Source organism: Sphingobium sp. 22B (genome assembly GCF_001580035.1).
In the GTDB taxonomy this organism is placed as follows: Bacteria; Pseudomonadota; Alphaproteobacteria; order Sphingomonadales; family Sphingomonadaceae; genus Sphingobium; species Sphingobium fuliginis.
Map to the genome: position 1 here is coordinate 112,755 of NZ_LTAB01000006.1, position 114,799 is coordinate 227,553.

At 65.3% G+C, this 114,799-nt stretch carries 105 protein-coding genes, 1 tRNA gene and 1 pseudogene (2 of these 107 only partly in view); 37 read left to right on the forward strand and 70 right to left on the reverse strand.

Annotated features, from left to right (window positions below; all coding sequences use genetic code 11):
- The 6 genes in view from A0J57_RS07815 to A0J57_RS07840 are tightly spaced (at most 41 nt apart) and all read right to left on the reverse strand, a layout consistent with a single transcriptional unit that may run on beyond the window.
- Positions 1–1,875, reverse strand: the 5' portion of a protein-coding gene (locus tag A0J57_RS07815) for a 3-hydroxyacyl-CoA dehydrogenase NAD-binding domain-containing protein (RefSeq protein ID WP_061934950.1). The gene continues 195 nt to the left of window position 1, outside the view; the window shows 1,875 of its 2,070 coding nt (coding positions 1–1,875); it begins with the start codon at positions 1,873–1,875; its stop codon lies off the left edge, out of view.
- A gap of 1 nt (position 1,876) precedes the next feature.
- Positions 1,877–3,418: a class I adenylate-forming enzyme family protein gene (locus A0J57_RS07820; protein WP_061934952.1), complete on the reverse strand. Its 1,542-nt coding sequence runs from the start codon at positions 3,416–3,418 to the stop codon at positions 1,877–1,879.
- The gene (locus tag A0J57_RS07825) at positions 3,396–4,190 is read right to left on the reverse strand and encodes an SDR family NAD(P)-dependent oxidoreductase (protein ID WP_061934954.1); all 795 of its coding nucleotides are present in this window, start codon (positions 4,188–4,190) and stop codon (positions 3,396–3,398) included. Before A0J57_RS07825 ends, A0J57_RS07820 begins: the two co-directional genes overlap by 23 nt.
- The gene (locus A0J57_RS07830; RefSeq protein ID WP_048578226.1) at positions 4,183–4,521 is read right to left on the reverse strand and encodes an EthD family reductase; all 339 of its coding nucleotides are present in this window, start codon (positions 4,519–4,521) and stop codon (positions 4,183–4,185) included. The genes A0J57_RS07825 and A0J57_RS07830 overlap by 8 nt, the downstream gene beginning before the upstream one ends.
- A 3-nt stretch (positions 4,522–4,524) precedes the next feature.
- The gene (locus A0J57_RS07835) at positions 4,525–5,322 is read right to left on the reverse strand and encodes an enoyl-CoA hydratase/isomerase family protein (RefSeq protein WP_013039003.1); all 798 of its coding nucleotides are present in this window, start codon (positions 5,320–5,322) and stop codon (positions 4,525–4,527) included.
- A 41-nt stretch (positions 5,323–5,363) separates the two neighbouring features.
- Complete coding sequence (locus A0J57_RS07840) at positions 5,364–6,071, reverse strand: carboxymuconolactone decarboxylase family protein (protein ID WP_061934956.1); 708 nt, start codon at positions 6,069–6,071, stop codon at positions 5,364–5,366.
- A 218-nt stretch (positions 6,072–6,289) separates the two neighbouring features.
- Here A0J57_RS07840 and A0J57_RS07845 point away from each other — a divergent pair, with 218 nt between their 5' ends.
- The 4 genes from A0J57_RS07845 (at position 6,290) to A0J57_RS07860 (ending at position 12,928) form a co-directional block, all read left to right on the forward strand.
- Positions 6,290–7,492, forward strand: coding sequence for an acyl-CoA dehydrogenase family protein (locus A0J57_RS07845; protein WP_076605739.1), 1,203 nt, complete (start codon positions 6,290–6,292; stop codon positions 7,490–7,492).
- Positions 7,489–8,571, forward strand: a complete 1,083-nt coding sequence (locus tag A0J57_RS07850; protein WP_061934960.1) for a phosphotransferase family protein — start codon at positions 7,489–7,491, stop codon at positions 8,569–8,571. Before A0J57_RS07845 ends, A0J57_RS07850 begins: the two co-directional genes overlap by 4 nt.
- 69 nt (positions 8,572–8,640) lie before the next feature.
- Positions 8,641–11,526: a TonB-dependent siderophore receptor gene (locus tag A0J57_RS07855; RefSeq protein WP_235600812.1), complete on the forward strand. Its 2,886-nt coding sequence runs from the start codon at positions 8,641–8,643 to the stop codon at positions 11,524–11,526.
- A gap of 103 nt (positions 11,527–11,629) precedes the next feature.
- Positions 11,630–12,928 carry an MFS transporter gene (locus A0J57_RS07860; RefSeq protein ID WP_048578222.1) on the forward strand — a complete coding sequence of 433 codons (1,299 nt, stop codon included), beginning with the start codon at positions 11,630–11,632 and terminating at the stop codon, positions 12,926–12,928.
- A gap of 3 nt (positions 12,929–12,931) precedes the next feature.
- Here A0J57_RS07860 and A0J57_RS07865 read toward each other — a convergent pair whose 3' ends face one another.
- The 8 genes from A0J57_RS07865 to A0J57_RS07900 all read right to left on the reverse strand — a co-directional run bounded on the left by A0J57_RS07865 (position 12,932) and on the right by A0J57_RS07900 (position 20,120).
- Positions 12,932–13,678 (reverse strand): SDR family oxidoreductase, encoded by a 747-nt coding sequence (locus A0J57_RS07865; RefSeq protein ID WP_061934965.1) that lies wholly within the window; start codon positions 13,676–13,678, stop codon positions 12,932–12,934.
- Between the two features lie 11 nt (positions 13,679–13,689).
- A complete protein-coding gene (locus A0J57_RS07870) occupies positions 13,690–14,688 on the reverse strand; it encodes an acyl-CoA dehydrogenase family protein (protein WP_061934968.1) in 999 nt (332 codons plus the stop codon).
- Positions 14,689–14,691: 3 nt separating this feature from the next.
- Positions 14,692–15,867, reverse strand: a complete 1,176-nt coding sequence (locus tag A0J57_RS07875) for an acetyl-CoA C-acetyltransferase (RefSeq protein WP_061934970.1) — start codon at positions 15,865–15,867, stop codon at positions 14,692–14,694.
- 18 nt (positions 15,868–15,885) lie between these two features.
- On the reverse strand, positions 15,886–17,064 hold the full coding sequence (locus A0J57_RS07880) for an acyl-CoA dehydrogenase family protein (RefSeq protein WP_061934972.1): 1,179 nt from the start codon (positions 17,062–17,064) through the stop codon (positions 15,886–15,888).
- Positions 17,065–17,068: 4 nt separating this feature from the next.
- On the reverse strand, positions 17,069–18,217 hold the full coding sequence (locus A0J57_RS07885) for a thiolase family protein (RefSeq protein ID WP_061934974.1): 1,149 nt from the start codon (positions 18,215–18,217) through the stop codon (positions 17,069–17,071).
- On the reverse strand, positions 18,214–18,636 hold the full coding sequence (locus A0J57_RS07890; RefSeq protein WP_061934976.1) for a Zn-ribbon domain-containing OB-fold protein: 423 nt from the start codon (positions 18,634–18,636) through the stop codon (positions 18,214–18,216). The genes A0J57_RS07885 and A0J57_RS07890 overlap by 4 nt, the downstream gene beginning before the upstream one ends.
- 66 nt (positions 18,637–18,702) lie before the next feature.
- Positions 18,703–19,500 carry a helix-turn-helix transcriptional regulator gene (locus A0J57_RS07895; RefSeq protein WP_061934979.1) on the reverse strand — a complete coding sequence of 266 codons (798 nt, stop codon included), beginning with the start codon at positions 19,498–19,500 and terminating at the stop codon, positions 18,703–18,705.
- A gap of 2 nt (positions 19,501–19,502) precedes the next feature.
- Positions 19,503–20,120: a TetR/AcrR family transcriptional regulator gene (locus A0J57_RS07900; protein ID WP_061934981.1), complete on the reverse strand. Its 618-nt coding sequence runs from the start codon at positions 20,118–20,120 to the stop codon at positions 19,503–19,505.
- A 118-nt stretch (positions 20,121–20,238) separates the two neighbouring features.
- On the opposite strand from A0J57_RS07900, the gene A0J57_RS07905 reads away from it, so the two are divergent.
- Positions 20,239–20,991, forward strand: coding sequence for an SDR family NAD(P)-dependent oxidoreductase (locus tag A0J57_RS07905; RefSeq protein WP_061934983.1), 753 nt, complete (start codon positions 20,239–20,241; stop codon positions 20,989–20,991).
- 13 nt (positions 20,992–21,004) lie between these two features.
- On the opposite strand, the gene A0J57_RS07910 is transcribed toward A0J57_RS07905, so the two are convergent.
- Positions 21,005–21,694 (reverse strand): carboxymuconolactone decarboxylase family protein, encoded by a 690-nt coding sequence (locus A0J57_RS07910; RefSeq protein ID WP_044660517.1) that lies wholly within the window; start codon positions 21,692–21,694, stop codon positions 21,005–21,007.
- A gap of 169 nt (positions 21,695–21,863) precedes the next feature.
- Between A0J57_RS07910 and A0J57_RS07915 the strand changes: the two genes are divergently transcribed.
- From A0J57_RS07915 to A0J57_RS07945, 7 genes are all read left to right on the forward strand, one after another.
- On the forward strand, positions 21,864–22,751 hold the full coding sequence (locus A0J57_RS07915) for an SDR family NAD(P)-dependent oxidoreductase (protein ID WP_025547934.1): 888 nt from the start codon (positions 21,864–21,866) through the stop codon (positions 22,749–22,751).
- Positions 22,748–23,500, forward strand: coding sequence for an SDR family NAD(P)-dependent oxidoreductase (locus tag A0J57_RS07920; RefSeq protein ID WP_061934985.1), 753 nt, complete (start codon positions 22,748–22,750; stop codon positions 23,498–23,500). The genes A0J57_RS07915 and A0J57_RS07920 overlap by 4 nt, the downstream gene beginning before the upstream one ends.
- Positions 23,497–24,657, forward strand: coding sequence for an acyl-CoA dehydrogenase family protein (locus A0J57_RS07925; RefSeq protein ID WP_061934987.1), 1,161 nt, complete (start codon positions 23,497–23,499; stop codon positions 24,655–24,657). Before A0J57_RS07920 ends, A0J57_RS07925 begins: the two co-directional genes overlap by 4 nt.
- Positions 24,654–26,093: a DUF1254 domain-containing protein gene (locus tag A0J57_RS07930; protein WP_061934990.1), complete on the forward strand. Its 1,440-nt coding sequence runs from the start codon at positions 24,654–24,656 to the stop codon at positions 26,091–26,093. The genes A0J57_RS07925 and A0J57_RS07930 overlap by 4 nt, the downstream gene beginning before the upstream one ends.
- Complete coding sequence (locus A0J57_RS07935; protein ID WP_061934993.1) at positions 26,090–27,160, forward strand: phosphotransferase family protein; 1,071 nt, start codon at positions 26,090–26,092, stop codon at positions 27,158–27,160. Before A0J57_RS07930 ends, A0J57_RS07935 begins: the two co-directional genes overlap by 4 nt.
- Positions 27,157–27,939 (forward strand): enoyl-CoA hydratase/isomerase family protein, encoded by a 783-nt coding sequence (locus A0J57_RS07940; protein ID WP_061934995.1) that lies wholly within the window; start codon positions 27,157–27,159, stop codon positions 27,937–27,939. The genes A0J57_RS07935 and A0J57_RS07940 overlap by 4 nt, the downstream gene beginning before the upstream one ends.
- Before the next feature lie 74 nt (positions 27,940–28,013).
- Positions 28,014–28,769, forward strand: a complete 756-nt coding sequence (locus tag A0J57_RS07945; protein WP_061934997.1) for a DUF2889 domain-containing protein — start codon at positions 28,014–28,016, stop codon at positions 28,767–28,769.
- 13 nt (positions 28,770–28,782) lie between these two features.
- On the opposite strand, the gene A0J57_RS07950 is transcribed toward A0J57_RS07945, so the two are convergent.
- The 3 genes from A0J57_RS07950 to A0J57_RS07960 all read right to left on the reverse strand — a co-directional run bounded on the left by A0J57_RS07950 (position 28,783) and on the right by A0J57_RS07960 (position 29,410).
- Positions 28,783–28,989 (reverse strand): hypothetical protein, encoded by a 207-nt coding sequence (locus A0J57_RS07950; protein WP_061934999.1) that lies wholly within the window; start codon positions 28,987–28,989, stop codon positions 28,783–28,785.
- Positions 28,971–29,156, reverse strand: a complete 186-nt coding sequence (locus A0J57_RS07955; RefSeq protein ID WP_061935001.1) for an integrase arm-type DNA-binding domain-containing protein — start codon at positions 29,154–29,156, stop codon at positions 28,971–28,973. The genes A0J57_RS07950 and A0J57_RS07955 overlap by 19 nt, the downstream gene beginning before the upstream one ends.
- 167 nt (positions 29,157–29,323) lie before the next feature.
- Positions 29,324–29,410, reverse strand: a tRNA-Leu gene (locus tag A0J57_RS07960).
- 142 nt (positions 29,411–29,552) lie between these two features.
- Between A0J57_RS07960 and A0J57_RS07965 the strand changes: the two genes are divergently transcribed.
- The 3 genes from A0J57_RS07965 to A0J57_RS07975 all read left to right on the forward strand — a co-directional run bounded on the left by A0J57_RS07965 (position 29,553) and on the right by A0J57_RS07975 (position 31,464).
- Entirely contained in the window at positions 29,553–30,308 is a 756-nt protein-coding gene (locus A0J57_RS07965; RefSeq protein WP_061935003.1) for a carboxylesterase, read from the forward strand.
- Positions 30,308–31,177 carry a tetratricopeptide repeat protein gene (locus tag A0J57_RS07970; RefSeq protein WP_061935005.1) on the forward strand — a complete coding sequence of 290 codons (870 nt, stop codon included), beginning with the start codon at positions 30,308–30,310 and terminating at the stop codon, positions 31,175–31,177. The genes A0J57_RS07965 and A0J57_RS07970 overlap by 1 nt, the downstream gene beginning before the upstream one ends.
- A 77-nt stretch (positions 31,178–31,254) precedes the next feature.
- Positions 31,255–31,464: a hypothetical protein gene (locus tag A0J57_RS07975; RefSeq protein ID WP_061935007.1), complete on the forward strand. Its 210-nt coding sequence runs from the start codon at positions 31,255–31,257 to the stop codon at positions 31,462–31,464.
- A 3-nt stretch (positions 31,465–31,467) separates the two neighbouring features.
- On the opposite strand, the gene A0J57_RS07980 is transcribed toward A0J57_RS07975, so the two are convergent.
- A complete protein-coding gene (locus A0J57_RS07980) occupies positions 31,468–32,172 on the reverse strand; it encodes an SIMPL domain-containing protein (RefSeq protein WP_044660563.1) in 705 nt (234 codons plus the stop codon).
- Between the two features lie 103 nt (positions 32,173–32,275).
- Between A0J57_RS07980 and A0J57_RS07985 the strand changes: the two genes are divergently transcribed.
- The 3 genes from A0J57_RS07985 to A0J57_RS07995 are packed head-to-tail and all read left to right on the forward strand — an operon-like array spanning position 32,276 to position 33,907.
- Positions 32,276–32,710, forward strand: coding sequence for a VOC family protein (locus tag A0J57_RS07985; RefSeq protein ID WP_061935034.1), 435 nt, complete (start codon positions 32,276–32,278; stop codon positions 32,708–32,710).
- Between the two features lie 3 nt (positions 32,711–32,713).
- Positions 32,714–33,436, forward strand: a complete 723-nt coding sequence (gene gloB / locus A0J57_RS07990; protein WP_061935009.1) for a hydroxyacylglutathione hydrolase — start codon at positions 32,714–32,716, stop codon at positions 33,434–33,436.
- 54 nt (positions 33,437–33,490) lie between these two features.
- Entirely contained in the window at positions 33,491–33,907 is a 417-nt protein-coding gene (locus A0J57_RS07995) for a hypothetical protein (RefSeq protein ID WP_048577989.1), read from the forward strand.
- Positions 33,908–33,964: 57 nt separating this feature from the next.
- Here A0J57_RS07995 and A0J57_RS08000 read toward each other — a convergent pair whose 3' ends face one another.
- Complete coding sequence (locus A0J57_RS08000; protein ID WP_170825578.1) at positions 33,965–35,743, reverse strand: long-chain fatty acid--CoA ligase; 1,779 nt, start codon at positions 35,741–35,743, stop codon at positions 33,965–33,967.
- Positions 35,744–35,967: 224 nt separating this feature from the next.
- On the reverse strand, positions 35,968–36,468 hold the full coding sequence (locus A0J57_RS08005; protein ID WP_025547976.1) for a flavin reductase family protein: 501 nt from the start codon (positions 36,466–36,468) through the stop codon (positions 35,968–35,970).
- Between the two features lie 167 nt (positions 36,469–36,635).
- Between A0J57_RS08005 and cofE the strand changes: the two genes are divergently transcribed.
- Genes cofE through cofC form a run of 3 tightly spaced genes read left to right on the forward strand, consistent with a single transcriptional unit; the run spans position 36,636 to position 38,910 of the window.
- Complete coding sequence (cofE, locus tag A0J57_RS08010) at positions 36,636–37,394, forward strand: coenzyme F420-0:L-glutamate ligase (protein ID WP_061935011.1); 759 nt, start codon at positions 36,636–36,638, stop codon at positions 37,392–37,394.
- On the forward strand, positions 37,391–38,326 hold the full coding sequence (gene cofD, locus A0J57_RS08015) for a 2-phospho-L-lactate transferase (protein WP_061935013.1): 936 nt from the start codon (positions 37,391–37,393) through the stop codon (positions 38,324–38,326). Before cofE ends, cofD begins: the two co-directional genes overlap by 4 nt.
- Positions 38,327–38,331: 5 nt before the next feature.
- Positions 38,332–38,910: a 2-phospho-L-lactate guanylyltransferase gene (cofC, locus tag A0J57_RS08020; RefSeq protein WP_061935036.1), complete on the forward strand. Its 579-nt coding sequence runs from the start codon at positions 38,332–38,334 to the stop codon at positions 38,908–38,910.
- Between the two features lie 182 nt (positions 38,911–39,092).
- On the opposite strand, the gene A0J57_RS08025 is transcribed toward cofC, so the two are convergent.
- From A0J57_RS08025 to A0J57_RS08065, 9 genes are all read right to left on the reverse strand, one after another.
- Positions 39,093–39,755: an OmpW family protein gene (locus A0J57_RS08025; RefSeq protein ID WP_061940722.1), complete on the reverse strand. Its 663-nt coding sequence runs from the start codon at positions 39,753–39,755 to the stop codon at positions 39,093–39,095.
- A 336-nt stretch (positions 39,756–40,091) separates the two neighbouring features.
- Positions 40,092–40,919, reverse strand: coding sequence for an SDR family NAD(P)-dependent oxidoreductase (locus A0J57_RS08030; RefSeq protein WP_061940695.1), 828 nt, complete (start codon positions 40,917–40,919; stop codon positions 40,092–40,094).
- A gap of 36 nt (positions 40,920–40,955) precedes the next feature.
- Positions 40,956–42,140 (reverse strand): lipid-transfer protein, encoded by a 1,185-nt coding sequence (locus tag A0J57_RS08035; protein WP_061940697.1) that lies wholly within the window; start codon positions 42,138–42,140, stop codon positions 40,956–40,958.
- A 203-nt stretch (positions 42,141–42,343) separates the two neighbouring features.
- A complete protein-coding gene (locus tag A0J57_RS08040; RefSeq protein WP_061940700.1) occupies positions 42,344–43,933 on the reverse strand; it encodes an AMP-binding protein in 1,590 nt (529 codons plus the stop codon).
- Between the two features lie 2 nt (positions 43,934–43,935).
- The gene (locus A0J57_RS08045) at positions 43,936–44,976 is read right to left on the reverse strand and encodes an alpha/beta hydrolase (protein WP_061940703.1); all 1,041 of its coding nucleotides are present in this window, start codon (positions 44,974–44,976) and stop codon (positions 43,936–43,938) included.
- A gap of 6 nt (positions 44,977–44,982) precedes the next feature.
- The gene (locus tag A0J57_RS08050; RefSeq protein WP_061940706.1) at positions 44,983–46,236 is read right to left on the reverse strand and encodes an MFS transporter; all 1,254 of its coding nucleotides are present in this window, start codon (positions 46,234–46,236) and stop codon (positions 44,983–44,985) included.
- A 12-nt stretch (positions 46,237–46,248) separates the two neighbouring features.
- Entirely contained in the window at positions 46,249–47,562 is a 1,314-nt protein-coding gene (locus A0J57_RS08055) for an acetyl-CoA hydrolase/transferase family protein (RefSeq protein WP_061940710.1), read from the reverse strand.
- Positions 47,559–49,244, reverse strand: a complete 1,686-nt coding sequence (gene treF / locus A0J57_RS08060; protein WP_064232779.1) for an alpha,alpha-trehalase TreF — start codon at positions 49,242–49,244, stop codon at positions 47,559–47,561. Before treF ends, A0J57_RS08055 begins: the two co-directional genes overlap by 4 nt.
- Positions 49,241–51,556, reverse strand: coding sequence for a TonB-dependent receptor (locus A0J57_RS08065; RefSeq protein WP_153017896.1), 2,316 nt, complete (start codon positions 51,554–51,556; stop codon positions 49,241–49,243). The genes treF and A0J57_RS08065 overlap by 4 nt, the downstream gene beginning before the upstream one ends.
- A gap of 146 nt (positions 51,557–51,702) precedes the next feature.
- Here A0J57_RS08065 and A0J57_RS08070 point away from each other — a divergent pair, with 146 nt between their 5' ends.
- Positions 51,703–52,629 carry an alpha/beta hydrolase gene (locus A0J57_RS08070; RefSeq protein WP_061940716.1) on the forward strand — a complete coding sequence of 309 codons (927 nt, stop codon included), beginning with the start codon at positions 51,703–51,705 and terminating at the stop codon, positions 52,627–52,629.
- A 15-nt stretch (positions 52,630–52,644) separates the two neighbouring features.
- Here A0J57_RS08070 and A0J57_RS08075 read toward each other — a convergent pair whose 3' ends face one another.
- A complete protein-coding gene (locus tag A0J57_RS08075; RefSeq protein ID WP_064232781.1) occupies positions 52,645–53,658 on the reverse strand; it encodes a substrate-binding domain-containing protein in 1,014 nt (337 codons plus the stop codon).
- Positions 53,655–54,566, reverse strand: coding sequence for an alpha/beta hydrolase (locus A0J57_RS08080; RefSeq protein WP_061940719.1), 912 nt, complete (start codon positions 54,564–54,566; stop codon positions 53,655–53,657). The genes A0J57_RS08075 and A0J57_RS08080 overlap by 4 nt, the downstream gene beginning before the upstream one ends.
- Before the next feature lie 158 nt (positions 54,567–54,724).
- Here A0J57_RS08080 and A0J57_RS25925 point away from each other — a divergent pair.
- Positions 54,725–54,866 (forward strand): annotated as a pseudogene (locus tag A0J57_RS25925) (IS481 family transposase); the annotation flags it as partial.
- 19 nt (positions 54,867–54,885) lie between these two features.
- Here A0J57_RS25925 and tnpA read toward each other — a convergent pair.
- From tnpA to A0J57_RS08120, 8 genes are all read right to left on the reverse strand, one after another.
- Positions 54,886–55,305, reverse strand: a complete 420-nt coding sequence (gene tnpA / locus A0J57_RS08085; protein WP_062017062.1) for an IS200/IS605 family transposase — start codon at positions 55,303–55,305, stop codon at positions 54,886–54,888.
- Between the two features lie 333 nt (positions 55,306–55,638).
- Positions 55,639–57,105, reverse strand: coding sequence for a metalloprotease TldD (tldD, locus tag A0J57_RS08090; protein ID WP_216820926.1), 1,467 nt, complete (start codon positions 57,103–57,105; stop codon positions 55,639–55,641).
- 19 nt (positions 57,106–57,124) lie between these two features.
- Positions 57,125–58,435 (reverse strand): TldD/PmbA family protein, encoded by a 1,311-nt coding sequence (locus tag A0J57_RS08095; RefSeq protein WP_061936943.1) that lies wholly within the window; start codon positions 58,433–58,435, stop codon positions 57,125–57,127.
- 138 nt (positions 58,436–58,573) lie between these two features.
- On the reverse strand, positions 58,574–59,464 hold the full coding sequence (locus A0J57_RS08100; RefSeq protein WP_061936946.1) for a hypothetical protein: 891 nt from the start codon (positions 59,462–59,464) through the stop codon (positions 58,574–58,576).
- Complete coding sequence (gene trxA / locus A0J57_RS08105) at positions 59,461–59,796, reverse strand: thioredoxin (protein ID WP_061936949.1); 336 nt, start codon at positions 59,794–59,796, stop codon at positions 59,461–59,463. The genes A0J57_RS08100 and trxA overlap by 4 nt, the downstream gene beginning before the upstream one ends.
- A gap of 76 nt (positions 59,797–59,872) precedes the next feature.
- Entirely contained in the window at positions 59,873–60,685 is an 813-nt protein-coding gene (locus tag A0J57_RS08110; RefSeq protein ID WP_140043157.1) for a hypothetical protein, read from the reverse strand.
- Positions 60,678–62,504, reverse strand: coding sequence for an ABC transporter ATP-binding protein/permease (locus A0J57_RS08115; RefSeq protein WP_153023164.1), 1,827 nt, complete (start codon positions 62,502–62,504; stop codon positions 60,678–60,680). The genes A0J57_RS08110 and A0J57_RS08115 overlap by 8 nt, the downstream gene beginning before the upstream one ends.
- A gap of 3 nt (positions 62,505–62,507) precedes the next feature.
- Positions 62,508–64,886, reverse strand: a complete 2,379-nt coding sequence (locus A0J57_RS08120) for a TonB-dependent siderophore receptor (RefSeq protein ID WP_153017830.1) — start codon at positions 64,884–64,886, stop codon at positions 62,508–62,510.
- A 377-nt stretch (positions 64,887–65,263) separates the two neighbouring features.
- On the opposite strand from A0J57_RS08120, the gene A0J57_RS08125 reads away from it, so the two are divergent.
- Entirely contained in the window at positions 65,264–65,758 is a 495-nt protein-coding gene (locus A0J57_RS08125) for an Lrp/AsnC family transcriptional regulator (RefSeq protein ID WP_061936961.1), read from the forward strand.
- Between the two features lie 41 nt (positions 65,759–65,799).
- On the opposite strand, the gene A0J57_RS08130 is transcribed toward A0J57_RS08125, so the two are convergent.
- The 10 genes from A0J57_RS08130 to A0J57_RS08175 all read right to left on the reverse strand — a co-directional run bounded on the left by A0J57_RS08130 (position 65,800) and on the right by A0J57_RS08175 (position 79,230).
- The gene (locus A0J57_RS08130; protein WP_061936964.1) at positions 65,800–67,839 is read right to left on the reverse strand and encodes a M3 family metallopeptidase; all 2,040 of its coding nucleotides are present in this window, start codon (positions 67,837–67,839) and stop codon (positions 65,800–65,802) included.
- Between the two features lie 68 nt (positions 67,840–67,907).
- On the reverse strand, positions 67,908–68,885 hold the full coding sequence (trxB, locus tag A0J57_RS08135) for a thioredoxin-disulfide reductase (protein WP_061936967.1): 978 nt from the start codon (positions 68,883–68,885) through the stop codon (positions 67,908–67,910).
- 286 nt (positions 68,886–69,171) lie between these two features.
- On the reverse strand, positions 69,172–69,561 hold the full coding sequence (locus A0J57_RS08140; protein WP_061936970.1) for a helix-turn-helix transcriptional regulator: 390 nt from the start codon (positions 69,559–69,561) through the stop codon (positions 69,172–69,174).
- Positions 69,554–70,216: a peroxiredoxin gene (locus A0J57_RS08145; protein WP_025550088.1), complete on the reverse strand. Its 663-nt coding sequence runs from the start codon at positions 70,214–70,216 to the stop codon at positions 69,554–69,556. The genes A0J57_RS08140 and A0J57_RS08145 overlap by 8 nt, the downstream gene beginning before the upstream one ends.
- A gap of 78 nt (positions 70,217–70,294) precedes the next feature.
- A complete protein-coding gene (locus A0J57_RS08150; protein WP_235600813.1) occupies positions 70,295–71,275 on the reverse strand; it encodes a DUF2891 domain-containing protein in 981 nt (326 codons plus the stop codon).
- A gap of 14 nt (positions 71,276–71,289) precedes the next feature.
- Positions 71,290–74,841 (reverse strand): hydantoinase B/oxoprolinase family protein, encoded by a 3,552-nt coding sequence (locus A0J57_RS08155; RefSeq protein ID WP_061936976.1) that lies wholly within the window; start codon positions 74,839–74,841, stop codon positions 71,290–71,292.
- 101 nt (positions 74,842–74,942) lie between these two features.
- Positions 74,943–76,013, reverse strand: a complete 1,071-nt coding sequence (locus tag A0J57_RS08160) for a PLP-dependent cysteine synthase family protein (RefSeq protein ID WP_061936979.1) — start codon at positions 76,011–76,013, stop codon at positions 74,943–74,945.
- 244 nt (positions 76,014–76,257) lie between these two features.
- Positions 76,258–77,178: a Gfo/Idh/MocA family protein gene (locus A0J57_RS08165; RefSeq protein ID WP_235600814.1), complete on the reverse strand. Its 921-nt coding sequence runs from the start codon at positions 77,176–77,178 to the stop codon at positions 76,258–76,260.
- A 61-nt stretch (positions 77,179–77,239) separates the two neighbouring features.
- Positions 77,240–77,968, reverse strand: a complete 729-nt coding sequence (locus tag A0J57_RS08170) for a FadR/GntR family transcriptional regulator (protein WP_226870331.1) — start codon at positions 77,966–77,968, stop codon at positions 77,240–77,242.
- Between the two features lie 191 nt (positions 77,969–78,159).
- A complete protein-coding gene (locus tag A0J57_RS08175) occupies positions 78,160–79,230 on the reverse strand; it encodes a family 43 glycosylhydrolase (protein ID WP_235600815.1) in 1,071 nt (356 codons plus the stop codon).
- Positions 79,231–79,399: 169 nt separating this feature from the next.
- Here A0J57_RS08175 and A0J57_RS08180 point away from each other — a divergent pair, with 169 nt between their 5' ends.
- From A0J57_RS08180 to A0J57_RS08195, 4 genes are read left to right on the forward strand one after another with little or no spacing between them, the layout of a single operon-like run.
- Positions 79,400–80,980 (forward strand): sodium/solute symporter, encoded by a 1,581-nt coding sequence (locus tag A0J57_RS08180; RefSeq protein WP_061937177.1) that lies wholly within the window; start codon positions 79,400–79,402, stop codon positions 80,978–80,980.
- Complete coding sequence (locus A0J57_RS08185; protein WP_201030927.1) at positions 80,977–81,849, forward strand: 2-dehydro-3-deoxygalactonokinase; 873 nt, start codon at positions 80,977–80,979, stop codon at positions 81,847–81,849. Before A0J57_RS08180 ends, A0J57_RS08185 begins: the two co-directional genes overlap by 4 nt.
- Positions 81,846–82,481: a 2-dehydro-3-deoxy-6-phosphogalactonate aldolase gene (locus A0J57_RS08190; protein ID WP_025550081.1), complete on the forward strand. Its 636-nt coding sequence runs from the start codon at positions 81,846–81,848 to the stop codon at positions 82,479–82,481. The genes A0J57_RS08185 and A0J57_RS08190 overlap by 4 nt, the downstream gene beginning before the upstream one ends.
- The gene (locus tag A0J57_RS08195; protein WP_061936988.1) at positions 82,478–83,515 is read left to right on the forward strand and encodes a family 43 glycosylhydrolase; all 1,038 of its coding nucleotides are present in this window, start codon (positions 82,478–82,480) and stop codon (positions 83,513–83,515) included. The genes A0J57_RS08190 and A0J57_RS08195 overlap by 4 nt, the downstream gene beginning before the upstream one ends.
- Positions 83,516–83,540: 25 nt before the next feature.
- Here A0J57_RS08195 and A0J57_RS08200 read toward each other — a convergent pair whose 3' ends face one another.
- The 5 genes from A0J57_RS08200 to A0J57_RS08220 are packed head-to-tail and all read right to left on the reverse strand — an operon-like array spanning position 83,541 to position 89,701.
- Complete coding sequence (locus A0J57_RS08200; RefSeq protein ID WP_061936991.1) at positions 83,541–84,719, reverse strand: SGNH/GDSL hydrolase family protein; 1,179 nt, start codon at positions 84,717–84,719, stop codon at positions 83,541–83,543.
- 38 nt (positions 84,720–84,757) lie between these two features.
- A complete protein-coding gene (locus A0J57_RS08205) occupies positions 84,758–85,891 on the reverse strand; it encodes a cellulase family glycosylhydrolase (RefSeq protein WP_025550078.1) in 1,134 nt (377 codons plus the stop codon).
- A gap of 12 nt (positions 85,892–85,903) precedes the next feature.
- Entirely contained in the window at positions 85,904–87,040 is a 1,137-nt protein-coding gene (locus tag A0J57_RS08210) for an aldose epimerase family protein (RefSeq protein ID WP_061936994.1), read from the reverse strand.
- Positions 87,041–87,059: 19 nt separating this feature from the next.
- Positions 87,060–87,911, reverse strand: coding sequence for an SMP-30/gluconolactonase/LRE family protein (locus A0J57_RS08215; protein WP_061936997.1), 852 nt, complete (start codon positions 87,909–87,911; stop codon positions 87,060–87,062).
- The gene (locus A0J57_RS08220) at positions 87,911–89,701 is read right to left on the reverse strand and encodes an IlvD/Edd family dehydratase (protein WP_061937000.1); all 1,791 of its coding nucleotides are present in this window, start codon (positions 89,699–89,701) and stop codon (positions 87,911–87,913) included. Before A0J57_RS08220 ends, A0J57_RS08215 begins: the two co-directional genes overlap by 1 nt.
- A 230-nt stretch (positions 89,702–89,931) precedes the next feature.
- Between A0J57_RS08220 and A0J57_RS08225 the strand changes: the two genes are divergently transcribed.
- The 3 genes from A0J57_RS08225 (at position 89,932) to A0J57_RS08235 (ending at position 94,642) form a co-directional block, all read left to right on the forward strand.
- The gene (locus A0J57_RS08225) at positions 89,932–92,658 is read left to right on the forward strand and encodes a TonB-dependent receptor (RefSeq protein ID WP_025548516.1); all 2,727 of its coding nucleotides are present in this window, start codon (positions 89,932–89,934) and stop codon (positions 92,656–92,658) included.
- 474 nt (positions 92,659–93,132) lie between these two features.
- Complete coding sequence (hemN, locus tag A0J57_RS08230) at positions 93,133–94,440, forward strand: oxygen-independent coproporphyrinogen III oxidase (protein WP_061937180.1); 1,308 nt, start codon at positions 93,133–93,135, stop codon at positions 94,438–94,440.
- Positions 94,430–94,642, forward strand: coding sequence for a hypothetical protein (locus A0J57_RS08235; RefSeq protein ID WP_061937003.1), 213 nt, complete (start codon positions 94,430–94,432; stop codon positions 94,640–94,642). Before hemN ends, A0J57_RS08235 begins: the two co-directional genes overlap by 11 nt.
- 72 nt (positions 94,643–94,714) lie before the next feature.
- Here A0J57_RS08235 and A0J57_RS08240 read toward each other — a convergent pair whose 3' ends face one another.
- Positions 94,715–95,806, reverse strand: a complete 1,092-nt coding sequence (locus tag A0J57_RS08240; RefSeq protein WP_235600817.1) for a helix-turn-helix transcriptional regulator — start codon at positions 95,804–95,806, stop codon at positions 94,715–94,717.
- 60 nt (positions 95,807–95,866) lie between these two features.
- On the opposite strand from A0J57_RS08240, the gene cysD reads away from it, so the two are divergent.
- The 3 genes from cysD (at position 95,867) to A0J57_RS08255 (ending at position 99,616) form a co-directional block, all read left to right on the forward strand.
- The gene (gene cysD / locus A0J57_RS08245) at positions 95,867–96,802 is read left to right on the forward strand and encodes a sulfate adenylyltransferase subunit CysD (protein WP_076605782.1); all 936 of its coding nucleotides are present in this window, start codon (positions 95,867–95,869) and stop codon (positions 96,800–96,802) included.
- A 133-nt stretch (positions 96,803–96,935) separates the two neighbouring features.
- Entirely contained in the window at positions 96,936–98,864 is a 1,929-nt protein-coding gene (gene cysN / locus A0J57_RS08250) for a sulfate adenylyltransferase subunit CysN (RefSeq protein ID WP_061937013.1), read from the forward strand.
- 2 nt (positions 98,865–98,866) lie between these two features.
- Positions 98,867–99,616 carry a 3'(2'),5'-bisphosphate nucleotidase CysQ gene (locus A0J57_RS08255; RefSeq protein WP_061937016.1) on the forward strand — a complete coding sequence of 250 codons (750 nt, stop codon included), beginning with the start codon at positions 98,867–98,869 and terminating at the stop codon, positions 99,614–99,616.
- 76 nt (positions 99,617–99,692) lie between these two features.
- Here A0J57_RS08255 and A0J57_RS08260 read toward each other — a convergent pair whose 3' ends face one another.
- Complete coding sequence (locus A0J57_RS08260) at positions 99,693–100,325, reverse strand: class I SAM-dependent methyltransferase (protein WP_229742681.1); 633 nt, start codon at positions 100,323–100,325, stop codon at positions 99,693–99,695.
- 210 nt (positions 100,326–100,535) lie between these two features.
- On the opposite strand from A0J57_RS08260, the gene A0J57_RS08265 reads away from it, so the two are divergent.
- Positions 100,536–100,835 carry a hypothetical protein gene (locus tag A0J57_RS08265; protein WP_158298527.1) on the forward strand — a complete coding sequence of 100 codons (300 nt, stop codon included), beginning with the start codon at positions 100,536–100,538 and terminating at the stop codon, positions 100,833–100,835.
- Between the two features lie 51 nt (positions 100,836–100,886).
- Here the strand turns inward: A0J57_RS08265 and pcaD are convergent, their stop codons facing one another.
- From pcaD to A0J57_RS08330, 13 genes are all read right to left on the reverse strand, one after another.
- The gene (gene pcaD, locus A0J57_RS08270) at positions 100,887–101,672 is read right to left on the reverse strand and encodes a 3-oxoadipate enol-lactonase (RefSeq protein WP_173664369.1); all 786 of its coding nucleotides are present in this window, start codon (positions 101,670–101,672) and stop codon (positions 100,887–100,889) included.
- Positions 101,672–102,874, reverse strand: coding sequence for a 3-oxoadipyl-CoA thiolase (pcaF, locus tag A0J57_RS08275; protein ID WP_061937019.1), 1,203 nt, complete (start codon positions 102,872–102,874; stop codon positions 101,672–101,674). The genes pcaD and pcaF overlap by 1 nt, the downstream gene beginning before the upstream one ends.
- Positions 102,871–103,527, reverse strand: a complete 657-nt coding sequence (locus tag A0J57_RS08280; protein ID WP_048575202.1) for a 3-oxoacid CoA-transferase subunit B — start codon at positions 103,525–103,527, stop codon at positions 102,871–102,873. The genes pcaF and A0J57_RS08280 overlap by 4 nt, the downstream gene beginning before the upstream one ends.
- Positions 103,527–104,282 (reverse strand): CoA transferase subunit A, encoded by a 756-nt coding sequence (locus tag A0J57_RS08285; protein ID WP_061937022.1) that lies wholly within the window; start codon positions 104,280–104,282, stop codon positions 103,527–103,529. The genes A0J57_RS08280 and A0J57_RS08285 overlap by 1 nt, the downstream gene beginning before the upstream one ends.
- Before the next feature lie 15 nt (positions 104,283–104,297).
- Positions 104,298–105,188, reverse strand: a complete 891-nt coding sequence (locus tag A0J57_RS08290) for a dioxygenase (RefSeq protein ID WP_061937024.1) — start codon at positions 105,186–105,188, stop codon at positions 104,298–104,300.
- Positions 105,189–105,213: 25 nt separating this feature from the next.
- Positions 105,214–105,504, reverse strand: coding sequence for a muconolactone Delta-isomerase (gene catC, locus A0J57_RS08295; RefSeq protein WP_061937027.1), 291 nt, complete (start codon positions 105,502–105,504; stop codon positions 105,214–105,216).
- A 4-nt stretch (positions 105,505–105,508) separates the two neighbouring features.
- Positions 105,509–106,678 (reverse strand): muconate/chloromuconate family cycloisomerase, encoded by a 1,170-nt coding sequence (locus A0J57_RS08300; RefSeq protein WP_048575204.1) that lies wholly within the window; start codon positions 106,676–106,678, stop codon positions 105,509–105,511.
- 87 nt (positions 106,679–106,765) lie between these two features.
- Positions 106,766–106,981: a hypothetical protein gene (locus A0J57_RS08305; protein ID WP_025548496.1), complete on the reverse strand. Its 216-nt coding sequence runs from the start codon at positions 106,979–106,981 to the stop codon at positions 106,766–106,768.
- Positions 106,982–106,986: 5 nt separating this feature from the next.
- Positions 106,987–108,294 (reverse strand): acetamidase/formamidase family protein, encoded by a 1,308-nt coding sequence (locus tag A0J57_RS08310; RefSeq protein WP_061937030.1) that lies wholly within the window; start codon positions 108,292–108,294, stop codon positions 106,987–106,989.
- Positions 108,295–108,343: 49 nt separating this feature from the next.
- Positions 108,344–108,688 carry a hypothetical protein gene (locus A0J57_RS08315; protein ID WP_025548494.1) on the reverse strand — a complete coding sequence of 115 codons (345 nt, stop codon included), beginning with the start codon at positions 108,686–108,688 and terminating at the stop codon, positions 108,344–108,346.
- A gap of 11 nt (positions 108,689–108,699) precedes the next feature.
- On the reverse strand, positions 108,700–109,935 hold the full coding sequence (locus A0J57_RS08320; RefSeq protein ID WP_061937033.1) for an aromatic ring-hydroxylating dioxygenase subunit alpha: 1,236 nt from the start codon (positions 109,933–109,935) through the stop codon (positions 108,700–108,702).
- A gap of 134 nt (positions 109,936–110,069) precedes the next feature.
- Positions 110,070–110,597, reverse strand: a complete 528-nt coding sequence (locus A0J57_RS08325; protein ID WP_235600818.1) for a nuclear transport factor 2 family protein — start codon at positions 110,595–110,597, stop codon at positions 110,070–110,072.
- Positions 110,598–110,602: 5 nt separating this feature from the next.
- The gene (locus A0J57_RS08330; protein ID WP_061937036.1) at positions 110,603–113,008 is read right to left on the reverse strand and encodes a TonB-dependent receptor; all 2,406 of its coding nucleotides are present in this window, start codon (positions 113,006–113,008) and stop codon (positions 110,603–110,605) included.
- A gap of 295 nt (positions 113,009–113,303) precedes the next feature.
- On the opposite strand from A0J57_RS08330, the gene A0J57_RS08335 reads away from it, so the two are divergent.
- The gene (locus A0J57_RS08335; RefSeq protein WP_061937039.1) at positions 113,304–114,497 is read left to right on the forward strand and encodes an aromatic ring-hydroxylating dioxygenase subunit alpha; all 1,194 of its coding nucleotides are present in this window, start codon (positions 113,304–113,306) and stop codon (positions 114,495–114,497) included.
- 13 nt (positions 114,498–114,510) lie between these two features.
- Positions 114,511–114,799, forward strand: partial view of a hypothetical protein gene (locus A0J57_RS08340; RefSeq protein WP_061937042.1) — the 5' portion only. 80 nt of this gene lie beyond the right edge of the window; only the first 289 of its 369 coding nucleotides appear in the window; the start codon lies at positions 114,511–114,513; the stop codon falls past the right edge of the window.

Consider the following 114,799-nt stretch of genomic DNA (forward strand, 5'->3'; position numbering starts at 1 on the left):
GATGTCGGAGGCGCGCAGCGCGATGCCTTCCTCCAGGATCTTCGCCCCTTCGTTGACGACCGGATAGAGCAGCCGCGCAAGCAGCGCCTCGTCGCCCGATGTGGGCGCATGGGCGACGCCTCGCGCCGCGGCCACCTCGCTTATCAGGCTGCCAGCCACGTCCGACGGACGCGAGCGCCGCTTCTCATCATAGTCATAATAACCCGCGCCGCGCTTCTGGCCCAGCCGTCCGGCGGCGACAAGATCGCCCATCACGGTACGTTCCGTCGCGTTCCGGCCGATGACGTCCAGGCCCACCAGATCCATCATCTGGAAATGGCCCATGGCAAAGCCGTAGTCGACAAGCACGCGGTCGATCTCCGCGATCGGCGTGCCTTCCAGCATCATCGCTTCGGCCTGCGCGCCACGCGGAGCCAGCAGCCTGTTGGCGATGAAGCCGTCGCACACGCCGCTCAGCACCGCCACCTTGCCGATCCGCTTGGCCAGCCGCATCGCCGTGGCGACCACCGGTTTCGCCGTCTCCGCCCCTCGCACCACCTCCAGCAGGCGCATGACATTGGCCGGCGAGAAGAAGTGGAGGCCGATGACCCATTCGGGCCGGCTGGTCGCCGCCGCGATGCGATCAAGGTCGAGGAAAGAGGTATTGGACGCCAGGATCGCCCCCCGTCTGGCGATCCGGTCAAGCCGGGCGAAAATGTCCGTCTTGACGTCCATGCTCTCATAGACGGCTTCGATGATGAGATCGGCGTCGGCGAGCGCGGCGAGGTCGAGGCTGGGCGAAATCAGGCCCATGCGCTGCTCCACCTGCGCCGCCGTCATCCTTCCCTTGGCGGCCGTAGCCTCATAGTTGCGGCGGATGGTGGCGATGCCGCGATCCAACGCCTCCTGGCTCGTCTCCACCAGCGTAACGGGGATACCGGCATTCAGGAAGTTCATCGTGATGCCGCCGCCCATCGTGCCCGCGCCGATGACGCCCACCGATCGGATGTCGATCGGGGATATGTCGGGGCCGATGTCGGGAACGCGGGCCGCCTCCCGCTCCGCGAAGAAGACATGGCGCTGGGCGGCGGACTCCGAGCTGGCGACCAGCCGCTCGAACAGGGCGGTTTCCTTTGCCAGCCCCTCATCGAATGGAAGGGTCACTGCTGCCTCGACAGCCTCGATGATGGCGGCGGGCGCGACGAACCCCTTGAACCGGCGTGCGTTTGCGGCGGCAAAGGCGGTGAACAGCTCCGGGCGATCCCGGTCGCGCTGGAGCGCGTCGGCCCGGTCGCATATTCGCGGCTTCGCACCGCCATCGGCCACGATGCGGCGCGCGAAGGCCAGCGCCTCGTCCTGCAAGGCCGCATCATCGACCACGGCGTCGACCAGCCCGAGCGAAAGGGCTTCGGCAGCCTTGATCTGCCGCCCGGACGTGATGATTTCGAGCGCCGCCTCCGCACCGACGATCCGGGGCACGCGCTGGGTGCCGCCCGCGCCGGGAAGCAGGCCCAGATGCACCTCCGGCAGGCCGACCTTCGCGCTCCGCGCCGCCACCCGATAGTGGCAGGAGAGCGCCAGTTCGAACCCGCCCCCAAGCGCCGTGCCATGAATGGCGGCGATGACGGGCTTGGGCGCGTCGTCCAGCATGGCGCAAAGGTCGGGCAAGGACGGCGACTGCCAGGGCTGGCCGAATTCGGTGATGTCCGCGCCGGCGATGAACGTCCGTCCGGCGCAGAGCAACAGGATGGCGCCAACCGCCCCATCGCTGAACGCCTGCTCCAGTTTGGCCTGCAATCCCTGACGGAGGGACGCCGAGAGCGCGTTAACCGGCGGATTGTCGAGCGTGATCAGGGCGACGCCGTCGGTGACGACGCTGGTTGCGGTCTGCTTCATGTCATGCGTCCTGTCTGGGGGGCGGCGCCGCGCGCCTGCGGGCGACCTCCTCCACGGCGATGGCGGCCATCGCCTTCTTGTCGAGCTTGCCGGTGGCGGTGACGGCCATCGCCTCGACCAGCACCAGATGCTCTGGCCATTTCTTGCGGGACAGGCCCTGCTGGGAGAGGTGGTCGAGCAGGGCGGGCAGGTCGATGCTCCCATCGTCCGTGCGCAGCCGGCAGACGGCGCAGGCCTGTTCGCCCAGCTTGCGTTCGGGCACGGCCACCACCGCCACCTCAGCGACGGCGGGATGGCGCAGCAGGGCTGCCTCCACCTCGGCCGGGTCGATGTTGAAGCCGCCGCGAATGATCTGGTCCTTGATGCGGCCGACTACGCGCACGAAGCCGTCCTGATCGCGGACGATCTCGTCGCCGGTCAGGTAGAAGCCGTCGGGCGTCATGCGCTCCTGCCCCGCCCCCATGCCCTGCGCATAGCCAAGGAACAGCGAGGGGCCGCGCACGCCTGCCTGCCCCCGGCTGCCGCGCGGCAGGGGACGCAGATCGGCGTCGAACGCCTCCTCCTGCGTGCCGGGAAAGGGGATGCCGTCGAAGAGCTGGCGGCGCTCCAGCGAATGGGACGGATGGGTGGAGGCATGGCCCATGCATTCGGACATGCCGAACATGCGCAGCGCCTTGAGACCGAGCAGCCGGTCGGCGTCCTCGATCAGTTCCGGCGTCATCGCACTGCCGCCCACCGCCATGGCGCGAAGCGGCAGGCGGCCGGTCCATTCGCCAAGCCGCGCCGCCTCCACCATCGTGAAAAGATGCGTCGGCACCGCGATCGCCCAGCCGCATCCATAGCGTTCGGCCCGCCGCAGCGCTTCGGCCGGCACCCAAGGGTCGACCAGCACCAGCGGATGCCCCAATGACAGCGCGAAATGCGCCGTGAAGGTGAAGCCGGGCGCACTGTCGAGTGGGACGATGCCCAGGATCGCGTCATCCGGTTGCAGACCCGCAATGGCCGCGCAGGCGCGGGTCGCATAGTTCAGGGCTTCGGGGCCATGCATCACCCCCTTGGGCACGCCGGTGCTGCCGGAGGTGAAGCCGATGAGCGCGGTATCGCGATCGCGCGGATCGACCGACCGTTCGCCGGCGGCTGCGGCCACCTCGGGCAGGGCGCTGCCGGCGCCGCTCACCTTGGCGGCATGGCCGAGCAAGGATTCGAGCGAGGCAAGGTCGCCCGCTCCGAGCTTTGGCGATACGGGGCAGAAGGTCGCCTGCAGCGATGATATGGCAAGCGCCGTCGCGATCGTCGCAGGGCTTTTATGCGCGGTGACGAGGACGCGGTCGCCCGGCTCGACCCCTACCGCCTTCAGCAGAGCCGCGATCTCCACCGCCTGCCCTCGCAGCTCTTCCCGACTCCACAGGCGATCATCGCAATCCGCCAGGGCAAGCGCGTCCGGTTCGGCGTCGGCAAGGCGGACGAATTGCGGCCAGAGCCGCTCGGCGTCCCATTCGAACGCCGGATGGCTTTGCTCTTCAGGCAAGGGATTGCCCTCCATCGACCAGGAAGGTCTGACCGGTGATGAAACTGCCTGCGTCCGACGCCAGCAGGGCCAGCGTGCCTGCCACTTCGTCCGGGCGGCCGAAGCGGCGCATCAATATGCCCGCCCGCGTCTTTTCCTGAATGGCGGGATCGAGCGTTTCGGTCATCCCCGTCTCGATCGATCCGGGCGCGATGGCGTTGACGCGGATATTGTGCCCGGCCCATTGGGCGGCGAGATCGCTGGTCAGGTGAACGATTGCCGCCTTGCTGGTGGTATAGGGAACGACCTGCCCGGCGTCCGGCTGATAGGACAGGAATGCGCCCACCGACGCGATATTGACGATGGCGCCGCCGCCCGCCGCGATCATATGGCGCGCGGCGTGGCGGCAGGCGAGGAAGGTGCCGGTCACATTGACGTCCATCACCTTCTGCCAGCCCTTGAGCGGGATGTCCTGCGGCAGACCCCACCAGGAGGCGCCTGCATTGTTGATGAGGATGTCGAGCCCGCCCAGCCGGTCGACCGTTCCCGCGACCGCCGTCTCCACCGACGCCTCGTCGGCGATGTCGCAGGAAAGGCCGACAGCCGGAACCCGGAACCGCTCGGCTATGCCGGCCGCCAGATCGGCGCAGTCGGCCTCCGTGCGGGACGCAAGGGCGACGGCGCAGCCGAGGTCCGCCAGCGTTGCGGCCATGGCTTCGGCCAGCGCGCCGCGTCCGCCGGTTATGAGCGCGCGCCTGCCGTCCAGACGGAATTGCGCGGCGGTGAAACCGGGGTTCCAGTCAGCCATGATCGTCTCCGGCAAGCAGATCGACCTCATCGGTGATGAGGATGATGCGGCGACCGCCCATGCCCTTTGTCTGGGCGGTCGCCGCCTTCCATTCGGGCGAGGCGAAGGCGGCGTCTAGCGCCGCCTGATCGGCGAAGGTCAGCACGGCGTGGCCGTCCCAGCCCGGCGCTTCCGGATTATCATAATCCTTCGTCACCGCGCCGTGCCGATAGGCTATCAGCCCCGGCAGGACCCTGGCGGCGTCGGCATGCGGCCCGCGCCACCAGCTGGTGAACTGCTCGTGCGTCCAGTCCTGCGGCCGGCTGGCCAGGACGACCATGCTGACCGCCATGGCTTACTTGCCCGTCCAGACCGGCTGGCGCTTTTCGAGGAAGGCCGCGACGCCTTCCTTCGCATCGGCGGAGTGATGCACCACGTTGCAGGTCATCGTCTCCAGCGTGATGAGCGAGTTGGTGTCGGCGTCCATGCCGCGATTGACCGCCATCTTGGTCATCCACATGCAGAAGGGGCTCTTGTCGATCAGCGGCGCGCAGAAATCCTGGATCAACTGCTCCAACTGGTCGCTGGGCGCCGAGGCGTTGCACAGGCCCCATTCGACGCATTCCTTGCCGGACAAGAGCTTGCCGGTCAGCATCAGTTCCTTCGACTTGCGCATGCCGATATAGCGGGGCAGGCGATAGATCGGGCCGGCACCGCCGAACAGGGCGCGGCGGATGTGGAAGTCGCCGATCTTGGCGTCGTCGGCGGCAATGCCGAAATCGCAGGAGATGAAGAGTTCGAACCCGCCGGCGACGGCATAGCCCTCGACGCAGGCGATGGTCGGCTTTTTCATGTTGTAGATCTTGTCATAGGTGCGCGCGGAGTCGATCGCGAGCTGAAGCGAGGTGCTGGTCTCGTGCAGCACCGGACCCACCAGTTGTCCGAGATCCGCACCGGCGCAGAAGGTGTGGCCGCGACCGCGGAACACGACGGCCAGCACCGAATCGTCCTCGGCCGCCTTGTCCACCGCCACCTCAAGGTCGCGCAGAAGCTGGGGGCTGACGCAATTCTTCACATGGGGACGGTTGAGCCAGATCGTGCAGATGCCGTTGTCGGCCACTTCATATTGGATGACGTCCTTTTCCGGTTCCATGTAACTCTCTCCTTGGCAAAGATGTGAAAAGATCGGTCGTTTCAGCGGGCGATGCCGCCTTCTTCAGGCGGGGCGAGCATGCCGCCCACCGCCATCCAGGCGGCGATCCCCGCCGATGGAACGGCGCAGAGCACCGCTTCGGCAATTTCCTCGTCGCTCGCGCCGGCATTGCGCGCGCCGCGCACATGGGTCGCCGCCATGGGGCTGTATCCCGCCGCCAATATGGCGAGCAGAAGCAGTTCGCCATATTTGGGCGAGAGCGGGTTGGCGTCGATGCTGCCTCGCCGCATGAGATAATAGGCGTCAGCGGCCTGGGGCACGAGGCGCATCAGCGCGCCGAGCGGCGCCGGGATGCTTCCCGCCCAATAGGCCCGAAAATTGGCTTCCGCCTCTCCCTCCGCCGCCGTCGGCAGCGGTTGCGGCTCCGGCGCCTGGGCGTCGCCAAAACTGCCCTCGATGATCTGCGCGAAATCGAGCGCCGCCGCCTCGCCGCGAAGGCTGGACAGCACGATAAGGCCTGCGGTCGCCTCCTTCGAGGTCAGGCCAAGCTTCACGCCGCGTTCCAGTTCCCGGCGCGCAAGGGGCAGATGGCGGCGATCGACGGCAGCCACCGCCGCGAACAGCGCTTTCAGGCGAGCGGGCACCGCGCCGTCCGACTCGATCACGGATCGGAAAATGTCATATCCTGCAAGCGTGTACGGCGCATAGCCCTGCAACAGGGCTACATCCATGATTGGGCTATTCGTCATCGCTTGCTCTCCTGCGATCCAGATGATCGACCGACTGGTCGGGCGTCAACCAAAAATTTCTTCCCTGACCAGTTTGACAGCCGACCAGTCGGTCGACTACTTATCGCTCGACCGATCGGTCGGGTGAGTATTAGAACGGAAACAGGCCGGCTCGAAGCCGGCGGCGTAATTGGAGCGGATGCGTGGATTTCGAACAGTCGGCCAAATCCAGGGAATGGATGGAGCGCGTAAGGGCGTTCATGGAGGAGCACATCGTTCCTGCCGTTCCCGTCTATCACAGGCAATCCGCCGCGATCGATCGCTGGACCGAAATCCCGCCCGTGTTCGACGAACTCAAGGACAAAGCGCGGGAGGCGGGGCTGTGGAACATCTTCATGCCGCCATCTGAGCATGACGATGAATTTTTCACCAGCGTGGGCCTCACCAATGTCGAATATGCGCCGATCGCCGAACTAATGGGCCGGATTTCCTTCGCCAGCGAGGTGTTCAACTGCATGGCGCCGGACACCGGCAATTTCGAGGTGCTGCATCGCTATGGCACGGCCGAGCAGAAGCAGCGCTTCATGGTGCCGCTGCGCGACGGCAAGACCCGGTCCGCCTTCCTGATGACCGAACCGGCCGTCGCTTCATCCGACGCGCGGAACATCCAGACCGACATTCGCCGCGACGGAAGCGACTATGTCATCAACGGCCGGAAATGGTGGTCGTCGGGAGCGGGCCATCCGCGCTGCGACTTCTTCATCGTCATGGGCAAGACCGATCCGGACGCCGCGCCCTACCGGCAGCAATCGATGATCCTGGTGCCGCGCGACACGCCGGGCGTGACGCTTGTGCGGCACCTCCCCGTCTTCGGTTACGATCATGCGCCGCACGGCCATTTCGAGGTGGCGCTGGAGAATGTGCGCGTGCCGGCGGAGAATATGCTGCTGGGCGAAGGCTGCGGCTTCGAGATCGCACAGGGCCGCCTTGGTCCTGGGCGCATCCACCACACGATGCGCAATATCGCGACGATGGAAGTCGCGCTGGAAAAGATGTGCCGACGCCTCCTTTCGCGACGGGCCTTCGGCAAGGTCATCGCCGAACATTCGGTCTGGGAGGAACGGATCGCCCGCGCCCGTTGCGAGATCGAGATGGCGCGCCTGCTGTGCCTGAAGGCCGCGCATATGATGGACACGGTCGGCAACAAGGCCGCCCGCGCCGAAATCGCGATGATCAAGATCGCCGCGCCGAAAATGGCGCAGCAGATCGTCGACGACGCGATCCAGGCGCATGGCGGCGGCGGCGTCAGCGACGATTTCGGCCTGGCGGAGCTTTGGGCGAACACCCGCATCGTGCGGCTGACCGATGGGCCCGACGAGGTTCATGAACGCCAACTCGCCCGGATGGAACTCGCCAAATATGCGGAAGGCGCAGCGTCGTGAGCGCCGCGCAGCCTGCCGCGACGATCGGCTCGACGGTCGATGTCGCCGTCAACAGTGCGTTCGACGAAGCCCGACTTGCCGCTTATCTGGCGGGCCGGATCGCGGATTTTTCCGGACCCATGCGCGTCCAGCGGTTCGAGGGCGGACAGTCCAACCCGACCTTCCTTCTGTCGACGCAGGACCAAAGCTATGTCCTGCGGCGCAAGCCGGCGGGCGTTTTGCTGAAATCCGCCCATGCGGTGGATCGCGAATATCGCATCACCATGGTCCTGCACGAAGCCGGCCTGCCCGTCGCCGAACCGCTGCTGCTGTGTGAGGACGAGGATGTGATCGGCAGCATCTTCTATGTGATGCGCTACGTTCCGGGACGCAGCTTCTGGGACCCGCTTATGCCGGGCCTAGACCGTGCGGAGCGCGCCGCGATCTATGACTCCGCCAATGAAACGCTTGCCCGCCTGCATCTGGTCGACTTCGCGGCGCTCGGGCTCTCCGACTATGGCAAGCCGGGCAATTATTTCGCGCGGCAGATTTCCCGCTGGTCGCGGCAATATGATGCGTCGCGCACCCGCGACATCCCGGAGATGGACCGGCTGATAGACTGGCTGCCCGGCGCGATCCCGCCCACGGAAGAGCGCACCACGATCATCCATGGCGACTATTCCTTCCACAACCTGCTGGTCCATCCGACCGAGCCGCGCGTATCCGCCGTCATAGACTGGGAGTTGTCGACCCTGGGCGATCCGCTCGGCGACCTCACCTACCATATGATGGAGTGGTTCAGGCCTGAGGGTGTGGACGTGCGCGGAACCCTGCGCGGCGCCGATCTTGCCGCGCTCGGCATTCCCACGGCCGAAGATTACGCCCGCCGCTATTGCGAGCGGACCGGCCTTCGCGGCGATCCGACGCATCCTTTCTATCGCGCCTTCAACCTGTTCCGGGTGGCCGCCATTCTGCAGGGCATCGCCGGCCGGGCGCGCGACGGCGTGCAGACCGCAAGCAATGCCGCCGACATCGTCACACGGATCGAACCACTCGCCAAGGCCGCCTGGCTGGCGGCGCGGGAGGCCGGCGCAGTCTGATCTTCTGACAGGATGAAACGAGATTTCAGGGCGAAAGACAAAATGGCCCTAATCAGAGGGAGAGAGATGATGACAAGGTTCAAGATTGGCCGATTGGCGCTCCTTTCGGGATGCGCGTTTGCCGGGATCATCGTGCCGGCCCATGCGCAAACAGCGGCGACGGCGACGACCGAACCGCAGTCGGCGGAGGATGCCGCCGCGCCTTCCACGCGAGACATCATCGTTACCGGAACGCGCGTCGTGCGCGACGGCTACAACCAGCCGACGCCCGTCACCGTCGCGCCCACCACGGAACTGGAGAAGGCGACCCCCACCAACCTTGCCGATGCGATCAACAAGCTGCCGCAATTCGCCAACTCGGTCAGCCCGCAGTCGAACAGCCAGTTGCAGGGCAATAGCGGCGAGCATGGCAATCTGCTCAACCTGCGCGGCGTCGGACCGACGCGGGCGCTGATCCTGCTCGACGGCATCCGCGTGCCGCCCACGACATTCCGCGGCGCGGTGGACGTCAACACGATTCCGCAACTGCTGATCCAGCGCGTCGACGTCGTGACCGGCGGCGCATCGGCGGTCTACGGCTCCGACGCTGTCAGCGGCGCGGTCAACTTCATCCTCGACAAGAAGTTCGAAGGCGTGAAGGGCGTCGCGCAGCGCGGCGTATCGACCCGCGGCGACCTCGGCAACTATCGCATCGGCATTGCGGGGGGCCTCAGCTTTGCGGGCGATCGCGGCCATATCCTCGCCTCGGTCGAGCGTTTTCACAGCGATGGCATCAAGCGCAGCGCGCGCATCTATGGTGACGACGCCTATGCGGCCGTGGGTTCGGTCCCCGGGTCGACCGCCGCACCGGGCCGCGAGGCAAACCCGTTCATCTTCCTGCCGAACCTGCGTTTCACGACGAACGACTATAATAACGGTATCATCCTGACGAGCACCGTGCCCTCACTCACCAATAATATCTTCCTGCCGGGCGGCGCGGTGCGGCCCATCCAGCGCGGCACAGCCACTGGTACGCCGGGCACCAATGTGGGCGGCGACGGCCTTTATATTCCCGGCTTCAACCAGTTGATCGCGCCGCTGACGACGACACAGGGCTTTGGCCGCCTGGCCTACGACCTGACGGACGGGCTGACGGCGCATGTCCAGGGCAGCTACTCGCGCAGCGTCACCAGCTACGATACGCAGGCCCAGTCTGTGCTCGGCTTCCGCTTCTTCAGCGGCAACGCCTTCCTGAACCCGGCGGTCCAGGCGCAAATGGGGCCGAATGACAGCTTCACCGTCTTCCGCTTCATCGGCGAGCAGGGGCCGATCCCGACGCGGGAGGCGACCAATGCCTATCTCATCAACGGCGGCCTTGAATGGAACCTTGGCGGATGGAACGTCACCGCCGACTACACCCATGGCAAGTCCGTCACCAAATTCGCCCAGACGCAGGTCGAAATTCCCAAGCTGGCGGCGGCGCTGGACGCGGTTCGCGGTCCGAACAATTCGATCGTCTGCCGCGTCACGCTGACCAATCCCGGCCTCTATCCGGGGTGCACGCCGCTCAATGTCTTCGGCGCGGGAACGCCCACGACCGCCGATCTGCAAACCGTCCTTGGCGTATCCCGTTACCGCGCCATGAACACGACCGACGACTTCGTCCTGTCGGCGCGCGGGGATCTTTTCGAGCTTCCGGCAGGCCCGGTCACGGTCGCCATCGGCGGGCAATATCGCAAGCAGAAGCTGGACCTGACGTCCAATTCCGATCCCGCCGTGCCCGTCGACTTCACCGGGTTGCGGGGCATTCCGGCCAATCGCATGACCCGCTTCAACAACACCAATGTCGGCTCGGCCTTCGGCAAGCTGAACGTGAAGGAAGTGTTTGCCGAAGCGCAGGTTCCGGTATTCAAGGGCCAACCCTTCGCCGAGGAGCTGAGCCTCAACGGCGCTTTCCGCCTGACCGACTACAGCACCAGCGGAAGCGTCAAGACCTGGAAGGTCGGCGCGGTCTACAAGCCGATCCAGGACGTGATGTTCCGCGTCACGCGCTCGCGCGATATTCGCGCGCCCTCGCTGTTCGAACTGTTCGCGGGCGTTCAGACTGCGCCGGTGAACTTCAACGACCCTCACACCGGCCAGCCGGGTTCGATCCGTCAATTCAGCGGCGGCAACCCCGACCTCGATCCCGAAACCGGCGACACGTTCGCGGCGGGCGTGGTCCTCAGCCCCAGTTTCCTGCCCGGCTTCGACGTTTCGGTCGATTATTACGACCTCAAGATCAAGGGCGCCATCGCCACGCAAGGGCTGAACGATGTGGTCAACGAGTGCGAAACGTCGAACGGCACGTCGCCGACCTGCGCCCTTATCGAAAGGCCGCTGCCGTTCAGCGACCGGTCGGCCGCCAACTATCCGATTTCGGTGAGCCTCATCACGCAGAATATCAGCTTCCTGCGCACCAGCGGCCTCGACATCACCATGTCGTACCGGACCAAGCTGGGCGATGGCGAACTCACGCTGCGCGCCTTCGCCAACTATCTGGACCGGTACAAGACGCAGACCAATTCCATCGCGCCGGTGATCGATTATGCCGGCCATGGCGTCAACAGCCAGACCGGCTATGCCTATCCCAAGTTCAGGGGCACGCTCAGCGCCAATTACACCAATGGGGGCCTCACCCTGTTCGTGCAGGAATCGATGATCGGCAAGGTGACCATCGGCAACCTCAAGAACGATCCGACGTCCTTTTATGCGGTCCCGGCGATCAAGCCGGTCTTCTACACCGACGCCACGGCATCCTATAAGTTCGACGTGCGCGGGGAGCCGGAACTGTTCGTGACGGCCACGAACCTGTTAGACCGCAAGCCGCCGCTGGTCGCCGCAGCCGCCGCGCCGGGCCTTCTCTATCCGACCCTGTTCACGCTCTACAACGTCGCCGGGCGCACGCTCACGGCGGGGGTCCGTTTCAAGTTCTGATGGATTGCCGAACGGACTGCCCGCAAGGGAAGTTCGATAGTCCGGGGAGGCTCGCCCAAAGCGGGCCTCCCTTCAATCCCGGAGCCATTCAAGAGGTAAACGCATGAACAGCCCTCCCATCGGACTCACCGCCCCGCCGACGACCTCCGCAGCCGGGTTGCGCCGTACGATGCTGGTCATGCTGGGCCTGGTTTCGATGTTCAACTATATCGATCGCACGGTCCTGTCGGTGCTTCAGGAACCGATCAAGCGCGAACTGGGGCTAAGCGACGGCCAGCTCGGACTGCTGACCGGCCTTGCCTTCGCGCTGTTCTACGCGACGCTGTCCCTTCCGATCGCGCGTCTGGCGGATCGCTTCAATCGCCGCAACATCATCGCCGCCTCGCTCGCCACCTGGAGCGGCATGACGGCGCTGTCGGGCCTGGCGACCGGTTTTGGCTCTCTGGTAGCCTTCCGCATCGGCGTCGCGCTGGGAGAAGCGGGTTCCGTGCCGGCTTCCCATTCCATCATCGCCGATTACTACCCGCCCGAAAAACGGGTGACGGCGCTTGCCCTGTGGGGACTGGCGCTCCCGGCCGGGATCATGCTCGGCTATGCGTCGGGCGGCTGGATCGCCTCGGCGCTGGGATGGCGTCTCGCCTTCGGGGTGATCGGCGTCGCGGGGCTGGCGCTGGCGCCGATCGTCCTGCTGCTGGTGCGGGAGCCTGCGCGGACGGGGTCAGGCCCTTCGATCCGAACGGACAAAGCGCCGCCCCTCGGCGAAGCCATGCGCTTCCTGTGGCGGCTGCGGACCTATCGCTACATGCTGATCGGCACGACCCTTCATGCCTTCGCCCAATATGCGATGATGAGCTGGTCCGCGCCCTTCTACATGCGCGTCCACCACATGCCGCTTGCCGACGTCGCCTCCTGGCTGGCGCTGATGAACGGGCTGGGCGGCGGCATCGGCATCTATTTGGGCGGCCGCCTGTCGGACGCGGCGGGATCGCGCAACCCGGCGGGCCGCGTCTGGGTGAGCGCCGCCGCGATGCTCCTGATGGTGCCCGCCGCACTGGTCCAGTTCCTGATCCCTTCGCTGGCGGCGTCGCTGGCGTTCGGCTTCTTGGCGACCATGCTGATGTTCTTCTATTACGGCCCGATCATAGGCGTCCCGCAATCCGTCGTTCCGCCGCGCATCCGGGCACTTACGTCGGCCGTGACCCTGCTGGTCTTCAATCTGTTCGGGCTCGGTCTGGGGCCGGCGGTGACGGGGTTCCTCAGCGATTATCTGGCGGCGGCGGATGGGATGCACGACACATCGCTGCGTTACGCGCTTTCGGCTGTGGTGCTGTTCTCGCTCGCGGGCGCCGGCAGCATCGCCTGGGCATCCCGCTTCTACGCGGACGATCTCAAACGGCAGTGAGTCTCACGCCACCGTCCGGCCATTGTCGATCACGATTTCCGCCCCGTTCAGCCGGGCGGACTCGTCCGACACCAGGAACAGGACCAGGTCGGCGACATGCTCCGGCTGCCCCTCATGCCTTTGGGCGGCTTCGCGCAATCCGGGCGCGGCGAAGCGATAGGCCTCGCGGACCATCTGCGTATCGTGCGAGCCGGGGAGAACCACATTGGCGCGAACCGGATAGTCCTGCTGCTGGCAATGCACGATCAGGCTGCGCGTCATGGAGAGTACGGCGCCCTTGGCCGCGCTATAGGCGAACACCGCCGGATTGCCCCGGATCGCGGCCACGGACGCGATGTTGACGATCGATCCCGCCCCGCTGGCCGCCAGCGCCGGCAGGCAGGTCTTGCATCCCAGAAACGTCCCTTCCGCCGAAACGGCCATCACGCGGCGGAATGCCTCCAGCGACGACTGCTCGACCGTTTCGAAGGCGGCAATGCCCGCATTGTTGACCAGCGCATCGAGCCGGCCATGCGCCCGCATGATCTTTGTCAACGCGGCCTGCCATTGCGCTTCGCTGGTCACGTCCAGGCGAAGCGCCATCGCTGCCGGAAGCGTCTCGACGACCCGTTGCGCCTCCTCCTCGTCGACATCGGCGACGACCACCCGCGCGCCCTCGCGCGCCAGCGCTTCGGCGTCGGCCTTGCCCAGCCCCTGCGCCGCGCCGGTCACGAGGACGACCTTCCCCTCAACCCTGCCCTTCTTCGCCATGGCCGATCCCTTCAGGCCGCCAGGGCGGCACGGGCGGCGGTTCCACCGCCATGGAGACGCGACAGCAGCAGCACGCGCCGCAGCCCACGCCCGACCGCAAGTTCATCGGTCACACCCATGCCGCCATGCAACTGCACCGCCTCCTCCGCGAGCTTCAAGGCAGCGTCGCCAATATAGGCCCTTGCTGCCGTCACGGCCCGGACCCGTTCTTCCTCCTCGGCCAGGGCCGATTTCAAAAGCAAAGATCGGGATTGCTCCAGCCAGGTGTACATCCGGGCGCAGCGATGCTGCACGACCTGAAAGCTCGCGATCGGCTTGCCGAACTGGTGGCGCTGCCTGACATAATCGACGGTCAGGTCAAGCAAGGTCGCCATCGCGCCGACCAGTTCGGCGACGATCGACAGGCCGGCCAGGGCTTGAGCCTCTGCCCACGCGCTCCCCGGAATCGTGAGCGGCACGGCATGCACCGCATCGAATCGCACATGGGCTGCCATGCTGCCGTCGACCAGACGAACCGGCATCCTGCGGAGGCCGCTGTCCTGCCCATCGACCAACAGAAGCGCGCCCGCTTCCGTCTCCACGACAAAGGCGTCGGCATCCATGCCGTCCCGGACGATGCCCGCCGATCCGCAGAGCCTTCCGTCCGCCATCGTACCTCCCGGCGCAAATGCGAGCAGAGCCTCCCCTTGCATCAGCCTGTCGCCCCAGCGCCGGGCCACAGTATCACCAGCGATTGCCCGGCCGCAGAGCAGAACGGCTTCGGTCAGTGGCGTGATCGCAAGGGCGCGCCCCATCTCTTCGGAGACGATCATCACCTCCACCGCGCCGCCACCCAGGCCGCCTGCCTGCTCCGGCGTCAGCAGGGCGAAAAGACCGAGTTCCCCCAATGCGCGCCAGTCGTCGGGAGACATCGGCCCTTTCGCCATGGTCGCCGCGTCATAGCGGTCCGCCAGAAAGCGGCGGACCATGTCGCGGACCATCACCTGCTCATCGCTGAGCGCGAGGTTCATGGCTCAGAGCACCTCAATGATCGAGGCGTTGGCGATGCCGCCGCCCTCGCACATGGTCTGAAGGCCGTAGCGCTGGCCCCGCGCCTTGAGCGCATGGATGAGCGTCGCCATCAGCTTCGTGCCCGTCGCGCCGAGCGGATGGCCGAGCGCAATCGCGCCGCCATTGACGTTCAGCCTCTCCGGGTCCGCATCGAGCGCCTTCATCCATGCCAGGGGGATCGACGCGAAGGCTTCGTTCACTTCGAACAGATCGATGTCCTTCATCGTCATGCCGGCGCGGTCGAGAACCCGCCGCGTCGCCGGGATCGGCTCCTCCAGCATGATGACCGGATCGCCCGCGGTGACCGCCAGGTTGACGATGCGGGCGATGGGCGTCAGGCCATGCGCCTTGACGGCCGCTTCGGACGCGACGAGCACGCCGCTCGCGCCGTCGCAGATCTGGCTCGCGGTCGCCGCCGAAAGCGTGCCGCCCTCGCCCAGCAGCTTGACCGAACCGATCGACTCCATCGACGCATCGGCCCGGACCCCTTCGTCGCGGTCGTGGATCGCCTGCTCCCCTTCCGCCGTGACGATGGGCACCGGCACGATCTCCCTGTCAAAGGCGCCCGCATCCATGGCCGCCGCCGCCTTCCGGTGGCTGGCGAGCGCGAACCGGTCATGATCGTCGCGGGTGAAGCCATATTTGTCGGCGATCATCTGCGCGCCCTGAAACTGGCTGAACATCTCCACGCCATAGCGCTTCTGGATCGCCTCGGAGAAGGGGTTGGCGCCGATGCCGCTCGCCTTGGCCAGCGTAATGGGGGAGCCCATCGGCACCCGCGTCATGCTTTCGACGCCCCCTGCGATCACGATGTCCTGAAGGCCCGACATGACCGCCTGCGCCGCGAAATGCACCGCCTGCTGGGACGAGCCGCACTGCCGGTCGATCGTCACCGCCGGCACGCTGTCGGGCAGGCTGGAGGCGAGCACGATGTTGCGGCCGAAGGCGAAGGTCTGCTCGCCCACCTGGCTGACGCAGCCGATGATCACATCGTCGATCGCGGCGGGATCGACACCGGCGTCGGCGACCAGCGCGTCCAGCACCAGAGCACCGAGATCGGCGGGGTGCCACCCGGCAAGCCGGCCATTGCGGCGGCCACCGGCGGTGCGGCGGGCGGAAACGATATAGGCTTCAGGCATGATGCATCCTTCTTGTGTCTAGAGGCCGAGGGCGGCCTTCGCGATGAGTGTGAGCTGTATTTCGCTGGTGCCGCCGAAGATCGACCAGGCGCGGGCGTTGAGGTAGCGGGCCGCCGCGACCTGCGCTTGCGCCGAACCGACCGGAGCGGGCATGGCGTCGCCGTAGAAGGGGCGTTCGACCGGCAGTTGAAGACCGGCGAGGCCGAAGGCGTCCACCGCCAGCGCCTCAACGCCCTGCCGGATTTCGGACGCCAGCAGCTTGGTGGTCAGGCTGCGCGGGTCGGGCGCGGCGCCATGCTCGATCTCGATCAGCGTCCGAAGCTCTGTCATCTCCAGCGCTTCCGCCTCCAGTTGGAGCCTGAAGGCGCGATCCGCCAGTTCGCCGGTCAGCGGGCCCGCCGATGTCCGCAACCGGGCAAGATCAGCCAGAAGCGCCGGGGCGAAGCTGGACCCGCCCCGCTCATTCTCCAGCAGGAACTTGGCGATAGACCAGCCTTGCCCTTCGTCGCCGACACGGTCCGAGACCGGCACCCGTACTTCATCGAGGAAGACCTCGTTCAGTTCGTGATCGCCCGATGCGCTGAGGATCGGCTTCACCATCACGCCGGGCAGCGCCATGTCGATCAGCAGGAAGCTGATGCCTTGCTGCGGCTTCACGTCCGGGTCGGTCCGGACCAGGGCGAACAGCCGGTTCGCATATTGGGCCTGCGTGGTCCAGATCTTGTGGCCCGACACGACATAATGATCGCCATCGCGCACGGCGCGGGTGCGCAGGCTTGCAAGGTCGGAGCCCGAGCCGGGTTCGGAAAACCCTTGCGCCCACACATGTTCGGCCGTGCGCAGGCGCGGGAGATAATGGTCCTTCTGCGCTTGGGTACCATAGGTGTAAAGCACCGGCCCCACCAGCTTCAGGCCCATGCCGGGCAGAATTGGCGCGCCTGCCTCCGCGCATTCCTTCTCGAAGATCCAGCGCTGGACCGGCGTCCATCCCGGCCCGCCCGCATGGTCCGGCCAGTGATAGACGAGCCATCCCTTCGCTTCCAATATCGCCTGCCATGCGCGCGCGATGTCGGGTTCAGCGAAGACGCCGGATGTCAGCGCGGCACCGCGCCGCAATTCGGGCGAAAGCGATGCGGCGAGGAAAGCGCGCACCTCCTTGCGGAACGCATGCTGCTCTTGGCTAAGCGCCAGGTCCATGGCGTCAGCGCTCCACGATGGCGACGGCGGAGACGCCCGGTGCGCCATAAACGTGGCTGTAACCGAGGCGCAGCCTGCCCGGCGCCTGTCGTGCGCCCGCCTGCCCGATCAACTGCACATAATTCTCATAGACCTGGCGAAGCCCCGATGCGCCGATCGGCTCCCCGCAGGCAAGGCACCCGCCATCTGTGTTGACCGGCAGGCTGCCGTCGATCCGCGTGCGGCCCTCAGCGATCCATGCGGTCTGCTCGCCATCGGCGCAAAAGCCATTCTCCGCCATGTGCATGATCTCGGCCCCCGCCTCCGTGTCCTGAAGCTGTGCGATGTCGATGTCCTCGGGGCCGACGCCTGCCATCTCATAAGCCGCTTGGGACGCGACGCTGGTCGGTGAACCGCCACGCTCCAGATCGAGCGCTGGCGAGAAGACCTCGAACGAACCGGGCGGCCGGGTGCGGACCGCCGCGGCACGCAACCGCACCGCCGGCAGGCCAAGTTCGCGCGCTTTCCTGCCGCTCGCCAGCAGCAGCGCCACCGCGCCTTCGCCCGGCGAGCAGAACATGAATTTGGTGAGCGGGTCGCTGACCATCTGCGAATGGAGGATGGTGTCGATGTCCACGGCTTCGCGCCGCCAGGCATGATCGGCGAGAACGCCGTTGGCGAACGCCTTCTCGGCGACCGCACCCAGCGTGTGCGGGGTGATGCCATATAGGCTCATATAGCGCTGGATCTTCATGGCGAAGAATTGGGTGGTCAGCATCAGCCCCGTCTCGCCATACCAGTCCGGCAATCCCCAGTCCGCCGGCAGGGGCGAGAAGGAGCCGCGCGGGTGCTTGTCGAAACCTACCGCGAGGCCAAGATCGAACTCGCCGGACTTGATCGTGCTGTAGGCGCCGAACATGGCCGACCCGCCGGTCGCGCAGCCGTTGGCGACGTTGATGAAGGGAATGCCGGTAAGCCCCAGTTCCGACACCATCGTGTCCGCATTGCCGGCGGCGTCCGATCCGCCGAAGGCGAACTGGACATCGCGCCATGCCAGCCCCGCCCGTTCGAGCGCCTGGCGAACGGCGAAGACGCCCTGCTGCAGGCCCGAAAGGCCGGGCGTGCGGCCGAAGGGATGAATGCCCGCGCCGACGATGAAGACGTCTTCGCTCATATCCCGGCGCTCCCGTCCGGCGCGAAGCCGAAGCTGGTGCGCAGGGTCCCGTCCGTCATCTCGAAGGGCAGCGGCACGATCCGCATCGCCATGCCGATTGCCAGAGCATCGAACGCCACATCGACCAGACGCCCCTCGACGATCAGCGCCCCATCCAGCTCGACATAGCCCACGGCATAGGGCTCGAACGCTTCCGGGCCGGCATAGGGCGGCGACTTGGGGCGGAAGCGCTGGATAGTCCACGACCAGAGCCGGCCTGTGCGCGGCAGCAGGACGCGCTCGTAGCGCGGGTCGTCTTCCGGTCGCGCCGGAAAGCACAGGCGATTGGTTGCCCGCTCTCTGGAGGCAAACAGCGCAATGCCCTCTGTATCGGGGCAGATGAGGCCGTCGGCTATCGGAACAGGCAGGGTATCGGGCATCTCTTGTCTCCTTCCGAAGACATAGCGCCCGACCGTTCGGTCGGCTTCTGACCAATGCGACAGGGGTTAGTTTATCATGCCCAGAAAGCCGAGCTGCGCCGCCTTGAACATCGTCTGGTCGCGGTTGACCGCGTCCAGCTTCACGGATGCCGATCGGATGTGGAATCGCACCGTGGTGCGTTGCAGGCCCAGGATGATGCCGATTTCCTCGTTCGTCTTTCCGGCAGCCGCCCAGCGCAGGCATTCCACTTCGCGCTTGGTCAAGGATATGCTCCCCAGCCCGGGCCGCGCCCGCGCCGTCACTTTGACATAGCTTTGCACAAAGGCCCGCGCGAGCACAGCCAGAGCGTCCGCGGCACAGGCATAGGCATCGGACAGGTCGTTGGCCTCGGGCTCGGGCGAGAGGAAACTGGCTGCGCCGATCTGCCCGAACGGCAGGTGGATCGGAACCACGATCGCGGCCGCCGTCATGGCCCGGATTCGGAAATCGTGCAGGTCGATCACGTCGAGCAGCGGGTTGGGCAGGCGGGTGAAAAAGCCATGCGCGTTGCACCAGAACGGCTCCGCCTCCACCCGGCAGGCGTGAACGATGGGCGAGGAAAGGGCAAGCTGGGGCACCTCCCACCAGCGCGACTCCTCACCGCGAAAACCAAAGACCTCGCTTGCCAGCACGGCGCCATTCCCGTCGCGCATCGGTTCGCGGGAGGCCACATTATGCGTGACCGCCGTGCGCAGCCCGCAAAGGTCCATCACCGCATCGCGCAGCCGCTCCGCCGCCGGTCCTATCCCCCCCGGCTCCGAAAAGCGGACCGCGTCGATCAGGGCGGCGGACGGCATCGTGCAGGAGTGGCCGGCAGCGGACATGATCAGCGGTCCTTCAGGCTCAGCCCCTCGAAAAAGGGCTGGCAGATCGCGTCGGCGACATCCTCGGGCGGTCTGCGCTTGGCCAGGGGAGGATACCATTTATAGGCCCAGTTGCACATGCCGAGGAAGCCAAGGGTGGTGAGCCCCGGGTCGCACGGGCGGAAATGGCCGTTCGCGATCCCCTGTTCGATGATGCCGCGCACCCGCTGCAGATAGGCGTTGCGCTGCGCCCGGATATGGTCGCGCATCTTGCCTTCCAGATCTTCATAATGGTCCATGAACGCCCGGACATAACCCGGATGCTCCGCGATCTGCCGCAGGATGTCGATGCATGCCGCGCGCAGGCGGCCCAGCGGATCGTCCGACCCCCCTTCCTCGTCGAGACCCGCCAGAAGCGCGCTCATATGAGCGTCGTGCATCGCGAAGAGGATGGCGTTCTTGCTGGGGAAATAATGGTAGAGCGTCGGCTTGCCGAGGCCCACCTCATCGGCCAGCATCTGCATCGACGCCTTGTGATATCCCACCCGGTCGAACAGCGTCGCGCAATGCCTCAATATCTCGTTGCGCTTCTCGTCATGCGCCTCGGTCGTCTGCCGTTTCTTTGTTGCTTCTCGCGCCATCGCCGGCTCTGTTCCCTGTTCTGCGTCCTACCTCTCACAAAGGTAAGTCGACCGTCTGGTCGGTTCCTCCTAGGGATGGCGGCTGGATGAAAAGAATGCAAGCGCGAGGGAGCGGACGATGCAAGTTGAGGGCAAGACAGCGCTGGTCACCGGAGCGAGTTCGGGTTTGGGCCGGCATTTCGCTCGCCTGCTGGCGCGGGAAGGGGCGATGGTCGTGATAGCTGCGCGCCGAGTCGACGCGCTCTCGGCGCTCTCCGATGAGATTGGGCGACAAGGCGGCACATGCATTCCCGTCGCCATGGATGTGACCGATCCGGACGCGGTCGCGGCGGCCTTCCGGCAAATCGAGCGCGACCTTGCGGCGCCTCTCTCCATCCTCGTCAACAATGCAGGCGTAGCCCACATGCGTGCGGCGCTCGATCTCAGCGCAACCGAGTGGTCGCAGGTGCTCCAGCCCAATCTGACCGGCGCCTTCCTCGTGGCCCAGCAGGCGGCGCGCATGATGCGGGGCGAAGGCGGGACGATCGTCAACGTCGCCTCGATCCTGGGGGAACGCGTGTCCAAGGGGCTGGCCGCCTATGCCGCCAGCAAGGCCGGCCTCATCCAGTTGACAAAGGCGCTTGCGCTGGAATGGGCGGCGTTCGACATCCGGGTCAACGCTCTGGCGCCCGGCTATATCGAAACGGACCTCAACCGCGACTTCTTCGCATCCGACGCAGGTCAGCGGCTCATCTCGCGCATCCCGCAGAAGCGACTGGGCCAGATGCAGGATCTGGACGGGCCGCTCCTGCTGCTATGTTCCGATCAGTCGCGCTACATGACGGGCGCGGTCATCGCGGTGGATGGCGGGCACCTCGTCAGCGGTCTTTAAGGACGGACGACCCTCACGCATCCATCGCGGTCGCGCCGATGACCCAGGCGGACAGGCCGGCGGTCGGCACGGCGCAGATCACCGCTTCGGCCACTGCTTCCTCGCTGGCGCCGGCGGTGCGCGCGCCCTTCATGTGAACGGACGCCCATGAACTATAATCAGCGACGAGGACGGTGACGAGCAGCAGTTCCGCATGGACAGGCCCCAGCGCCGTCCCCGACAAAGTCCCCTCGCGCATGAGATAATAGGCGTCGGCGCCAAGGGGCTTGACCTCGAACAGCTTGCCCAGCGAAGGGGGCATGGTGCCGAAATATTGAAGGAAATTGGCCTGCGCCGCGCCATCTTCCACCACCATGTCGTCGTCGGGCCAATCGGGATCGACGGCTTCGGGGTAGATTTCCCGGAAAAGATCATGGAAGCGCAGCGACGCCCCCTCGCCGCGCACGCTTGCCAGGATGGCGATCGCCGCGCCGGCCTCCGCCTCGGTGAGACCGGCCGCCCGGGCTTCGGCCAGTTCCCGCGTCGCGAGTTCCCGATAGCCCTTCATCGTGGCGGCGCAGGCGACGAACAATCGCTTCATCCGGGCGGGGACAGCGCCATCGGTATCGATGATCGCGCGCCAGCGGCGAAATCCCGCGACGGTCTTCGGGGCGTCGCGACGCAGGCGGCCAAGGCTGGCGAGCGGGGGCAGAAGATCAGTCATCGTCTCTCCTATAATGTATGGACCGTCCGGTCGGTTGAACATGGCTATGCCGCTTCGCGATCCCGGTCAACTTCTGATAAGGAGTTGACGTCCGACCGGACGGTCGACTACATCGCACGCTTATACAGGGCCGATCCCGGTTCGGCCGATGCGAGAGGAGCATGCCCGGATGAGGGACTTCAAGGGCAGGACGGCAGTCATTACGGGGGCCGGCAGCGGCATCGGCGCGGCGCTCGCGCATCTGGCCGCGCGGGAGGGGATGAAGCTGGTCCTCGCCGACATCAATCTTGCCGACCTTGAAGCGGTGGCCGGCACCATCGACAGCGCGGCCATCGCGCTCCACAGAACCGACGTGGCCGATCCGGAGGCGGTACAGGCTCTGGCCGACCTCGCATGGTCGCGCTTCGGCGAGGTATCCCTGCTGTGCAACAATGCCGGCGTCGTCCCCGGCGGCCGCCACCGGCTCGTCTGGGAATATGGGCTGGAGGACTGGCGCTGGGCCTTCGGGGTCAACATGGAGGGCGTAGTCAACGGCATCCGCAGCTTCGTGCCCCGGATGCTGGCCGAGGGACGGCCGGGACATATTCTCAACACCGCGTCCGTGGCCGGCTTCGTGAGCGGCGAAGGCTCCGCCGTCTATGGCGCGTCCAAACATGCCGTCGTCCGCATCACCGAAGCGCTCTATGCCGGCCTGCGTGAGCGGAACGCCCCGATCGGCGTCACAATGCTGTGTCCCGGCCTGGTTGCAACCCGCATTTACGAGGCCGAACGATCCCGCCCTGCCCATCTGCGATCCAGTGACGGGCAGCCGGCGGAAGCCGCCGAGTTCCAGTCGATTTCGGACAATCTGTTCCAGAATGCCCCATCGCCTGAGGAAGTCGCCGCGCAGGCGTTCGACGGCATCCGGAATGACCAGTTCTACGTCTTTACCACGACCCGTTACGATCCGGTGATCGCGCAGCGGACGCAATCGATCCTTGCGCGGGAAAATCCGCTATTCGACAGCCTGATTTCGCTCAGCAAGGGCAAGGCTGACGCAGAAGAGGAAAGATCGTGAGCAGGCTTCAGGCGCGGATCGCGCTCATCACCGGCGCCGCTTCGGGCATCGGGCTCGCCACCGCACGGCGCTTCGCGGCGGAGAGCGCGACACTCATCCTGGCGGACCGCAATGGAGATGCCCTGTCGGATGCGGCCAAGTCCCTGCCGGGCGACGGCCATGAGGTCGCCGTCATGGACGTCACCGATGAACAGGCATGGGTTGCGCTGGCGGATCGGATACGAACACGGTTCGGCACGCTCGACATCCTCGTGAACAATGCCGGGTTCGGCAAGTTCGCGTCGATCGCGGACACGACCTTGGCGCAATGGCGCTCGATCATCGCCGTCAATCTCGACAGTGTTTTCCTGGGCACCAAATATATGATGCCGCTGCTCGCCGCCTCGGGCCGGGGGGCGATCGTCAACATGTCCTCCATTCGGGGCATCGTGGCCGGGGCGGGCACCGGCTCCTACAGCGCGGCGAAGGGGGGAGTCCGGATGTTCACCAAGGCGACCGCCCTCGAATGCGCTGCGGCCGGCAACGGCGTGCGGGCGAACTCCATTCACCCCGGTCACATCGCGACGCCGCTGACCGCGCCCGCCTATGCCGATGCGGAAACAGCCAGGAGCCTGCTGGCGGATGTCCCGCTCGGCCGGATCGGGGAAGCGGAGGAGATAGCGGATGGAATCCTGTTCCTGGCAAGCGACGAGTCCCGCTACATGACGGGCGCCGAACTTGTGATCGATGGGGGGAGCACCGCGCAATGACCGAGCGAGCGAACAGCATCGCCTCGAAGGTGGAAGCCTTCGTCCGGACCGTGGTCATTCCCTATGAAAAGGACAGTCGCCTCGGCTTCCATGGCCCGGAAGACGCGCTCGTCATGGAGCTGCGCGCAAAAGCACGCGATGCAGGCGTGCTGACCCCGCATGTCCTGCCTGACGGATCGCATCTGACGCAGCGGGAAACGGCCATCGTCCTCATCAAGACCGGCCTGTCGCCGCTCGGCCCCCTCGCCTGCAACACCGCCGCGCCTGACGAAGGCAATATGTATCTGCTCGGAAAGGTCGGCCGCGCCGAACAGAAGACGCGATTTCTCGCCCCGCTGGTGAGGGGCGAGGCGCGCTCCGCCTTCTTCATGACCGAGCCTGCCGAAACCGGCGGCGCGGGGTCCGATCCGTCGATGATGCAGACGACCTGCCGGCTCGACGGCAATCATTGGGTCATCAACGGCCGCAAGAAGTTCATCACCGGGGCGGAAGGGGCGCGCGTCGGCATCGTGATGGCCCGATCGGACGAGGGCGCCTGCATGTTCCTTGTCGACCTGCCCGACCCGGCGATCCGGACGGTGCGCGTGATCGACACGATCGACAGTTCGATGCCCGGCGGGCACGCGGAGGTCGACATCGTCGATCTGCGCGTTCCGGCGGACCAGATGCTGGGCGCGAGCGGAGAAGGCTTCGCCTATGCGCAGATACGCCTCAGCCCTTCCCGCCTGTCCCACTGCATGCGCTGGCTCGGCCTCGCGACGCGCGCGCAGGAAATCGCCACCGACTATGCCTGCCGCCGCCACGCCTTCGGCAAGCCGCTGGTCGACCATGAAGGCGTCGGCTTCATGCTGGCGGACAATCTGATCGACCTGAAGCAGGCCGACCGCATGATCGACTGGTGCGCGGGCGTTCTCGACACGGGTTCGCTCGGCACGGCGGAAAGCTCCATGGCGAAGGTCGCGGTGTCGGACGCGCTGTTCCGCGTCGCCGACCGCTGCGTTCAGGTGATGGGCGGGACGGGCGTGTCCGGCGACACCATCGTCGAGCAGGCGTTCCGGGAAATCCGCGCCTTCCGCATCTACGACGGCCCGACCGAGGTCCATAAGTGGAGCCTGGCCAAGAAGATCAAGCGCGACTGGAAGGCGGCGCAGGGATGAACGCGGGACGATGGATGCCGGCCATGCGGCCGATGCTGGTCCTCCTGCCGATCCTTATGTCGACCGTTGGGCATGCCGAGCCAGCAAACTTCGCCGCGCCGGAAGCGCCCACTTCGCAAGCCGGATATGGCGAGGACCTGCTGCCCAGGGACGAGAAGGACCGCGCCACCCTGCTCCGGACCGTCGCATTCGACGCGACCGTCTATGGCATGGCTGCCTATCTGCATTATGAGCAACTCTATCGGCAGGTGTTCGATCGAAGTTCGAGCAATTACACCGGATTCAACCGCTTCGCGCATGAGAGGAACCTGGCGGGGCCGGACTATGCCACCTTCAAGGTGCCCAATACGGACACGCTTTACTCCACGGCCTGGATCGACCTGAGCAAGGGGCCGGTCGAAATCGACATCCCGGCCACGCAGCTCAAATATTTCACGCTCAACATCTTCGACATTTTCGGCAATCCCAGCAATCTCAGCAATCGCACGATAGGCGTCAAAGGCGGCCGCTTCCTGCTGGTGCCGCGCGGCTGGCGCGGCATCCCGCCCGCCGGGGTCACGGTCTATCCAGCCGTCACGACCCAGCTCTGGATCCTGATGCGCGCCTTCGCCCAGTCCGACGCCGAAGTCCGGACCGCCCGTGCCTTTCAGGATGCGGTCCGGATCATCGCTCCGGAAGGCGAAGGGACGGCGGACTCTGATGGCGACACATCGCCACCACCACCCGCCTCTGGCGCCATCGGCTATTTCCGGGCGCTCGACTATCTGCTTCGGGCCAATGGCTGGCAGCCGGGCGAGGAGGCGCTTGTGTCGCGATTCCGGCTGCTCAGCATAGGCGGCGACCGCCCGTTCAACCCTGACAGGCTGACCCCGGCCATGCGAGCCGCGATCGAAAGCGGTTATGCGGAGGCGCTGGACATGCTTACGCGCGCCAAGTCGCAGTTGGGCGAACCCACCGGCACGGGCTGGATGAAGGTCAACAAGGGCGTTTACGGCTTCAATTATCTGCGCCGGTCCGTCATCAACATGGCCGGCCTCGGCGCGAATGTGCGGGAGGAAAATGCGTCCTACACCACGTTCGCGGACGGCGACGGATCGGCGCTGGACGGCGCGTCGTCGCGCTACATGCTGCGGCTGCAAAGGCCTCCGCCCGTCAACAGCTTCTGGTCCGTCACGCTCTACGACGCAAAGACCTTCGCCCTTCATCCCAATCCGCTGCGCCGCCATCTGGTGAGCGACCGGACAAAGGGCCTGAAGGTGCAGAAGGATGGGTCGATCGAAATCCGCATCCAACACGCCGCATCCTCCGATGGAAACTGGCTTCCCGCACCGGCTGGCCCATTTTTCCTGGTGATCCGCGCCTACGGACCGAAGCCCGACATGCTGAACGGCCAATGGCTGCCCCCGCCCATTTCAAGGGAAGGCGACGCACGATGAATGCCCTGGTCGAAGACAATAGCGGAACCGCCGCCGTTCGCCCCGGCTATGAGATGGATCTGGGAGCGCTGGACGCCTGGATGCGCGCCCATGTCGCCGACTATGCCGGCCCGCTCAGGGTCGAGCAGTTCAAGGGCGGGCAGTCCAATCCGACCTACAAGCTGATCACGCCGGGCAAGAGCTACGTCCTGCGCAAGCAACCGCCCGGCCCCCTGCTCAAGGGTGCCCATGCGCTCGACCGGGAGGCGAGAGTGCTCGCCGGCCTCTCCGGGGCAGGATTCCCGGTCGCCGCCGTCCATGGCCTGTGCACCGACCCCGCGGTCATCGGCACGATCTTCTACGTCATGGACATGGTGGAGGGCCGCATCTTCTGGGATGCCGCGATCCCCGACCTGTCCCCTGCAGAAAGAGCCGCGCTCTTCGATGCGATGAACGCCACGATCGCCGACCTCCACAGCATCGATCATGTGGCCGCCGGCCTTGCGGACTATGGCCGACCCGGAAACTATTTCGAACGGCAGATCGCCCGCTGGTCCCGCCAATATCTTGAGGACGCGGAGGCGGGCCGCGATCCCTATATGGACAGGTTGGTGGAATGGCTCCCCGCCCACATCCCGCCGGGCGAGGAAACGAGCATCGTCCATGGCGATTTCCGCATCGACAATCTGATCTTCCACCCGACGCAGCCGCGCGTGCTGGCCGTGCTCGACTGGGAGCTTTCGACCCTGGGCCATCCGGGCGCCGACTTCGCCTATCACGCGATGATGTATCGGATGCCGCCGCATATCGTCGCCGGCCTGGGCGGCAGCGACCCGGCCGCGCTCGGCATAGCCGATGAAGAGGCCTATCTCGCCGCCTATTGCCGGCGCCGGGGGTTAGCGGACATGCCGGGCTACGACTTCTATATCGCCTTCAACTTCTTTCGCCTCGCGGCCATCTTCCATGGCATCAAGGGGCGGGTCATCCGCGGCAACGCATCCTCCGCGCAGGCGCGCGAGCGCGTCGCGGTGCTGCCGGAACTCATGCGTCTGGCGTGGCGTCAGGCGGAAAGGGCCGGCGCCCGATGAACAGCCCGGCCATCACGCTCGACATCGAGGACGGCGTCGCCTGGCTGACGCTGGCGCGCCCCGAAAAGCGCAACGCCGTCGATCCTGAATTCGCACTCCGCCTGCATGAACTGGCGGAGCACTGCGCGGCGGACCGGCAAATACGCTGCGTCGTCCTGACCGGAAGCGGCAAATTCTTCTGCGTCGGCGGCGACATCGATGCCTTCTCCGCGACCGGGGAAGATGCCGAAGCGGCGGTCGGTGCCCTCGCGCACAGTTTCCATGCTGGCATTCGTCGGCTTGCCACGATGGAAAAGCCTCTGGTCACCGCAATCAACGGCCCCGCGGCCGGCGCGGGGCTCAGCCTTGCGATATTGGGAGATATTGCGCTCGCGGCCGCCTCCGCGCATTTCACTTCGGCCTACAGCGCCGTCGGGCTGACGCCGGATGGCGGCGCATCATGGTGGTTGCCGCGCCTGATCGGGATGCGCCGGGCGCAGGAGATGCTGTTCACCAATCGACGGATCGGGGCAGAGGAAGCGGCGCAGTTCGGCCTTGTGACGCGCGTGGTCACCGACGATGCGCTCCGCGCCGAGGCGTCGACCGTCGCGTCGGCGCTCGCGAAGGGGCCGATCCGCGCACTCGCCAGATGTCGCGCCTTGTTGATGGAATCGGCAACCGCCGACCTTTCCGCCCAGCTGGAGCGCGAAGCCGCCTCGATTGCCGAATCGGCCGGTGCGGCGGAGGGGCGGGAAGGAGTCGCCGCCTTCCTGGCGAAGCGACCGCCGCGTTTCATGTAACCCAGGGCGATGGACAAAGCGCGCTGCAAGCCGCATGAACGTCGCAACCATGTCGGCAGGTTCGCGCCCTTGTCATGAGACCTAAGCAACTCAACTTTCCACTCAATCCCGATTACGGGACCGGCGCCACCATTCGCCGCGTATCCCTGCGCGCGCAATCCAATCGGGTCGACGCCCATCTCCTCGACAATTTTCACGAGATGCGCTGTTCCATCGTGCACGACTGCTCGATCGTGACCGCCATTACCGGCGAAAGCGTCCGCATTCCCACCACGGCATGCCCTGCCGCAGTCCAGCAGCTTCAGTCCTTGGTGGGCCTGCCGATCAGCACGCCAACCCGCGACTTTTACGCCGGGGGGATTGCACGCCATCATTGCACCCACCTTCTGGACCTAGCTGTCATGGCCATTGGCCATGCTCAAAGACCATCGACGGAGATACTCTATGAAGCGGAGGTCCCGGACGAACTCGAATTGCCTGTCCCCATGACGATCTGGCGAAATGGTCGGCTGGCCTGTCGCTGGCTCGTCCGGCAGGGCGCGATCCTAGAGCCGCTGGAGCTTCGGGGAAGGCCATTGGGAACCGGCTTTGCCGCATGGGCCAGTCTGGTTTTCGAGCAGGATCAACTTGAAGCCGCCACCATCCTGGCGCGTACCTGGCTCATAGCCATCGGTCGGCGCTACCGCCCCTCACAAGCTGCGGGTCGCCCTGCCCGCGACAATCCGGAGATGCTCGGACGATGTTACGCCTACAGCACCGGACCAGTGAAAACCGCGGTCATGACCGGAGAGAAGGAGGCTCATCTGCACCGTCTCCAGCGTGAAGCATAGGCACTTTTGACATTCAGCAACCATGGTCGCGACGGCGTAGCGGAAGATGCGCCCAAGGAGAGTCCGCATAGGACGCGCTTTCGTAGCGGCTCGTTGCATCGATGGAGCGCAGGACGGCCACGACCTCCTGCGCCGTGATTTTGGCGCCGGGCCTGTTGCCGATCTTGGCATAGGCCTTGTCCAGCAGCCAGCGGATCTTGCTCAATGCGATCTCGACCATGCCCCGAAAGCGAGCGTCCGACCCTTTGCGAGATAGCGATAATTGAGGCGCCAAAACTTCGCGCCGTTGGTCCGCACGAGAAGATAGAGACCGCCGCCACCCGACAGCTTTAAGTCCTTGGCTTGCGGTTTGGCGTTGGCTGCGTCGGTCGCGAACAAGGTGCTCATCGGGGTGTATCGTCCTTGCAAAGGACGGAGAACGATACCCTCGAATATACCACCATTGTGCCCGATTGGTGCCGTATTCGCCCGGATGTCGTCGGACGCTTATAGCACAAAGCTTGGCGGATTTCAGCCATTTCCGGGACATCCTCGGACGTCCCCGGAAGAACAAATGGTGCCCAGAAGAGGACTCGAACCTCCACGACCTTGCGATCGCCAGCACCTGAAGCTGGTGCGTCTACCAATTCCGCCATCTGGGCACGGGGTAGGAGCGCGCAACTAGCCGCTGGCCGGGGGGCTGTCAATCACGGCAGGCGCATTATTTTTTATTTTTCTGGTTTCCAGGCCAAGAGCTTTTTACGGGCCTTTTTCAGGCCCCTGCCGTTGAACCGGAGAAATAGCATGGATCGTCCCGACGTTGCGCCGCCCGCCTTTCACCCTCGGCCGGACGGGTTGCGGCTGGCCTGTCGGTACCGGCCCGGCACCGCCCCCACGATCGTCTTCCTGCCCGGCTACATGTCCGACATGGAAGGCGGCAAGGCGGTTGCGCTGGACGGTTGGGCGCAGGATCAGGGCCGGGCGATGCTGCGGCTCGATTATGCCGGCAATGGCGCGAGCGAGGGACGGTTCGAGGATGGCACGCTGGCGAGTTGGCGCGACGATGCGCTGCTGCTGATCGATTCCCTGACCCAGGGGCCGGTGGTGCTGGTGGGATCTTCCATGGGCGGCTGGCTGGCGCTGCTGATCGCGCTGGCCCGGCCGGAGCGGGTGGCGGGGCTGGTCGGCATCGCGGCGGCGCCGGATTTCACCGATTGGGGCTTTACCGACGCGGACAAGGCCCTGCTGGCGACGGAAGGACGGATCGTCGAACCGACCCCTTATGGCGATAACCCCTATGTCACCACCTTGGCCTTCTGGGAATCGGGCCAGTCGCTGCGGCTGCTGGAGGGGGAGATCGCGATCGATTGCCCGGTGCGGCTGTTGCAGGGGCAGGCCGACCCCGACGTGCCCTGGCGAACGGCGTTGCGGATCGCGGAGCGGCTGCGTTCATCCGATGTGCAGACGCTGCTGATTAAGGATGGCGACCATCGCCTTTCCCGCGACCCGGACATCGCCCTGCTGATCCGGACCGTCTCCAGCCTGTTGGACAGCCTCTGATGCCCTTCCTCCTCCCGCTGCTGCTGCTCGCCCCGCAGGCCTATGATCCGGAGGTCGAGGCGGTGATGAACCGCAAGAGGAAGGAAAAGGCGGAAGCGGCGGCTTCTGCGTCGGCCGCTCCCGCGCGGTCAGGAGCAGGAGCGAGTGAGGGCCGCATTCCGGTGCCGGACAAATATGCGGCGAAATTCCAGGCCTGCCTGGACCAGGCGGTGGAGGCGCCGGACAAGGGCGTCGCCTTCGCGCAGCAATGGCGGATCGACGGCGGCAGCTTCTATGCGCGCAACTGCATGGGCTTTGCCTATGCCCGCGGCGAACGCTGGGCGCCCGCCATCGTCGCCTTCGAACAGGGGGCGGACGAAGCCGAACGCAATGGCGAAATGGTGCAGAGCGGCCGGCTTTGGGCGCAGGCCGGCAATGCCGCGCTGGCTGGTGGCGACGCCGCCAAGGCGCGGGACGATTTCGACGCGGCGCTGGCGCGTGGGTTGCCCGACGGTCTGGAAAAGGGCGAGGTCCATCTGGATCGCGCCCGCGCGCTGGTGGCGCTGAACGATGTGAAGGGCGCCCGCACTTCGCTCGATACGGCGCTGGATCAGGTGCCGCGGGACCCGCTGGCCTGGCTGCTTTCGGCCACGCTGGCCCGGCGATCAGGGGAAATGAAGCTGGCGCAGGCGCATATCGCGCGGGCCGTGCAGCTTTCGCCCGACGATGCCTCCGTCGCGCTGGAGGAAGGCAATATCGCCATCCTCACCGATCATGAGGATGTGGCCCGTTCCGCCTGGCAGCGGGCGGTGAAGCTGGCGGCGGAAGCGCCGGCGGGAAAGGCGGCCGCCGACAATCTTTCCCGCCTGCCGCCGAAGCCCGCCCGCTGACGGGCGACGAGGGAACCTCCGCCCGCCATTCTCCGTTGGCCCGCCAGGCGGGACGCGAAGGGATAAGGAACATGAGGATGCCGGATCGTCATGGAAGGTTCGCGGCGCTGGGCCTGCTGGCGGCGAGCGCGCTGGCGCTGACCGCCTGTTCGCATGGCGCGACGCGCGGCGGGCTGATCGGCGGCGCGGGCGGCGCCGTGGTGGGCTCCGCCACCGGCCTCGGCACGGTGGAGGGCGCTGTGATCGGCGGCGCTGCCGGTGCGATCATCGGCGACGACAAGGATTGATGGCTATTTGAGGTAAAAGTCGACGGTCGTGACGACGCGCACCTTCTTATAGGGTGTGTCGCTCGACCCGTCGGCTTCGCCATCACGCGGTTCGATCGAGAAATAGCCTTGCGTCGCGCTCTTGATGCCGCCGACGCTGGCGCCGCTGTCGCGGGCGAACTGCTCGGCGGCGGCGCGGGCATCCCTGGTCGCGGCGGCGACCATCCGGGGCTTCACGTCGTTGAGCCTTGTGAAACTATAGCGCATGCCCGACCCCTCCTGCAGCGTGACGCCCCGCCGGACCAGGTCGAATTGCTGGGCCACGGCGCGCTGGGCGCGGGGAATGTCGGTGGTGCGCAGCAACATCCGCTGGGTGATGGTGATCGTGTTGACGCCATTGTTGATATATTGGTTGACCCCGGCGCCGGTGGCGGTCAGCGCATCCGGCCTGAAGCCGAGGCCGGCGAAATAGGCGCGCAGTTCGCGGGTGTTATTGTCGATCTCCGCCCGGACAGCGGGCAGGTCGAAACCGGTGGCGGAATAGCTGATCGACCAGGTGGCGAGGTCCGCGGTCACATCCCTTTCCGCCAGTCCGCGCACGGTGACGGATCGGTCCGCCGCCTTCGCCCGCTTGAGCCCGTCGCCCAGCAGATAGCCGCCGCCGACCATGCCGAGCGCCAGAACGGCCGCGCAGCCCATGAAAAGCTTGTCATGATAAGTTAAGGCCATGCCTGCCTCCCTCTTCCGTCGAAGCCCGACGCATCTTATCTTGGAAGCGTCTTAGGTTTTCAGAGATGAACCGTTGCTTTATGGCGACGAATGGAGTGACTTCTTGCCCAAATATCTGCACACGATGATCCGCGTGACCGACATCGACCGCACCGTCGACTTCTTCCGCCTGCTTGGCCTGGAGGAGCAGAAGCGCATCGACAATGCGCAGGGGCGGTTCACGCTGGTCTTCCTCGCCGCGCCCGGCGATGAAGAGGCGCAGGTCGAACTGACCTATAACTGGCCGGCGGAGGACGGTACGCCGCCGGAGGTCTATGGCGGCGGACGCAATTTCGGGCATCTCGCCTATCGGGTCGAGAATATCTACGAGACCTGCCAGCGGCTGATGGACGCGGGCGTCACCATCAACCGGCCGCCGCGCGACGGTCACATGGCCTTCGTGCGGACGCCGGACAATATCTCGATCGAACTGTTACAGGACGGACATCTTGATCCGGCCGAACCCTGGGCATCGATGCTCAATGTGGGAGCCTGGTAGGCCATGCTGGAGGTCGTCCGCATACCCGTTCTCAGCGACAATTATGTCTGGCTGCTGCATGACGACGCCAGCGGGGAGACTGTGGCCGTCGATCCCGCCGTGGCGGAGCCGGTGCTGGAAGCAGCCCGGCAGAGGGGTTGGACCATCGGCCAGATCTGGAACACCCACTGGCATGGCGACCATGTCGGCGGCAATGCGGCGATCAAGGCGGCGACGGGCTGCATCATCACCGGCCCGGCGGCGGAGGCGGAGAAGATCGGCACGCTGGACCGCACGGTGCGGGAGGGCGACAGCGTCCGCATCGGCGCCCATCAGGCCACCGTGCTGGAGGTGCCAGCCCATACCGCCGGGCATATCGCCTATCATCTGGCCGACGACCGGCTGATCTTCGTCGGGGACACGCTGTTCGCCATGGGTTGCGGCCGGCTGTTCGAGGGAACGGCGGCGCAGATGTTCGCCAATATGCAGCGCTTCGCCGCCCTGCCCGACGATACGGCCGTCTATTGCGCGCATGAATATACGCAGTCGAACGGCCGCTTCGCCCTGACGGTGGAGCCGGACAACGCCGCCTTGCGCGCCCGCATGGGGGATGTCGACGCGGCGCGTTCGCGGGGAGAGGCCACGGTGCCGACCAGCATCGGGCAGGAACGCGCAACCAATGTCTTCATGCGCGCCCGCGATGTCGCGCAACTGGCCGAACGGCGCGCGGCGAAGGATGCGGCGTGACGGTTTTCGCGCTGCTTTGTCGTCCTGAAAGCGGGACGAATGAGGAGAGATGCCATGCGTCCATGGATGTTGCGTTCCAGCCTGTGCCTGGCCCCGCTGCTGCTGGCCGGATGTTCGGACAGCTATGAGCCGCCCAGGCTGACCGAAAAACAGACGAGCGAGCTGGAACGGGCCCTGGCGGGCAAGGTGCCGGGCGAAAGGACGAGCTGCGTCAATCGGGAATCCCAGTCCAATCTGACGGCCATCAGCAACAGCGTCCTGCTCTACCGGGTCAGCCGGCGGCTGGTCTACCGCAACGACCTGATCGGCAGCTGTTCCGGGCTGTCGCGCGGCGATACGCTGATCATCAGGACCTGGGGATCGCAATATTGCCGCGGGGACCAGTTGACCAGCGCCGACCTGATGACCGGCATGGTGACGGGAAATTGCGCGCTGGGTGACTTCATCCCCTATCGCGCGCCGTCGAAATAGGGTTGCTTCCTTATGGCGTCCTGGTCCTGCAAAGGCAGGAACAGGATCAGCCAGGCTTCACCCCTTGTACAGCGCGTCGAGCCGTTCCTGATAGCGGGCGCGGATGACGTGGCGGCGGATCTTCATCGACGGCGTCATCTCGCTATTGTCGATGGTGAAGGGCTCATCCGCCAGGATGAACCGCCGCACGCGTTCGATCACGGACAGGTCGTCATTCACCCGGTCGACCGCCGCGCGCAGCGCCGCCTGATAGGCGGGATCGGCCGCGATCCCTTCAACCTTCCGTCCCTGCGCCTGCGCCCATTCCCGCGTCCATTCGGCATCGGGCACCAGCAGACCCACCAGATGCGGGCGGCGGTCGCCATAGACCATCGCCTGCCCGATCTCCGGCTGGAGCGTCAGCATGCCCTCCACCTTCTGCGGCGAGACATTGTCGCCCTTGTCGTTGACGATCAGGTCCTTCTTGCGGTCGGTGATGCGGATGCGGCCCTTTTCATCGATCTCCCCGATGTCGCCGGTGTGGAGCCAGCCATTTTGCAGCGCCTTCTCCGTTTCCGCGGGATTGCGCCAATAGCCGTGCATCACCAGTTCGCCGCGCACGAGAATCTCGCCATCCTCCGCGATCCGCACCTCCACCCCGTCAAGCGGCGGGCCGACCGTGTCCATCGCGATCCCGGCGCGGGGGCGGTTGCAACTGATCACCGGCCCCGCCTCGGTCTGGCCATAACCCTGGAGCAGCGTCAGCCCCATCGCGTCGAAGAACAGGCCGACATCCGGATTGAGCGGCGCCCCGCCCGACACCAGCGCCTTCATCCGCCCGCCGAAGCGCGCCGCGATCTTCGGCTTCAGCGTGCGCGCCAGCAGCGCCTTCATCGGCAGGTCGAGCAGCGATTTCCGCCCGCGCTGTTCCCTGGCCGCGATGCGCAGCGCCTGACCCAGCAGATAGGTGGGGAATTTGCCCTGCTTCTCGACCGACTTGATGATGCGGGCGCGCAGCACTTCGAACAGGCGGGGGACGACGACCATGATCGTCGGCCGCGCCTCCTCGATATTGCTGGCGAGTTTTTCCAGCCCTTCGGCATAATAGATCTGCCCGGCCGCCATGATCGGCAGGAACTGGCCGCCGCTATGTTCATAGGCGTGGGACAGCGGCAGGAAGGACAGGAACACCTCTTCGTCCCGCCCGAAATCCTCCTCCAGCAACTTGTCCGCCCCCTCGATATTGCAGAGGATGGCGCCATGATGCTGCATCACCCCACGGGGCGCGCCGCCGGTGCCGCTGGTGTAGATGATGCAGGCCAGATCGTCGCGCTTCGCCGTCTGGCCGGCGGCGCAGGCATCGATGTCGGTGGGATAATGGGCGATCAGGTCGCTCCACAAATGGCAGGCAACATGACCCTGCATGCCGCGCAACGGCTCCATGCCGATGACGAAGCTCGCCTGCGACCGCAGCACGGCTGGCATCAGGTTCTGCGCCAGCCTGGCGGTGGAGACGATGACGGCCCGGGCGCCGCTGTCGGTCAGGATATGCTGGTGATCGCGCGTGGTGTTGGTGGTGTAGGTCGGCACGGTGACGCAGCCCGCGGCCATGATGGCAAGGTCCGCGATGCAGAATTCCGGCCGGTTCTCGCTGACCAGCATCACCGGATCGCCGGGCCTCAATCCCTGCGCCTGCAATGCGCTGGCCAGTGCGGCGACGTCATGGGCGACTTCGGTCCAGCTCAGCGACTTCCATTGGCCAGCCACCTTGCGCCAGAGGAAGGGCGTGTCCCCCATCGCCTTGGCGCGGGCGAAGAACATGGTCACCAGATTGGGAAAACGCTCGATCGCGCTCAAAACGGCATCTCCTCATTCGCGGCGCGTCTTCGGCGCGCCTATCCGCCTGCCCGGCAGGCTATACCCTCGCCATGCCGTAACGGCCATGATTTTTCGCGGGTTTTCGGAGATCCCCTCCGGGCCGCGGGGAGATGCGATTCAGCGGCGACAATGGGGGGATGGAAAGCGGATATGCGCGCCGGGGGCCGGCCCAGTGTTCCCCCGCACAACGCTGATCGACAGGATCAGCTCAGATGAGCGAATTCGCCATAGCCGCCCTGGAAAAAGAGCAGCGGCTTGCCCGGCGTTTCCACCTCCAGCGCGATGACCCGGCCCAGCACGATATAATGGTCGCCCGCTTCATGCACCGCTTCGAGCCGGCAGTCGATCCAGGCCACCACCCCATCCAGGATCGGGGAGCCATTGGCGGAGACGCGATGCGTCACCCCGGCGAACTTGTCGTTCGCGCCCTTGGCCGAAAATTGCTGGCAAAGCGGCTTCTGGTCGCTGGCGAGGATGTTGACGCAGAATTTCCCCGCCCTTTCGATCCGCGGCCAGCTCAGCGAATTCTTGGCAGGGAAAAAGGCAACCAGCGGCGGATCGAGCGAAACGGAGGTGAAGGAACCGACGACCATGCCCGTGGGCGCATGATCGTCCTCCACCGCCGTCACCACGCAGACCCCCGTGGGATAATGCCCCAGCACACGGCGGAAAGTGCCGCTGTCGAAGGCGATGGCCTCGCTCATGCGCGGGCGCCCTGAAAGGGAAACATATCGTCACTGATCTTCATCGTCGCCTCTCTTCCAGACTCGGCCGGGGCATGGCAAGCGAATCCCGCTGATAAGCTCATGAGTTTCCTTTTCCGGGAAATCGCAATGCTACCTTAACCGGCAATTGCACGCTACAGCACGGCATGATCTCGATTCATCCGCTATGCGATATTCCTGAAATCCGGGCCGGCGACGATCTGGCGGCGGTGCTGCGCGACAGTCTGGCGAAGGCGGGCCTGTGGCCGCTCCAGACCGGCGATGTGCTGGTCGTGACGCAGAAGATCCTGTCCAAGGCGGAAGGACGGATGGTCGCGCTGGACAGCGTCGAGCCGGGCGCGCAGGCGCTGGAGCTGGCCGCCACGACGCGCAAGGACCCCCGGCTCGTCGAACTGGTGCTGCGCGAAAGCAGCAGCGTGGTGCGCGCGGTGCCCCATGTGCTGATCACCCGCCACCGGCTGGGCCATGTGATGGCGAACGGCGGCATCGACCGGTCCAATATCGGGCCGGGGGAGGAAGATCGCGCATTGCTGCTGCCGCTCGATCCCGACGGATCGGCGCGCGGCCTGCTGGCGGCGCTGGCGGGACCCGAGGCGGCCGGGATCGGCATCGTCGTTTCCGACAGTTTCGGGCGGCCATGGCGCCACGGCGTGGTGGGCGTCGCGATCGGCGCGGCGGGATTGCCCGCGCTGGTCGACCGCCGCGGCGAGGAGGATCGGGACGGACGGCGGCTGGAGGTGACGCAGATCGCGCTGGCCGACCAGATCGCCACCGCCGCGACGCTGGTGACGGGCGAGGGCGCGGAAAGCGTGCCCGCCGCCCTGCTGCGCGGCGTGGCCCTGCCCGAAGGAGATGCAGGCGCGGGCGCGCTGGTCCGCCCGCTGGAAGAGGATCTGTTCCGGTGAGCGGCCGCATCGTCGTTCTGACCGGCGGCGTCGGCGGCGCCAAGCTGGTGCTCGGGCTGATGCAGATCTGTCCGCCGGAGGACATCACCGCCATCGTCAACACCGGGGACGATTTCCGTCATCTCGGACTGGCGATCTCTCCCGACATCGACACGCTGCTCTATACCCTGTCGGGCAGGGCCAATGCCGCGCAGGGCTGGGGCCGCGAAGGTGAGACATGGAGCTTCATGGACGCGCTCAAATCGCTGGACGGCGAGGACTGGTTCCTGCTGGGCGACGGCGACATGGCGCTGCATGTGCTGCGGTCGCACATGCTGGCGTCGGGCGAAACGTTGAGCGCGGTGACGGCCCGTTTTGCGACGGCCTGGGGCCTTGGCCTCAAGATATTGCCGATGAGCGACGATGCCGTGGCCACCCATGTCTCCACCGATGCGGGCGACCTCCCCTTCCAGCGCTATTTCGTCGAGCAGCGCTGTGTCCCGGCGGTCCGGGCGATCCGCTTCGAGGGCGCGGAGCAAGCGCATCCTGCCCCCGGCGTGATCGAGGCGATCAGCGATCCCGCAACCCGCGCCATAGTGATCGCGCCGTCCAATCCCTGGCTGAGCGTCGACCCGATTCTGGCGGTGCCCGGCATCCGCGAAGCGCTGGCGGCACGGAAGGCGCCGGTCGTCGCGGTGTCACCGATCGTCGGCGGGCAGGCGGTCAAGGGACCGACCGCCAAGCTGATGGGCGAGTTGGGACTGGGCGTCACCAACCAGGCCATTGCCGCCCATTATGAAGGCGTCATCGACGCGCTGCTGGTCGACGTCCGCGACGGGGGCAAGGGTTTGGACATTCCCCACGCCGTCACCGACACGCTGATGAAGACGCTGGACGACCGCGCCCGGGTGGCGCGGGCGGCGCTGGATCTGGCCGAACGGATCGCCGGTTGACGGTCATGAACTGCTGGATCGTCATCCCGGTCAAGGCGCCCGCCGCCTGCAAGACGCGGCTGGCGCCTGTTTTGGACGAAACCGGACGGCGCAATCTGGTGGCGGAGATGCTGCACCGCACGGTGGGGGCTGCGGCGGAAGTGGTCGGGATGGAAAGGCTGCGGCTGCTGGGGCCGTCGCGGCATGGACTGCCGGAGAGCATAGGCTTGCTCGATGATCCGGGCGGCGGCCTTAACCCTGCCGTGACGAGCGCCCGCGATGCGGCATTGGGGGCAGGAGTCGAGCGGCTGCTGTTCCTCTCGGCCGACCTGCCGCTGGTCGAGGCAGCGGATGTCGCGACGCTGCTGGACGCCCCCGGCATTGCGGCCGCGCCCGATGTCCATGGGCGGGGAACCAATGCATTGTCCTTGCCTCTGCCGCGAGCGGCGGATTTCCAGTTCCATTATGGCCAGGGCAGTTTCGCGGCGCACAGGGCGGAAGCGGAACGGCTTGGTTTGATGTTCTCGCCGGTCATCCGGCGCGGTCTGGGCTTCGACATCGACCAGCCGGACGATCTGGCCGACTGGAAAGGGCGCGCGATCTAGGGTGGTATCAGGACATTCCCCCTCCCGCAGGCGGGAGGGGGCTAGGGGGTGGGCTGGCGCGACATCAGCGTGAATTTTCAACGGCTAAGCTGGAATCTCGCTACGCTCGCACCCACCCCTAACCCCTCCCGCCTGCGGGAGGGGAAGGTCCTGAATTGGCCAAAAGCCGCCACCCCTTCCCATCAGAACTTCATTCCCACACCCACACCGAAGACAAAGGGATCAAGCTCCAGCTTCACCCTCTGCACCCCGGCGGCAGCAGTCGACAGCCGCGCCGTCGTATCGATGTCGATATATTTGAGGTCCAGATTCAGGAACACCCGCTCGTTAAGGTCGATGTCGACGCCGACCTGCCCCGCCCAGCCGAAGCTGTCGGACATATGCACCTTGGTCGCGCCCACAGCGCCCTCCAGCGCGTTCGACGCCTTCTCATTATAGAAGAGCGTATAATTCACCCCCGCCCCGACATAGGGCCGGATCTTCCCTTCGGGCAGGAAATGATATTGCGCCGTCAGCGTCGGCGGCAGCACCCAGGTCGACGCAAGCCTGCCGATGCCCCCGGTCGTGCCGGTCCGCCCGCTCGCGCTATGCTTGGTGGTCGCGGCGATCAGCTCGAAACCGATATGGTCGGTCGCCATATAGGTGACGTCCACTTCCGGCATCACGCTGTTGTCGACCTTCACTTTCTCGCCCGGAAAGGCGGGCAACACGCTCCCGCTCTTCTCGTTGGGCGCGACCATGATGCCGCGCAGCCGCACCAGCACATCGCCCTGCGCCGCCTGCGCCGGCGCGGCCAGAACGGCGCAGCCGGCAGCCGCCCCCAGCAGGATCGTCTTGATGGTCATGTCCTTGATCTCCATCCCTGTTTGTCGGTGCCGCCCTTCTGCCGCGCCCGAACGGGCCCGGCATTGATCCCGCGCAACCGGCAATTTGACCTGCCTCAATGCCTCGGTCGCTCGCGTCCCTTCTTATGCCGACGGCGCAGTGAGGGCCCGGACGACGGTGCTGTCGATCATGTCGGCCGATCTCTCTCGGCCCGCCATTTCGGCCAAGGTTTCAGGCATGGCGTCGAACATCGGAAATGCATCCGGTGACAACGCATTCGCTGTGGACCGACAGCAGCCATGCCTTCCGTCACCGAACAGATTCCGGTCTCCGGATCAGGCAAATGCGGGGCATTTCTACAAGCTGAGACCACCTGAAACGACCAGGACCTGCCCGCTGATGTAATCACTCTCGGGAACGCACAGCAGGTAGATGCTGTCCGCGGCCTCCCGCGCCGTCCCCGCCCGTCCCAACGGCACGCTGTCCAGCAGGGCGTCCCGTACCGCGGAAGGAATACCGGTGTGCAGGGGCTGCCCCCCGATCGGGATGGATGCCTCCGACCCCGAAATGGGCTGCGTCAACCGCGTGTCGATGATGCCGAAGGCCACGCAATTCACGCAGACTTTCAGGCGCCCCCATTCCTTGGACAGCGTCTTGGTCATGCCCACCAGGGCGGATTTGGCCGCGGAATAGTTGATCTGTCCGGCATTGCCGTGCGTGCCGGCCATGGATGATATGTTGACGACCTTGCGGATAACCTCGCGGCCTTCGGCGGCTTCTTTTCGGGCCATCGTTCGCAGAGGCTCCGCAGCTGCGCGCAGGATGCGAAACGGGGCCGATACATGCACGTCGAGCATTGCCTGGAACTGCTCGTCCGTCTGCTTCTGGATGACGCCGTCGCGCGTGTAGCCGGCATTGTTGACGATGATGTCGAGCCCGCCGAACGCCTCGAGAGCCGTGCGGACGAAGCGCTCGCCGAAGTCATCGGCCGTGACATCGCCGACGCAGGGGGTCGCTTTCCCGCCCGCATCCCGGATCTGCGTGACAACCTCATTGGCGGGCGCCTCGTCGAGATCGTTGACGACGACGCTTGCGCCCTGTCCCGCAAGCTTGAACGCCAGTTCACGGCCGATGCCGCGACCCGAGCCGGAGATGATCGCGACCTTGCCATCCAGTCTGCGCATGAAAGTCCCTTCGATGATTGATCGCCGAGCGGCCCGTCAGTCCGCCCGGCCGTACAGCGTCACTACGCACGCGCCGCCCAGACCGATATTATGCTGCAAGCCGAAGCGAATGCCGTCGACCTGCCGCTGCTCCGCCGTTCCCCGCAATTGGTGGGTCAACTCATAGCATTGGGCAAGGCCCGTCGCGCCCAGCGGGTGCCCCTTGGACAACAGGCCTCCCGAAGGATTTGTGACGTGCTTGCCGCCATAGCTGTTCAGCCCGTCGCAAATATATTGCTCCGCCGTTCCCTCCGGCGTGAGGCCAAGCGCCTCGTAGGAGATGAGCTCGTTCGGCGTGAAGCAATCGTGCAGTTCCACGGCCTGAATATCGTCCGGACCAACGCCCGCGGCCTCATAGACCTGCCGGGCCGCCTCCCTCGTCATGTCATGGCCCACCACACTCATCATGCCGCGCTCCTCGAACGTGCCGGGCAGATCGGTGGTCAGCGCCTGCGCGACGATCTCCACCGAAGCGCTCAGCCCGTGCCGGGCGGCGAAGGCTGGCGACACCAGGATAGCGGCGGCAGCGCCGCAGGTGGGCGGGCACGCCTGAAAGCGGGTTATCGGCCCATAAAGATGCTTGGAGGACATGACCTCTTCCAGGCTGATCGGTTCCCGCAGCAGCGCCAGCGGATTATTGGCCGCATGCCGTCTCGCCTTGACGCTGATGCGGGCGAAGGCTTCGTCGCTCGCGCCATAACGCGCCTGATAGTCCAGCCCCGCGCCACCGAACTGCTGGGCGGCGAATGGGGCGTCGTCGTCGGCCGCCTGCAACTGGCCCTGGCGCGCCAGCGCCATCTCCAGCGTGCCCTTGCGGTCATTGAATATCATGCCGAGCGCGCCCGGCAGCATCTGCTCGAAGCCGACCGCCAGCACGCAGTCTGCCACGCCCGCTTCCACCATCTGGCGTGCAAGATACAGCGCGGTCGAACCGGTGGAGCAATTATTGTTGACGTTGACGATGGGAATGCCGGTCAGCCCGACGCGATAGAGCGCGGACTGGCCGGCGGTGGAGTCGGCATAGACATATCCGGCATAGGCTTGCTGGACCTGCCCGTAAGTGATCCCGGCGTCCGCCAGCGCCAGGCGGATTGCCTGTTCGGCCATGACGTCCCAGTCATCGCTTCGCCCCGGCTTGGTGAAAGGAATCATGCCGACGCCGGCAATGCGCGCCTTGCTCATGTCATTCTCCTGCGATGTCGGACGTGGGGGCTATGCCGCAAGCGTGGCGGCATCGATCTCGCAAAGCGCTGCCGCCGGTGCGTTCGCCACGGCGGAGAACCGATCTCGCCAGGGCCTGCGATATGATCGAGGACGAAGCGCCGCTCTGCAATGGCAGGTTTGAAAGTCATACCCGAATATTCCAGTGATCGGTCGAAGGGCCGTCAGCCCATGGGAAGAAGCGCCTGCAGATCCAAAGTCGCCACAGTGACGCCGCGTTCGCGCAGATCCGCCTTCTTCACCTTTTCGGTGCCCGTCCGTGGCAGGTCCGTCAGGAACTCGATGTAGCGGGGCTGCGCATAGCGCGGCATCCGCGCCCGGGCGTGGGCAGCCAGCGCGGCGGGATCGATCTGGCCGTCGGCATGCGGCACGACGGCGCACATGATCTCATCCTCGCCGCCCGGAATGTCGGAAGGAACCGCAAAGGCGGCCACCTCCTTGACGCCGGGCAGTTCCGCCAGCGTGCGCTCGATGTCGGTGGCGGAGATATTTTCGCCCCGACGGCGGATGCAATCCTTGATGCGGTCGACGAAGGTGACATAGCCGTCGGCATCCATCCGCCCCGCGTCGCCCGTGTGGAACCAGAGGTTCCGCCACGCCTCCACGGTCCTGTCGGGGAGGCCGAGATAACCGGCCATGAAGCCGTGGGGCACGCAAGGGCGAACCAATATTTCCCCCACTTCGCCCGGCCCAACCGGAATGTCCGTCGCCGGGTCGGCGATCCGGACCTCGAAGCGCTCATAGGGGCGGCCACAGGTTCCGGGCCGCGCTTCGCCCCGGCGGCCGTAGAGCGGGATGTTGATCTCCGTCATGCCATATCCGCCCAGCACTTCGGCAATGCCGAAGCGTTCGCGCCATATCCGATCGTGATCGGGATGATTGGGGGCGGAGGCGATCGCCCGAAGCTTGTGGTTTCGATCCCGCCCGCCCGGCGGCTGTGCGATCACGAACGCGCTGATCGCGCCCAGCGTGTTGGTCACGGTCGCACCCGAACGATGCAGGTCCGACAGCCAGCCACTCGCGGAAAACCGCTCCCGCACGGTAGCGGTGGCGCCCGCGATCAGCGTCGCGCCGAGCTGCATGAGCAAGCCGTTCGCATGGGAGAGGGGAAGGCAGACATAATAATGGTCGTCAGCCGTAACCCCCAGATTCTCCACCACGCCAAGGCCGAAGAGGAAGCAATGGGCATGGGGCATCAGAACGCCCTTGGGCGCGCCGGTCGTACCTGAAGTGTACATGATGCAGGCAATGTCGGCGGCGCCCGGAAGCGGAGCGTTCAGGGCGGTTGCGGAGCGCCATCGATCGAACATGTCCCCAGCGGGCCGTTGGTCGGCGCCCGCGACGAAGATCTTCCGGACGCTCGACATCGCCGCATCCAGCCCGTCGAGCCGGGAGACATATTGCGCGTCGACGATCAGGACGGACGGGGCGGAGTCCGCGAGCGGATGGGCCAGGAACGCGCCCGTCAGTTCGCTGTTCAGAATGACCGCCGTCGCCCCCAGCCGGCCTATACCCGCCCAGGCGCGCAGGAAGTCGAGTCCGCTCGGCAGCATGAGCGCGATCCGGTCTCCCGCCCGAGCCCCGGCCGCCGCCAGCATGCCGGCGACCTGCGCCGCGTCGTCCCGCAACTGCCGGTAGGTGATGCCCTCTCCCGTCGTCATGGTGACGAACGGCGCGTCGCCCAGCACCGCCGCCTGTTCCTCTATGACGAACGGAAAGGTCCATCGCCGCTGATCGGACAGGCCGGAATACATGGTCAGCGCGCTCCCGCGTTCAGGCGCGCCTTCAGGAACCCCGCCATCAGCGCGTTCGCCTGCTGCGTCTCGGGAATGTCCATATAGGCCCAGAAGGCGTGCGGCAGGCCGTCGAAGACGACAAGGCGGGCATCGACGCCCCGCTCCAGAAGGGCGCGGGCAAAGATCGATGTGGGGCTGAGCAATATGTCGCGGGTGCTGGTCACCAGCAATGTCGGCGGAAAGCGGGAGATGTCGCCCTTGAGCGGAGACAGGACGGGATCGGCCGGCGCGGTCTTGCCGACATAGCTCGCTACGCTCTCGGCCATGGTCCTGGCGCCGCCCGGCAACGGCATCCAGGATTCCGAATCCCCGCTGGTGGTGAGATCGGCGCTGCCCGAGAAATAGCCCATGGCCGCGGGCATCGGCTTGCCAAGCTGCGTCAGGCGCGCGATCAGCTGCCCGCTCAGCGCCGCACCCGCCGAAGTGCCGTACACGGCGATATGCGAAGCCGAACGGTCCTTTTCCAGCGCCTGATAGACGGCGAGCGCGTCGTCCAGCGCAGCGGGATAGGGATGTTCGGGCGCGAGCCGGTACAGCACGGCCACCACCGGGATGCCGGTAAGGGCGGCGATCGGGATCGTTTCCGTCAACGACCCGGAATCGAGCTGAAAGCCGCCGCCATGCAGGTTCATCAATATCGGGGCCTTGCCCAGGGACGTCACGCCCTTGGGATAGACGATCCGCACCGGCACGCCGGCGATCGACGACTGCTCCACGCGAACGCCGTAGCGTTTGACCAGTTCCCGGCCCATGCCAGCCTGAAGATCGTCGACAAATTGTCGCTGCGCTTTCAGCGGCGGCTCAGGGTCCGGAACCGGCGCGGCGGCGATGGCCGCCGCCATGGCGCGGCCTTCCGGGCTGAGGGTGTTGGGCAGCGACCATTTGGCGATATTCTTCTGGTCCGTCGGCGCCGTTTGCGCGGTGGCCGACGCTTTTGCCGCGGCCGCCACCATGGCTGCCATCATGGCCTTGTGGATCAGGTAGCGAAGCTTCGAAAGCATGCGTGTCTAACTCCTTTCCGGCGACGCAGTGATGCCGCCGGATTCAGCGGCAGGAGCGGCGCCCGGATCGCGCCGCGAAAAGAGAGGCCAGGCGAGCACGCCGGCAAACGCCGCCAGGACCGCCATGGCAAGATAGGAGAAGGCGACGCCATGCGGCCACAGCCATCCCGACCCGGCCGTCGTCACCGACAGCGCGAGGCCCTGCAGCACCGCGTTCAGGCCCTGCGCCGCCGCGCTCGACTGCATCGGCACCCGTCTGGCGATGGTCAGCATGGCGCCAAGGATAGCGCCTGTCGCCGTCAACCCCTGTAAAAGCTGGACGACGAACAGCGGGGCGACGCCCGGATTGCCGGCCATGATGATCCAGCGCAGCGCGGCGAAGCAGGCGGCGATCCAGATCATCCATCTCGGGTCCCTCCGCCCCAGCAGCTTCGATCCGAACCAGAAGGCCAGGATTTCGGCGCTGACCGCGCAGGCCTGCAGCAGGCCGATCGTGCCCGTGCCGATGCCCCGCGCGCTCCATTGGATCGCGCCGAAGCTGGTCAGCACGCCATGGCTGGCCATGACGAGCGCGGAGGCAGCCATGGCGCGGATGAGCGCGCGGTCGGCCATGACCTCGCGCCAGCGTCCGCCGCGCACGGCGCTGGCCTGTATCATCCGCCGGTCGGACGGAACCAGGGCGGCCATCATCGCCGGCAGCAGCAGCAGCGCGGCCACGACCAGCGGCAGCGCTTCGATGCCGAGCAGGTCGAAGGCCCAGCCTGCGCTCGCGCTGGAGACGACCGCGCCGATGGAGCCCCAGACGCGCATGCGGCCGAAATCCAGTCCCCGGCTCCGCGCCGCCATCACCGCATAGGCGTCGGTCAGCACCGGCACCTGGTCCCAGACGATGGCGAAGGCCAGCACGATGGCGATCCGGCCGATATGGCCGGGCTCCAGGATCAGCAACGCAACCAGCGCGGCTGAACTGAGCGCCGTGACGAGGATCGAGTCCCGCACCCGCCCGCTCTGGCCGGCCCAGGCGGAAAAGGGCGCGACGGTCACGAGCCGCAGGACCAGCGGGATCGCCATCAATATCCCGATCTCCCCGGCCGGCGCGCCCATTTTCGCGAGCCAGAGCGGCAGGAAGGCGAAGAAGCCGAAATGAAGGTAGAGCGCCAGATAGAGGCCCGACACCTCCAGCGACAGACGCTTGCCATCGGATAGGGGTGGGGCTGCGGGCATGGCGTCCGCGCCTGGCAGGATGGGCTGTTCAATCATCGGCCGCCTCCTTTACATCCGCCGGTCCAGTTGGGCCGCCAGTTCGTCCCGGAAGCGGGGGTGGGCGATGCCGATCAGCGCCTTTCCGCGCTCGGCCAGCGACTTGCCGCGCAGATCCGCCCAGCCGAACTCGGTCACGATGATGTGCACGTCGTTGCGCGGCGTCGTGACCGGCCCATTGAGGCGCGGCACGATGCGCGAGACGGTGCCGCCCGCCGCGGTGGCATGGCACGCGATGATGGATTTGCCCCCCGGCGAAGCGCCCGCGCCGCGCACGAAGTCCAGTTGCCCGCCTGCGGCGCTATATTGACGGCCATTCACCACCTCCGAATTGCAGGCGCCCTGCAAATCGACTTCCAGGGTCGCGTTGACCGAAACCGCCCTGGGATTGCGCGCGATAATCGCGGCGTCGTTGACATGATCGACCGGATGCCCCTCCAGATCGGGATTGCCGTCGAGGAATTCGTAAAAGCGGCGATCGCCCATGGCGAAGGTGAAGATCGTCTTGCCCGGATGAACGGCCTTGCGGCTGTTGTCGACCACCCCCGATGCCATCAACCCGGCGAGCCCCGGGGTCAGGAGTTCGGTGTGGATGCCCAAATGGCGATGCCCCTTCAGGGCGGCGCACACCGCTTCGGGCACGGCGCCGATCCCCATCTGCAGGCAGGCGCCGTCATCGACGAGGCCGGCGATGATCGCCCCGATCGCATCGTCCTCCGGCCGCCGCGACACTGGCATGATCTCGGGCAGGGGCTGGTCGTGCTCGACGATCGCCGTCACCGCCGATAGCGGGATGACGCTCGCGCCGCCGGTCCGGGGCATGTGGCGATTGACCTCCACGATCACCCGCGTGCAGCACCGCGCGGCAGCATGTGCATAATCGACATTGGTGCCGAGGCTGAAATTGCCATCCTCATCCGGGGGCGCCACCTGCGTGACGAGCGTATCCACCCCTATGTCGTCGCGCAGCATCTGCGGAACCCGGCTGAAGGCGACCGGGATGAGGTCGACCGGCCTGCCGCCCAGCGCCGATGCTTCCTTGTCGAGGGCACGTTCCACCGCGCTGTGGAAAAGGGACATGGGGCGGAGCCGCTCGCCCAGTTCACGCCGCAGCACACTCGTCCCGGCAATGGCGGTGGAGAGCAGATAATAGAGGCTGGCGCCTTCGATGTCGCCGATTTCCCCCCGCCTCGCCAGAGCCTGCAATATGGCCGGCGGCTGCGCCACACCCAGCCCCATGCAGATGCGCGCGCCATGGGGGATGGAGGCTGCGGCCTGCTCAGGGGACATCAGCTTGCTGCGATAGGCATCGGTATCGCGCGTCATTCGATCGGTCCTTCCGGCATGGCCGCGAAGCGGTCGGGCACGCCATGCACCGTTACCGGACCCCGGCCTTCCCGGCCTGATGAATGGATCCTCAACAAATCCATGAACGCCGCCGTCACGCCGTTCGTCCAGCCGAAGCCCAGTTGCGGCGCATATTCTCCGCCTCCGCCGCCGATACCCCGCTCGACATCATATTTCTCATGAATCCAGCCTGTGCGCTGGAACACCGAATCCACGGTCTCGACCCATCGCGCCGCGATGATGTCGGCAAGGCGGCGATGGCCATATCGGCGCAGGCCCATGAAGGCGATCCATTGCAGCGGCGCCCAGCCATTGGGCGCATCCCATTGCTCGCCCGTTTCGATCAGCGTCGTGCGCAGCCCGCCGGGGGCGATCAGGTGGTCGGACGTCAGCCTTGCCACGGCGGCCGCCTGGGCCCGGGTCGCTACGCCGGTAAATAGCGGGGCATGGGTCGCCGCCGTCAGCTGCCCGCAAAGTTGCCCGCTCTCCAGGTCGAAGTCGCTGAAATAGCCGGCCTCGCACCACAGCCAGCGGTGGATCGCGGCGCGCCGGCGCTTCCTCGCCCCGTCAAACTGCCGCGCGATCCTGTCTTCGCACAGCTCGTCGGCAAGGCGGACGATGGCGCTCTCCATCCCGTAAAGAAAGGCGTTCAGGTCGACGGCGACGATGTGGTGGGTGCGAATGCTGTCCAGCGCGCCGCCCGGCGTGAACCACCGCGACGAAAAGTCCCAGCCGCTTTCGGCCCCGGCGCGCAGGGCGCGGAAGACATCTTCCGGCGGTCGCATCGTCGCGTTGGCGGTCGCGACATCTTCCAGATAGGATTCGTCCCGCGGCGTGTCGCGATCGTCCCAATAGCGGTTCAGCAGCGCGCCGTCGGGCATCCGCACGACGCGCTTCGCGCACTCGCCCGGTCCCAGCGCCGCCGCGCCGTCCATCCAGAAGCCATGTTCGATCAGAAGGGCGTCGAGCCGCTGACGCATCACCGCCGGTCTGGCGTCCGGCACCAGGTCCAGCATGGCGAAATAGAGCGGCGGCTGCGATCGGCTGAGATAATAGCTGCGCGTGCCGTTGGGAATCCGCCCATAGCGTTTCAGCAGATCGGCAAGGGCTGTGACGATCCCCTGCGCGACATGTTCGAACCCGTCGCGCAGCAGGCCAAGGATGCTGAAATAACTGTCCCAATAGTAAAGTTCGACGAAGCGGCCGCCCGGAACGACATAGGACCCGTTCACGGGAAGAAGCGAGCCGTTCTCAGGCGGATGCGCGCCATCCCGGTGCAGTTCGGGCCAGATCGACCGGATGTAATGGCGCAGGTCCGGTTCACCGTGCGCCGGGTGCACACCGGCGGGATCGGGCAGGTCGAAATGGGCGATGACGAAGTCGCGAAGGCACTGGCTGTCGTGCGGCAGGGCCTCGAAGGCTCTCAGAATATCGTCGGTGCTCCTCCGGGGCACGGCATCGACGAAGGTCTTGCCGTCCTCAAACAGCTGATTGAGCTGCACCTGCGCCAGCAAGGCCCCGTAAAGGTCGGCGGGCGTCGCCACATATCCCGCCTTGCCGCTGGGCGGCTTGCGGCCATGTTCCAGGCCGCAAGCCGTTCCGGATTGTGCAGGCTCCGGAAAATAATCGACGAAGGTCGGCGCCGAACGCAAGGTCGTCACCAGTGGAACCGCAATTGCGCGCCATAGGTGCGGGGTTCGTTATAGGTGTAGGTGACCGTGCCGCCGCCGACATTATACAGATCCTGCAACCCCGTCGCGAAGCTGTTGTCGGTCGCATTGGCCATGAACAGGTTGAGGTCCAGGTTCGACCCGCCGATGCCGTTGACCCCGGCCCGCAGCGCCAGCGTGTCGTAACCCGGCAGATTGCGCACCTGGGCAAGGTTGTTCTGCGCGGTCGAGAATTTGCTTTGATAGGCCCAGTTGGCCGACAGGGCCAGCGTCCCGACCGAGCCCAGATCGGCCTGGTAGCTGCCACCGAGCGTCACCTTGTGCTTGGGCGTATAGGGGAAAGCCGATCCCGCCAGGATCGCGCCGGCCGACGCATCGGCGACCCTGGTATATTTGGCGTCGATATAGGAATAGCTGCCGTTGAGCGTCAGGCCGCGCACCGGCTCGACAGCGGCCGTGACCTCGACGCCCTGGATGCGCCCCTTCGCCGCGCTGCGCGTGACGTTGATCAGCGCTCCCTCGATCAGTTCGGTCGTGGTGCGCTGGATATTCCTGTAGTTCCCCCGATAGGCCGCGACATTGAAGCGGGTCGGGACGCCTGCGATCCTCATCTGGCTCTTCAGGCCGATTTCCACGTCCTGCAGCTTTTCGGGCGGGAAGGTGCGGAAGGAGGAACCTTCCGGCACCGGGCCGTTGACGCCGCCTGCCTTGTACGCGTTCCGGCTGGTGGCATAGACGTGCACGCCGAGCGAGATCACATAGTCGGCGCTGAGATTGTAGCTCGTATAGTCGAACTTCGCCGTCCCGCCCGTCGCCGGCAGTACGGAAATCTGGGTGAAGTTCGCCGTTTCGTCCCAGGTGTGGCGCAGGCCGCCGGTCAGGCTGAGACCCGGGATCACGCCTGCCTTGCCAAGGTCGATCGTGGCCTGGCCGAAGACCGCATAGCTTCTTGCCGTCGTATTGATGACGGCGGGTATCTGGCCGATCAGCAGGCTGAGCGGATATTGCGTGAAGAGCCCGCCCTGATCCTTGTGATGGCCGAAGCGATCATAATAGCCGCCCACGCTGAAGTTGAGCGCGTCGTTCCAGAGCTTGCCCTGCAACTGCAATTCTTCGGTCAGATAGGTGGGCGCCTGCGTGGGATTGCCCGTCCGGCTGGTCTGGCCGCCGATCGGAAAGGGGCTTGCATCATAATCATAGGCGTAGCGATAGGTCATTTCCGAATAGCTGACGATGTTCTTGAGCGTCAGTTCGTCCGTCAGATCGACGCGCGCCTGATTGAGGACCTGCCAGTAGGAGGTGGAGGAAAACTGGTCGAGATCGTAGGACACCCGTCGCGGCCCACGGTTCTGCTGATCAGCCACCGCAGTGGCGAGGCCGGGGAAGAGGAGGAGCGCGGGCGCGGCGGGAACGCCGAGGGCCGGGTTGAACTGCGTGAGCACGGTGCCTGGACCATTGGTCCTGGAATGATAGTAGCGCGCGACGGTATAGAGTTCCACATTGTCCGTCGGGCGGACGATCAGGCTGGCCCGGACACTTTGATAGTCCAGATTGTCATATTTCCTGCCCGGAAAATAAGGGCCGACATCCCTGGTATAACCGTCTCTCCGACCTTCCTCGCCAGCGATACGGAACAGTATTTTGTCGCTTACGATTGGCAGGTTGACGGCAAATTCTGCCCGCACATCCTGCAGATTGCCGACCTCCAGCTGAATATAGCCTTCCTGCCGGTCGGTCGGCCGCTGGGGTTCGAAGAGGATGTTGCCGCCGGTCGCGTTCTTGCCGAACAAGGTGCCCTGAGGGCCGGACAGAACCTGCACATTCGCCAGGTCGAAATAGGAACCGACGCGGCCGTCGATGCCGACCAGTGCCGGAACTTCCGCGAAATAGTTGATGACGCCGGGAACGGACCCGAAGGCCGGCCCCTGCCCGCGCAAGGCGAAGAAGGCAAACTCGCTCGGATAGCCGCCGGTGATCGTGATAAGAGACGGCGTGTAGTTGGCAAGGTCGGTCCGCCCGACAATGCGGCTCTCGCTCAGCGCCTCGGGCGAGAAGGCGGTTACGGAAAGAGGAACATCCTGAAGACGCTCACTTCTACGCCGCGCGGTGACTACGATGTCGCCGAACGTCGTCTCGCCGCCCCCGCTCGCCTCATCAACGGACTGGCTCCTCGCCTGAGTCGCGCCCGCGCCGGAAGCCGCTGCCGTTTCACTATCGGCAAGGCCGGCAAGCTGCTGCGCGTGAGCAGGCGTTATAAGCGCGATCGCCGAAGTGCTCGCCAGTATCAACATCCAACCCTTCACGCTCACCCTCCCAAAAATTTCATTTGTGCGAACCGGCACTATCGGGCAATGGTATCGATGTCAATCGGAGATCATCACGCGTGAAAAAGTCTGTAGAAAAAGAGGATGAGGGGTTTGGCACCGATAACAATTGGGATGGCGCCGCGATGCCGCCACCTCCGTTCGCCCGCTGGGTCAGCGGCATGGCCGGGGATCGGTTTGAGGCGATCAGGGCGGACGATGCGCCGCCGATCGAAAGCGTCGATGAATTGCGCCGTCACTACGACCGCATCAACTCAGCGCGCCTGGAAGTGGCAAGCCGTCACTATCCGGTCGAGACAGAGGCTCTCGTCATCAACGGGATACCGGCGCAGCTGGTGCGGCGTCCATCGGCGCCCCCGGACAAGATCCTCATCTGCCTTCATGGGGGCGCTTTCATGTGGGGGAACGGGGCGGGAGCCTTGATCGAGGCAGTGCCGGTCGCGGCGGTCGCGGATATGGCGGTTCTGGCCGTGGAATACCGCCTCGCGCCGGAACATCCTTATCCCTGCGCCGTGCTGGACGTGCTCACCGTCATCGATGATCTCCGGTCGAAAAACCCTGCCCTCAAACTGGGCATATACGGCTGCTCCGCGGGCGCGGTGCTGACGGCGCAGGTCGTGTCCCGCATGATCCAGCGCGGCGACCGGCTTCCGGAGGCGATCGCCATGCTCCATGCGGCCGGCGTCGATCTTGGCGGCGATTCGCTGGAGATGGCGGCGCTGCTCAACGGAACGGCGGATGCGGCTGCCGTCCAGCGGCTTCATGATCTGCCCTATTTCGCCGGTACCGATCCGAAGGACGCTTCGGTCTTTCCCGGTGAGCACCCCGCTGTTCTGGCACGATTTCCCCCCGCCCTGCTTGTGAGCGGGACCAGGGACTTCGCGGCCAGCTCCGTCACGGTCATGCATCGGCGGCTGAGGGCGGCGGGCAGGGATGCTGAATTGACGATGTTCGACGGCATGTGGCATGCGCACCATGTCGACGTTGACCTGCCGGAATCGCGGGAGGTATTCGCGCTTCTGGCGGGATTCTTCCAAAAACGCCTCTCCTGAGCAGGAGCGGGTTCCTCAGCTGCTCTGCCGCACAATGAGTTCCACCGGAAGGATCGTGGAGGAAAAGCCTTTTTCTTCCCCCGCGACCGACTGCAGGATCGCCTCGCCCAACAGCCTGCCGGCGGCCGACCAGTCCTGGCGAATCGTGGTCAGGGGCGGCCGGTTGCTTGTGGCCACCGCAATATCGTCGAAACCGGTGATCGCGACCTCATCGGGCACTCGCATGCCTCTGTCGATAAGAGCGTCGCAAGCGCCGGCAGCGATAAAGTCGCTGGCCGCGATGATCGCGTCGAACTCCATATTCTGGCTCAACGCCTGTTGCACGGCTGACGCACCCGCCACGCGCGAGAATTCGCAAGCGATGCTGCCGACGAGCGCCGCCGTCGTGGCGGCCACGACATCGCGAACCCCTTCCAGGCGTTCGCCCACCTCCGGGTGGCGATGATCGCCCAGGAAAAGAATTTTGCGCCGGCCCCTTTCCACCAGATGCCCGGCGGCGAGCCGTCCACCCTGCCGGTTATCGCTCCCGATGACGGTCAGGCCATTTGCGGCAGTGACGGCGCCCCAGATCACCATGGGCAAGCCCAATGCGGCGATCGGCTTCACCCTTTCTCCCTTCAGGCCCTGTCCCAGCATGATGATGCCGTCCGCATCGATGGCGTTATGATCAAGATAGTGATCGCTGGTGGTCAGAAGCATGGCGTAGCCGGAGGGGGTCAGGATTTCCAGCAGGCCGCCGATCATCGCAAGCAGCAGCGGATCGGATATGGGGCGGTCGCCGGCGATCAGGCGTTCGATGACCATGGCGATGGTATGCGACCGCCTCGTCCGCAACGACCGTGCCGCAGAGTTCATCCGATAGCCGGCCTCACGGGCAATCTCGACTATTTTTTCGCGCAACTCGGGCCGCACAAGGGCACTGCCGCCCAGAGCGCGGGACACGGTGATCTTGGATACTCCCGCCATCTTTGCGACCATCGCCATGGTGGGGCGGGCTGGGGCGCTCTCTTTCTTGGGTGGCGTACTCATCTGTCACCGAAATAGGATTTGAGGCATTGTGCCAACTGGTCGAATGCACGATCTACCGCCTGAAGGGAGGTCGGCAAGACCATAAAGCCATGCGGCAGCCCCGGCAGACGTTGAATCAACACTTCGGTCCCGGCCCGGGCAAGTGCCAGGGCGTAATTCTCGCCATCGTCGCGAAGCGGGTCGACCTCCACGGTATAGATGACGGAGCGGGGAAGATTCGACAGATCCGGGCATCGCATGGGAGAAATCCATGGATGCGACGCATCCTGGTCCCCAGCATATATTCGCACGCACGCTTCAAGATATGACCGCGTCATGCCGGGAAGCGAGACATCATCGATACTGGATTGGCCCAACAGCAGGTCCGTTGCCGGATGAACGAGGAACTGGAAGGCGGGCTGGTCCTGGGCCCGATCGCGAAAGCGGATGGTCAGGGCGGCGCAAAGATTGGCGCCGGCACTCTCTCCGCCAAGGGCGATCCGATCCGCGTCGCACCCCAAAGACCCGGCATTGGCCAACGCCCATTCAAAGGCATTGGCGCAATCATCGAGCGCCGCGGGAAAAGGATGTTCGGGCGCGAGACGATAGCCTACGGCCAGCACCGCGCATTGCGCCCTGTCCGCAAGGACTCTGCACGGCGCATCGTGGCTTTCAATATCGCCAAGCATCCAGCCGCCCCCATGAAGGAAGACCAGGAGTGGCGTTGGAACATGCTGCATGCCATGCGGCTTGTATAACCGCACCGGAACGCCATTGGCTTCGTGATCCTGGATCTCCAGCGTCGGCGCCGGCAAAGCGGCCCCGGCCATTCGCATTCCTTCGCGCATCGCGGAAATCCCCGACGCGTCGAAAATGGGATGAGCATCCGATCCCGGGCCCAGGAACTGGGCGATTTCTTCATTGAGCATTCGGCGCCTTTCCCAAAATGACATCGATAGCATTTTTCGGGCTCATGCGCATTTTTTAATGCAAGTGCAAACGGGCGAATGGAAGACGGTCCATCGCCGCTTCAGCCGTCGGTGCCATGTCGGGCTATGGGAGCGGGCATTGGAGGCACCGACCGCCCCTCCACGACTTCATTGACGCGTACGACTTTGGCCGCCGCCTCAAAACCCTGCGCGGCCTCACGCCATACGAATATATCTGCAAAAGAGCCGCAGCGGTTTATGCTCGACCCACACCATCAGATGCAGGAACTGAATGACTGACCGGCTGACGCCGGTAGGATCATGTCGAAGGGCTGAAGCCGTTTTTGTGGCCATGCCTGTCGAGGTAACGCAGGATGGTGTCATCGGTGATGTTGCCGGACGTGGTCGAGAAGTAGCCGCGCTGCCAGAAGCGTTGGCCCCAGTAGCGCTTGCGGATATGCTCGAACTCCTGCTGGATTTTGCGCGATGACCGGCCCTTGGCACGGCGCACGAAGTCACTGACCGAGACATGCGGCGGTATCTCGACGAACATGTGGACGTGATCACGCGACAGCACGCCATGGACGATGGTCACGCCCATTTCGGCGCAGACCTGCCGGATGATCTCACGAACTCGCAGCCGCACTTCGCCATGCAGCACCTTGAACCGATATTTCGGCGCCCAGACCAGATGGTAGCGATGATGAAAGGTCGTGTGACAACCGCTGCTGTAGCCCATAGTCTGTACCCTCGGAGAAAAANCCTTGAACCGATATTTCGGCGCCCAGACCAGATGGTAGCGATGATGAAAGGTCGTGTGACAACCGCTGCTGTAGCCCATAGTCTGTACCCTCGGAGAAAAATGAACTCTCGCCCTTCGGGCTGTTCATTTTTCTCCGAGGGTACAGACTACTGGCCGAGTCCAAGGCTGAAGCCAGTATCCGACTGAAGTCGGAGGGGTTGCTCCTTGTTCATTTTTCTCCGAGGGTACAGACTACTGGCCGAGTCCAAGGCTGAAGCCAGTATCCGACTGAAGTCGGAGGGGTTGCTCCTACTGGAGGACTCTAAACAATCAGGCAGTTCCGCCAACGACCATCTCATCGATCCGAATCGTCGGCTGGCCGACACAGACGGGAACAGTCTGCCCTTCCTTGCCGCAAACCCCATCGGCGAAACGCAGATCATTGCCGATCATGGACACATGCTTGAGCGCCTCGTGGCCGAGGCCGATCAACACGGCGCCCTGGATCGGGGCGGTCACCTTTCCATCTTCGATCAGATAGGCTTCGGTGGCCGAAAAATTGAACTGGCCACTCGTAATGTCCACCGTGCCACCGCCAAAGGCGACGGCATAGACACCGTGTCTGACCGACCGGATAATCTCCTCCGGCTCCTTGTCGCCGGGGGCAAGGTAGGTGTTGGTCATCCGCGGCATCGGCAGATGGGCATGGCTTTGGCGCCGGCCGTTGCCCGTGGGCGCCCGCCCCATCATACGAGCGCTTTTCCGATCCTGCATCAAACCGGTGAGATGCCCGTTTTCGATCAGGACGTTGCGTGAGGTGGGCACGCCTTCGTCATCCACGTTCAGCGAGCCGCGATGTTCGGCCAGGGTGCCGTCATCGATCACCGTCACGCCCTCCGCCGCGATCCGCCCGTTCATTCGTTCCGTAAAGACCGACGACCGCTTGAGGTGCGCGTCCGCTTCCAGGCCGTGGCCGACCGCTTCGTGCAGCAGGACACCGGGAAAACCATTGCCCAGCACCACCGACATCACACCCGACGGCGCCGGCCGGGCGTCGAGGTTCACAAGCGCTATTCTCACGGCGGTGCGCACCAGCCGTTCCAGCCGCTCGCCGTGGAACTCGGCCAGGGTGAAGCGTCCTCCCTCCACGCCGGTGCCCATTGCCCGGCGCGTCCCGGACTGGGCGATGACGGTGACGGCCAGCTGCACCAATGGCCGCACATCGGCCGCGACCGATGCGTCGCTGTCCATGACCAGGATAATGTTGTGCGAGGCTTCCAGCCGGCCAGACACCTGAACGATACGCGGATCGGCCTCCCGGCAGCGACGATCGAGTTCCTGGAGGAGCAAAATCTTCCCGGCGTCAGGCAACGACTCCAGCGGATTGTCGATGCCATACAGCAGCGGGCGCTTGTTGCCGGTGTCGATGGCCACACCCCCGCTCCGTCGCGCGTCATCGCCATGCAGCAGCATGCTTCGCACGGTACCGGTGGCCGCCTCGATCGCCTTGGGCGTCATATCGCCGGAATATGCGAACGCCGTCTGCTCTCCGGTGACCGCGCGTGCGCCGAAGCCCTGAGAGATGGAGAACTGTCCCGCGGACACCTTGCCGTCGTCAAGGCTCCAGCTTTCGGCCTGGCCTGCCTCGAAGTAGAGATCGGCATGGTCGGCACCGTTGCCGAGCAGCCTGTCGACAGCAGCAGCCACTGTCCCTCGCGCGAGTCCGGCGGGTTCCAGCAACCGGTGCTCGGCGATCGACACCGCATCCTGTTGCGACATTTCCTGATAGGCCGACATGGTTTCTCCTGCTCCGCGATCACCGGCCCGCGATGCGCATGGACTCGATCAGAACGGACCCGGTCCGCACCGCGCCGCTGCGATGAACATCGCCGCCGATCGCGACGATCTGCCGCAGCATCACCGGCAGTTCACCGGCAATCGTGATGTCCTGCACCGGAAAGGCGATGGCGCCATTCTCGATCCAGAACCCCGCGGCTGCCTTCGAATAGGTACCCGTGACCGGGTCGACGGCCCCGCCGATCAACTCAGTGACCCAAAGTCCCCGATCCAGAAGACGCAGCAGCGCCGCTGTCGATCGAGGGGGATGGCGGCTGGTGAAATGCAGGTTGCGGACGCCATCGGCATTGCCCGTCGGTTGAAGGCCGAGCTTGCGCGCGTAGAAGCACGATAGAAAATAATCCTCCACGCGCCCACCTGAAATCACGGAACGGTGGATGCTCGCGACGCCCTCGCTGTCGCACACCCCGCTGCCAAGGCCATAAGGCTCGAACGGGTCCTCAAGCAGATCGACATGGCCGGAAAGTGCCTGCGCGCCCTTGCCCCCGGTCAGGAACGTCGCGCCCCTATATTGGGCCGCGCCGGTCAGTGCGCCGACAATATCGTACACCAGGCTCGCGGCGACCGGCGCGTCGAACAGGACGGGGCATGTTTGCGTGTCGACTGTGCGACCGCCCCGCTTGCGCAACGCACGGTCCGCCGCCGTCCTGCCGACCATGAAGGGCGGCAGGAGCTGCGATACCCGCCGATCGGAACTCGACCAGCTATCCTGCACCATCATCCCGTCCTGCTCGGCGATGGCGCTGCACCAGATATCATGTCTGGACGCGACGAGCGAACGATCGAAATCGCGACCGATCGCCATGGCGGCGCTGGCGTCGATGCTGGCGGCGCCGGCGTCATTGACGCGGACCGACCCGCCGCCTGCCGCCAGGGCCGCCTCTTCGATCTTCAGCGCCATGCCGCCCAGATCCTGCGCGGTGAGGTTCGAAGGCTCGAACATCGGCACCTCGGACGCGGACCGTGCAAGCCACTCGTCCGCGGCGGGAGCGGCGTCGGGATCGGGCTCGACCGTGCGGGCGATCGCGATGGCGCGTTCCGCCGCGAGATCAAGGCCCGCGCGGGTCAGGGCGGAGGTGGTCGCGGTTCCGGTACGGCCGCGATCGAATATCCGGATGCTGACGACCTGCTTGCCTTCGCGTATCGCGCTGCCGAACACGCCGCCGCGCGCGCGCATGACGATGCCTGCGACTTCGTTGGCGGAAGCAACGACCTGCTGCGCGCCACGCTGCATGGCGCGGTTTGCTGCGTCTCGCGCGATCTGCGCCAAATCTTCCCTGCTTTTCAGGAGATAACCGTCGCCTGAGCCACGCACGATCCCGTTCCTCCTCACCCAGTCCAGTCGCTGTACGGCCGATGACATCCTGTTGATCCTGCCCCGTCACCCATACGGCCCGTCACCGCCGTTTCAGGCGCTCACCATCGAAGCCGGCGCGGTGGACAGAGAGGCGACCTGGCGCAACAAACCGTCACGACCGAGCTGGTACATATTGTCGACCGCGGCCCGCGTCCGCTGGCCATAAAGATCGAGGTCGGAAGGATTGGCGGCGATAAAGTCGGCCACACCCTTGTTATAGGCGTCGCGATAGAAGGGCGTCGTCTCGATGGGCCCTCCTTCAGGCGCTACGTCAGTGCCTTCCGCTCTTGCCTGCTGCACGGCGGCGTCCGCGTTTGCACGAGCGGAGGCGGCCATGCGATCGAAGCGCTCGTTGGCCGCGGATTGCTTTTCCGCGGTCCACTCCAGGTCTCGGCCGACCTCGGCGAACAGCATGGCCTTCCAGGCGTAGATCATGTCGGCCGCTGCGCCAGGCGCGCTGCCAAGGTCCCAGGCTGCCGCGGCAATCCCCTCGATCGCTGCCGCCTGCACGTCATCGTCGCCATCGCGGCTCACCAGCCTCGCCCGCACCTGTCGCCAGTCGCTGCGAGCCACGTCCTCGCCCGCAGCGGCACGGCGCTGGAGGTCGCAGACCCTGTCCCCGCTCGCCCACAGCGCAGCGTCGCCAACCCGATTTCGAAGTTCGGTCTCCGCATCCTTCCATAGCCATTCGATCCAGCGCGCAGCGGCAATCCGGCCGTCCGCGCCTGGCGGCAGTGCTTCAACGACCTGGCGCCAGAAGCCCGCGTCGCCGATCGCGAAGGTCATGATCAGATTCAGGAAACTAAGGTCGAAATCATATCGGGCTGCAAAAGCCGAGACCTCCGCCGCCGGCGTTGCATAGAATGGCAATGCCGCCGCATCGCCGTTCCGCTCGGCCTCCGCGATCAGCGTCAGCAGAGCGCGCCTGCTCGCGATGCTCACTGGGCGGCCTCGATGGCGGCTTCAAGCGCCGCTGCCAATTTCGACCGGCTCATGCTGCCGGTGAACCGTTCCACCAGTTCGCCGCGGTTGAAGATCATGAACGTGGGGACGCCCATGATGCCCTGGGCATGACGGGTGTTGGGATTCTCGTCGATGTCGACCAGATAGACTGCCGCCTCGCCCTCATATTCGCGCGCAAGGTCCTCGATCGCCGGCGCCATCGCCTTGCACGGCCCGCACCAGGCCGCCGTAAAGTCGACAAGCACGGGAATGTCCGACTTCAGGACCTTTTCCTCGAAGGTTGCGTCGGTGGCCGATGGGATATTTGCCATGATATGTTCCTCAATGGTGGCCGATCTTCGCCGTTCTCAAACGGGAAGAAGGGGCGTGATGTGTTGGGTGAAGGGGTCAGCGGCTGACGATGCCGCGCAATCCGGCCCGCAATTCTTCAACGCGCGCGGTCATGATCTTCTGCCGTTCCGCCTGCCAGGTCCGCCAATTGTCGAAATCGTCCGAGCTGAGCGGGACGGGGTTCTCCAGCGTGTATCGCTGCAGGCGTTCACCGAAGGCGGCATCGTCTTCGCCGGGCAGCCTGCGGTTATGATGCGCCTGCTCGATGCCATAGGCGTCCCAGGTCGATTGCACCCGATGATGCTCGGCTGCCGTCCAGCCTGCCGGTTCAAAGGCATCCGCAGCGCTGGATTGGACTATCCAGGTGCTGGCGACGTCGGCCACGGCTCCCGGCGTCGCATGGAGGTCCCACATCGACGACATGATCGCTTCGACCGCTGCCGCGGGAGCGTCCGGCGTCATCGCCGCTGCGAACTGCCGGCGGGCCGCGCGCCAGACCGGGTTGCTGACCGCCTCTCCGGCAAGCGCGCGCCGGTGGATCTCCATGACTTCCTCGACCGCCCGAATGTCGTGCTGTTCGGACAGGCGGGACCGTATCGGCGTCGGCGCGTCGTTCCACAACCACAGCAACCAACGCAGCCCGTCCCCCGGCTGGATTCGCGCTTCTTCCACAATGGCCGTGACGAAAGCCGCCTGTCCATGCTCGTCCATCCGGGACAATTCGCCTGCAAGCAGGATGGTGGCCGCATCTATGCCCCGCGATCCTGCCCATTCGATCAGCGCCGCAGAGCGCGAACCGTCAGTGAAAAGCGGGGCGACCGGGTCGGCGGCGGCGGCCACGTCCTGTAACCTCTCATTGTGCTCAGTCATTATGGGATCTTTCAGACTGGTTGATTGACGCCCCCTCGGCAGCTCCCTTGAGCTCGGCGACCGTGACCCCACCATTCTCGATCTGCAGCTGATGGCTATGATATCGAGTCAGCCGGTCGGTATGGGCGATCGTGACGAGCGACGTGTCGGGCAGTCGTTTTATCAAGGCCTCGAACATCGCCGCTTCCGTCTTGGGATCGAGCGAGCTCGTCGCCTCGTCCAGGAACAGGAAATCGGGCTTTTGCAGCAGCGCCCGGGCGAGCACCACGCGCTGCTGTTCCCCGGGAGAAAGCCGTTTCGCCCAGCTCCGCGCGGCGCCGATGTCGCCGATCAGGCGCTCAAGCCGAATGTCCGTCAGCACTGCACGATAGTCCGCCGGGGCGAACGCATCGGAAGGACTGGGATAGCTCAGCAGCTCCGCCAACGTGCCGTTCGGCAGATAAGGCTTCTGCGGCAGGAACATGACCCTCGATCCTTGCGAGGGATGCTCTACCGTGCCCGATCCAAACGGCCAGATGCCAGACATGACCCGGAAGAAGGTGCTCTTGCCCGATCCGGACATGCCCCGCACCAGCCAGCGCTCTCCGGCGCCGATCGTGAGCTTGTCGATCGAGAACAGCTTATGGCCGGCCGCGGTCCGTACTTCCAGGTCGCGCACCGCAAACTCAGGCCTGTCGGCAGCGGCGTGCACGAAGCCCGAGGACTGCTCATATGACAGCGACTCGTCCATCAGCTGGATACGCTGCGACGCCGATCGCAGGAGCGCAAATCCGTCATAATTTGTCGAGATGCTGCCAAATGCGTGAAACACCGCGCCGAATGCCACCCCCGCGATGGTAAGGTCGCCGACCTGCATCTTGCCGGCCAGAACGAGTGGGAAGAGAAGGACAGTCGGAATGACCGACGCCAACAGGGTGATCAGCACCCGTACCGCCTCAAGGCTCGCGGCACTCCCCGTGTACGGTCGCCAGTTCCGCCGGATCAGTGCATAGTCGTGCCGGGCACGGGCTTCCTCGAGCGCCTGCCCGCCGCCCAGAACGATCTGTTCGGCAAATTCGCGGGCCTGACCGAGATCGTGGCGGAAACCTGCCTCGATCCGCTGCCGCACCACGTCCAGCCGCGTATAGATCCGGCCGATCAGGTGAGCGCTGAGCGTCGCGACGATCGCCGTCGCGATCGCCAGAACATAGAGCGCCCGTGGTATGATGATCTGCCCGCCGGACGGCATGGAGACTGGCAGCGGTGAAGACAGCAGCCATAACTGGTTGGAGTAAAGATAGAACGTCGTGGCCGACGCAACCAGCGCGGGAGCCAGCTGAATAAGATACAGGCCAAAATTATAGACATCTTCCTGGACCCGCTGTTCGGGATGGTCGAGCGCGTGGTCCTGCAACGGACGATAAAAGCCGCGGCCGCCCAGCCACCGCTTCAATAGCTCGCCCGTGAGCGCCGTCCTGATGCGGATACGCAGGGTATAGGCGAGTGCCGATTGCAAGCCATGATGGATTGCGGTCAGGACGATGAAGACCACCGCGCCTGTCAGCGCGGCGACCACGGCAGGACGATTGCTGACGACCAGACCGTTGGTGACGTTTGCAAGCTCCCTGATGTACCGCAATTGCAGGTAAGAGCCGACCACGCCCGCGCCTAGCAAAAGAACCCACAAAGGCACGGCAAAAATCCAGTCCCGCCTGACGTGAAACGCAAGGAGGCGGACCATGTAGGCGACGTCTCCCCAGACATTGCGATGTGCAAAATCCGGGGGACATTCGGTCGCGACTACGGCATCAGCACCAATGTCGGATACGCTCGCGGTCACATTCTACCTCGATTTCGGCAAAGCCGCGGTGAAGACGAGCCGAAATTCCCGGCCGACCCCCTGGTAAAGGCTGTTGGCCACCAGCGGCGTATAAATATTGAACCGATCGAACAGATTGTTGACCGTCAGGTTCAGCTTATATGGACCGTAGGTATAACCGACGGCGGCATCGAAACGAACATATTTATTCGGAAACTTCGGATAAGTGGTTATGCCGGTCAAGGAATCGGTCTTAACCAGATTGACATTGCTCTGATAGTTGCCGCCAAAGCCGATGTCGAGTTGCTGCCTGTCGCCAAGCGTGAAGGACTTCAGCAGCCAGGCATTTGCCTGATAACGCGGCGCTGAAACAAGGGGTGTTGCGCTTCTGGAGGTGGTGTAGGCAAATCCGCTCTGCAGGAACAGCGTTGGCGTGATCTTCCCACTTTGATTGATCTCGAAACCCTCCGACTTCTGCCCGGGACCGGGAATGTAAAAACCCGGATGCGCCGGATCGATCAGGGGATAATTGTTGTTGTCCTTTCGGAAATAGTCGCCGGTTACCGAAAGGCGGCCACCGAAAAGCTCCAGCTTGACGCCGGCTTCGTGCCCTGTGCTGATGGCGGCCGGAAATGGCGCCCCCTGATAGGTCCGGACCCCCAAATTAGGGGGGGTTACGGCCTTCTGATAGGTGTAATAGATCGACGCCCATTTCGTGGCGCTAAAGACCAATCCGCCGGTCGGCAGCAGCTTGCTGATGCGCTGATCCGCGTCGTTGTTGATAAGATAGGGGTAAAAGACCTGCCGACTTGTCAAATCGTACCAGGTCTGGCGCGCGCTGAGGAGGGCATGAAAGGGCCCCCAGCTTATCTGGTCCTGAACCACGAGGCCGTAATCCTTGCGGGTTGCCCGCAGCTCATTCCTGTTGGGATTGCTGCTGTCGGGAATAGACCCAAGCGAAGGAAGCGGCTGGAAGGGGACCAATGCGCTATAACCGGATGCGATCTGGTTGATCTTCTGCCACGAATAATCGAAAGCGACGATAAATTGCTGCGTGACCGATCCGGTCTCAAGCTTGGCGTAAAGGTCGCTCGATGAGCTGAACTGATAGTTTTTCGAGAAACTGTTGTTGCCCGTCACCAAGTCGATGATGCCGATGGCGCCGCCGAAATTATACTTGCCCTGATAAAGCTGGTTTTGAAGGGTCTGCTCGGCATATTGATACCGCATTCGCGATCGCAAGCGGAGCGTGAACGCCTCGGACGTGACAAGATCGCGTTCGACGCCCAGATTCTGCGACAGCGACCGGGTTTTATAATAGTTGTTATCGTTGGAAAAAATTGTCACCGGCTGAACGGTGTTTGTCGTCGGGTCTGCATAATATAGTTTGCCGTAGACAATGCGAGTGTCGTAGATTTGAGAGCTTGCGTCGATCTTCCATCCATTGTCCCGGTAACCGAAGATCGCGGAAGCCGCATAGGAATGTGGATTTTGCCCTCCATTGCTTTGCCGGTCCGCATGCTCCGACAAGCCGACAAAACGCCAATACAGCCGGTCGGATTCGGATATCGTTCCTCCGACATCCACTGAACCACGAATATAGTCGTTGCTGCCCACGCCGAAGTCGAATTGGGGAAGGCTTGTCCCCGTCGCCCTTTTCGGGTTGAGATTGACCAGGCCGCCAGCCACCGAGGTCCCGGTCAGAACGGATGACGGTCCTTTCAAAACCTCGATCGACTCCACGTCGATCGTAGGCGCGTCTCCCCCCGCAATCGAGTTTCGGAGGCCGTTGGTGAACGAAGCGCCCCGCGTGCTGTCCCCACGTGAACTGATCTGGCTCGGCGGACCTGGGGTATAAGTCACGCCCGGCAGGTTCCGAATAGCTTCGTTCAATGAAGTCGTGTTCTGGGTTGCGAGCACCGATTGCGTCACCGACACGATCGTTCCCGGCGTATCCTTCAAGGGCGTGTCGGAGCGGGTGAGAAGATTGGAGTCCTCCTTGCGAAGAGGATCGCGCCTGCCAGTGACGATGATGTCCGCGTTTCCGCCGGAGCGGGCGATACGAACCTGTCCGTTACCCGCCGTCTCGACGAACCACTTGCTGCCTGCCAGCGCCTCCCGAAGGGCTTGCGCAAGTGTCAAATTACCGCGTACAGGCCCCACGACCTGATCGAGCCCCTTGTCGGCCGCGTCAGCGAACGATACGTCAGCACCAGCGATACCGGCGATTGTCTGGATGACCTGCCGCCGCGGGCCTGCCGCAACATCGAAGTCGTAGCGCGTGACGGTCTGCCCATAAGCCTGTTGCGCGCCGCACACGGCCAGCGCCACCACAGCGGTTGTAGTTCCCCACCTCATTTCGAGTCCTCCCTTTCGTGCCTCGATGCCCGGGATCTGTTTCACCGAACATCGCAATCCAGGCTGGCATGACCATCTCCGCAGCTGCCGCGCTCCTTGCAGCGCATTTGTCGAGTTTGCGCTGAAACGGAAGAAGAAGGGGCGAGGTGACGGCGAATCGTTATCCCATCTCGGGTTGGCAGAAGCGACATTAGTTCGCCATATTTATATATTCAAGGGATTATGTTCGCTTTATATGACGAATAATCTAATTTTCTTTATCACGCGGAGTTTGCGGTGGTTTTTCGTTTCGCCGTCTCGTCGCACCGGCAGCCTTCAGCTATGGTGCCATGCCACATTCAGCGCCGATCTTGGCTGATCTATTGACCCGAAATCGCTATGCCCTCACGGCAAAATCGACGCCGGGCATTAAGGAGAGCGACGTGCACGATTTCGACCTTCACGACATCAAGATATTGGGGATTGTGCAGGATAATGCCAATGTAACGATCAAGGAGGTTGCCGAACTCGTGGGGCTGTCCCAGAATGCCTGCTGGAAGAGGATCAAATCTTTTGAAGACCGCGGCGTCATCAAGAGGCGAGTGACCGTATTAAATCCGTCTTCATTGGGGTTTCATCTGATAGCCTTTGTCAACGTCAAGGCCGCGGAGCATTCCGAGGAATGGAACACCACTTTTCAACAGGCGGTCTTAAGCATACCGCAGGTCATCGAGTTTTACAGGCTTGCCGGCAGCGTTGATTACATCATCAAGGTCCTTCTGCCCGACATTGCGGGTTTCGACTCATTCTACAAGGTGCTGACCAGCAAAGTTCGCCTCACCGAAGTTTCGACGTCCTTCGCGGTGGGGGAATATCGCAATTCAAGCGCCATTCCCCTGCCTTTGCCATTGAACACGTCTCCGGACGCGGCTGAGTAATCCATTTCGGCATGCGCTGGTTTACAGGGGCATCGTGCGTCTCAACGGTGCTCCACGATCAACCCGTGCCGCTTCAGGATCGCGCTGTTGTCGGGGTCCCGGCCGCGAAAGGCGCGGAAGCTGTCGGCCGCCGGGCGGCTGGCTCCCCTGGAGAGGACCTCGTCGCGAAACAACTCGCCGGTCGAGCGATCGACAAGGCCGGCTTCCGCGAACCTTTGAAACCCATCGGCTGCGAGTATCTCTGCCCAGAGATAGCTATAGTAGCCCGCAGCATAGCTTCCCGCGAAGATATGCGTGAATGCATGCGGGAAGCGGTGCCACGCGGGCGGGCGAACGACGGCGACCTCTTCGCGGACCGCCTCGATCACCTCCATCGGATCGGAGCCCATCGTACCCAGATGCAGCAGGATGTCGAACATCGACAACTCCACCTGCCTGACGATGAACATGCCCGACTGGAAGTGCCGGGCTACGGACAGCCTGTCGAACAGCGACTGCGGCAAAGGTTCGCCGGTCACATGATGACCCGACATGCCGGTCAACACATCGCGATCCCAGGCGAAATCCTCCATGAGCTGGCTCGGCAACTCGATCGCGTCCCACTCGAAGCCCGTCGTTCCCGCGATGCTCGGCCGATCGACCCGCGTGAAGAGGTGGTGGAGGCAATGTCCGGTCTCGTGAAGGAGCGTCAGCACATCGGTATGAGACAGCAGCGAAGGCGCCGCTTCGCTTTTCGGCGTGAAGTTGCAGACCATATAGGCGACCGGCACGCCGATCATATCGCCATCGCTCAGCCGAGGACGCGCTGGAGCCATCCACGCGCCGCCGCGCTTGCCCGTCCGCGCGTGCAGATCGAGGTACAAACCGGCAATCGCCGCGCCGCTCTCGTCGGCTACATCGAAGTAGCGGGCGTCCTCGTGCCACAGCGCGACATCCTGACGTTCGATCAGGCTGATGCCGAAAAGGCGCTTGAGGAGCGTTCCCCAACCCTGAAGAACACGCTGAACCGGAAAATATGCGCGCACCGCCTGTTCATCGACCGAGTAACGCGCCTGCCGCAAACGGTTTGCGGTGAAGCCGATGTCCCATGGCTGGAGGGTTTCGATTCCCAGTTCGGCGGCGGCATGGTCGCGCAATTCCGCAAGGTCGCGCTCTGCCACCGGCTTGGCGCGCTTCGCCAGGTCTCGCAGGAAGGCAAGAATCTCGCCGGCGTCGCTCGCCATCTTGGTGGCAAGCGACCAGTCGACCGGATCGGCGAAGCCCAACAGATGCGCTGCCTGGCGCCTCAACTCCAGAATTCGCGCGATCCTCGCGGAATTGTCGAACTGCCCGGCCTGCGGTCCCTGATCGGAGCCGCGCGTGCCATAGGCTTCGTACACACGAGCGCGAAGTTCACGATTTTCGGCGAAAGTCAGCACGGCGTTGACGCTCGGTTGCTGCAATGTGACCAGCCACCCCTCTCGTCCCATTGCGAGAGCGGCCGCACGGAACATATCCTTGTCCGTGTCGGAAATCCCGGCGAGCAGCGCTTCATCGGTCACCAGTTCGGACCAGGCATCGGTCGCGTCGAGCACGGCGCTCGCAAATTCGGTCGAAAGCCGGGACAGCTCGACCGACATCTCGGCGTAGCTTGCCCGTGCCTCTGGTTCCAGCGCCACGCCGGACAGCCTGAAATCGCGCAGGGCATGCTCGACCGCGACCTGATCGGCAGCCGGCCGTTCTGCGAAGCCGGGCGATGTGGAGAGCGCCGTCAGAACATCGAACAGATCGCGATTCTGTCGCTTGCGCATATCGGCTTCGACCAGCCTGGCCTCGCCTGCGGCATAAGCAGCGCGGAGTTCCGGCGTGTCCGCCACGGCATGCAGATGATAAACCGCCGACCAGAGCGCCTCGATCGCAACCCCAGCCCGCTCAAGCGGAAGCCATGTCTCCGTGAACGCGGTGGGCCGGTGCCGGACCAGCGCTTCGATGACCGCATCCTGCGCCGCAATGGCGACATCCAGCGCGGATCCGATCGCCTCCGGCGTGATCGCCCCGAACGGAGGCAGTTCATTCGCTTGCAGCAGCGCGTTGATCGGCATGGTACCTCTTCGAAACAGGAAGGACATGGCAGCGTGGCGCTCGGCCTGTGCCGCACGCGCCGACGCGCTCAGACAGTGACGCGCGCCCCGGGCTCCGCGGCGATGGCGTGAGGCATATGGCCTGCAAGATAGCGCTCGGCCTCCAGCGCCGCCATGCAACCCATGCCGGCGGACGTCACGGCCTGACGAAACAGCTTGTCCTGCACGTCACCGGCCGCGAATATGCCGGGCACGCTGGTGGCGGTCGAACCGGGGGTCACCAGAATATAGCCCTCCGCATCCATCGCGATCTGACCGGCGAACAGCGACGTGGCGGGATCGTGCCCGATCGCCACGAACAACCCATCGACGGCCAGCGCACGCGCTTGCCCATTACGGACATCGCGAAGCTCGACACCCGTTACGACGCGGCCATCGCCCCGGACCTCGGCCACTTCGGCATGCCAGACCATCTCGATCTTGGGATTGGCATGGAGGCGCGCCTGGTTGGTGCGGTCGGCGCGCAGTTCACCCCTGCGATGGATCAAATAGACCTTTTCAGCGAAATTGGTGAGGTACAGCGCTTCCTCGACCGCGGTGTTTCCGCCGCCCACCACGGCAACCACGCGGTCGCGATAGAAGAAGCCATCGCAAGTCGCGCAAGCGGATACGCCCGCGCCGCGATACCGCGTCTCGCTGTCGAGCCCCAGCCAGCGTGCCGACGCCCCCGTCGCGATGACGACGGTATCGCCCGTATAGCGCGCGCCGCTGTCCCCAACCGCGACGAACGGCGTTGCGGCAAGATCGACCTCAACGATCGTGTCGGAAACGACCTCCGTGCCGACATGCGCCACCTGGGCAGCCATCCGCGCCATGAGGTCGGGACCCAGCACGCTCCTGTCCCCCGGCCAGTTCTCGACATCGGTGGTGATGGTAAGCTGACCACCGGGCTGCATCCCTTCGATCAACAGGGGCTTCAGCGCGGCACGCGCCGCATAGACCGCCGCGGTGTAGCCCGCCGGCCCCGAGCCAATGATGAGCACCTTGCTATGGCGATCACGCGGCATTCCTTACCCCTTGCCAATATTCGTCAAACCAGTCGCCGCAGCCTATTACACAGTTTCATAAATAAAGAAACAGACAAGATGCCGCTGTGATCGGACCCGCCATCGCGCGATCGGCCGCTCCGCCGGGAAGTCGCCCACCGTTCCGACCCCGCAACGTCAGGCCGCCTCCCCTTTCTTCACGATCCGGCTGCGCGGGCGGCGATGGTTTTCGATTGGCGCGCGACTTCGATGCAGCCGCCAGGCGCATCGCACATGATGGGTCATGACGCTGACCGGGTCTCCAGCCTCAGCTTCTGTCCACCACCGCGAACATGGCCGCCGATCCGACATGAGCGCGCCGTGCGGGAACATCCTCGCGCCTTATCCCGGCTTCGAGCGGATCGTTGCTGCCGAAGGCGGCGACAACGATCCGCACCACAGCGGCGGTCCGCTCGTCGATCAACCGGTAAACGACGGACTTGGCATCCCGCCGCTGGGCGACGAGTTCTGCACGCCGAAGCTCGCCCAATTGTTGGCTCAGGGCCGGCTGGCCGATCCCCGTGGCGGCATCGATGGCGGCGACCGACTGTTCGCCTTGAAGAAGGGCCGTCAGGATCGCCAGTCTTTGCGGCTGGGCAAAGACGCGCAATCGCTCCACGATCTCGGTCGCTGTCGCCCGGTCGATCGGATCAGCCATGATCGGGACGCTCGCGATAAAACCAGAGCTCGTCCCCCGCCTCGCCCAGCGCGCTCCCATGTTGGGGCGCGGGCAGGAGGACCGATCGCCCGGGCCGCCATCCCTCGGGCGCCAGCACCTCTCCCGTGGCCGTCTTCTGGAGCGCGTCCAACATGCGCAGCAGCTCGTCCACGGAGCGGCCGACCGACAAGGGGTACCATATCATCGCCCGAACGATGCCGTCCGGATCGATGAAGTAGACCGCGCGCACCGACGAGCTGTCGGGGTCGCTGCGATCCACCATGCCATAGGCTTCCCCGATCGCCATCGACGGATCTTCGATGATGGGAAACGATATGGTCACGCCCAGGCGCTGGCGAATGACGTCGATCCAGGCCAGATGCGAATACAGGCTGTCGACCGAGAGCCCCAGTAGATCGCAATCGCGCCTGGCGAATTCGTCGGCCGCGCGAGCCAGCGCAATGAACTCGCTCGTGCAGACGGGCGTGAAGTCGGCCGGGTGGGCGAACAAGATCAGCCAGCGGCCACGGAAGTCGCGAAGCTGGACTTCGCCCATGGTGGTACGGGCGCGAAAATTCGGCGCCGCATCGCCGATGCGCAAAGCCGGCCGTCGCTGCACGGAGCCGGGGTCGGGAAGGCACGGGCTGGAGGTCATCACCCCTCCTACAAAAGCTTGCGGCGCGAGCAAAGAGCGGTTCGCGCGACAGGGCGCAAGTTGCGGCTATTTCCGCGATCAGGCCGCCACATGGCCATCGTCCGCCGTCAGGGCGAGGACAGCGAAGGTCGCAAGCCAGTGCTCGCCCATATAGTCGTCGGCAAGGTGGGGCAGCGCCGAACCCAGATGGATCGAGGCGATGTCCCTTATCCGTTCGGGCAGGGGCAGAAAGGGCGCCAGCGAGAACCAGCACCATGCGCGCGAAAGATTGAGCCCGTCCATATGTGCCAGCCGCCCGTCGGTTCGGTCGGTCACCGTCGCGGGGGACGTGAGGGCGCGCATATCGTCCCCGAACGGGTCCGGCATGAACGCGGCCAGCCAGCCGGCAAATCTCTCGCCGCCCACCTCGCGCATCAACATGGCTTCGCATAATGTGGGCGACAGGAAGTCCTCGCCGCTCGGCTCCCATGGCCGTGCCGCCCGGTCGCCGCCGAACCAGCCGGTCGCCCGCTCCTCGATCAGCAATGCCAGATCCGCTCTGCGGCGTCGTGCCCAGCGAAGCGCGTGCACCAGGGCAAAGGCCGTATTATCGTGCTTGCCGCTGCGCACCGGGTAGCAAAGCCGGGGCAGGTAGGCGGCAAGACGGTCAGCGATCCGTTCGGCCAAGGGCGCCAAAGCCTTCGCCCACGGCCGTGCAGGCCGGAAGGCGAGTTCGTCGTGAAGCGCGAGAAGCCATCCCCAGCCATAGGGCCGCTCGAAGGCGTCGGCCACGGGACGATCGAGCGACATGCACTCGCCCATGATCGCCTCTTGAGTCAGCGTGCCGTCGGCGAGCGCGTCGACCGCCTGGACCTCGGGAAGATGCGGGAACAGCCGGCAGAGCCGCATGACCTGCCACCAGCCATGGACGCAGCTGTGCCAATCGAAACTGCCGTAGAACGCCGGATGGAGCGAACGTGGCGTCGCCAGATCGTCCGGCGAGGCAAGTATCTGATCGAGCTTGTACGGCCATTCGCGCGTGAGATGCCCTAGCGTCAGCCGAAGGAAGCGGCCAGCCATCGCCTCGTCCAGCCTCATGGCAATCGACCAAAACCGCCGCCGCCCGGCGTCTCGACGACCAGTACGTCGCCTGTCTGCATATCGACTTCTGCCGTCGAGCCAAGCGGCTCGATATGTCCGCTGGCGCGCTCGATCCGCACGGCGCCGGCTGCGCCGTTTTTGCCGCCGTCAAGACCGAACGGAGGCACCCGATGCCGATTGGCGAGCAGGCAGGCGGTCATCGGGCGAAGGAAACGAATTCGCCGCACGGCGCCGTCGCCGCCGCGGTTCAGGCCTTCGCCGCCAGAACCGCGGCGTATCGCGAAGGCCTCGACGAGACAGGATGTCCGCCCCTCGAATATCTCGGGGTCGGTCATGCGGCTGTTGGTCATGTGGGTCTGGATCACGGATGCACCGTCAAACCCCGGTCCGGCCCCCGCACCGCCCGCGATGGTTTCATAATATTGGTACGCGTCGTCGCCCAGGGTAAGATTGTTCATCGTGCCCTGCGAAGCGGCAACCGCGCCCAGCGCCCCGAACAGCGCGTCGGTGACCACCTGGCTGGTTTCGACATTGCCGGCGACCACCGCCGCGGGATGGCACGGCTTCAGCATCGAACCTTCGGGAATATGAATGTCCACGTGACGCAGACAGCCGTCGTTGAGCGGGATCGCATCATCCAGCATCGTGCGCACGACGTACAGCACGGCTGCCCGCACGATGGCAGCAGGCGCATTGAAGTTATTTTGGCGCTGCGCACTGGTGCCTGTGAAATCGACCGACAACCGCTCCCGCTCGCGGTCGATCCTTATCTGGACCCGCACGACCGCGCCATCGTCCATCTCATAGGCGAACGCCCCATTCGCCAGCGTCGGCAAGAGCCGGCGAACCGCTGCGTCCGAATGTGCCTGGACATGCTCCATATAGGCGGTGACGACATCGGCTCCATGACTTTCGGCCATGTGAGCCAGACCCTCCGCTCCCCTTGCACAGGCGGCGAGTTGAGCGGTGAGATCAGCGATGTTCTGGTCGATATTCCGCGCCGGATACGGGCCAGCGGCAAACATCAGACGCAGTTCGGTTTCAAGGAACCGTCCCTCATCGACCACCAGGACATTGTCGAGCAGCACGCCCTCCTCCTGAAGGGTGCGACTGTTGGGCGGCATCGATCCCGGCGTCACGCCGCCCACATCGGCATGGTGACCGCGCGCGGCGACGAACCAGGTCGGCTTGTCGGCCGCTTCGTCTGCGAACACGGGCATGATGACGGTGATGTCGGGCAGATGCGTGCCGCCGCGATAGGGTGCGTTGAGCGCATAGGCGTCACCCCGGCGCATACCCCGTCCGTCGCGGCAGTCGCCACGGTCAGCGATGATCGTGCGGATGCTGTCCCCCATCGAGCCGAGATGCACCGGGATGTGCGGCGCATTGGCGACGAGATTGCCGCTGGCATCGAATAGCGCGCAGCTGAAATCCAGCCGTTCGCGGATGTTGACGGAGGTTGCCGTGCGCTGGAGCGCCGCCCCCATTTCCTCGGCTATGTTCATGAACAGCCCGGCGAAGATCGCGAGACGGACAGGATCCGCTTGCGTGGCGTCGGCCACGACCTCGTTCGTGCGGGGTTCGACGCGGTCCAGGATCAGGCTGCCCTGCGGATCGACACTGGCGCTCCATCCCGGCTCCACGACTGTCGTGGACACGGCGTCGATGATCAGGGCGGGTCCTTTCACGATCGCGCCGGCCGGCAGCCGCTCGCGCGCGTGCACCGCCGCCTCCCGCCAGGCGCCGGCCATGCGGACAGGCGCTGAATCCAGCGGCGGCGACGGCTCGCGCGGCAGGGAAACCACAGCGTCCTGGGAAACATCCGATGCCGAAATCGCCTCCGCAACCATACGGTCGACAATCAGGGCCGCGCGGGCGTCGAAGCCGAACTGCGCACGGTGCGCCGCATCGAACGCGGCGGCCATCGCGTCCGTCTCGCCGAAGGGAATCTCGATCGTATGCTCCGTATCGCCGCGACGCAGATGAACGCGCTGATCGACCTTGATCGACGCCGGATCGACACCCTGCCGCCGCAGCGCTTCGCGCGCCTGCTCGGCCAGCGCGTCCAGCGCGCTGACCAATGCTGCCCGATCGGACGCCGGCGTGCCGAGGCTCGCCTCCCGAACCTCGCGCCGGTCCGCAAGTCCCATGCCATAGGCGGACAACACCCCCGCGAGAGGATGGATCATCACGCGATCCATCGCCAGCGCATCAGCGACAAGGCAGGCATGCTGCCCGCCCGCACCGCCGAAGCACGCCAGGACATACCGGGTCACGTCATGGCCCCGCGCGACGGAAATGGTGCGGATGGCATTGGCCATGTTCGCGACCGCCACGGCGACGAACCCCTCCGCCGCGCTTGCCGGATCGAGCGGAAGCTCCGCAAATCGCGCTTCCACCACTTCGCGGTCGAGCGGAAGGTTCCCGTCGGGTCCGAACAGCGCCGGGAAATATTCCGGGCGGAGTTTCCCCAGCAGAAGGTTGCAGTCGGTGACCGTCAAGGGGCCGCCGCGCCTGTAGCAGGCAGGACCGGGCACCGCCCCGGCGCTTTCAGGCCCCACGACAAGGCGCCCGTTGTCGAGGCGGCAGATCGATCCGCCGCCCGCCGCGACGGTGTGGATGCGGAGCATCGGGACCCGAACGCGCACGCCCGCGACGATCGTCTCCGAATCCCGCTCGAACTCGCCGGCATAGTGGGAGACATCGGTCGAGGTTCCGCCCATGTCGAAGCCGATCACGCGGTCGAAGCCGGCCTGGGCCGCAGTGACCGTCATGCCGACGATGCCGCCCGCCGGGCCGGAAAGGATCGCATCCTTTCCCCGGAAAGCCCTGCCGGCAACCAGACCCCCGGAAGACTGCATGAACAGCGCCTCCCTTTCAAGGGCGGCGGTCAACCGTTCGACATAGTTCCGGACGACCGGCGACAGATAGGCGTCGGCGACGGTCGTGTCGCCGCGGCCGATGAGCTTCACCACGGGCGCGACGCGATGACTGACGGAAATCTGCGTGAATCCCTGCCGTTCCGCCAGCGCCATCAGCGCCGCCTCGTGCATCGGGAAGCGCCACCCGTGCATCAGCACGATGGCGATGGCCCTGTATCCCGCCTCGAACGCCTGCCTGAGATGCTCTGCCGCTTTCACCCTGTCCAGCGGCTGCAAGACCCGGCCGTCTTCGGCGACCCGTTCCTCGACCTCTATCGTCCGGGAAAAAAGGGGCGGCGGCCGGTGCGGATCGCGCGCGAAGATGTCGGGCCTTTCCTGATGGCCGATCAGCAACGCGTCACCAAATCCGCGCGTGATGGCCAGCACCGTCGGCTCACCCTTGCGCTCCAGCAGAGCATTGGTCGCGACCGTCGTGCCGATCCGCAGCTCGAAATCGACAGGCGCGCCTTCCGTCAGCCGCCGGATCGCTTCAACCGCGGCATCCTCGTAGCGTTCCGGGTCTTCCGACAGGAGCTTGGCCGTGACGATTTCACCGCCCGGCTTCCGCGCCACGACATCGGTGAACGTGCCGCCCCGATCGATCCAGAACCGCCAGCCAGTCATGCCGCATCCTTGCCATGTCGGCGCACGATCGGCCACAGGCGATCGCATCGCGCCCGTTCGGTGCGCCTGTTGTGGCCAGCGACGCTCATGTCAGTGCGCCATCAGCGGTCGAGCGCCAGAAACGACGCCAGCCGGGCGGCAGAAGGCGCCCAGCAAATGTCACGTTCGGCCATCCAGTCATCGTCATAATAGGTGCAGCCATAGCGGTCTCCGCTGTCGCACAGCAGCGTCACGACGCTTCCTGTTTCGCCAGCAGACGCCATTTCCCGGATCAGCGCCTCGCACGCCACCAGATTGGTTCCCGTCGAACCGCCGACCCGTCGGCCGAGCCGGTCGGACAAGGCGCGCATCGCCCCAAGGCTGTCGGCATCATCGACTGCGAGCATCCGGTCGATGACCGACGGCAGGAAACTGGGCTCCACCCGCGGCCGCCCGATCCCCTCGATGTAGGACGCGCAACCTTCGGGCAAGGCGACCACATCGGCGGCATCGAAATGGCGATGGAAGACCGAATGGAGCGGATCGGCGACGCACAGCCGGGTGGTGTGACGCTGGTAACGGATGAAGCGGCCGATCGTCGCGGAGGTTCCACCCGTTCCCGCGCCGCAAACGATCCAGGATGGAACGGGGTGTTCCTCATGCGCCATCTGCGCGAAAATCGATTCGGCGATATTGTTGTTGCCGCGCCAGTCGGTCGCCCGTTCCGCATAGGTGAACTGGTCGAGATAGTGGCCGCCGGTCTGGGCCGCCAGCTCATGCGCCACCTCATAGACCTTGCGCGGATCTTCAACCGGATGGATCTCGCCACCATAGAAGCGGATCGCCTCCAGCTTGGGCGCGGCCGTGCTGGCCGGCACGACGGCGATGAAGCGAAGCCCGAGCATGCGCGAAAAATAGGCCTCGCTCACCGCGGTCGAGCCGGAGGAAGCTTCGATCACGCACGTATCGGGCCCGATCCAGCCGCTGCAAAGCGCATAAAGGAACAGCGAACGCGCCAGCCGATGCTTCAGGCTGCCGGTGGGATGTGAGCTCTCATCCTTGAGGTAGAGGGTGATACCGGGATAGCGGGGCAGATCCAGGCGGATCAAATGCGTGTCGGCTGAGCGATTATAGTCCGCCTCGATCCGACGTACCGCCTCCGCGCGCCATTCACGAACGTCCTGCCTCATCATGCCGCGACGTTCCCGCCGGCTCGACACTTGCCGTGCAACTTATCGATCGTGCCACCAGCGGTGATTGGCGATATGCCGCTCATCAGCCCGTTCCCTCCACTTCCAGCTCCGCCAGCGAAACCCCAGCGAAATTTTCATTACACGATTCAGGTAATATTGAAAGTGTTTGCGTTCGGACAGGATCAACTACGGCTATCCAGACCACACCCCCCAAATGCGAGAGACCTCTTCCGATAGGCAGCCATTAGAATGCGAAGGCTTCGGTGATCCGCCGCTCCGCAATCAGGAAGGCGTCGGAGACAAGCCGTAGCGGCCTTATATCCACATCGCTTTGCCCCGCTGCGATCAACTCCGCGAACCGGGCGTAGAGGCGTGCATATTCCCGGTCCGCCGCAATGCTTTCCGGTTCACCGGGAAGTTGCAATATGCTGCCGCCCATGGCGAGGCGCAGGGTGCCGGCGTCGGTATCGACTTCTATGGACCAAATCTGCGGGCCGGTTTCGAGAAAGTCGAATATCGCGTGCACTGCGGCATCGCCGCAGCGCATCCTGAGGTCGGCGGCGATGGGAGACATGCGTCCTGCCGGCACATCCAGGCTGGCCTGCTCAAGCAGCAGTTCGTGCGGCAGGATCTCGGTCGCAATCGACAGGGCGTTGATGCCGGGGTCGAATACGCCGAAGCCCCCCGAACCGAGTATCCATTCCTGATCCGGATGCCAGCGGCGGATGTCTTCGCGCCAGTCGATCCGGACGGCGAGAATGCGTTTATCGGCAAGCCACGCGCGCGCTGGAGCCACACCCGCCGCCTCGCGCGAGTGCCAGGTTGCAAAGAGCGTCACGCCTGCCGCGCGCGCGGCCTGCGTCAGTGCCGCGATATGCGAAAGCGTCACCGTCGGCGGCTTTTCCAGCATGACATGCAGCCCGGCTTCCATGGCGGTCAGCGCCTGTGCATAGCGCCCATCCGGCGGCGTGCAGAGTGAAACCGCGTCCAGTCGGCAGGCTCCGATCATATCCTCAATGTCATGATAGCCGTCGATCCCCTCCACGCGGCCCTGACGACTGGCAGTGGCGGCAAGGCGGAAGCGGCGGTCGGCGGCGATGGCGGGCAGATGCTGGTCCCTGGCGATCTTGCCGATGCCCACGAGACCCAATCGGACAGGCTCCACGGTAAATCCTCTTGTCTGGACAGGATGCAGGCTGAACGCCTGGCCGGCCATTGGCGCTGGTCTAGGGCAACCGATCCTCGATAAGGAGGAGCACATCGCCAATGATCCGCCGCATGGCGATCCGCGCCCCGTCGGGATCGTGCAGGACGATGGCATCGCGCACCTTGGCATGCTCGACGACGTCGGCGGTGCGGCCCTTGATACGATTGGTGAAGCGGATCGAGGTGCGCAACGCGGTACTCACCACGTCCCGCAACTGGATGTAGAAGGGGTTTTTCGACGCGCGGAGCACGGCGACATGAAAGGCGATATCCGCTTCCAGCGGGTCATCCAGCCCGTTTTCCGCCGCCTGCATACGCTGCAGGCCATCGTCGATGCGCTTGACATCGTCCTCCCCCGCGACTCGCGCGGCCAGGGCGGCCGCCTCCGGCTCCACCGCCACGCGCAGCTCGTTGAACTGGCGCAGCAGGTTCACCGAAAGCTGGCGTTCCAGCATCCAGCGCAGCACGTCGGTATCGAACAGATTCCATGAGGAGGTCGGCTGCACGGTCGTGCCCTGGCGCGGGCGGGCGCTCAGCAGGCCCTTGGCGGTGAGCATCTTGACCGCTTCCCGCGTGACGGAGCGGCTGACGCCATGCTGCTTGGCAAGTTCCCCCTCGGTGGGGAAGACGACATCGTCGAACCGGCCGGTAACGATGGCGCGGCCGATGCTGTCGAGCAGGCCATAGGTCAGATTGCGGCCAAGCTGCGCTGCCGGTTCGTCCACGATGAGATGAGATGCCTCTGCCAAGACGCTGTCCTTGTCCTTACCCGCTCCGATGCCATGGCAATCCATGTTAATGCCCGCTCCAGCCCAGGCAAGGTCCTTTCATATGATAAGTCAATTCATATGATAATTCCGACAGGCATTGGACGCCCCTTTGCGCACCTCTATGGGCCGGATCGTGCCGCAGGCGAGCGCGGCACGAGCACGGGCGCCTCTCACTTGCGGTTCGGAAACGCCTTCACCAGCCTATCATATTGCTCCTTGCTGATCTCGACCATGGAGCCGTGGCGCAGCCCGGCGGGCATCTCATAACGGTTCCATTCCGGCACGCCCGAATTGCCCGAGACCTGGAACCAGGGGCCCGTCAGGCGCGGCGCCTTGGACAGGCCATAGCTCGTTCCCGCATATTGCTCATAGTACATCAGCCAATCCTCGCCGTTCGGCGCGCGGATGACGGTCGGCGCTTCGCGGAAATTGGGGCTGACCGGCGGTCCCGGCGGCGGATAGGGACCAAGCAGGTCCTTGGCGCAGGAGATGCGCACCGTCTTGCCGGTGGTCCAGTTGTAGCTGGGATAGCGCTCATCCTTCACGATAGCGCAATAGGCGCTGCCGTCCGCCTCCGGCCGGATGAAGGTGTCGATCGTCGCCATGTCCCAGTCGAACAGGCGGCGCGGCGGCTTTGCGAAGCGCTTGAGATCGGGCGAGAGGACGTAGAGCGTGCGCTGGCTCGCCCAATAACGCTCCGGGTCTTCGGGAACGCCGGGGATGGTGGCGGTGTGCCACGTCAGCAGGAACTGGCCCGACGGCTTGTCGAAGAACAGCTTGGGCGCGCCGATCCGCTGCATGGCGTGCGGCAGGCCGGGGATGTTCGACAGGTCGGGACGATAGGTGCCATAGGGTTTCCAACCGACCAGATCGTCGGAGACCCAGAAGCGGATATAGGGGTCTTCGTCGCTCTTGTTGCCGACCAGATAATAGCGCCCGTCGCCCCCGCGCGCGATCGAGGCGTGGCCGTGATAATCCTCCGACACCGGCCTGCCGCCGTTGATCTGCTCCCAGTGCAGCCCGTCCCGGCTGACCGAATAATAGAGCACGCCATAGCGCTCCTTGGTCATGTGGGCGAAGAGATAGGCCTTGTCCGGATCGACATAGGGCGTCTCAGGCGCGCCGGGCACGACCTCGGCGCGCACCGGTTTCGACTGGGCTGCGGCGGGAATTTGCATGAATGAAAGCGTGATGGCGGCCGATGCCGCAGCAAGCGCGAAAAGCGATTTGCCCCGAGCCAATTTCCGTCTCCCTTGATTGTTCGGCGGAAGATAGACCTCTCCATCGAAATATTGTCAAGATTGATATTATAAATATGTGTTTTATGAAGAAGCAGATCAGCAGGCCCGGATCGCGCGATTCGCGGCCATGCGACCGGCACGTCCGTTGCTGGAAGATTGGGGAGACGAGATGGGACTGGCGACGATCGACATCAGCGTGGTCGTGATCTACGCGATCGGCATATTCGGCCTCGCGCAATGGGTCAGCCGCGACAAGGCGGGGGCCGGGCCGAAAAATTCGACCGACTATTTCCTGGCGTCGAAGAACCTGCCCTGGTGGGCCATCGGCGCCTCGCTGATCGCGGCGAACATCTCGGCGGAGCAGATCGTCGGCATGTCCGGTTCGGGCTATGCCATCGGCCTCGCCATCGCTTCCTATGAATGGATGGCGGCGGCGACGCTGCTGATCGTCGGCAAATTCTTCCTGCCGATCTTCCTGCGCAACGAGATCTACACCATGCCGCAGTTCCTGGAGCGGCGCTACGGCAACGGCATCCGGACGCTGATGGCGATATTCTGGCTGGTCCTCTATGTCTTCGTGAACCTGACCAGCATCATCTGGCTCGGATCGGTCGCGGTGATGAAGGTGGCGGGCGTGAACCAGGACGTGGCGCTGGTCGCGCTCGGCGTCTTCGCCTTGCTCTACCAGCTTCGCGGCGGGCTGAAGGCGGTGGCGCTGACCGACATCGTGCAGGTGACGCTGCTGGTTCTGGGCGGCCTCGTCATCGCCGTGCTGACGCTGGGCGAGATCGGCGGGGGAGAAGGCGTCATCGCCGGTTTCTCGCGCCTGGTCGAACGCGCGCCCGACCATTTCCACATGATCCTCCAGAAAGGCGACCCGCATTATATGGACCTGCCCGGCCTTTCGGTGCTGATCGGCGGCATGTGGATCGCGAACCTCAGCTATTGGGGCTTCAACCAATATATCATCCAGCGCGCCCTGGCGGCGAAATCGGTGGACGAAGCGCAGCGCGGCATGCTGTTCGCGGCCTTCCTGAAGCTCATCATGCCGATCATCATCGTGCTGCCGGGCATCGCCGCCGTCGTCCTGGCGCCCGACCTCGCCAAGCCGGACGAAGCCTATCCGACGATGATGCGGCTGCTGCCGCCGGGCCTGTTGGGCCTCGTCTTCGCGGCGCTGGTGGCGGCGATCATCGCCTCCACCGCGTCGAAGATCAATTCGATCGCCACCATCTTCACCCTCGACGTCTGGGCGAAGTTCCGCAGGATGGAGGAACCCGGCGAAAGGCGGGAACGCCATCTGGTGCTGGTGGGCCGCGTCGCCGCCGCGATCGCGATCCTCATCGCCATCCTCACCGCCCGCCCACTGGTCGGCTCCAGCGAACAGGCGTTCCAGTTCATCCAGGAATTCACCGGCTTCTTCACGCCGGGCATCACCGTGATCTTCCTGCTCGGCCTGTTCTGGCGGCGCGCCAATGAGCCGGGCGCGATCACGGCGGCGGTGGCATCGGTGGCGCTGTCCTGGGGCTTCAAGCTCTGGGCGCCGGGCGTCGCCTTCCTCGACCGCATGGGCCTTGTCTTCCTCGCGGCGCTGGCGCTGGCGGTCGCCGTCTCCCTCGCCACCCCGGCGCGGCGCGACAAGGACAGCATAGCGACCGGCGACGTGCGCTACGCCACCTCGACCGGGTTCAATGCAGGAGCGATCGCGGTGATTCTGGTGCTTTGCGTCCTCTACGCGGTGTTCTGGTGAGCGGCGCGGCGTTCATCGCGGTCGATTGGGGCACGACCAACCGCCGCGCCTATCTGATCGAGGGTGGCGAGGTCGTCGCCACCGAGCGCGACGATATGGGCATCCTCTCCGTTCCGCCGGGCGGCTTTCCCGCCGCCGTGGCGGGGCTGCGCGAGCGCCATGGCGGGCTGCCGATGCTGCTCGCGGGCATGGTCGGCTCCAACCGGGGATGGCATGATGCGGGCTATGTGCCCGTTCCGGCCTCGCTCGCGGACCTTGCGGCGCGCCTCGTCTCGCCCGCAGAAGGCGTCGCCATCGTGCCGGGCGTCTGCCGCGACGGCGACGAGCGGCAGGACGTCATGCGCGGCGAGGAAGTGCAGCTTCTGGGCGCAGTCGCGGCGGGGCTGGCTCCCGGCGACGCGCTGCTGTGCCAGCCGGGCACCCATGCCAAATGGGCGCTCATGAAGGACGGCGCGCTTGCCGACTTCACCACCGCCATGACCGGCGAGATGTTCGCGCTGCTGAAGGGGCATGCGCTGATCGGCAGCGAAATGACCGGCGAGGTCGACGCGGATGCGGATTTCCGCAAGGGCGTCGAAGCCAGCGCCGACCGGGACCTGCTTTCCGCCCTGTTCGGCGTGCGCGCCGCGGCGGTGCTGGGCGGACGCGCGCCCGGCGCGGCGGCCGCCTATGTCAGCGGCCTGCTGCTCGGCAGCGACTGCCGGGCCCGGATCACGCAGCCGGGGCAGCAGGTCCATCTGCTTGCCGACGGCCTGCTTGCGCGACTTTATTCCGCCGCCATCGCCATCGCCGGGGGACAGGCTGTCGTCGTCGACAGCCATGCTTCCTTCGTCGCCGGCATCACCCGCATCTGGGACATCAAAGCATGATCGATTTTTCCGACGCCTTCTCCCAACTCCCACTGGTCGCCATCCTGCGCGGCATCCGCCCCGATGAGGTGGAGGCCGCCGCCGACGCGCTGGTCGAGGCGGGCTTTCGCCTGATCGAAGTGCCGCTCAATTCGCCCGATCCGCTGCTCAGCATCGAAAGGCTGGCGCGCCGCGTCGGGGATGCCGCCATCGTCGGCGCGGGCACCGTGCTGACCGTCGATCAGGTGGCGCAGGTGCAGGATGCGGGCGGGGCGATGGTGGTTTCGCCCAACACCGACATCGCCGTCATTGCCGAAACCGCCAAGCGCGGCATGGTCTCGCTGCCCGGCTATTTCACGCCCAGCGAAGCCTTTGCCGCGCTGGCGGCGGGCGCGAGCGGGCTCAAGCTGTTCCCGGCGGAGGCGGCGACCCCCGCCGTGGTCAAGGCGCAGCGGGCGGTGCTGCCCAAGGAGGTGCCGCTCTTGGTCGTTGGCGGCATCACGCCGGCCAATATGGAACCCTGGCGTCAGGCAGGCGCGGACGGTTTCGGGCTGGGATCGGCGCTGTACCGCATAGGCGCCACCACGGAAGAGATCGCCGCCAGCGCCCGCGCCTTCGCGCAAGGCTGGGCCGGACTGGAGGACCGCTCATGATCCGCGCCTTCGCTCCCCTTACGCTCACTCCCCTGACTCTGGCCGCCCTGCTGGCGCTTGGCGGCTGCGCCACCGCCAGCACGCAGCAGGCCGCCCCGACGCTCGCCAATCCGCTGCTGTCGAGCGGGCCTGACCCGTGGATCGTCCATCATGGCGCGACCTTCTATTTCCTCGGGACCAAGGGCGACCGCATCGCCATCCGCCAGACCGACGATCTCGCGAAACTGGCCGACGCGCCCGAACATGTGATCTGGACCCCGCCCGCCAGCGGCCTCAATGCGATCTCGATCTGGGCGCCGGAACTGCACCGGCTCGACGGCAAATGGTATGTCTATTACACCGCCGCGGAGGCCGGGCATGATGACGACGCCCATCGCGGCGTCTTCGTGCTGGAAAATGCCAACGCCGATCCGCTGAAAGGCGAATGGATCGATCGCGGGCGCGTCAACACGCGCATGACCGGGCTGGACGGCACGGTGTTCGAGCATGGCGGCAAGCGCTATTTCGTCTATTCGGCCTATGACGGGCCGGACAGCGTGCTCGCCATCGCACCGATGACCAATGCATGGACGCTCGGCCCCGGCGAAACGGTGATCGCGCGCCCCGACCAGCCGTTCGAGCGTCAGGGCGGGCGGCAGATATTGGAAGGCCCGGAATTTCTGCCCGGCCCCAAGGGCGACCTGTTCCTCACCTATTCGGCCAGCGCCTGCTGGTCGGACGATTATGCGCTCGGCCTGCTTCACGCCCGGCCCGGCAGCGATCCCATGAACCCGGCGAGCTGGACCAAGGCGCCCCGCCCGGTGCTGGCCAAGGCGCCGCAGAACAATGTCTATGCGACCGGCCATAACGGCTTCTTCACGACCGATGGCGGCAGGCAGACATGGATCGTCTATCACGCCAATGACGGGGCGGACCGGAAATGCACCGCCGCCCGCTCCCCCCGCGTGCAGCGCATGGAATGGAGCAGCGACGGGATGCCGATCTTCCCTGTGCCCTCGCGCGCAGGCGAAGCTGTGGCAGCCCCAAAGCCGTGAAGAAGCTGCGGATTCTCCGCCCGGATCAGTTTGCCGGGCGGAGCGCCGAAAGATCCACCGCATCCCCCATGGCGCGCAGACCCGCGTCATTGGGGTGGAGGTGGTCGCCCGGATCATAGTCGGGCCGCAGGTCGGCGGGCGAGGCCGGATCGCGCACCGCCGCGTCGAAATCGACGACATCGTCGAAAATCGCCCCGGTCCGGATCGCGGCGTTCACCGCCTGCCGCGTCCGCTCCTTGGCGGGCGACATATAGCCCGCATGAAGCGCGGGCGTCATGGTCCCGCCGATCACCCTGATGCCCAGCGCATGGGCCCGCGCCACGAACTGGCGATAGCCCTGGACGAGCTGGTCGGGCGCCGTCGCCTCCGGACCGCTGTCCTTGCCCGCGCCGATGTCGTTTATGCCCTCCAGGAAGATTACATGGGTGACGTTGGGCACGCTCGCCACGTCGCGCCAGAAGCGGTCGAGCGCGGAGGTCGCCCGGCCCCAGCGCAGCACGCGGTTGCCACTGATGCCCATGTTGACGACGCCGCAGCGCCGGGCAGAGGGCAGCGCCGCCAGACGCTCGGCCAGACGACCCGGCCAGCCGCGGGTCTGCGGCGAAAGGCCAAGGAAGCCGTCGGTGATCGAATCCCCGAAGGCGACCACGGTGCAGGGCGCCCGCTTTGCCCGCACCGACGCGAGCGAGAGATAGGATCGCACCTTGATCGGCGTGAATAGCGGCTCGGCCCCGGCGGGCGCGAACGCCATCTCCAGCCCCAGATTGGTGCGCGCCGGCCGCGTCGGCGTCATGAAGGTGACGCTGACGATCACGTCCTGCCCGACACGGAACGGCGCGGCCAGCGGATCGCTGACGACCGTATGTCCTTCGGGCAGCGCGATCCCCGACTGGCCTGAGAAAGTGAGCGGGCGGAGCGGATGGGCGCCGATCTCCGTGCCGGTGGCGGCCGAAGGATCGGCAATGCCGACCGCCGCGATCGCCAGCGGCCTGTCCCCTTCCGCATTGCTGAAACTGAGCTGCAAGGCGTCGCCCGCCTGCGTCAGCCTTACCCGGTACCGATAGGTGCCGGGCGGCTGTTCGGGCTCGCGGGCATCGCTGTCGGCCGGAGCATAGCCCCATGCCCCTGCCCACACCGACGCGGCATGGGCGGGAACGGACAGCGCAAGACCGCAGAGAGCGGCCACTAGCGGGACGGTGCGCATGCAGCTCTCTCCTCGAACCGGCTGACCGGCTGACCGGCTTATTTCTTCGCGGGCACCACGCCCTTGGGCGCCTTGGCCAGCGAACGTATCAGGTCGGTTTCGGCCTGGCGATAGGGCGTGCCGTCGTTGCGGAAGACCTCATGGAACCAGATGGTCGGCTCATCCTGCGTATAGGGTTTTTTCCAGCTATCCCAGGGCAGGCGGGTCTGCGTCCTGCCGTCGACGAAGCCCCAGTTCATCATCGCCACATTCTCGCGCTTGCCGATCGGCAGCGATCCGTCGAAGGTCGAGCCATTGCCCCGCGCCATATATTCGGTGCACAGGATCGGGCGGCCATAGACCTTGAGCTGGTTCACGCGGTCCTGGAATTTCTCCGGCCAGTTATAGTCGTGGAAGGAGATCACGTCCGACTGACCGAGTTGCAGCTTCTCCATCGGCGTCAACGCGCTTTCGGTCTTCCAGTCGTCATGCTGCCACACGCCCGAGGTGAGCGGCTGCGTCGGGTCCACGTCGCGCGCCCAGCCATAGACTTTGGTGAGCAGCGCCAGGACCAGGGGTTGCTTGCCTTCCTGGCCCTTATACTGGTCGGCGCCATTGTCGGGCTCGTTCCACAGATCCCAGCCAAGCACACGGTCGTCCTTGGCAAAGGCGCCGACGACGCCCTGCACATAGGCCTTCAGGCGCGGTTCCTGCGCGGGGTCGCGCAGCGCGGGCAGGCCGGGGCTCTGGACCCAGCCGGAATTATGGACGCCGGGGATGGGCGGGCGCTGCGGCCCCAGCACCGGATTGGGGTCCCAGCAACTGTCGAACAGCACGAACAGCGGCTTGATCCTGTGCTTCGCCGCGATCGTCAGAAACTGGTCGATGCGCTTCCTGAAACCCTCGGCATCCTGCTGCCAGAGCTGATCGTGCAGGAACACGCGCATCGTGTTCATGCCGATGCCCTCCGCAAGGCCCAGTTCGTGATCGATGCGCACCGGGTCCCATGTCTCCGCCTGCCACATCTCAAGTTGGTTGATGGCGTTGGCGGGCGCATAGTTGGAACCGACCAGCCAGGGCTGCTTGGCATACCACGCCTTGGCTTCCACAGGCGTCCATTGCGGGCGCGCATCGGCGGGCATGGCGGTCAGCGCGGCGACGGAGGCCAGCAGGCAGGTGGTGAGAGCTTTCACGAACAGTCCCCTCTATTGTGCGACGAAGAATTTGTAGGTCATGACATTCCGGTAGGTCTTGCCCGGATCGAGGCGGACCGACGGAAATTGCGGCTGGTTCGGGCTATCCGGGAAAAGCTGCGGCTCGAACACCAGCGAGTCGCCCTCGCGGTAGATCTGCCCGCCCTTGCCGACGATCGTGCCGTCCATGAAATTGCCCGAATAAAATTGCAGGCCCGGCTGGTTCGACCAGAGTTCGAAGCCGCGGCCGGACGCCGGTTCGGTGACGCGGGCCATCAGATGCTGGTCTTTGGTGACGGCGTTTCCGACGACCCAATTATGGTCATAACCGCGCCCGTAGCGGATCTGCTCGTCGCCGCCTTCGCGCACCCGCGCGCCGACCGGGCTGGGCTGGCGGAAATCGAACACGGTGCCCGCGACGCTGCGGTGCTGGCCGAGCGGAATGGAGGTCGCGTCGGTGGGCGTGAAGCGATCCGCCGGAATGGTCAGCACATGATCCATCGCCGTGCGGCCCGGCCCTGCGAGGTTCCAATAGGCATGGTTGGAAATGTTGACCACGGTCGGCCTGTCGGTCGTCGCGGTATAGCTGATCGTCAGATTGCCCTGCTCATCCAGCGTGTAGGTCGCGTCGGTGGTCAGCGTGCCGGGATAGCCCTGATCGCCGTCGGGGCTGACATAACGCATGGTGACACTGGCCGATCCACCGGATTTCCGGCCCTGCTTCACCTCGCGGATGGTCCAGACGACCTTGTCGAAGCCCTTCGTCCCGCCATGCAACGAATTGGGGCCGTTGTTGACCGGGACCGCATAGGCCTTGCCGTCGAGGCTGAACCGGCCCTTGGCGATGCGGTTGGCGACCCGGCCCACCGTCGCGCCGAAGAACTGGCCGTCCTTCGCATAGCCTTCCAGGCTGTCATAGCCGACCGCGATGTCCACGGCCTTGCCGTCGCGGCCCGGCATCATCACCGACTGGATCGACGCGCCCAGCGTCATCACGCGCACCGACATGCCCTTGGCGTTGGTGAGCGTCACCGCCTCTACCGCCGTGCCGTCCGGCATCCGGCCGAAGGTCTCGCGCCGGGCCTCGGCCGCCAAAGCGGAAGTCGACACCGCGCCCAGCAGGGCGACGGCGGTCATGGTCCTCAGCATCGTCTCTCCTCTCGAAACTTCAGTCTTGATACAGGAACGGGGCCAGCCCGCGGCAACCCGGATCGATCTCGAACAGCGCGCCGCCCTGCGCTTCCTCGACGCCATCGGCGGCGCTCGTGACATAGATCCGGTCGAGGTCCGGGCCGCCGAACACGCAATTGCTGATCTGGCTCGCGGGCAGCGCGATGCGGCGGACCGGCGTACCGTCCGGCGCGAAGCGGGTGACGCAGGAGGCGCCCCAGCACGCGACCCAGAGATACCCCTCGGCATCGAAGGTCATCCCGTCCGGCGCGCCCCTGCCCGCCTCGAAGCTGATGAACGGTTCGCGCTTGCCAAGCAGGCCATCCTCCAGCGGATAGCGGAAGATCACGCCCATCGCGCTGTCGGTGTGGAGCAGGAAGCGCCCTTCGGGATCGATCGCAGGACCGTTGGGAATCGTATAGGGCGTGGCGTCGGCGGGACTGAACGCGCCCTTCGCGAAGCGGTGGAAAGCCCCTGTCGGCCCATCGCAGGCGAAGGGCATGGTGCCCAGCCAAAGGCGGCCCTGCGCATCGGCGGCGGCGTCGTTGACGCGATTGGCCTCCGGCTCGCCGGGGATCGTCGCCAGCGTCTCGCAGGAAAAGGGATCGAGCGACACGCTGGCGACCGAACGGCCGATCCCGGCCACGAAGCCGCCGCTGGCCCGTCCGATGATCCAGCCGACGACGTCCGGCGCTTCCCAGCTCTCGACCTGCCCCGTGGCCGGCGTCAGGCGGTTGATCCGCTTGCCCAATATATCCGTCCACAGCAGCGCGCCATCGCGGACCGACCAGAACAGCCCCTCGCCCAGAATATCCACGCGGTCGCGGGCGATGACGCGCACGTGATCCATCAGTGGCTGTCTCTCGGCAATCCGCGCGTCTGGGCGATGCGCTGATATTTTTCGGAACCTTCCAGGATCGCGCCGGTCGCGAACTGGCCCACCAGGCTGCGCTGGATTTCCTGCCAGGGCGTCTGCGATTCGGGCGTGACGGCGCGTTCGATCTCCGCAAGTTCCTCGCGGCGACGGGCGATCTCCGCATCATCGACCAGCATGTCCGCGCTGCGGTTCTTGAGGTCGATGCGCACCCGGTCCCCCGTGCGCAGCAGCGCGAGGCCCCCGCCCACCGCCGCCTCCGGCGAGGCGTTGAGGATGGAGGGGCTGCCCGACGTGCCGGACTGCCGCCCGTCGCCGATGCAGGGCAAGGCGTGGATTCCGGCGCGGATCAGCGCTGTGGGCGGACGCATGTTCACCACTTCCGCGCCGCCCGGATAGCCGACCGGCCCAGCCCCGCGGATGACGAGGATGCAATTTTCGTCAATGCCAAGGTCCGGATCGTCGATGCGCCGGTGATAATCCTCCGGTCCGTCGAACACGACCACCCGGCCCTCGAACCTGTCGGGATGCTCGGGATCGGAAAGATAGCGGCTGCGGAACTCCTCGGAGATCACCGACAGCTTCATCACGGCGCCCTCGAACAGATTGCCGCTGAGCACGGTCAGCCCGGCCGCCTGCTTCAGCGGGCGCCCGAACGGCCGGATCACATCCTCGTCATGGATTTTCGCGCCCGCCAGATTCTCCGCGATGGTGCGGCCATTGGCGGTCAGAGCATCGCCGTCGATCAGGCCCGCCTTGAACAATTCGCCCATCACGGCGGGCACGCCGCCCGCGCGGTAATAATCCTCGCCCAGATATTCGCCGGCGGGCTGGAGATTGACCAGCAGCGGCACGTCCGCCCCCTGCGCCTCCCAATCCTCCAGCGTCAGTTCGACGCCGACATGGCGGGCGATGGCGTTGAGGTGGATCGGCGCGTTGGTCGAGCCGCCGATGGCCGAATTCACCCGGATCGCATTCAGGAAAGCCGGGCGGGTGAGGATGTCGGAGGGCTTGCGGTCGGCCTTCACCATCTCGACGATGGCGCGTCCCGTCTCCCAGGCGCATTCCTGCCGGTCGCGATAGGGCGCGGGGATCGCCGCCGATCCGGGCAGCGACATGCCCAGCGCTTCGGCCAGCGAGTTCATCGTCGTCGCCGTGCCCATCGTGTTGCAATAGCCGGTCGATGGCGAACCCGATGCGACCAGCTTCAGGAAGCCCTGATAGTCCAGCTCCCCCTTCGCCAGCATCTCGCGCGCTTTCCAGATGATGGTGCCCGCGCCGGTGCGCTTCCCCTCATGCCAGCCGTTGAGCATCGGACCGACCGACAGCGCGATCGCGGGAATGTTCACCGTCGCCGCCGCCATCAGCGCGGAGGGCGTGGTCTTGTCGCAGCCAATGGTCAGCACCACGCCGTCCAGCGGATAGCCGTAGAGCAGCTCGACCAGGCTGATATAGGCCAGGTTGCGGTCAAGGCCCGCCGTCGGCCGCTTGCCGGTTTCCTGCAACGGATGGCTGGGAAATTCGATCGGGATGCCGCCCGCGTCCCGGATGCCCGCCTTGATCCGTTCCGCAAGGACCAGATGATGGCGGTTGCACGGCACCAGATCGCTGCCCGACTGGGCGATGCCGATGATCGGTCGGCCCGACTGCATCTCCTCGATCGAAAGGCCGTAGTTCAGATAGCGCTCCAGATAGAGCGCCGTCATGTCAGGATGGCTGGGATCATCGAACCATGCGCGGGAGCGCAGCTTCAGGGCCGGTTCGATCTTGCCCTCATCAGCAGAAGAAATGTTCGCCTCCCATCCATTTTATCCGATTCGGCCGCTCGCCACGCAAAGCAGCATCTCTCGGGAATGTTAAGGATGCCGCTACCATCGGCTTTTCATACAGGCAACCTATTTATCCTACAAATATGTCTTGTCCGATCAGACCGCGAGGGTTATGAGCCCCACCAAGGCCCAACACAGGGCCGAGCTGCTGTTCGAAGGGGAGGACCATGAACCGTATCGCCCGCTCACTTATCTGGACGTCTTCCGCACTGGCGATCTTCGCCGGCATACCGGCCCATGCGCAGGACGCGGCCGCGCCGGCCGACGATAGCGCCGACATCATCGTCACCGGCCAACGCGCCAGCCTTGAAGCCGCGCGCAATGTGAAGAGGAATTCCGACCTCGTCGTCGACTCGATCGTGGCGGAGGACATCGGCAAGCTGCCCGACACCTCGGTCGCCTCCGCGCTTCAGCGCATCGCGGGCGTGCAGGTGCAGAACGGCTTCAACAACGAAATCCAGAATCCGATCATTCGCGGCATCGGGGACATATTGACCACGCTGGACGGGCGGGAGATCTTCACCGGCGTCGGCCGTGGCTTCTCGTTCCAGGACCTGCCCGCCGAAGCGATCGGCGGCATCGACGTCTACAAGTCGAACTCCGCCAATCTGATCGAAGGCGGCGTCGCGGGCGTCATCGACATGAAGCTGCAGAAGCCCTTCAATTTCAGCAAGGGCTTCACGGTCGCCGCCAACGGCCGCGTCTATCGCGGCGACATTTCCGGCGAGACCAGCTATACCGGCGGTCTTCTCGTCTCGAACCGCTGGGATGCGGGCGACGGCGAAATGGGCCTGCTGGTCGATGTTTCCTATGGGCGCAACAATTTCAGCCGCCCGATCTCCTTCAACTGCGATCCGCGGTCGAGCAACCATGGCCCGGCGGGCGCCGCGAACATCGTCCTGCCCACCTGCGTCGGCGGCCTGACCGATACCGGCCACAACACCCGCCCGCAGGTCAACGCCGCCTTCCAGTGGCAGATCACGCCGGAACTGCAATTCTATCTCGATGGCCTCTACACCGGCTATCGCTCGACCTTCGCGACGAACTTCATCTTCTCGGACCTGTTTGCGGGCAGTTCGATCACCAATGCGGTTGCAGGCAATGACTGCTTTTCCGGGCTGGTCGATTCCGGAGGCTTTCCAACGACCGATGCAGAAAACCCCAATAACCGGATCGAAAATCTTTGCATTGGCAAGTCGGCCACGTTCAACGGCGTGGACGTGCTCACCAGCACCCAGGCGAAGAAGCAGCGCACCGACCAATATGTGTTCGGCGGCGGTCTCAAATGGGACAGCGACACGGTGCATCTGGTCTTCGACGGCAGCTACATCCAGTCGAAGAACGCGAACCGCACGATCATCGTCGACACCGCCAAGCATGGCGCGTCGGTGGACATCATCGTCAATGACGGCGGCCACGGCACCACCGTCATGCAGGGCGATCCGCTCGGCAATCCTGACGGCTTCGTCTTCGCGAACTCGCTGTTCCAGGATCTGAGCAAGTCGAACAGCCGCCAATATGCGTTCAAGCTCGACTCGGCCTTCGACATCGAAAGCAATTTCCTGCGCCAGTTCCAGGTCGGCCTGCGCTATTCCGACCGCACCGGAACGTTCCGCGCGGTTGCGGGCGGTCCGAACTTCCCTGGGGCGAACCGCGCCACGCTGGTCTCCTCGGTGGGCCTGCCGTCGGACTTCATGGTGCTTTCACCGGACTCGATCCCGTACATCAACAACGGGGCCCACTGGTACACGCCGAACCCGGACTATCTGCTCAGCAACACGGATGACCTGCGCGCACTCTATGGCGCCCCCGCCGGCGATCCCGCCTGGGACCCCACGCGCAACTATGAAGCGGCCGAGAAGACCTGGGCGGCCTACATTCAGGGCAAGTATCAGATCGACCTCGGCGGGTCCTCGTTGATCGACGGCCTGGTCGGCGTTCGCCTGGTCGACACCAAGCGCACGCTGGACGGCACCTCGCGCGTGATCGGCGCGGGTCCGAACAATACCGACCTGTTCAATCCGATCAGCCGGGGCACCCGTGACTTCTACGCCCTTCCGAACGCCAGCATCCGCTTCCGCGCCACGCCGAACCTGCAGTTCCGCGCGAGCTACGCCAAGACCGTCGCGCGGCCGACCTTTGGCGACCTCAACCCCGGCCTGTCGCTGGCGGCTCCCGGTGGCAACCCGAACGTCAGGCTGGCCGGTTCGGGCGGCAACCCGGACCTCAAGGCGCAGATGTCCGACAATTTCGACGTCACCGCCGAATATTATTTCGGCCGGTCAAGCTATGTCTCGGTCGCCGGCTATTACCGCAAGCTGAAGGATCGCGTCGCGCCCTCCAACTCGGTGCAGGTCATCAACGGCCAGACCTACCTGATCACCCAGCCGCGCAACCTCGGGTCCTCCAAGCTCAAGGGCATCGAAGTCGCGGGTCAGGCCTTCTTCGACTTCCTGCCGGAAGGTTTCGATGGCCTGGGCGTGATGGGCACCTTCACCCTCGCTGACAGCGAGGTGACGACCCCCGGCGATCCGCTGGAAGGCAAGGAACTGCTCGGCGTCTCCAAATATAGCTACACCGCCGGTGCGCTCTACGAAAAGTACGGCATCACCGCGCGCGTCGTCTATACATGGCGCTCGGGTTACAACGAGTCGCTGTTCGGCGCCGGCACCCTTACCAGCCCGGATTACGACAGCCAGTTCAACAAGGTCAAATCCAATGGCCGCCTCGACTTCTCGGTCGGCTATGACGTGACGCCGAACATCACCGTGACGGTGGACGGCGTGAACGTGAACGGCGGCAAATATTACAGCTATTTCGACTCGCCGGCCTTCCCGCACGACATCCGCATCGATGACAAGTTCTACGGTGCGAGCGTCCGCGTGAAATATTGACGCCACCCTTCCGGGGGCGGGGCGGACTGCACGCCGCCCTACCCCTCCAATGCCCCCGGCGGATCGGGCGGGACGGCGATGGCCGTTCCGCCCTTTTTTTCAGATCATGCGCCGCAACTTCACCGTCCACCTTTGCCGTGGAATTCGCCGATCGATAGTCAGGTAGACCTCCGTCCCTGCCCTGCCTGATGCCGACCGCCGCGCACCGTCCATAAACGGAGGCTTCCCAAAGTATCGCCGTTGATTTTGAGACACATCAAGACGCGCTGGCGATCATTGGGCTACATGGGTTTCAACGCTTGTGACCGACACCAGCTGAAGCGTCAGAGATCTCTTCGACGGAGCTATCGCCATGTTCATCGCGCATCGCGCCGCGAAATCCCCTGCGCTGGCGAACAGAGCGCGGCCACAAGCCGAAGCTGCGGAAATCCGTGGCTTTCGGCAGGACATTCGGCGCGTTCCTGAGTGGAAATGATGTGGACCTACCATCCCGACCTGCTCGCCCGGCCCGTGCCGCGCTACACCAGCTATCCCACCGCCGCGCAGTTCAGCGGCGATGTCGGCGCGGCGGAGCTTGCCGCCCGGCTGGACGGGGTGGAAAGGAACGACGCCCTCTCCCTCTACGTCCACATCCCCTATTGCCACGACATATGCTGGTATTGCGGCTGCAACACGGGCGCGGCGAACCGCGTCCAGCGCCTCACCGCCTATGTCGAATCGCTGGAGCGGGAGATTGCCACGGTCGCCGGGCGGCTGAACGGCAAGGGCCGGGTGCAGCGCATCGCCTTCGGCGGCGGCAGCCCCAACAGCCTGCCGCTGGTCGATTTCGTCCGGCTGCTCCAGCAATTGCTGCTCTGCTTCGATGCGCATCATGCCGAACTGTCGGTCGAACTCGATCCCCGCCGGCTCGATGGGCCATGGATCGCGACCATGGCCGCCATGGGCGTCGACCGGGCGAATCTCGGCGTCCAGACCTTCACCCCCCATGTCCAGGCGCGGATCGGCCGCATCCAGCCGCTCGACATGGTGGAGCGCGCCGTCGACCGGCTTCGCGCCGCCGGCATCGCGACGGGTTTCGACCTGATGTACGGCCTGCCCGGCCAGACGCCGGATGACCTCGCCGCCACGCTGGAGGCCGCCATCGCCCTGCGGCCCGCCCGCATCGCCCTGTTCGGCTATGCCCATATGCCCCGGCTGCTGCCCCGCCAGCGCCGCATCGACGCCAGCGACCTGCCCGATCTCGCCACCCGCTTCGCCATGGCGGCGCAGGGCCATGAGACGCTGACCGGCGCGGGCTATGTACCCATCGGCTTCGACCATTTCGCCCTGCCCGAAGACGGCATGGCCCGCGCCGCCCGCGACGGCCGACTGCGCCGCAATTTCCAGGGCTTCACCGACGATCCGGCGGAGATCTTGCTGGGTCTGGGCGCCAGCGCGATCAGCCAGTTCCCCGACCTCATCGTCCAGAATGAGAAACAGGCCGGTCCCTGGCGCGAGCTGGCCGATGCGGGCCAATTATCCGCCACCCGCGGCACGCCGCGCACGCCGGAGGACCGCCGCCGCGGCCGCATCATCGAAGCCCTGCTCTGCCAAGGCGAGGCGCATGTCGGCACCGCCCATCCCATGCCCGATTTCAGCCGCTTCGAAAAACTGGGCCTTGTCCGCATCAGCGAGGGCCGGGTGGCGCTGACGCGGGACGCGCTGCCCTATGCGCGCAGCATCGCCGCCTGCTTCGACGCCTGGCTGGAACCGGCGGAAAAGCGGTTCAGCCATGCGGTCTAGCGCGCTGGCCCTGCTGGCCGTCATCCCGCTGACGACAGTCCATGCGCCCGCCGCCGCCATGCCGAACCCCTGGTATTGCGGCTCCGCGCCGCCGGGCTGGACGCCCCCCTGGCAGCGCAAGCCCGCCACCCCGGACGACAAGAACGCCCCCTGTCATGTCATCCCCTGCGACCGGAAGAAAATCCGCGAAACCCGCCAATAAAGCGGATTCCATGCTCCCGAAGGCAGGAGCACGGACCGCTCAATGGCAATCGCCAGCCAAAGCCGAACAAATTCAGGCCAAAGCCAGCACGCTCGTCAGAATATAGCGCACCAGTTCCGCCTGTCCCCGCGCTCCGGTCTTGGCGTAGATCTTCTTCGAATAATTCCGCGCCGTCTCCACCGTCAGCCCCAGATCGGCGGCCGCCTCGCTGATCGACATGCCCTGCGCGATGGCCCAGGCCAGCCGCGCCTCGCTGGGCGACAGGCCGAACAGGTCGACCAGCTGGTCGCACCGGTCCGCCTGCGACCAGCGGTCCCCGCTGATATAGGCGATGGCGACGGGCGCCGACTGGGCGGACAGCGACCGGTCCTGGATCGGCCGCACCAGCATGTCCATCAACGGATCGCGGCTCAGATTGATCGCCCTCGGCCGCGCATCCCGATCCGCCGCGAAGCTCTTGACCAAGGCGGTCAGTTCCCGGTCGACCGCCGGGGAAGCCGGCGTCAGCCGGTCATAACGCCCCCGGCGCAACAGCCGCGACCGCTGGAAAAGCTGCTCCAGATGCGGCGTCATGTCGACGATGCGGCACTGGGCGTCCAACGTCAGCCAGCCGAAATTGAGCCGCCCGAACGCCTCCGAATTGACCGAGGAACGGAACTTCTCCCGCTCGAACGCGACGAAGCTGCGCAATGCGATGCGCAGATGCGGCACCAGCGCGGTCAGCAGCGCGCCGACGCCCGACCCCACTTCCCGCCCCCCCGCGCAGCTCAGCCAGGCGTCCATGCCGCTCGGCTCGGTGACGCGGACCGAACGCATGTTGGTGATGCCCAGCGGCTCCAGAAACTCGGCGCGATAGCCTTGCTGCACCCTGTCGCCCGGATCGAGCAGTTCGTCCAGCGTATAGACCCGCGCCTCCCGCATCCGCCGATAGGGCAACGGATCGCGCCCATATTTCTGGTTGAACAGCCGGTCGAGATGCAGCGGTGTCGGCGGCCCGGCATAGAGTTCGACGATCCGCTCCTCATCCACCGGGCGGAAGGCCAGGCTGGCATAGGCGGCCCCCCCCGACCGCGCGCGCAGCCTGTCGAGGAACCCGTGCCAAAGGGGTTGCTCGAACATACCCTCATGGAGAGCCGCCAATAATCCGCCGTCGTCCAGTCGCATGGCTAATATGTATATCCTCCCATATGGGAGGTCCAGAGCTTCGCCACTTCTGCCATCAGGCTGTCACGAAACAAGGCGGTGAACATGATCGATTCGAAAAGGCTGACGCATCTGGAGCGTCTGGAGGCGGAAAGCATCCACATCCTGCGCGAAGTGGTGGCGGAGGCCGAAAAGCCGGTGATGCTGTACAGCGTGGGCAAGGACTCGGCCGTGATGCTGCATCTGGCGCGCAAGGCCTTCTACCCCTCGCCGCCGCCCTTCCCGCTGCTGCACGTCGACACCACCTGGAAATTCAGGGCGATGTACGATCTGCGCGACCGGATGGCGCGGGAATCGGGCATGGAACTGCTCGTCTATCAAAATCCCGAAGCGCAGGAACGCGGCATCAACCCGTTCGACCACGGCCCGCTGCACACCGACATGTGGAAGACGGAGGGGCTGAAGCAGGCGCTCAACCTCTACGGCTTCGACGCGGCCTTCGGCGGCGCCCGCCGCGACGAGGAAAAGAGCCGGGCGAAGGAACGCATCTTCTCCTTCCGCACGGCCTCGCACGGCTGGGACCCCAAGAACCAGCGGCCGGAACTGTGGAACCTCTACAACGCCCGCAAGAACAAGGGCGAGAGCATCCGCGTCTTCCCGATCAGCAACTGGACCGAGCTGGACATCTGGCAATATATCCACCTGAACGACGTCCCCATCGTGCCGCTCTATTTCGCGGAGGAACGCCCGACGGTGGAGCGCGACGGTATGCTGCTGATGGTCGATGACGAACGCTTCCCGCTGAAGCCGGGCGAGGAGCCGGTGATGCGCTCCATCCGCTTCCGCACGCTGGGCTGCTATCCGCTGACCGGCGCGGTCGAGAGCGAGGCGAAGACCTTGCCGGAGGTCATCCAGGAAACGCTGCTGACCACCACATCGGAACGGCAGGGCCGCGCCATCGACAAGGACGCGGGCGGCGCGGGCATGGAGAAGAAGAAGCAGGAGGGGTATTTTTGACGAGCCGCCACCCCAAGCCGTCATCCCAGCGAACGCTGGGATCTCAGGCCCCATGGCAGACCCTCTCGCAGACCGACCCTTCGACCCAGATCAACCAGATGCCAGCCTCCGCTGGCATGACGGGACAGATGACATGACCGACACGCTCGACGAACCCATCTACAAGACCGACGCCCTCATCGCGGAGGACATCGACCAGTATCTGGAGGTGCACCAGCACAAGACGATGCTGCGCTTCATCACCTGCGGGTCGGTGGACGACGGCAAGTCGACGCTGATCGGCCGCCTGCTCTATGACAGCAAGATGATCTTCGAGGATCAGCTCGCCGCCCTCGAAGCGGACAGCAAGCGCGTCGGCACCCAGGGGCAGGAGATCGACTTCGCCCTCCTCGTCGACGGCCTCGCCGCAGAGCGGGAACAGGGCATCACCATCGACGTCGCCTATCGCTTCTTCGCCACCGAAAAGCGCAAGTTCATCGTCGCGGACACGCCCGGCCATGAGCAGTACACCCGCAACATGGTGACGGGCGCGTCCACCGCCGACCTTGCCGTCATCCTGATCGACGCGCGCAAGGGCGTGCTGACCCAGACCCGCCGCCACAGCTATCTGGCGCATCTGATCGGCATCAGGAACATCGTCCTCGCCATCAACAAGATGGACCTGGTCGATTACGATCAGGCGGTCTATGACGGCATCGTCAAGGATTATACCGATTTCGCCCATAGCATCGGCATCAAGGCCTTCACGGCCATGCCCATTTCCGGCTTCAAGGGCGACAATATCACCGGCCCGTCGGCAAACACCCCCTGGTACAAGGGGCCCGCGCTGATCGAGCATCTGGAAACGGTCGAGGTCGATCAGGTCTCCGACCAGCTCAAGCCGTTCCGCATGGCGGTGCAGTGGGTCAACCGCCCCAATCTCGATTTCCGCGGCTTTTCCGGCCAGATCGCCACCGGCACGGTGCGCAAGGGCGACGCCATCCGCGTCCTGCCGTCGGGCAAGACCAGCACCGTCAGCCGCATCGTGACGCTGGATAGCGACCTGGACGAAGCGGTCGCCGGCCAGTCCGTCACGCTCTGCTTCGCCGATGAGGTCGACTGCTCGCGCGGCGACGTGATCGCCGCGTCCGACAATCCGCCACAGGCCGCCGACCAGTTCGAGGCGACCATCGTCTGGATGGCGGATGAGGAAATGCTGCCCGGCCGCCCCTATTGGCTGAAGATCGGCACGCAGACCGTCACCGCCACGATCCAGCAGCCCAAATATCAGGTCAACGTCAACACGATGGAGCATTTGGCGGCCAAGACGCTGGAGCTGAACGCGATCGGCGTCGCCAACCTGTCGACCGACCGCCAGATCGTGTTCGAACCCTATGAGACGAACCGCACAAGCCCCAACAAGGTGCTGGGCGGCTTCATCCTGATCGACAAGATCACCAACGCCACCGTGGCGGCGGGGATGCTGCACTTCTCGCTGCGCCGCGCGCAGAATGTCCATTGGCAGGCGACCGACGTCACCCGCGAATTCCATGCGGGCCTCAAAAACCAGAAGCCCGCCGTGCTGTGGTTCACCGGGCTTTCCGGCGCGGGCAAGTCGACCATCGCCAACCTTGTCGAAAAGAAGCTGGCGCGGATGAACCGCCACACCTTCCTGCTCGACGGCGACAATGTGCGCCATGGGCTGAACAAGGATCTGGGCTTCACCGACGCCGACCGGGTGGAGAATATCCGCCGCGTGGGCGAGGTGGCGAAGCTGATGACCGACGCCGGCCTGATCGTCATCACCGCCTTCATCTCGCCCTTCCGCGCCGAACGCGAGATGGTGCGCCAGATGATGAAGCCGGGCGAGTTCATCGAAGTGCATATCGACACCCCCCTCGCCGATGCAGAGGCGCGCGACGTCAAGGGCCTCTACCGCAAGGCGCGGTCCGGCGAGCTCAAGAATTTCACCGGCATCGACAGCCCCTATGAAGCGCCCGAAGATCCGGAAATCCGGGTCGACACCACCGCCATGACCGCCGAAGAAGCGGCCGAAGCCATCATCGCGAGGCTGATCCCATGAGCATGACCGACGCCGATCTCGCCGCCCATCTGGCCGACATTGCGGGGCGCCTGCTGCTCACGGTGCGCGACAGCGGCCTGTTCAGCGCCGGGGCGCTGGGCAAGGCGGGCGACCAGACCGCCAACCAGTTCCTGGTCCATGCCCTGCGCGAACAGCGCCCGGAGGACGGCCTGCTGTCGGAGGAGATGAAGTGCGACGGCTCCCGCCTTGGCAAGTCGCGCGTCTGGATCGTCGATCCGGTCGACGGCACGCGCGAATATGGGGAGGAACGCGCCGACTGGGCGGTGCATGTCGGCCTGTCGGTGGACGGCGCGGCGACGGTGGGCGCGGTGGCGCTGCCCGGCCTCGACGGCGGCATCGTGCTGCGCACCGACCAGCCCCGCCCCATTCCGCCCGCACCGGAAAAGCTGCGCATGGTGATCAGCCGCACCCGCCCCGCCGCCGAAGCGGTCGCCGTCGCGGAAAGGCTGGACGCCGAACTCGTCCCCATGGGCAGCGCGGGCGCAAAGGCGATGGCGGTGATCCTGGGACAGGCCGACATCTATCTCCATTCGGGCGGCCAATATGAATGGGACAGCTGCGCCCCGGTCGCCGTCGCCCTCGCCCATGGCCTCCATTGCAGCCGCCTCGACGGATCGCCGCTCCTCTACAACCGGGAGGACGTCTATCTGCCGGACCTGCTCATCTGCCGGAAGGACCATGCGCGCCAGGTGCTGGATCTGATCGCCGATCTGGCCCCCACCGGCAACTGAAGTTCCCGCCGCAAAAGGACGAAATGGCGGGAGGGGGCCGGAATTCCCCCTCTCCTGCAGGCGGGTGTCCCGCCCGTTATCCCCGGAACGGACGCGCCGCCCAGTAAAGATGGCATGGCGGCACATTGCGCCATTCGAAACCCGTCTCAACCGTCTCGAACCGCCGCTCCAGCAGGGGCTGCACGGCCTTCCGCATCTGATAGGCGAGGAACCGTCCATCCGGCGCCAGCGCCCGCGCGCTCGCCTCCATCAGCCGCTCCGCCCGGTCCGGCGCCAGAGTGGAGAAGGGCAGGCCCGACAGGATGCAATCCGCCTCGTCCAGCCCATGATCGGCCATGATGGCGCGCACGGCATCGGCGGAACCGGTAACGGCGATCAGCCGCCTGTCGGGCGTCGCCTCGCGCAGATGATCGATGAAGCCCGCGCTGGTGTCGATGGCCAGCAACCGCGCATGGCCCGGCAGCCGGTCCAGCAGCGCGCGGGTGAAAATGCCCGTGCCCGGCCCATATTCGACCACGCAATCCATCCGGCCCCAGTCGATGGGGGACAGCATGCGCTCGACCAGATAGCGCGAAGCGGGAAAGGCGGAGCCGACCGCCATCGGATTCCTGAAGAACTCCCGAAAGGCGAGAGCCAGATATTCCGGACCGCGGCCCTCGGCGGCGCCCCATGCGCCCCGCGCCACCCTGTCTTCGAACGATGTCGCCACGATTGCTTCACTCTCCCGTCCTGTGATGCCGCAATGCCCGCGCATCGAAGCTTGCCCGGAAAACCCATGGGATCGGAGGCGGGTTCCTCGAAAACCGCCTTACATGGATCAGGAACCGGCCGCCGCCCGGCGGAAGAAGGGTGACAGCGCGCACCATTGCGCTATCGCAGGGATCGACTTTAAGGACTCGGGCGTCATCGCCGGAAGGCAATGGAGACAATCGACATGCGGCAGGTGGACCCGATGAGCGTGGCACTGGGCTATTGGAGCCTCGGCCTGGAGGCGGCGATGGTGATCGGCCTTCGCCTGCCCCGGCTGCTGGCCGGCAATCCGGCGGCGGCGCTGGAGGCGCAGAAGATGGTGGCGGAGAAGATCGAAGCCGCCGCCCTGCTGCAGTGGAAGGCGATGACCGGCGCGCTCGGCACGACGCCGCTTTCCGTCATGCACGCTTCCACCGCCCATTATCGCAAGGCCGTGGGCAAGAACCGCCGCCGCCTGACCAGTCGTTAGGACCGACCCCTCGGTGAAGCAGGGCGCCGTCCACGCAGGACGGACTTCGGCTCAGCCAAGAAACGCCGTCACCGCCTCTGCAAAGGCCTGGGGCTGCTCGACATTGGCGAGATGCGCCGCCTCCAGCATCGTCAGCCGCGCCCCCGCTATCGACCGGCCCAGCGCCTCGCTGTGCGGCGGCGGGGTGGCCGGGTCCTGCGTGCCCCCGATCACGAGCGTCGGCGCCTCGATCAGCGCCACCGTCCGCCGCATGTCCATGTCGCGGATCGCCGCGCAGCAGCCGGCATAGCCCTGCGGATCGGTCGCCTGCAGCATCGCGGCGACGGGCGCGATGGCGTCCCCGCCGCGCGCGGCGAAGGCCGCGGTGAACCAGCGCTCGACCGAAGCCTCCGCCAACGGCGCCATGCCCCGCTCGCGCACCAGCGCGATCCGCGCGTCCCAGGCGGCGGGCGGCCCCATGAAGCTCGACGTGTTGGCCAGCACCAGCCGCCGCAGCCTGCGCGGCTCCCTTATGCCCAGCCATTGCCCGACCATCCCGCCCAGCGACAGGCCGCAAAAATCCACCGCGTCGATCCGCAAAGCATCGAGCAGCTCGATCGCGTCCCGCCCCAGCCGGTCGATGGAATAGCCGCCCGCCGGCGCATCCGACGCGCCATGGCCGCGCTGGTCGTAGCGCAGCACGCGGAAGGCCCGCGTCCACGCCGCCATCTGCGGCGTCCACATCTCCAGCCCGGTGCCCAGCGAATTGGACAGCAGCAGGACGGGCGCATCCTCCGGTCCGTCCATCCGCCATGCGATGCGGCATCCGTCGCCGGTCGTGACGAACCGCTTCTCCATCAGACCCGCTCCACCGCCAGCGCCAGCCCCTGGCCGACGCCGATGCACAGCGTCGCTAGGCCCAGCCTGCCGCCCGTCCGCTCCAGACGATGCACCAGCGTCATCGCGATGCGCGCGCCCGACATGCCCAGCGGATGGCCCAGGGCGATCGCCCCGCCATGGGCGTTGACGCGCGGGTCGTCGTCGGCAAAGCCCAGTCCGCGCAACACCGCCAGGCTCTGGCTGGCGAATGCCTCGTTCAGTTCGACGGCGTCGAACCGGTCGATGGACAGGCCCAGCCGCGCCATCAGCTTCCGCGTGGCCGGCACCGGCCCGATGCCCATGACGCGCGGCGGCACGCCGGCGCTCGCCATGCCCAGGATGCGGGCGCGGGGCGTCAGTCCATGGGTCTTCGCCGCCGCCTCGCTGGCGACGATCATCGCCGCCGCGCCGTCATTGACTCCCGATGCATTGCCCGCCGTCACCGTGCCGTCCGGCCGCACCACCGGCTTCAGCGCCGCCAGCATCCCCATCGTCGTGTCCGGGCGGGGATGTTCGTCCGCGTCGACCATGGTTTCGCGACCCTTGCGGTCCGCGACGGCGACCGGCACGATCTCCTCGGCGAAATAGCCCGATGCCTGCGCAGCGGCGGCCGCCTGCTGGCTGCGCAGGGCGAAGGCGTCCTGATCGGCGCGCGATATGCCGAAATCGGCCGCCACATTCTCGCCCGTCTCAGGCATGGAATCGACGCCGTAGAGCGCCTTCATCCGGGGATTGACGAAGCGCCAGCCGATGGTGGTGTCATGGATCGCATTGCTGCGCGAATAGGCGCTCTCGGGCTTGGGCATGACGAAGGGGGCGCGGCTCATGCTCTCCACCCCGCCCGCGATCATCAGTTCGGCGTCGCCCGCGCGGATGGCCCGCGCGGCGGAGCCCACGGCGTCCAGTCCGGACGCGCAGAGCCGGTTGACGGTCGATCCGCCGACGCTGTCGGGCAACGCCGCGAGCAGCGCGGCCATGCGCGCGACATTGCGGTTGTCCTCCCCCGCCTGGTTGGCGCAGCCCAGGATCACGTCGTCGACGGCGGCGGGATCGACGCCGCTCCGTTCGATCAGCGCGCGCAACGGGATGGCGGCGAGATCGTCGGCGCGGACGCCCGCCAGGCTTCCGCCATAGCGGCCGATGGGGGTGCGCACCGCATCGCAGAGGAAGGCCTCGCTCATGCGGCGGCGGTCACGCCGGCGACGTCGATCGGCGCGCCGGTGCCCGCCGCGATCTCCTGCACGGTGACGCCCGGCGCCGTTTCGACCAGCCTCAGCCCGCCTGCCCTGCGGTCCACCGCGATCACGCCCAGATCGGTGACGATCAGGTCGACCACGCCCCTGCCGGTCAGCGGCAGGGTGCAGCGCTCCAATATCTTCGGGCTGCCGTCCTTCGACCTGTGGTCCATCACCACGACCACGCGCTTGACGCCCGCGACCAGGTCCATCGCGCCGCCCATGCCCTTCACCATCTTGCCGGGGATGGTCCAGTTGGCGAGGTCGCCGTTCGCCGCCACCTCCATCGCGCCCAGCACGGCCATGTCGATATGCCCGCCCCGGATCATCGCGAAACTGTCCGCGGAGGAGAAGAAGCTGCTGGTCGGCAGCGCGGTGATCGTCTGCTTGCCGGCGTTGATCAGGTCCGGGTCCGCCTCACCCTCATGGGGGAAGGGGCCGATGCCCAGCATGCCGTTCTCGCTCTGCAGCGTGACGTTCACCCCCCGGGGCACATGGTTCGCCACCAGCGTCGGAATGCCGATGCCCAGGTTCACATAATAACCGTCGCGCAGTTCCTTCGCGGCGCGGGCCGCCATCTCGTCGCGGGTCCAGGGCATCAGGCCGCCCCTCCCACGGTCTCGCGCGCCTCCCCGGTCTCACGCGCGCCCCCGGTCTCACGCGGACGCGTCGTCAGCTTCTCGATCCGCTTCTCGTTGATGGTGCTCAGCACGATGCGGTCGACATAGATGCCGGGCGTATGGATGCAGTCGGGGTCGAAACTGCCCTCGGGCACGATCTCCTCCACCTCCGCCACCGTGACCCTGCCGGCCGTCGCCATGTTCGGGTTGAAGTTGCGCGCCGTCTTGCGGAACATCAGGTTGCCCGCGGGGTCCGCGCGCCACGCCTTGATGATGGAAAGGTCGGCGCGCAGCCAGGTCTCCCGCACATATTCCTCCCCCTCGAAGGTCTCGACCGGCTTGCCCTCCGCCACCATCGTGCCCACGCCCGTCTTGGTGTAGAAGGCCGGGATGCCTGCGCCGCCCGCCCGGATGCGCTCGGCCAGCGTGCCCTGGGGGTTCAGCTCCAGCTCCAGTTCTCCCGAAAGATACTGGCTCTCGAACAGCCTGTTCTCCCCCACATAGGAGGAGATCATCTTGCGCACCTGGCGGCTCTCCAGCAGCATCCACAGCCCGAACCCGTCGGCCCCCGCATTGTTGGAGATGATGGTGAGGTCCTTCACGCCCGATGCCCGAATCTCGGGGATCAGGCTTTCGGGATTGCCCGAAAGCCCGAACCCGCCCGACATGATCGTCATGCCGTCGAACAACAGGCCTTCCAGCGCGCGCCTCGGACTATCGACAATCTTCTGCATGGAAAAGCCTCTTGCTCAAACCGCTGCGCGGGCCCGTAACGAAAAACCCTCCTCGGTGGAAGCGCCGGCCTTCTGCAGCTCGAAATCGAAGACGATGGTGGCGGCATCGCCCTGCCGGTTCGGCACGGGCAGCAGGCCTTCCCGCGTGGCGAAGGCGAAATCGTCCGCCGCGAACGGATCGTCCCCGAAGTTGATCTGCGTCGTCAGCGTGCGATAGCCGGGCGCCTCGACGAAGAAATGCACATGGGCCGGGCGGTTGCCATGGCGGCCCAGCGCCCGCATCAGCCGGTCGGTCGCCCCGCCGGGCGGCACGCTATAGCCGTTGGGCATCTTCGAATGGAAGCTGTAGCGCCCGTCGCTGCCGATCCGGATGCGGCGGCGGTTGTTGAAGGGCGTCTGCTCGCCGGTCGGGTCGAAATGCGAATACCAGCCCTGCGAATTGGCGTGCCAGACGTGCAGGATCGCACCCTCGACAGGCTCCCCCCCGGGCCCCCTGATCACGCCGCTCATGTACAGCGTGCCGGTATCGTCGGGATCGTCGCTCAGGTTGACGTCCCCCTCCACCAGCGGCGCGCCCGCGACATAGAGCGGCCCTTCGATGGTGCGCGGCGTCCCCCCGGTCCTGCCCGCCTCGGCATCCCGGGCGTCCATCAGCAGGTCCATGAAATGCTCCAGCCCCACGCCCGGCACGATCAGGCCGAATTCGGCGGCGCCTTCCTGGAAATACTGGATCGCGGCCCAGAATTCGCTTTCGCTCACATCATGGCGGACGATGGTCCTCATCACCGCTTCGGCCAGCTCGCGGACGATGGCCTTCAGCCGCCCGTCGCCGCCTTCGGCATCGAGGCCGCTGGCCCGGTCGAGCAGGGCCTGGACCGCTGCGCCGTTCACGAAATCTTCGGTCATGTTCACCTCTCCGGAAGTTTGAATATCAGCGATCGTCGTCGTGGAGCGAGGAAGGATGGCGGCACAGCGCCGTCACCTTCACCTCCATGAAGGGATAGAGCGGCAGGCTGGTCAGCAGGTCGTGGAGCTGCGCATTGTCCTCCACATCGAAGATGCTGACATTGCTGTACTGGCCCACCACCCGCCAGATGTGCCGCCATGTCCCGTCGCGCTGCAACTGCTGGAAACGCGCCTTTTCCGCGGCCTTCAACTGCTCGAAGCGCGCCGGGTCGCAACCGTGCGGAACATGGACATCCATGGTTACGTGAAACAGCATCGGCCTATCCCTTCGCCTGCCCGGAAAGAAGGACGGTGGTGCGCGCGGGCGCGTCGCGGCGGAAGGCGGCGACCGCGTCGGGGTTCAGCGCGATGCCAAGGCCCGGCCCGTCCGGCACGGCAAGGCTGTAGTCCGAATAGTCCAGCGGCTGCGCCAGCACCTCCTCGGTCAGCAGCAGCGGCCCGAACAGCTCCGTCCCGAAGGCGAGATCGGCGAAGGTCGCGAACAACTGCGCCGACGCGACCGTCCCCACGCCCCCCTCCAGCATGGTGCCGCCATAGAGCGCCACGCCCGCCGCTTCGGCAATGGCCGCCAGCCCCCTGGCGGCCGTCAGCCCCCCGGCCTGCGCGATCTTGATCGCGAACACGTCGGCGGCCCCGGCGGCGGCATAGGCAAAGCCCGTCTCCGGCCCGTACAGCGCCTCGTCCGCCATCACCGCCAGGCGGCCCATCGCGGTCAGCCGCGCCATGCCCGAAAGGCTGCTCGCCCTGATCGGCTGCTCCACCAGGTCGACGCCCGCATCGGCCAGCATCGCCAGCCCGCGCTTGGCCGTCACCTCGCTCCACGCCTGGTTCACGTCGACCCGCACGCTGGCCCGGTCGCCCAGCGCCTTCTTGATCGCCGCCACATGCGCGACATCGGCCTCCAGCGGGCGCTTCCCGATCTTGAGCTTGAAGGCGTCGTGGCGGCGCGACGCCAGCATCGCCTCCGCCTCCTCTATGTCGCGCGCCGTATCGCCGCTGGCCAGCGTCCAGAGCACCGGCAACCGGTCGCGCACCCGCCCGCCCAGCAATTCGCTGACCGGCACGCCCAGCCGCTTGCCCTGCGCATCGAGCAGCGCCGTCTCCACCGCGTTCCTGGCGAAATGATTGGCGGCGATCTCCCTGCGCAGCCGGGCCATGATCGCGGCCGGGCGCGTCGCGTCCGCCCCGGTCAGGACCGGCGCGAAATAGGTGTCGACGGCCAGCTTGATGCCCTCCGGACTTTCCGCGCCATAGCTGAGGCCGCCAATGGTCGTTCCCTCGCCTATCCCCTCCACCCCGTCGGAACAGACCAGCCGGACGATGACCATCGCCTGCGACCGCATCGTCGCGACCGACAGCACATGCGGCCGGATGGTCGGCACGTCGAGTATGAAGGCCTCGACGCTATCGATGGTGATGGAGGACGCCATGAATTCTCCGTTGCAGTCCAGAACAGATAGAAAGGCCGATCGGCAAGGGAAAATGCCGTTTCGGTTCGATTTCATACCGGCAAGGTATCAGACACCCGGCTCGATGCTCTCGACGCGCCGTACCAGCCGGGCGGCCATGGACGACCGGACCGGCCGCCCCGCAATGATCTTGCGCCAGCTATTATAGCTGATGCCGAACCGCGCGTTCAGCGCCTCGTCGGTCCGGCCGGTCTCCAGATGCAGCATGCGGTCCACGACATCGCGGCCGATGACGACCGATCCCGGCATTTTCGCCCCGCTCATGGCGATCACGCCTGCGTGCCATATTGCCGCCGCACCAGCTCCGCCACGCCCATCCGCTCCAGGATCGGCGTCGGACAGAGGAAGGTGACGCGCACCACGCCGGGCAACCGGCTGATCTCGATCGATCCCGCGATGGTCGCCCGGTTGAGGATCTCGTCATAGGGCAATCCCGTCACCTCGGCGGCGCGGGTCAGCCCGTTCCTGGTCGCGTCGTTCAGCGTCGGCCCCGAACCGATGAAGGTGATCGGCGCATTGTCCTCTATCACCTTCTGCCCATGGCGCTCGGCCAGCCGCCCGACCGCCGCGCGCTCCTCCCGGCTCATCGGCTGCGCCAGAAAGGGCAGGTCGTCGCGATGCTGCAACAGGATCGGGCCGTCCAGCTTCAGCCCCTTGATCACCTTCACTTCCAGTTCGACCACGCCCGACACGTCGGTGGCATGGCCGGCAATCTCGCCATTGCCCTGCTGCGCATGCATGTCGCCCATATAGACGCCGCCGCCGGGCACCTTGACCGGGCAGATGAGGATCGCGCCCTCCCGCACCGAATTGGTGTCCATATGCCCGTCCGTCTTGTGCCGGTCCAACTCCTCCTGCGTGAAGCTGTAGCCATGCGGCGCATCGATCAGGAACGACCCGAAATCCCCCGCATTATGCGAATCCGGCAGGTCGCGGGACGGCGCCGTGCCGATATTGCCCAGGAAAGGCCGCATGCGGCTCGCCAGGCCCGCAATATCCGCCCGCGCCAGCGCCAGGATCGAATGCTGGTCCGCCCCGTCCGGAATGGCCGCAATATTCCGCGCATCCCCGGCGATCCGTTCCGCGACATCCTTGCTTACGGTCAGCGAAACGTTGTTTTCCCGGTCCAGCACGATGACATAGCCGTTGGAAAAGCGGAACGCATTCACCTCCGCCCCGCAATTGTCGCAGCGCACCGCCTCGTCCCCAATGCCTTCGATATGGCTGGACGGCGCGGTCGTGCCGCAACTCGGGCACAGCTTCGCGACGAAGGGATCGCCCACATAGCGCCCCTCGACAAATTCCATCACGCCCGAAGAGGTGGCGAGCGACGTCACCCGCACGGTCTTCAGCGTGATGGCGATGGCGTCCCCGACCTCCGCCCCTTCGACCAGCACGGGACGGGTGACTTCATGCCCGCCCTGGAATTTCGGCGTGATCATCGGCCCCCAGCAGCCCGGCGGCGTGCCGGTGCGGATGGTGCCGCCGTCGCGAACGGTCCCGGCCGGCGCGATGCCCGGCCCGACGATCCCGCCGCTATAGTCATGAACCTCGATATGCGAACGCGCGTCAGACATTGGAACTACCCTTTGTTGCTATGGGACCGCTCAGTTTCCGTGGGACCGCTCAAAGCGCGGCATCGCCATCCATGCGCACGAAGCGCCGCGCATCGAAGCTGAAGGGAACGGCGCTGCTGCCCCCGTAAAGCTCATGATGCGGCGACGCCTCGGCAAAGGCGCAGGCGAGCAGGAAGAGATTATGGACATCCTCCGGCATGCCGCTGGCGGGATGCTCCGACAACAGCCGCAATATTGCGTCCAGACGCGGCATCATCGCCTCATACAGCGCCCTGAAATCGGCGGCGCTGGCGCTCCAGCGTATCTCGCTGCGCTCATTCTCGCTGGGCCGCGCCCAATGGGCGGCCAGCGGCGCCAGATCGGCAAAGGGCGCGGGGAGTATCGGGTCGGTCATGCTATGCTTCCTCAAGCCGCGAGATAGGTGTCGAGCGTGCGCGCCGCGTGGCGGATCAGAAATTCCTGATCCATCAACTGCATCGCGTCGATCGATCCGGACATGATGCCGGCGAAAGTGTCCTCCATGGTGGCGGTATCCTCCAGCCAGGCATTCCGATGCAGCGCGTTCACATGCTGCTGCGCCACCTGTTCCGCCGCATTCTGGGCAGGCCGGAAATAGTTGATCCCCTCCCACAGCGTCCGCCCATGGTCGAGCGGCCAGAATTGATGCGTGAAGAAGGACATGCCCGGATAGCCGCAGCCCGACGCCAGATGGATGATGAAATTGGGGAAGAGGTTGGGCAGTTCGAACTGGAAATCCGCCCGCCGCTCCGGGTTGATCGCGGGCGGCAACTGGTCGGGCCGCGGGCGATGGCGCTCGGTCGTGCTCAGCATCGACGCGAAGGCCAGCGTCGAGGGCGCCGTGTCCATCCCCGCCCCATAGATGGTGGAGGAGGCATGCGGCCCCATCAGCTTGAAATCGCCATGCTCCACCCCCTTGAAGCCCGGCAGCGATCCGGCATGGATGGTCGGCACATGATAGCCTTCGCTGAAGGCGTAATGGGCGACCTTCCAGTTGCAGTTCAGCACCGTCGAATAGCGGAAGGCGGTGGTCGATTCCGCATAGGGATAGCCGCCGAACAACCGGCCGAAATCGCCCAGATAGTCGGTCAGCGTCTGCGCCGGTTCGGCGTCGAAATGGATGAAGACGAAACCTTCCCAGCTATCGCAATGGATTTCGCGCAGGCCAAGACAGGCGGTATCCAGCTTGCCGAACTTCTCCTTCATCGGCACGGAACGCATCGGCCCGTCGGTCGAAAACACCCAGCCATGGAAGCGGCAGGTGACGACATTGGCGCGCGACCGCCCGAAAGTCTCGAAACCGCTGCTCGGAACGACCTTGTTCCCGCGATGGGTGCAGACATTGTGGAAGGCCCTGATCCGCCCGTCCTTGCCCCGCACGATCAGCACGGATGCGTCCGCCACCGGCAGTTCCTTGACCTTATAGTCGCCGACATGGGGCAGTTCCCAACTTGTCGCGACCTTCAACCAGGTCTTGCGGAAGATTTTCTCCCGTTCAAGCTCGTAAATGGCCGGATCGCTGATCGCCCGCACCGATACCGGATCGACGCCCAGTTCTTCGCGAATATCATCGACGCTGCGGTTGATATGGCGCAAGTCTTCCGCCGTGCATGTCGTGGTCATCCTACTCTCCGATATTTTCCGTAAACTCTATCGCTTCTTCGCCACAGGACCCTGGGCAACAGCGTGCCGACCCGCCCCCGTTCGGGCTGAGCCTGTCGAAGCCCTCCTCTTTCCTGACAGGACATGCTCCAACTTCACGCATCTCCCAAAGCCTCCGGCTTGTCCCGCCACCCATCGGGATAGTGGGAGATCAGATCGGCCCGCAGTTCCAGCGCACCGAACCGCCAGCCGCCCGCCATCTTCCGCACGTCCGCGACATAGCGCCCGCCGATCCAATAGGCCCGCCCGCTGGCTGAGGTCGCAACCTCCCACAGCATGAATTCCACGCCCGCCCGCTCATAAGCGGGATCGAGCGTCACCTTGGGCGAAACCAGATAATGCAGGGTCCATCTGAACCCCTGCTCCGCATTGCCCGCTACGCCCTCAGCGATGGCGTCCCCGCCCGACAACACCCCATATCGGTCGACCCGGAAGACCGCATCCTCGGTGAAAAGCGGCCGCAGCATCTCCGCCGAAGGCCCTGCATCGAAGGCCCGCGAAAGGTCGACGATCAGCGCATCGATGTCGCGCAACGCCTCCAGCCGCTCGACCCTGCGTTCCCATATTTCCGCCATGCCGTCCTCGCCCGCCAGGGCGGACGCCGGGAAGACCGGCGCCCGCATGATTGTCAGAAGGTCCGGCGCGCGCTCAGGAACCATTCGCGGGGCCGCCCGAACGCCCCCTCCGTGATCCCGCCGAAGGAATCCACGAAGCCCGAACCCAGATAGACTTGCTTGGTCAGGTTCTTGACGCCCAGCGTGATCAGCCAGCTTTCCGGCTCGTCGCTATAGCCGATGGAGGCGTTCACCAGATGATAGCCCTTCTGGATCAGCAGCGGGCTGTTCACCGCGTCATTATAGACCTTCGACCGGTAGGACCAGTCGACCCGCGGCGTGAACCGGCCCACGCCGTCGACCCGGATGTCGTAGGATGCGCCCGCGCTCAGCGTCCATTTGGGCGCATTCTGCAAATGGGAATCCCTGGTCACGCCGCTGTTGAGCGCCCGGATGTCCACCTGCCGATATTTCGCGTCCAGATAGCCGAGCCCCGCCTCCAGCTTCATCGCCTCGGTCGGCCGCGCCTGCACTTCCAGCTCCAGCCCCTTGATGCGCGCCTTCGCCGCATTCTGGATGATCGGCGCGAAGCCCAGACGCGGATCGTTCACCGTGATCTGCAGATCGTCATAATCGTTGACGAAGGCCGCGCCGTTCACCCGCAGCCGCCGGTCGAACAGGTCGGACTTGAAGCCGACTTCATAGGTGGTGCTGGTCTCCGGCCGGAATGACGGAATATTGGCGAAGGGCGGGAAGACGCGCTGGGTGAAGCCGCCGCCCTTGAACCCCTGCGAATAGGATGCGTAGGTCAGGAATTCGGGCGACCAGCGATAGGAAAGGCTGGCCATCGGCGTCCAGGCGCGGTCCTTGATCGTCGTCCGTCCGGGCGGGCCCATCAGCGGATCGCCGTCCTGCAACCCCGACCCGTCGGGATTGAAGGGCTGCCCCGTCAGGAAGCCCGCCGCCACGACATATTGATTGCCATTGTCGAAGGTCTTCTTGTCCTCGGTCCAGCGTATGCCGCCGGTCAGGCTGAGATTATGGACGATCTCGAACGTCGCCTGACCGAAGGCGGCAAGGCTCCGTCCATCAAGGATCGCACCGCTCATGAAGACGGCGTCGACAATGTTGACCAGATCCTGGTGATTGCCGCTTTCCTTCGAATAATAGCCGCCGACGACCCAGTTCAAACGACTGTCGAGCGCATCGCCGATCAGTTGCAGTTCCTCCGAAAACTGATCCTGCTTCCAGTCGCTCTTGGTCTGGACGATGCTGGCCGGGCTATGATCGGAATCGCGGGTCCAGAAACCCGTCACCTTGCGATAGGCGGTGATGGACTTGGCCGACACATTGTCGCCCAGCCGCCATTCCACCGTGCCGGAAACGCCCCAGATGTTGAGGTCCGACGCCGACTGGTAACGCCGCTTCCCGAAATTGTCGAAGGTGCTGGAAATCGCCCGGAACGTGCCGCCATGGCGATAGGGCGCCTGCGCCCACTGGCTGTTGTAACAGCGCGTGTCGGACAGCCGGGCCGGGTTGGACAGGTCGGTGCAGATGCCCGCCGCGCCCGAATAAAGGCCGTTCCACACCTGTGCCGCCGGCGCGTTCTCATCGACCGCCAGCATGACGTTGGGCGCGGTTTCCTCCCGCGAACGCGTGCCGTCGACGGCGATGTTGATGGAAATCTCGCTCGTCGGCTCCAGCCGCAGCGCGAAACGCCCCGCCATCGTATTGGTGTCGCCCAGGTCCGGCGCCAGCGGCACCGTGCCTTTCACATAGCCGTCGCGCATATGATAGAAGCCCGAAAGGCTGGTATAGACCCCCTCGGCCAGCGGCACGTCGATGGAACTCTTGATCTGCACCCGGTCGTAGCTGCCGGTCGTCAGCTCCAGGCTGGCCCCCAGATCGTCGGCGGGCTTCTTCGTGACCACGCTCACCGCGCCCCCGATGGTGTTGCGGCCGAACAAAGTCCCCTGCGGCCCGCGCAACACTTCGATCCGCTCGACATTGAGGACGTCGAGCACATTGCCGACGCCGCGTGAAATATAGACGCCATCCAGATACAGTCCCACGCCCGGATCGGCGGAAAGCTGATAGTCATTCTGCCCGATGCCGCGAATGAAGATCGCCGCCGTGGCGTTGCTGGCCGATACCGGCACAGAACTGTTGAACTTCACATTCGGCGTGAAGTCTCCGATCTGCGTGACATTATCGATCCCCCGCTGCGCCAGACCTTCCGAAGTCACCGCCGATATGGAGATCGGCGTATCCTGAAGCGACTCCGCGCGGCGACGGGCGGTGACGGTGATTTCCGCGATACCGCTATTCTGGCTCGCAGCCGGGTCTTTCGGCGCCTGCTGCGCCAGAACGGGCGCTCCGGACGCCAGCGCCAGCCCGGCGACCAGCGCGCGCACCGAACCCGATTGCAGACGCCGGGCCGCGCGGCCGGACGATATGGGTTTGCAGCTTTCATCTTCCATTTTCGACTCCCCGTCTCGATTGGCATTTTGTTTTTCTGGTACCGCCATAATCGAACCCAGATCGGCCAGCCGCGCTAGCCTGATCCCGCGAAGTTCATCATCTGAGCGCGACGGAGTGAGGAACCGCGAAAAAGCCCTTCCGCACCGCTTCCGTCCCCCCGCGCCTTTGATGCGCCCCCAGGCTAAGGCGCACCGGATCGGGCTAGCGGGGCATGGCGCGCGCCGACATCATCCATGCCGATTTCACGCATTCGGAAGCCGCAACGACAACCGATGCAACGGCAAGGACAGGATGATGAACGACGCGCATCGCTGGTTACACGAACATCCCGAACTGGGATCGGGCCCCATCTCCATCGAACCCTATATCGACCCGGACTGGTATGAACGGGAACGGGAGAAGATATTCAGGAAGGTCTGGCTCTGCGTCGGCCGCGTCGACGAAATCCCCGACAGGGGCGATTACAAGGTCAAACGCCTCGCCGCCGCCGACACGTCGGTCATCCTGATGCGCGGCAAGGACGACGTCGTGCGCGCCCATCACAATGTCTGCGCCCATCGCGGCAACACCGTCGTCACCGAAACCGGCCCGGAAACCTTCGGCCGCAGCAAGGCGGCCATCGTCACCTGCCGCTTCCACGGCTGGGTCTATGGCGCGGACGGCGCGCTGAAACATGTGCCGAGCGAGGAACGCTTCTACCCATGTTTCGACAGGCAGCGGAACGGCCTGACCCCCATCCACACCGATGTCTGGGAAGGCTTCATCTTTGTCAACCTGGCCGAAAATCCGGACAACAGCCTGGCCGACTTTCTGGGCGACTATGCCGCGCATTTCGCGGGCTTCCCCTTTGCCGAACTCAGCTACCAGTTCACCTACCACACCGAACTGGAATGCAATTGGAAGGTCGCGCACGACGCCTTTGCGGAGGCCTATCATGTCGACACCATCCATGCCGGCTCCTTCCCCAACACCTTCTCCACCGGGCTGCAAAATGTGAAGCTGATGGGCCCGCACCGCAGCTGCGCCGTCTGCCTGACGCTGGGCGCGAAACCCACCCCGGTCGCGGGCATCGCCAATAACATTGCAGGCGCCTCGCTCGTCACCCAGCGCGCCGAAACCATGCTGCCCCCCGCGATCAACCCGGACAAGCGCGACGATTTCGCCTTCGAACTCAGCGTCCTCTTCCCCAACACGCTGATCCACGTGTCGGAGGGCATCTGGTTCACCCACCAATTCTGGCCCATCGCCCATAACCGCACGCTCTGGGAGGGCCGCTATTATGTCCGCCCGCCAAAGACCAACGCCGAACGCTGGGCCATCGAACATGCGATGACGCTTCAGCGCAACGCCTGGCTGGAGGATACCGCCACCATGGAGGACACGCAAAGGGCGATGCAGTCGCGCGCCAAGCTCGTCCAGAATCTCCAGGACGACGAAATCCTCATCCGCCACAGCGCCGCCGTGGTCGACCGATATGTCAATGCGTGAGGGGAAAAAGACCATGACGCAACCCACTTTGCCCACCGGCTTCGAAGACCTCTCCCCCCTTCTCGACTGGAACCTGCCCACCGCCGACCAGCGCCAGCGCAAGCGGCAGGCATCGAGCGCGGCGGAACTGCGCGCTTTCTACGACCGCATGCTGCCCCGCCTGCCGGACGCGCTGGCGGAGGTCGACCGCTTCCCGCTGGGCGCGCTGCCGGAAAGCCACCACGCCCTCTACAATCTCGCCCTCTCGCTGGCCGAGGTCGCCCCGCATATCGAACTATATTCCGGCTCCCCCGGCGTCCCCT

Excerpts from the sequence above, each read along its gene's own strand:
- A0J57_RS07900 (WP_061934981.1), bottom strand. The coding sequence starts at position 20,120 with ATGGCGCGAGAAGCAACAAAGAAACGGCAGACGACCGAGGCGCATGAC.
- A0J57_RS08070 (WP_061940716.1), top strand. The coding sequence starts at position 51,703 with ATGCCGCCACCTCCGTTCGCCCGCTGGGTCAGCGGCATGGCCGGGGAT.
- A0J57_RS08040 (WP_061940700.1), bottom strand. The coding sequence starts at position 43,933 with ATGTATTCCGGCCTGTCCGATCAGCGGCGATGGACCTTTCCGTTCGTC.
- A0J57_RS08225 (WP_025548516.1), top strand. The coding sequence starts at position 89,932 with ATGAACCGTATCGCCCGCTCACTTATCTGGACGTCTTCCGCACTGGCG.
- A0J57_RS07835 (WP_013039003.1), bottom strand. The coding sequence starts at position 5,322 with ATGGAACCGGAAAAGGACGTCATCCAATATGAAGTGGCCGACAACGGC.
- A0J57_RS07965 (WP_061935003.1), top strand. The coding sequence starts at position 29,553 with ATGGATCGTCCCGACGTTGCGCCGCCCGCCTTTCACCCTCGGCCGGAC.
- A0J57_RS07840 (WP_061934956.1), bottom strand. The coding sequence starts at position 6,071 with ATGACGAATAGCCCAATCATGGATGTAGCCCTGTTGCAGGGCTATGCG.
- pcaF (WP_061937019.1), bottom strand. The coding sequence starts at position 102,874 with ATGAGCGAGGCCTTCCTCTGCGATGCGGTGCGCACCCCCATCGGCCGC.
- A0J57_RS08215 (WP_061936997.1), bottom strand. The coding sequence starts at position 87,911 with ATGGATCACGTGCGCGTCATCGCCCGCGACCGCGTGGATATTCTGGGC.
- A0J57_RS07825 (WP_061934954.1), bottom strand. The coding sequence starts at position 4,190 with ATGGCTGACTGGAACCCCGGTTTCACCGCCGCGCAATTCCGTCTGGAC.
- cysN (WP_061937013.1), top strand. The coding sequence starts at position 96,936 with ATGACCGACACGCTCGACGAACCCATCTACAAGACCGACGCCCTCATC.
- A0J57_RS08310 (WP_061937030.1), bottom strand. The coding sequence starts at position 108,294 with ATGTCTGACGCGCGTTCGCATATCGAGGTTCATGACTATAGCGGCGGG.
- A0J57_RS08300 (WP_048575204.1), bottom strand. The coding sequence starts at position 106,678 with ATGGCGTCCTCCATCACCATCGATAGCGTCGAGGCCTTCATACTCGAC.
- A0J57_RS08255 (WP_061937016.1), top strand. The coding sequence starts at position 98,867 with ATGACCGACGCCGATCTCGCCGCCCATCTGGCCGACATTGCGGGGCGC.
- A0J57_RS07845 (WP_076605739.1), top strand. The coding sequence starts at position 6,290 with ATGGAGCGCGTAAGGGCGTTCATGGAGGAGCACATCGTTCCTGCCGTT.
- A0J57_RS07930 (WP_061934990.1), top strand. The coding sequence starts at position 24,654 with ATGAACGCGGGACGATGGATGCCGGCCATGCGGCCGATGCTGGTCCTC.
- A0J57_RS07955 (WP_061935001.1), bottom strand. The coding sequence starts at position 29,156 with ATGAGCACCTTGTTCGCGACCGACGCAGCCAACGCCAAACCGCAAGCC.
- A0J57_RS08305 (WP_025548496.1), bottom strand. The coding sequence starts at position 106,981 with ATGAGCGGGGCGAAAATGCCGGGATCGGTCGTCATCGGCCGCGATGTC.
- A0J57_RS08285 (WP_061937022.1), bottom strand. The coding sequence starts at position 104,282 with ATGCAGAAGATTGTCGATAGTCCGAGGCGCGCGCTGGAAGGCCTGTTG.
- A0J57_RS08325 (WP_235600818.1), bottom strand. The coding sequence starts at position 110,597 with ATGCGGGCGCCGGTCTTCCCGGCGTCCGCCCTGGCGGGCGAGGACGGC.
- A0J57_RS07860 (WP_048578222.1), top strand. The coding sequence starts at position 11,630 with ATGAACAGCCCTCCCATCGGACTCACCGCCCCGCCGACGACCTCCGCA.
- A0J57_RS08130 (WP_061936964.1), bottom strand. The coding sequence starts at position 67,839 with ATGCCGATCAACGCGCTGCTGCAAGCGAATGAACTGCCTCCGTTCGGG.
- A0J57_RS07945 (WP_061934997.1), top strand. The coding sequence starts at position 28,014 with ATGAGACCTAAGCAACTCAACTTTCCACTCAATCCCGATTACGGGACC.
- hemN (WP_061937180.1), top strand. The coding sequence starts at position 93,133 with ATGTGGACCTACCATCCCGACCTGCTCGCCCGGCCCGTGCCGCGCTAC.
- A0J57_RS08210 (WP_061936994.1), bottom strand. The coding sequence starts at position 87,040 with ATGCTGAGGACCATGACCGCCGTCGCCCTGCTGGGCGCGGTGTCGACT.
- A0J57_RS08150 (WP_235600813.1), bottom strand. The coding sequence starts at position 71,275 with ATGGCTGGCCGCTTCCTTCGGCTGACGCTAGGGCATCTCACGCGCGAA.
- pcaD (WP_173664369.1), bottom strand. The coding sequence starts at position 101,672 with ATGGAGAAGCGGTTCGTCACGACCGGCGACGGATGCCGCATCGCATGG.
- A0J57_RS07870 (WP_061934968.1), bottom strand. The coding sequence starts at position 14,688 with ATGAACCTCGCGCTCAGCGATGAGCAGGTGATGGTCCGCGACATGGTC.
- A0J57_RS08180 (WP_061937177.1), top strand. The coding sequence starts at position 79,400 with ATGGGACTGGCGACGATCGACATCAGCGTGGTCGTGATCTACGCGATC.
- A0J57_RS07910 (WP_044660517.1), bottom strand. The coding sequence starts at position 21,694 with ATGACTGATCTTCTGCCCCCGCTCGCCAGCCTTGGCCGCCTGCGTCGC.
- A0J57_RS07820 (WP_061934952.1), bottom strand. The coding sequence starts at position 3,418 with ATGGAGGGCAATCCCTTGCCTGAAGAGCAAAGCCATCCGGCGTTCGAA.
- A0J57_RS08160 (WP_061936979.1), bottom strand. The coding sequence starts at position 76,013 with ATGATGAGGCAGGACGTTCGTGAATGGCGCGCGGAGGCGGTACGTCGG.
- A0J57_RS08190 (WP_025550081.1), top strand. The coding sequence starts at position 81,846 with ATGATCGATTTTTCCGACGCCTTCTCCCAACTCCCACTGGTCGCCATC.
- gloB (WP_061935009.1), top strand. The coding sequence starts at position 32,714 with ATGCTGGAGGTCGTCCGCATACCCGTTCTCAGCGACAATTATGTCTGG.
- A0J57_RS08315 (WP_025548494.1), bottom strand. The coding sequence starts at position 108,688 with ATGACCGACCCGATACTCCCCGCGCCCTTTGCCGATCTGGCGCCGCTG.
- A0J57_RS07880 (WP_061934972.1), bottom strand. The coding sequence starts at position 17,064 with ATGGACCTGGCGCTTAGCCAAGAGCAGCATGCGTTCCGCAAGGAGGTG.
- A0J57_RS08005 (WP_025547976.1), bottom strand. The coding sequence starts at position 36,468 with ATGAGCGAGGCCATCGCCTTCGACAGCGGCACTTTCCGCCGTGTGCTG.
- A0J57_RS07855 (WP_235600812.1), top strand. The coding sequence starts at position 8,641 with ATGACAAGGTTCAAGATTGGCCGATTGGCGCTCCTTTCGGGATGCGCG.
- A0J57_RS07935 (WP_061934993.1), top strand. The coding sequence starts at position 26,090 with ATGAATGCCCTGGTCGAAGACAATAGCGGAACCGCCGCCGTTCGCCCC.
- A0J57_RS07925 (WP_061934987.1), top strand. The coding sequence starts at position 23,497 with ATGACCGAGCGAGCGAACAGCATCGCCTCGAAGGTGGAAGCCTTCGTC.
- A0J57_RS08155 (WP_061936976.1), bottom strand. The coding sequence starts at position 74,841 with ATGACTGGCTGGCGGTTCTGGATCGATCGGGGCGGCACGTTCACCGAT.
- A0J57_RS07905 (WP_061934983.1), top strand. The coding sequence starts at position 20,239 with ATGCAAGTTGAGGGCAAGACAGCGCTGGTCACCGGAGCGAGTTCGGGT.
- A0J57_RS07865 (WP_061934965.1), bottom strand. The coding sequence starts at position 13,678 with ATGGCGAAGAAGGGCAGGGTTGAGGGGAAGGTCGTCCTCGTGACCGGC.
- A0J57_RS08055 (WP_061940710.1), bottom strand. The coding sequence starts at position 47,562 with ATGACGCGCGATACCGATGCCTATCGCAGCAAGCTGATGTCCCCTGAG.
- A0J57_RS08035 (WP_061940697.1), bottom strand. The coding sequence starts at position 42,140 with ATGAGCAAGGCGCGCATTGCCGGCGTCGGCATGATTCCTTTCACCAAG.
- A0J57_RS08200 (WP_061936991.1), bottom strand. The coding sequence starts at position 84,719 with ATGCGCACCGTCCCGCTAGTGGCCGCTCTCTGCGGTCTTGCGCTGTCC.
- A0J57_RS07830 (WP_048578226.1), bottom strand. The coding sequence starts at position 4,521 with ATGGCGGTCAGCATGGTCGTCCTGGCCAGCCGGCCGCAGGACTGGACG.
- A0J57_RS08240 (WP_235600817.1), bottom strand. The coding sequence starts at position 95,806 with ATGCGACTGGACGACGGCGGATTATTGGCGGCTCTCCATGAGGGTATG.
- A0J57_RS07995 (WP_048577989.1), top strand. The coding sequence starts at position 33,491 with ATGCGTCCATGGATGTTGCGTTCCAGCCTGTGCCTGGCCCCGCTGCTG.
- tldD (WP_216820926.1), bottom strand. The coding sequence starts at position 57,105 with ATGTCGGCCTATCAGGAAATGTCGCAACAGGATGCGGTGTCGATCGCC.
- A0J57_RS07875 (WP_061934970.1), bottom strand. The coding sequence starts at position 15,867 with ATGCCTGAAGCCTATATCGTTTCCGCCCGCCGCACCGCCGGTGGCCGC.
- A0J57_RS08140 (WP_061936970.1), bottom strand. The coding sequence starts at position 69,561 with ATGGCTGATCCGATCGACCGGGCGACAGCGACCGAGATCGTGGAGCGA.
- cofC (WP_061935036.1), top strand. The coding sequence starts at position 38,332 with ATGAACTGCTGGATCGTCATCCCGGTCAAGGCGCCCGCCGCCTGCAAG.
- A0J57_RS08320 (WP_061937033.1), bottom strand. The coding sequence starts at position 109,935 with ATGACCACGACATGCACGGCGGAAGACTTGCGCCATATCAACCGCAGC.
- trxA (WP_061936949.1), bottom strand. The coding sequence starts at position 59,796 with ATGGCAAATATCCCATCGGCCACCGACGCAACCTTCGAGGAAAAGGTC.
- A0J57_RS07885 (WP_061934974.1), bottom strand. The coding sequence starts at position 18,217 with ATGAGCGAAGACGTCTTCATCGTCGGCGCGGGCATTCATCCCTTCGGC.
- A0J57_RS08030 (WP_061940695.1), bottom strand. The coding sequence starts at position 40,919 with ATGCGCAGACTGGATGGCAAGGTCGCGATCATCTCCGGCTCGGGTCGC.
- A0J57_RS08080 (WP_061940719.1), bottom strand. The coding sequence starts at position 54,566 with ATGCTCAATGAAGAAATCGCCCAGTTCCTGGGCCCGGGATCGGATGCT.
- A0J57_RS08050 (WP_061940706.1), bottom strand. The coding sequence starts at position 46,236 with ATGATTGAACAGCCCATCCTGCCAGGCGCGGACGCCATGCCCGCAGCC.
- catC (WP_061937027.1), bottom strand. The coding sequence starts at position 105,504 with ATGCTGTTTCACGTAACCATGGATGTCCATGTTCCGCACGGTTGCGAC.
- A0J57_RS08280 (WP_048575202.1), bottom strand. The coding sequence starts at position 103,527 with ATGCCCTGGACCCGCGACGAGATGGCGGCCCGCGCCGCGAAGGAACTG.
- cofE (WP_061935011.1), top strand. The coding sequence starts at position 36,636 with ATGATCTCGATTCATCCGCTATGCGATATTCCTGAAATCCGGGCCGGC.
- A0J57_RS07890 (WP_061934976.1), bottom strand. The coding sequence starts at position 18,636 with ATGCCCGATACCCTGCCTGTTCCGATAGCCGACGGCCTCATCTGCCCC.
- A0J57_RS08235 (WP_061937003.1), top strand. The coding sequence starts at position 94,430 with ATGCGGTCTAGCGCGCTGGCCCTGCTGGCCGTCATCCCGCTGACGACA.
- A0J57_RS07940 (WP_061934995.1), top strand. The coding sequence starts at position 27,157 with ATGAACAGCCCGGCCATCACGCTCGACATCGAGGACGGCGTCGCCTGG.
- A0J57_RS08195 (WP_061936988.1), top strand. The coding sequence starts at position 82,478 with ATGATCCGCGCCTTCGCTCCCCTTACGCTCACTCCCCTGACTCTGGCC.
- A0J57_RS08075 (WP_064232781.1), bottom strand. The coding sequence starts at position 53,658 with ATGAGTACGCCACCCAAGAAAGAGAGCGCCCCAGCCCGCCCCACCATG.
- A0J57_RS07970 (WP_061935005.1), top strand. The coding sequence starts at position 30,308 with ATGCCCTTCCTCCTCCCGCTGCTGCTGCTCGCCCCGCAGGCCTATGAT.
- trxB (WP_061936967.1), bottom strand. The coding sequence starts at position 68,885 with ATGCCGCGTGATCGCCATAGCAAGGTGCTCATCATTGGCTCGGGGCCG.
- A0J57_RS07975 (WP_061935007.1), top strand. The coding sequence starts at position 31,255 with ATGCCGGATCGTCATGGAAGGTTCGCGGCGCTGGGCCTGCTGGCGGCG.
- A0J57_RS08145 (WP_025550088.1), bottom strand. The coding sequence starts at position 70,216 with ATGACCTCCAGCCCGTGCCTTCCCGACCCCGGCTCCGTGCAGCGACGG.
- tnpA (WP_062017062.1), bottom strand. The coding sequence starts at position 55,305 with ATGGGCTACAGCAGCGGTTGTCACACGACCTTTCATCATCGCTACCAT.
- A0J57_RS08110 (WP_140043157.1), bottom strand. The coding sequence starts at position 60,685 with ATGACTGAGCACAATGAGAGGTTACAGGACGTGGCCGCCGCCGCCGAC.
- A0J57_RS08335 (WP_061937039.1), top strand. The coding sequence starts at position 113,304 with ATGAACGACGCGCATCGCTGGTTACACGAACATCCCGAACTGGGATCG.
- A0J57_RS07895 (WP_061934979.1), bottom strand. The coding sequence starts at position 19,500 with ATGTCCGCTGCCGGCCACTCCTGCACGATGCCGTCCGCCGCCCTGATC.
- A0J57_RS08045 (WP_061940703.1), bottom strand. The coding sequence starts at position 44,976 with ATGCTTTCGAAGCTTCGCTACCTGATCCACAAGGCCATGATGGCAGCC.
- A0J57_RS08265 (WP_158298527.1), top strand. The coding sequence starts at position 100,536 with ATGGAGACAATCGACATGCGGCAGGTGGACCCGATGAGCGTGGCACTG.
- A0J57_RS08290 (WP_061937024.1), bottom strand. The coding sequence starts at position 105,188 with ATGACCGAAGATTTCGTGAACGGCGCAGCGGTCCAGGCCCTGCTCGAC.
- A0J57_RS07915 (WP_025547934.1), top strand. The coding sequence starts at position 21,864 with ATGAGGGACTTCAAGGGCAGGACGGCAGTCATTACGGGGGCCGGCAGC.
- A0J57_RS08330 (WP_061937036.1), bottom strand. The coding sequence starts at position 113,008 with ATGGAAGATGAAAGCTGCAAACCCATATCGTCCGGCCGCGCGGCCCGG.
- A0J57_RS08025 (WP_061940722.1), bottom strand. The coding sequence starts at position 39,755 with ATGACCATCAAGACGATCCTGCTGGGGGCGGCTGCCGGCTGCGCCGTT.
- A0J57_RS07980 (WP_044660563.1), bottom strand. The coding sequence starts at position 32,172 with ATGGCCTTAACTTATCATGACAAGCTTTTCATGGGCTGCGCGGCCGTT.
- A0J57_RS07950 (WP_061934999.1), bottom strand. The coding sequence starts at position 28,989 with ATGGTCGAGATCGCATTGAGCAAGATCCGCTGGCTGCTGGACAAGGCC.